The 87,982-nt window shown below is 70.1% G+C and carries 64 protein-coding genes (1 of these 64 running past the window's edge); 26 read left to right on the forward strand and 38 right to left on the reverse strand.

The genetic code is table 11. From position 1 onward, the window contains the following. Together KY661_RS25020 and KY661_RS25025 are read left to right on the forward strand one after the other, a co-directional pair. Window positions 1–456: the 3' end of a CHASE domain-containing protein gene (locus KY661_RS25020; RefSeq protein WP_225412611.1), read on the forward strand. It extends 2,136 nt beyond the left edge of the window; the window shows 456 of its 2,592 coding nt (coding positions 2,137–2,592); the start codon falls outside the window, past its left edge; its stop codon occupies window positions 454–456. Between the two features lie 305 nt (window positions 457–761). Next, window positions 762–2,585 (forward strand): SLC13 family permease, encoded by a 1,824-nt coding sequence (locus tag KY661_RS25025; RefSeq protein WP_225412612.1) that lies wholly within the window; start codon window positions 762–764, stop codon window positions 2,583–2,585. Between the two features lie 3 nt (window positions 2,586–2,588). On the opposite strand, the gene KY661_RS25030 is transcribed toward KY661_RS25025, so the two are convergent. The 4 genes from KY661_RS25030 to infC all read right to left on the reverse strand — a co-directional run bounded on the left by KY661_RS25030 (window position 2,589) and on the right by infC (window position 5,763). Next, window positions 2,589–2,780 (reverse strand): hypothetical protein, encoded by a 192-nt coding sequence (locus KY661_RS25030; RefSeq protein ID WP_225412613.1) that lies wholly within the window; start codon window positions 2,778–2,780, stop codon window positions 2,589–2,591. Between the two features lie 2 nt (window positions 2,781–2,782). Continuing rightward, the gene (locus tag KY661_RS25035) at window positions 2,783–3,799 is read right to left on the reverse strand and encodes a serine/threonine-protein kinase (RefSeq protein ID WP_225412614.1); all 1,017 of its coding nucleotides are present in this window, start codon (window positions 3,797–3,799) and stop codon (window positions 2,783–2,785) included. 16 nt (window positions 3,800–3,815) lie between these two features. After that, the gene (locus tag KY661_RS25040; RefSeq protein ID WP_225412615.1) at window positions 3,816–4,958 is read right to left on the reverse strand and encodes an oxygen-binding di-iron domain-containing protein; all 1,143 of its coding nucleotides are present in this window, start codon (window positions 4,956–4,958) and stop codon (window positions 3,816–3,818) included. Window positions 4,959–5,082: 124 nt separating this feature from the next. Continuing rightward, window positions 5,083–5,763, reverse strand: coding sequence for a translation initiation factor IF-3 (infC, locus tag KY661_RS25045; RefSeq protein ID WP_225412667.1), 681 nt, complete (start codon window positions 5,761–5,763; stop codon window positions 5,083–5,085). Window positions 5,764–5,985: 222 nt separating this feature from the next. Here infC and KY661_RS37605 point away from each other — a divergent pair, with 222 nt between their 5' ends. Both KY661_RS37605 and KY661_RS25055 read left to right on the forward strand, forming a co-directional pair. Further along, window positions 5,986–9,750: a DUF7402 domain-containing protein gene (locus tag KY661_RS37605; RefSeq protein ID WP_450097579.1), complete on the forward strand. Its 3,765-nt coding sequence runs from the start codon at window positions 5,986–5,988 to the stop codon at window positions 9,748–9,750. Between the two features lie 257 nt (window positions 9,751–10,007). Beyond that, window positions 10,008–12,809 (forward strand): hypothetical protein, encoded by a 2,802-nt coding sequence (locus KY661_RS25055; RefSeq protein WP_398577233.1) that lies wholly within the window; start codon window positions 10,008–10,010, stop codon window positions 12,807–12,809. 7 nt (window positions 12,810–12,816) lie between these two features. On the opposite strand, the gene KY661_RS25060 is transcribed toward KY661_RS25055, so the two are convergent. From KY661_RS25060 to KY661_RS25105, 10 genes are all read right to left on the reverse strand, one after another. Next, on the reverse strand, window positions 12,817–15,036 hold the full coding sequence (locus tag KY661_RS25060; protein WP_225412618.1) for a SpoIID/LytB domain-containing protein: 2,220 nt from the start codon (window positions 15,034–15,036) through the stop codon (window positions 12,817–12,819). Between the two features lie 4 nt (window positions 15,037–15,040). Continuing rightward, window positions 15,041–19,753: an alpha-2-macroglobulin family protein gene (locus tag KY661_RS25065; RefSeq protein WP_225412619.1), complete on the reverse strand. Its 4,713-nt coding sequence runs from the start codon at window positions 19,751–19,753 to the stop codon at window positions 15,041–15,043. Then, a complete protein-coding gene (locus tag KY661_RS25070) occupies window positions 19,750–21,357 on the reverse strand; it encodes a hypothetical protein (protein ID WP_225412620.1) in 1,608 nt (535 codons plus the stop codon). The genes KY661_RS25065 and KY661_RS25070 overlap by 4 nt, the downstream gene beginning before the upstream one ends. After that, window positions 21,354–21,971, reverse strand: a complete 618-nt coding sequence (locus KY661_RS25075; RefSeq protein ID WP_225412621.1) for a DUF1175 family protein — start codon at window positions 21,969–21,971, stop codon at window positions 21,354–21,356. Before KY661_RS25075 ends, KY661_RS25070 begins: the two co-directional genes overlap by 4 nt. Before the next feature lie 21 nt (window positions 21,972–21,992). After that, window positions 21,993–22,907 carry a DUF2135 domain-containing protein gene (locus KY661_RS25080; RefSeq protein ID WP_225412622.1) on the reverse strand — a complete coding sequence of 305 codons (915 nt, stop codon included), beginning with the start codon at window positions 22,905–22,907 and terminating at the stop codon, window positions 21,993–21,995. Window positions 22,908–22,955: 48 nt separating this feature from the next. Further along, complete coding sequence (locus KY661_RS25085; RefSeq protein WP_225412623.1) at window positions 22,956–25,724, reverse strand: ATP-binding protein; 2,769 nt, start codon at window positions 25,722–25,724, stop codon at window positions 22,956–22,958. Between the two features lie 105 nt (window positions 25,725–25,829). Beyond that, window positions 25,830–26,384, reverse strand: a complete 555-nt coding sequence (locus KY661_RS25090; protein ID WP_225412624.1) for a hypothetical protein — start codon at window positions 26,382–26,384, stop codon at window positions 25,830–25,832. A 22-nt stretch (window positions 26,385–26,406) separates the two neighbouring features. Further along, window positions 26,407–27,027 (reverse strand): DUF2378 family protein, encoded by a 621-nt coding sequence (locus KY661_RS25095; protein WP_225412625.1) that lies wholly within the window; start codon window positions 27,025–27,027, stop codon window positions 26,407–26,409. Between the two features lie 34 nt (window positions 27,028–27,061). Then, entirely contained in the window at window positions 27,062–28,174 is a 1,113-nt protein-coding gene (locus KY661_RS25100) for a 3-oxoacyl-ACP synthase III family protein (protein WP_225412626.1), read from the reverse strand. A 330-nt stretch (window positions 28,175–28,504) separates the two neighbouring features. Next, on the reverse strand, window positions 28,505–28,699 hold the full coding sequence (locus tag KY661_RS25105; RefSeq protein WP_075009092.1) for a hypothetical protein: 195 nt from the start codon (window positions 28,697–28,699) through the stop codon (window positions 28,505–28,507). Between the two features lie 196 nt (window positions 28,700–28,895). Between KY661_RS25105 and KY661_RS25110 the strand changes: the two genes are divergently transcribed. Continuing rightward, window positions 28,896–29,669: an alpha/beta hydrolase gene (locus KY661_RS25110; RefSeq protein ID WP_225412627.1), complete on the forward strand. Its 774-nt coding sequence runs from the start codon at window positions 28,896–28,898 to the stop codon at window positions 29,667–29,669. A gap of 4 nt (window positions 29,670–29,673) precedes the next feature. On the opposite strand, the gene KY661_RS25115 is transcribed toward KY661_RS25110, so the two are convergent. After that, window positions 29,674–30,840: an ATP-grasp domain-containing protein gene (locus tag KY661_RS25115; protein WP_225412628.1), complete on the reverse strand. Its 1,167-nt coding sequence runs from the start codon at window positions 30,838–30,840 to the stop codon at window positions 29,674–29,676. 121 nt (window positions 30,841–30,961) lie between these two features. After that, window positions 30,962–32,641: an energy-dependent translational throttle protein EttA gene (gene ettA / locus KY661_RS25120; protein WP_225412629.1), complete on the reverse strand. Its 1,680-nt coding sequence runs from the start codon at window positions 32,639–32,641 to the stop codon at window positions 30,962–30,964. 135 nt (window positions 32,642–32,776) lie between these two features. Here ettA and KY661_RS25125 point away from each other — a divergent pair, with 135 nt between their 5' ends. The 3 genes from KY661_RS25125 to KY661_RS25135 all read left to right on the forward strand — a co-directional run bounded on the left by KY661_RS25125 (window position 32,777) and on the right by KY661_RS25135 (window position 36,265). Next, window positions 32,777–33,712: an ABC transporter ATP-binding protein gene (locus KY661_RS25125; RefSeq protein ID WP_225412630.1), complete on the forward strand. Its 936-nt coding sequence runs from the start codon at window positions 32,777–32,779 to the stop codon at window positions 33,710–33,712. A 50-nt stretch (window positions 33,713–33,762) separates the two neighbouring features. After that, window positions 33,763–34,509 carry an ABC transporter permease gene (locus KY661_RS25130; RefSeq protein ID WP_263437342.1) on the forward strand — a complete coding sequence of 249 codons (747 nt, stop codon included), beginning with the start codon at window positions 33,763–33,765 and terminating at the stop codon, window positions 34,507–34,509. A gap of 118 nt (window positions 34,510–34,627) precedes the next feature. Further along, window positions 34,628–36,265 carry a serine/threonine protein kinase gene (locus tag KY661_RS25135; protein WP_225412632.1) on the forward strand — a complete coding sequence of 546 codons (1,638 nt, stop codon included), beginning with the start codon at window positions 34,628–34,630 and terminating at the stop codon, window positions 36,263–36,265. Window positions 36,266–36,284: 19 nt separating this feature from the next. On the opposite strand, the gene KY661_RS25140 is transcribed toward KY661_RS25135, so the two are convergent. The 5 genes from KY661_RS25140 to KY661_RS25160 all read right to left on the reverse strand — a co-directional run bounded on the left by KY661_RS25140 (window position 36,285) and on the right by KY661_RS25160 (window position 44,763). Further along, window positions 36,285–38,315: a PAS domain-containing protein gene (locus KY661_RS25140; protein ID WP_225412633.1), complete on the reverse strand. Its 2,031-nt coding sequence runs from the start codon at window positions 38,313–38,315 to the stop codon at window positions 36,285–36,287. A gap of 163 nt (window positions 38,316–38,478) precedes the next feature. Beyond that, a complete protein-coding gene (locus KY661_RS25145; RefSeq protein ID WP_225412634.1) occupies window positions 38,479–39,375 on the reverse strand; it encodes a hypothetical protein in 897 nt (298 codons plus the stop codon). Window positions 39,376–39,407: 32 nt separating this feature from the next. After that, complete coding sequence (gene treZ, locus KY661_RS25150; RefSeq protein ID WP_225412635.1) at window positions 39,408–41,219, reverse strand: malto-oligosyltrehalose trehalohydrolase; 1,812 nt, start codon at window positions 41,217–41,219, stop codon at window positions 39,408–39,410. A 168-nt stretch (window positions 41,220–41,387) separates the two neighbouring features. Continuing rightward, window positions 41,388–42,926, reverse strand: coding sequence for a serine/threonine-protein kinase (locus KY661_RS25155; RefSeq protein WP_225412636.1), 1,539 nt, complete (start codon window positions 42,924–42,926; stop codon window positions 41,388–41,390). A 145-nt stretch (window positions 42,927–43,071) separates the two neighbouring features. Continuing rightward, window positions 43,072–44,763 (reverse strand): protein kinase domain-containing protein, encoded by a 1,692-nt coding sequence (locus tag KY661_RS25160; RefSeq protein WP_225412637.1) that lies wholly within the window; start codon window positions 44,761–44,763, stop codon window positions 43,072–43,074. Window positions 44,764–45,139: 376 nt separating this feature from the next. On the opposite strand from KY661_RS25160, the gene KY661_RS25165 reads away from it, so the two are divergent. Next, the gene (locus KY661_RS25165) at window positions 45,140–46,279 is read left to right on the forward strand and encodes an AAA family ATPase (RefSeq protein ID WP_225412668.1); all 1,140 of its coding nucleotides are present in this window, start codon (window positions 45,140–45,142) and stop codon (window positions 46,277–46,279) included. Between the two features lie 120 nt (window positions 46,280–46,399). Further along, on the forward strand, window positions 46,400–46,780 hold the full coding sequence (locus KY661_RS25170; protein WP_225412638.1) for a DUF5335 family protein: 381 nt from the start codon (window positions 46,400–46,402) through the stop codon (window positions 46,778–46,780). Between the two features lie 19 nt (window positions 46,781–46,799). Here KY661_RS25170 and KY661_RS25175 read toward each other — a convergent pair whose 3' ends face one another. From KY661_RS25175 to KY661_RS25185, 3 genes are all read right to left on the reverse strand, one after another. Further along, window positions 46,800–48,983, reverse strand: a complete 2,184-nt coding sequence (locus KY661_RS25175) for a serine/threonine-protein kinase (RefSeq protein WP_225412639.1) — start codon at window positions 48,981–48,983, stop codon at window positions 46,800–46,802. Window positions 48,984–49,227: 244 nt separating this feature from the next. Next, on the reverse strand, window positions 49,228–50,166 hold the full coding sequence (locus tag KY661_RS25180; RefSeq protein ID WP_225412640.1) for a bestrophin family protein: 939 nt from the start codon (window positions 50,164–50,166) through the stop codon (window positions 49,228–49,230). Between the two features lie 88 nt (window positions 50,167–50,254). Further along, window positions 50,255–54,670, reverse strand: a complete 4,416-nt coding sequence (locus KY661_RS25185; RefSeq protein ID WP_225412641.1) for a DNA topoisomerase 3 — start codon at window positions 54,668–54,670, stop codon at window positions 50,255–50,257. Between the two features lie 486 nt (window positions 54,671–55,156). On the opposite strand from KY661_RS25185, the gene KY661_RS25190 reads away from it, so the two are divergent. Beyond that, window positions 55,157–55,546 (forward strand): hypothetical protein, encoded by a 390-nt coding sequence (locus KY661_RS25190; protein ID WP_225412642.1) that lies wholly within the window; start codon window positions 55,157–55,159, stop codon window positions 55,544–55,546. Between the two features lie 163 nt (window positions 55,547–55,709). Here KY661_RS25190 and KY661_RS25195 read toward each other — a convergent pair whose 3' ends face one another. From KY661_RS25195 to KY661_RS25205, 3 genes are all read right to left on the reverse strand, one after another. After that, entirely contained in the window at window positions 55,710–56,816 is a 1,107-nt protein-coding gene (locus tag KY661_RS25195; RefSeq protein ID WP_398577235.1) for an SDR family oxidoreductase, read from the reverse strand. Window positions 56,817–56,886: 70 nt separating this feature from the next. After that, window positions 56,887–58,176 (reverse strand): NTP/NDP exchange transporter, encoded by a 1,290-nt coding sequence (locus KY661_RS25200; RefSeq protein ID WP_225412644.1) that lies wholly within the window; start codon window positions 58,174–58,176, stop codon window positions 56,887–56,889. A 76-nt stretch (window positions 58,177–58,252) separates the two neighbouring features. Further along, on the reverse strand, window positions 58,253–59,545 hold the full coding sequence (locus tag KY661_RS25205; RefSeq protein ID WP_225412645.1) for a pyridoxal phosphate-dependent aminotransferase: 1,293 nt from the start codon (window positions 59,543–59,545) through the stop codon (window positions 58,253–58,255). Between the two features lie 378 nt (window positions 59,546–59,923). Between KY661_RS25205 and KY661_RS25210 the strand changes: the two genes are divergently transcribed. Both KY661_RS25210 and KY661_RS25215 read left to right on the forward strand, forming a co-directional pair. Then, window positions 59,924–60,928, forward strand: a complete 1,005-nt coding sequence (locus KY661_RS25210; protein WP_225412646.1) for a DUF1028 domain-containing protein — start codon at window positions 59,924–59,926, stop codon at window positions 60,926–60,928. An 80-nt stretch (window positions 60,929–61,008) separates the two neighbouring features. Continuing rightward, window positions 61,009–61,701, forward strand: a complete 693-nt coding sequence (locus tag KY661_RS25215; RefSeq protein ID WP_225412647.1) for an AMIN-like domain-containing (lipo)protein — start codon at window positions 61,009–61,011, stop codon at window positions 61,699–61,701. A 10-nt stretch (window positions 61,702–61,711) separates the two neighbouring features. Here the strand turns inward: KY661_RS25215 and KY661_RS25220 are convergent, their stop codons facing one another. From KY661_RS25220 to KY661_RS25240, 5 genes are all read right to left on the reverse strand, one after another. Then, on the reverse strand, window positions 61,712–63,658 hold the full coding sequence (locus KY661_RS25220; RefSeq protein WP_225412648.1) for a 4-alpha-glucanotransferase: 1,947 nt from the start codon (window positions 63,656–63,658) through the stop codon (window positions 61,712–61,714). A gap of 78 nt (window positions 63,659–63,736) precedes the next feature. Further along, window positions 63,737–64,708 (reverse strand): ADYC domain-containing protein, encoded by a 972-nt coding sequence (locus tag KY661_RS25225; protein ID WP_225412649.1) that lies wholly within the window; start codon window positions 64,706–64,708, stop codon window positions 63,737–63,739. Between the two features lie 202 nt (window positions 64,709–64,910). Further along, the gene (locus KY661_RS25230) at window positions 64,911–68,741 is read right to left on the reverse strand and encodes an nSTAND1 domain-containing NTPase (RefSeq protein WP_225412650.1); all 3,831 of its coding nucleotides are present in this window, start codon (window positions 68,739–68,741) and stop codon (window positions 64,911–64,913) included. Between the two features lie 68 nt (window positions 68,742–68,809). After that, entirely contained in the window at window positions 68,810–69,256 is a 447-nt protein-coding gene (locus tag KY661_RS25235; protein ID WP_075009113.1) for a response regulator, read from the reverse strand. A 185-nt stretch (window positions 69,257–69,441) separates the two neighbouring features. Beyond that, complete coding sequence (locus KY661_RS25240; RefSeq protein WP_225412651.1) at window positions 69,442–71,076, reverse strand: carboxypeptidase-like regulatory domain-containing protein; 1,635 nt, start codon at window positions 71,074–71,076, stop codon at window positions 69,442–69,444. 130 nt (window positions 71,077–71,206) lie between these two features. Here KY661_RS25240 and KY661_RS25245 point away from each other — a divergent pair, with 130 nt between their 5' ends. Continuing rightward, entirely contained in the window at window positions 71,207–71,650 is a 444-nt protein-coding gene (locus tag KY661_RS25245) for an HIT family protein (RefSeq protein WP_225412652.1), read from the forward strand. Next, a complete protein-coding gene (locus KY661_RS25250; RefSeq protein WP_225412653.1) occupies window positions 71,647–72,471 on the forward strand; it encodes a class I SAM-dependent methyltransferase in 825 nt (274 codons plus the stop codon). Before KY661_RS25245 ends, KY661_RS25250 begins: the two co-directional genes overlap by 4 nt. On the opposite strand, the gene KY661_RS25255 is transcribed toward KY661_RS25250, so the two are convergent. Next, window positions 72,463–73,239, reverse strand: coding sequence for an SDR family NAD(P)-dependent oxidoreductase (locus KY661_RS25255; protein ID WP_225412654.1), 777 nt, complete (start codon window positions 73,237–73,239; stop codon window positions 72,463–72,465). The two genes, KY661_RS25250 and KY661_RS25255, sit on opposite strands and share 9 nt — an antisense overlap. Next, the gene (locus KY661_RS25260; RefSeq protein WP_225412655.1) at window positions 73,239–73,910 is read right to left on the reverse strand and encodes an SDR family oxidoreductase; all 672 of its coding nucleotides are present in this window, start codon (window positions 73,908–73,910) and stop codon (window positions 73,239–73,241) included. The genes KY661_RS25255 and KY661_RS25260 overlap by 1 nt, the downstream gene beginning before the upstream one ends. 129 nt (window positions 73,911–74,039) lie before the next feature. On the opposite strand from KY661_RS25260, the gene KY661_RS25265 reads away from it, so the two are divergent. From KY661_RS25265 to KY661_RS25285, 5 genes are all read left to right on the forward strand, one after another. Further along, window positions 74,040–76,901 (forward strand): TonB-dependent receptor domain-containing protein, encoded by a 2,862-nt coding sequence (locus KY661_RS25265; protein WP_225412656.1) that lies wholly within the window; start codon window positions 74,040–74,042, stop codon window positions 76,899–76,901. A 1-nt stretch (window position 76,902) separates the two neighbouring features. Further along, the gene (locus KY661_RS25270; protein ID WP_225412657.1) at window positions 76,903–77,421 is read left to right on the forward strand and encodes an NUDIX hydrolase; all 519 of its coding nucleotides are present in this window, start codon (window positions 76,903–76,905) and stop codon (window positions 77,419–77,421) included. 8 nt (window positions 77,422–77,429) lie between these two features. Continuing rightward, window positions 77,430–77,924, forward strand: a complete 495-nt coding sequence (locus KY661_RS25275) for a GNAT family N-acetyltransferase (RefSeq protein WP_225412658.1) — start codon at window positions 77,430–77,432, stop codon at window positions 77,922–77,924. A gap of 6 nt (window positions 77,925–77,930) precedes the next feature. Next, window positions 77,931–78,719, forward strand: a complete 789-nt coding sequence (locus KY661_RS25280) for a WecB/TagA/CpsF family glycosyltransferase (protein ID WP_075009123.1) — start codon at window positions 77,931–77,933, stop codon at window positions 78,717–78,719. Window positions 78,720–78,825: 106 nt separating this feature from the next. Further along, complete coding sequence (locus tag KY661_RS25285) at window positions 78,826–79,989, forward strand: acyltransferase family protein (protein WP_225412659.1); 1,164 nt, start codon at window positions 78,826–78,828, stop codon at window positions 79,987–79,989. A 13-nt stretch (window positions 79,990–80,002) separates the two neighbouring features. On the opposite strand, the gene KY661_RS25290 is transcribed toward KY661_RS25285, so the two are convergent. Continuing rightward, window positions 80,003–80,536, reverse strand: coding sequence for a hypothetical protein (locus KY661_RS25290; protein WP_225412660.1), 534 nt, complete (start codon window positions 80,534–80,536; stop codon window positions 80,003–80,005). A 95-nt stretch (window positions 80,537–80,631) separates the two neighbouring features. On the opposite strand from KY661_RS25290, the gene KY661_RS25295 reads away from it, so the two are divergent. From KY661_RS25295 to KY661_RS25315, 6 genes are all read left to right on the forward strand, one after another. After that, entirely contained in the window at window positions 80,632–80,772 is a 141-nt protein-coding gene (locus KY661_RS25295; protein WP_225412661.1) for a colicin E3/pyocin S6 family cytotoxin, read from the forward strand. Window positions 80,773–80,780: 8 nt separating this feature from the next. After that, window positions 80,781–81,578: a DUF7683 domain-containing protein gene (locus tag KY661_RS25300; protein ID WP_225412662.1), complete on the forward strand. Its 798-nt coding sequence runs from the start codon at window positions 80,781–80,783 to the stop codon at window positions 81,576–81,578. Between the two features lie 74 nt (window positions 81,579–81,652). After that, window positions 81,653–82,270 carry an LURP-one-related/scramblase family protein gene (locus KY661_RS25305; protein WP_225412663.1) on the forward strand — a complete coding sequence of 206 codons (618 nt, stop codon included), beginning with the start codon at window positions 81,653–81,655 and terminating at the stop codon, window positions 82,268–82,270. 213 nt (window positions 82,271–82,483) lie between these two features. Then, window positions 82,484–82,588, forward strand: a complete 105-nt coding sequence (locus KY661_RS37775) for an AbfB domain-containing protein (RefSeq protein WP_398577236.1) — start codon at window positions 82,484–82,486, stop codon at window positions 82,586–82,588. A 34-nt stretch (window positions 82,589–82,622) separates the two neighbouring features. Next, a complete protein-coding gene (locus tag KY661_RS25310) occupies window positions 82,623–83,060 on the forward strand; it encodes an AbfB domain-containing protein (RefSeq protein ID WP_398577234.1) in 438 nt (145 codons plus the stop codon). 228 nt (window positions 83,061–83,288) lie between these two features. Beyond that, on the forward strand, window positions 83,289–84,617 hold the full coding sequence (locus KY661_RS25315) for a serine/threonine-protein kinase (RefSeq protein WP_225412669.1): 1,329 nt from the start codon (window positions 83,289–83,291) through the stop codon (window positions 84,615–84,617). A gap of 24 nt (window positions 84,618–84,641) precedes the next feature. Here KY661_RS25315 and KY661_RS25320 read toward each other — a convergent pair whose 3' ends face one another. The 3 genes from KY661_RS25320 to KY661_RS25330 form a co-directional block, all read right to left on the reverse strand. Continuing rightward, entirely contained in the window at window positions 84,642–85,310 is a 669-nt protein-coding gene (locus tag KY661_RS25320; protein ID WP_225412664.1) for a hypothetical protein, read from the reverse strand. Then, window positions 85,300–86,040, reverse strand: coding sequence for a PH domain-containing protein (locus KY661_RS25325; RefSeq protein ID WP_225412665.1), 741 nt, complete (start codon window positions 86,038–86,040; stop codon window positions 85,300–85,302). The genes KY661_RS25320 and KY661_RS25325 overlap by 11 nt, the downstream gene beginning before the upstream one ends. A gap of 158 nt (window positions 86,041–86,198) precedes the next feature. Beyond that, entirely contained in the window at window positions 86,199–87,896 is a 1,698-nt protein-coding gene (locus tag KY661_RS25330; RefSeq protein WP_225412666.1) for a DUF262 domain-containing protein, read from the reverse strand. Window positions 87,897–87,982 lie beyond the last annotated feature (86 nt).

An 87,982-nucleotide genomic window follows, 5' to 3' on the forward strand; every position in this document is an offset into this window, starting at 1 on the left:
TTCGTGGCGTTGATCCGCGAGGTGGTGGCGCGGCTGGAGCCCGAGGCCCAGCGGGTGGAGTCTCCCCTGAGCGTGGAGGCGCCTGACAGCGTCCAGGGCCACTCGGACCGGCTGCGGTTCGAGCAGGTGGTGGAGAACCTGCTGACGAACGCCATCAAGTACGGGGCGGGCAAACCCATCCGCATCTTCCTGAACGAGGGGGCGGCCGGGGTGGTGCTCCGGGTGGAGGACCAGGGCATCGGCATCGCGCCCGAGCACCAGGCGCGCATCTTCGAGCGGTTCGAGCGCGCGGTGTCGGAGCGCAACTACGGGGGCCTGGGGCTGGGGCTCTACATCACCCGCACCATCGTGGAGCTGCTGGGAGGCACCATCCGCGTGCAGAGCCAGCCCGGCCAGGGCGCGGCCTTCACCGTGGAGCTGCCCCGCCAGCCGCCCCCGGGCACGCCCAGCACCTGAAGCCTGTCATGACCTGGTTCGGGATGACGTGAACCCTGGCATGGCCCCGTCAGGATCGTGCTGTGACCCGAGGCCCGAATCACCTTTTTGAAACGCAAGAGTCTCTGCTCAGGCTTAGCCGTGACAACGGCCCCCCATGCAATGCATTGAGCAAAGAAATTGGGGTTGACCAAAGGCCTGTGCAAAGGCGGAAGAAGGCGTCCGGTACCAAGCCCGCGCATGCGTCCAGGCTTCCATTAATGGACGAAGCCGCATTTTGTAGGGGGCACTCGCACCCGGCAGGCCCCAACGTGGGGGCCGCAACCATGACCATCGCCATCGTTCTGGGCATCGTCGTCCTCGCCCTGGTGCTCTTCTCGCTCGAAACCATCCCCATCGAGGTCAGCTCCCTCACCATCGTCTGCCTCCTGGCGCTCACCCGCGTGCTCACCCCGGAGCAGGCCTTCGAGGGCTTCAGCAACGACACCGTCATCTTCATCTTCTGTCTGCTGGCGATGACGCAGGGGCTCGCCACCACCGGCGTCGTCCAGCTCATCGGGCAGCGGCTGTCCTTCTTCGCCCGCTACGGCCACCAGGTCTTCGTGCTCGCGATGATGGGCACCGTCGCCGTCTTCTCCTCCATCATCTCCAACACGGTGACAACCGCCGCCTTCCTCCCCGTGGCCATCGGCGCCGCGCACCGCGCCAAGGTCCCCAAGAGCAAGGTGCTCATGCCCCTCGCCTACGCGTCGATGCTGGGCGGCATGGTGTTCCTCTATGGCACCTCCACCAACCTGGTGATGTCCGCGGCCATGCAGAAGATGGGTATGAAGGGCATTGGCGTAGCGGAGCTGGCGCCCGTGGGACTGCCCGTGGCGGTGCTCGGCATGTTGATCGTGGTGCTGCTCGGCCCCCTGCTGCTGCCCGCCCGCGAGGGCCAGGCCGGAGAGGCGGGCTGGTCCCTGCGCGACTACCTCACGGAGGCCGTGCTGCCCGAGGGCTCGGGTTACCGGGGCAAGGAGCTGGGTGAGATTACCAAGGGCCTCGGGCTGCGCGTCATCGGCCTGCTCCGGGACGGGCAGCCCCTGGCGGCGGTGCCCTCCTACCGGCTGGAGGGCACCGAGCGGCTCATCATCGAGGGCCGGCGCGAGGACATCCTCCGCGTCAAAGATCTCCGGGGCATCGAGATCCGCCCGGACATGAGGCTGGGCGATACGGAGGAGGCCTCGCGGGACTCGGTGCTGGTGGAGGCCAGCGTCCCCTCGGGCAGCCCCCTGTCGGGCCGGAGCCTGAAGGAGGCCCTCTTCGCGGAGCGCTTCGGCCTGGTCGCGCTGGCGCTGCACCGCAAGCCGGCCTTTCAGCGCATCACCAAGCTGCAGATGCTGGGGCGCCTCTTCGGCCAGCAATCCCTCTCCTCCATTCCGCTGTCCGTGGGCGACGTGCTGCTCCTGCGGGGCTCCCGCGCCCGTGTGGCGGAGCTGGCCGATGGCGCCGCGCTGCTGGTGCTCTCCGACTACGACTACCAGCCGCCCCGCTACGGCAAGGCCCTGCTGGCGGTGTGCCTCTTCCTGGGCGCGCTGGCGGCGGGCTCGCTGGGGGTGGTGCCCCTCTCCGTCGCGGGCCTGGCGGGGATGCTGGGCATGATTGCCACCGGGTGCGTGGATGCGCGCACCGCCTTCCGGGTGGACTGGCGCGTGGTGCTGCTCATCGGCTCGATGATGGCGCTGGGCGTGGCCATGGAGAAGAGCGGCGCGGGGATGTTCCTCGGCAGCCGCGTGGCGGAGATGGCCACCTATGGCGGCCCCCGGCTGGTGCTCACCCTGTTGATGGTGCTGACCATCCTGCTGTCAGCCCCCATGAGCAACCAGGCCGCGGCGCTGGTGGTGCTCCCCGTGGCGGTGAGCGCCGCCTCGCAGCTCGGCGTGGACGTGCGCCCGTTCGCCATCGGGGTGACATTGGCGGCGAGCTGCTCGTTCATCACCCCGCTGGAGCCCAGCTGCGTGCTCGTGTACGGCCCCGGCCACTACCGCTTCACGGACTTCTTCCGGCTGGGCACACCCCTGACGGTCCTCCTCGTGGTGTTCCTCGTCTTCGCCGTCCCCGCCGTGTGGCCCTTCGACGCCTCCGTTCCCGCCGCGGCCGCCCGGTAGCGCCTACGGCTCGCGGGGCTCCGGGGCCCTCGGCCGGAAGAGCGCGCACGCGCGCACCGGCTGGGGCGGATACTTCTGCGGCAACAGCGGGCACAGGATGAACGTCGACGTCTTCGTCTGGATGTAGCGCGGCGGCGCGGCGCAGCGGTGGCAGAGGCTGGTGGGAAACGGCAGCGGCGCCGGCGGAGTCTCCACGCTCACCCCCGGCCCGCCGCCCCGGCAGGGCGCGCGGTGGCACCGGGCAGCACCAGCGGCCACAGCGCCTTGAGCGCCCCGCGCAGCGCCGAGGCGCTCGGGTAACGGTCCTGGGGCTGCTTGGCCATGAGCGTGAGGATGACGTGCTCGAAAGGCCCGGGCAGCGTGGGGCACAGGGTGCGTGGCGGCGCGGGGGCCTGCTGCACCTGGAGGAACATGAGCGGCACGGGCTGGGGATGGCGGAAGGGAAGCTGCCCCGTCACGAGCTCGTAGGCCACCACCCCCAGCGAGTACAAATCGGTGGCCGCGGAGGCCGGGGGCGAGCCCATCACCTGCTCCGGGGCCATGTACTCGGGGGTCCCCATGACGGTGCCCTGCGTGGTGCTGCTGTCCACGTGGGCGCTCTTGGCGAGCCCGAAGTCCATCAGCTTGAGGATGCCCGTGGGGGTGATGAAGAGGTTGGGCGACTTCACGTCCCGGTGCAGCACCCCGTGCGCATGCGCATGCTCCAGGGCGCACGTGGCATGGGTGAGCCAGCGCAGGGACTCGGCGAGGCTGGGGCGCCGCTGGGCCACCAGCCGCTTCAGGTCCATGCCCTCCAGCAGCTCCATGACCAGGAAGTGCCGTGGGCCATCCAGCCCCACGTCGAGCACCCGGGCGATGTTCGGATGCTCCAGGACGCGCACGTGCTCCAGCTCCTTGCGGAAGCGGGTCACCAGCTCCGTGTCGTCCACGGAGGCCATCAGCAGCTTGAGCGCCACGGGCTGCCCGGTCTGGAGGTCCGTGGCCGCATGCACCGTGGAGGTGCCCCCGGCCCCCAGCCACCGCTCCACGCGGTAGCGGCCCGCGAGCACCTGTCCGGGCACGGGCCCACGCACCGCCGGGGGGACGGGGGGATGGGGCGTCACCTGCCCCTGGATGAGGGTTCCCGTGGGCGCGCGGACGGACGCCGGCTGGGTCTTGGCGTCGAAGTCTCCCAGGTAGCTCAGTCCTCCCGAGTCATCATCACCCTGCCGCACTGGCGCCTCCGCTGGGTCAGTTGCCGATCAAGGACACGCTGCCGGGCGCCCCGTTCCCCTCGATGTCGAGGTGGGGCGTGGGCAGGTTGTACTCGGCCGCGGCGCTGGTGGCCTCCACGATGATGGGGCCGGCGATCTCCGGCGGCTCGCCCTGGCAGAGCAGCTCCACCACGTGCTCCAGCGTCCACTTGCCCAGGCGGTTCACCTTCAGGCGCTGGCCGTCGAACACCGCCGTGTCCGCCAGCTCCTGGCTGCCCCCGAGCTTCGCCTCCACGGAGGCGCCCAGGTAGCCGCGCGCCAGCGACACCACCCGGTCCACCACGGAGTTCCACGCCTGCAGGTGGGTGCGGTCCTGCGCCTCGTCCATGATGTCCAGCCCCACGCGCAGCCGCTCCATGCGCTCCAGGAACTGCGCCACGAGCGGGCCGCGCACCAGGCGCCCGTGCTGCGGGGCGATGACCTCCACCGCGGGCTGGAGCTTGCGGATGGCCGCCACGGCGCGCAGCAGGGCGGAGTTCACCGGCATGTAGATTTGATGGAAGGCGCGCACGCCCGTCCAGTCCGCCTCCTGGGCCCACAGGTCCTGCACCTTCGCCTCGGTGAGGCCGCCGAACAGGTCCCCCGAGAAGAGCACCCGGGTCTGCGGATCATAGAGCATCACCGCGCCCCGGAAGTGGCAGAAGGGCGAGGGCACCGGGATGAGCCGGTGGCCGGTGGGGATGTTGAGCCCCTGGGAGAACTTCTCGGTGGCGATGAAGCGGCCGCGCGGCAGGTTGAAGTGGACGATGAGCCGCCAGGTGTCCTCCGAGCAGATGATGCCCGCCCGGGGCGAGTAGCGCGCCGAGATGATGGCCGCCGAGGAGCCGACGTCCGGATCCTGGTGGTTGATGAACATCGCCGACAGGCGCTCCATCCCCCCGATGAGCGAGGACACCTTGGTGTGGATGGTGGAGAAGTCGCTGCTGGAGCCCGGGTCGATCAGCAGGTTGAACTCGTTCTGCTTTTGCGTCTTCGCATCCACGCCCCGGAAACGCCGCAAGAACGGATTGGCGTGGAAGATACTGCCCGGCTCCCGCTTGCCGACCCAGAAGGTTTCGGGGGCGATCTCGATGGGAACCAGGCGCAAGTCCTGGGAGGGCGGGGAAGGCGGGCTGGTCATCACGGACTCGGGAGAGGGGACGCGTGCGCCCACGGCGCAAGGCCCATGCTACCAAGGTCCTTACCGCCGTTTGGCCCGCACTTGAAGCGCCCTTCCCCCGCTACCGGCGCGGGGGCCCCCGGACTCAGGGAGCCGCTGGCTGCTCGTCCGGTACCGGGGCCTGCTCGGCGCTGGCGCTCTCCGTGGAGGGCTTGCCCTGGGGCGGCGGCGTGCGCTTGGCGGCCTGGGCGGCCTGCTTCACGGCCTCGCGGGCCTTCTGGGCCACCTTGGGCGTCGGCGCGAGAATCATGAACATCAGGCGCCCTTCCATGCGGGGCGGCTGCTCCACGATGGCCACGTCCTTCAGGTCCTGCGCCACATCGTTGAGGAGGGCGGTGCCCTGCTCGCGGTGGGTGATTTCGCGGCCGCGGAACTGGACGACGACCTTCGCCTTGTTCCCCTCCTCCACGAACCGGCGCATGTTGCGCACCTTGAACTCGTAGTCGTGGTCCTCCGTCTTGGGACGGAGCTTCACTTCCTTGAGCTGGATGACGACCTGCGCCCGCTTGGCTTCCGAGGCCTTCTTCTTCTCCTCGTACTTGAACTTGCCGTAGTCCATGAGCTTGCAGACGGGCGGGCTGGCCATGGGGCTGATCTCGACCAGGTCGAGCCCCTCGTCACGGGCCCGCGCGAGGGCGGCCTCGAGGGGCATGACGCCGAGCTGCTCACCGTCCGCGCTCACCACGCGAACCTCCCGGGCGCGAATGCGGCGGTTGGTGCGCTGGTCACGGCTTCCACTTCGGCTGCTTCTCTGTTCGCGAATGATGTGAGACTCCTGTCCTGTATGAGGGTTGTGGCCCTCTTAAAATAATGACCGCACCGGGTGACTGCCAGGGAGCTAGGTATCACATGTCCCTCCCTCGCTCTGGCATCAAGCGCCCGCCCCCCTGTGCATCCCCGCGGGCAGTCCTCTCCGTCCTGGAAGGAATATTCCTCAGGACCGCCGCTCCGGTAGCACTCCTGTCACGTTCCCCAAAGATTTCAAGGCGTGACCGATGCGCCCGTTCGCCCCAGGACCCGGCCTCCCGACGCGCTTTGGAGGAATGTTCTCCTCTGGGCCTTTTGGGCGTTGGGAACCCCCGCCCAGGCGGGTCTCACAGACCCCACTCCCTGCCCCCCGGTATTCCCGGGGGGGAGCAACATCGCGCCCGAGGCGCATCTTACCACTTCCTCGGCGTATACCGACGAGCAGGGTGTCACCCATGACGGCTGCCGGGCGGCCGATGGGCGCTTCGGGCCCGGGAATGAGTGGGTGTCCGCGTGGGAGCTGAACCCGTGGATCAAACTGGAGTGGGACACCCCCCGGACCCTTCATGCCGTCGACCTGTATGACCGGGTGAATGCCTGGCCCAACGTGAACACGGGCCGCTTGAGCTTCAGCGACAACACGGTGGTGGAGGTGACGGGCATCCCCCCGGATGGGGCCCTCAAGGCCATCACGTTCGCGCCCAAGACGGTGACGTGGATGAAGTTCGAGGCCACGGGGGGCACGGGCAACCTCAATGGCCTGTCGGAGCTCGCCGCCGGGGAGCTCCAGCCCGTCACCCGGAGCTATGCGCGCAGCGAGTCCGTCAACCTGGTCTTCTGGCCCGGCGTCCGGCTGACTTCCAGCACGCCATCCAACGTGGGCGTGAGCCAGCTCGCCACGAAGTTCGGCGAGGACGCGAACAACTACCATGACTTTCCCAGCGCCTCGTGGCTCCAGCTCGACCTGGGCCCCGGCAACGTGCAACACATTCACAAGGTGCGCCTGCGCTTTGGCGAGGCCAGCCTGAGCGCCACGGGCTACAAAATCTGGGTCGGCAACGAGCCCACCCCCGAGAACAACACGCTGGCCGCCGACGTGCGGGGCAACACGAAGCCCATCGTGACGGCCCAGTTCCCGGCGATCCCCGGGCGCTTCGTGCGCGTGCAGGTGTTCAGCGCCCCCTCGGCCGTCCAGCCCATCCGGGTGGACGGGCTGTCGGTCTACTCGACCGATCCGAAGCAGGTGACCCGGCACTATCCGGTGAACGGGCGAGGCTCCGGCAGGGCGAAGCTCGAGCCCCTGCGAGGCTGGGGCTGGTACCACGCCTCCCGAAAGGCGAGCAACCTCCTGTCCGAGGAGCCGGTGGCCACGGGCCCCGATGACCGGCGTGACAGCAACCAGCAGCTCGACCTGGCCCACGAGGGCGCGGCGTTCCGCGTCCAGCTCGATGACACCTATGCCCTGGAGAAGATGATCCTCGGGTTTGGCCGCGCGCCCGCCGCCCCGGTGGCGCTCAAGGTCGAGCTGTCTGTGGATGACCGCCACTACCACACGGTCTTCGACGGCGATGCACCCCCGGGCCATGCGCCGGTGCTCACGTGGTCCACGGACGGGGGCCATGGGGATGCGAAATATGTCCGCGTCACGCTGCCCCGGACGGCGGCGCCCCACCACGTGAGGGTGTTGTCCCGCCTGGAGCTGTATGGTTTGCCCGTCACCTCCCGGCCCCTTCCCCCGGAGGCGCCCCCCGAGGGCGCCGTGCAGGCCGGAAGCCTCGAGGTTCCCTACGACGGCTACCTCAGCGCCGCCATCTACGACGCCCGTGGCCGGCTCGTCCGGACGCTCAAGAGCCGCGAGCCCGTGGCCAAGGGCCCGGACCGCCCGCTCTACTGGAACGGCCAGGATGACTTTGGCCAGGCGCTGCCCGAGGGGCCGTATCAATGGAAGGCCGTCGTCAGCCGGGTGTCCTCCCGGGACGATGGCAGCGTGGGAAACACGGGCAATCCCTCTCATGGACTGGCCCATGCGCCGCACCAGGCCGCCGCCCTGGCGTATGACCCGGATGGCTACCTTTACACGGCCAGCTCCTGGGAAGAGTCCGCCACGGAGCTGCGCCGCTACAAGCCCAATGGCACGCCGGACTGGGCCTTGCCCGCCAAGCTCAGCCTCGCCGTGGCCGCCGATGGCGAGTTTGTCTATGTGGCCCAGTGGAAGGAGCAGGATGGCCTCATGGCCAACGTGGTGAACCGTCACCGCGCCGGGGATGGCACCCCCGAGCCCTTCCCCGGCACGGCCGGCGGCGCCTTGCTCATCAATCCCCCCGCCGCCAACCCCAAGCCCGTGGGCCAGCGCCGGGCCACGGCGGACCAGAGCCGGTGGTTCGTGGGCGTGAATGGCCTGGCCGTGGACACCACGTGCCTCTGGGTGAGCAACTACCGCCAGAACCGGGTCGAGTGTTACGCGAAGGGCTCGGGCACGCTCCAGGGCGCGTTCGCCGTGAACCGGCCCCTCGGCATCGCGGCCGATGGCCACGGCTTCGTGTGGGTGGCCCAGGAGGGCAACCGCGTCACCAAGTACCGCACCGCCCTGCCCCCCACGTCCTCCTGGGGCATCCCCGTGGGCAGCCTCTCCGGCCTGGCGGATCCGTATGCCGTGGCCCTGGGGGTGGGCGGGACGCAGCTGTTCCTGACCGAGCACGGCACCGGAAGCGTGCGGGTGTATGGCACCGCCCAGGGCGGGCTGCTCGCCACCCATGGCCAGCAGGCACTGCCGGGCCCCCTGCAAGCGGATCATTTCCGGCTGGGCCACCGGGCGGGAATCGCCGCGGACGCCGAGGGCCGCTACGCCGTCGCGGACACCGGCAACCACCGCTTGCAATGGTTCTACGCCGATGGACGCCTCCGGCGCTCCATGAGCAGTGAGTTCATCTCCGCCCCGTTCGTCGATGAGACCGGGGCCCTGCCCCACACCGTGCTCAGTGGGCCACGCCAGTACACCGTCGACCCCACCACCGGGGCCTGGCAATACACACACAACTGGACGCCCGGCGACAACGCCTTCGTCGATGAGGTCTCCAAGCGGCGCCGGCTCCGGGTGAATCCCCACCAGGGCCCGCCCCTCTACCGCGACTTCCTTTTCTATACCGCCGATGGGTTCCGCGGAGGCGTGACGGTCTACCTGCTCGAACCGGGGGACACCGGGATGCGCCGGGCCGCGAGCCTGGGCTTCGGCTGGACCGGCGCTGATGACAACACGCTCCCCGGCAACCGGTGCTTTCAGTGGATCGACTCCTCCGCGGACGGACGGGTGGACCCCTCCTCCGAGGTGTCTTTCCCGGAGACGTGCATTGCCGGAGACATGCACGTCTGGGTCAGCGAGACGGGGGACCTCTGGCTGTCGCAGACGTCACCCGCCGAAGGCGCGGTGGTCATCCCGCTCCAGGGCTTCGACGCGAACCACAACCCCATCTATCGCTTCGAGGCCCGGTACACCGTGCTGCCGCCGGACCCCTCGCCCACGAATTACCGCGCGGCGGTGATCCGCTCGATTCCTGGCAGCCCGCGGTTCCTGACGCTCGGCTCGACGGCCCAGAGTGACGCGGCCCGGGGCACCGCGGGCTTCGGGAGTGGCCACGTCGTCACGCTTCACCACGCGGATGGCTCGGAGAAGGTGCGCGTCAACCTCCCCGACGAGTGGAAAGCCTTCACCCTCGCCGCGGATGGCGAGTACTGGTACACGGGCCACTCGCGCGACGACCAGCATTGGGTCCACATGTATGACGAGGACGGGCTGCTCATCGCGACGATGCGGCCCGGGGCCTCCAGCCGCTGGGGCGCCGGGTGGATGGACCACGCCTCATCCCTGACGGCCCGGAAAGAGCCTGGCACCCACACCCACTATGTCTATGCCGAGGATGTCTATTGGGGCCGGATGATCCGCTACGCCACGGAGGTTCCCCCGGACAGCCTGAGCCGGAGCGGGGGCCAGTTCACGTTTTCACGATAACGTGCGGCTTGCGGATTAAAACGGTTGATACAACCGGTTTCACCGCGGCCCTCAAAGGCTCACATGGGATCCAACCGGCCCAGCCGTGAGACGGATTCCACTTGAAGCGTGGGCTGGCGGCCCAGCGTGCTCTCGGATCAAACGCGGCCCTTTACAAAACACGTTACAGTAGCGCAGTATATCTACAGCCCTCTCACATTTCTTTTTTCTTCGCTGTGGCCGTGAAGGGGGGGGCCGTGCCCGGGCGTGGAGGCCGTATGAAAGCCAGGAGCGCGGCGTCTTGCCGTGATGTGTCGTGTATTGCCTTTGTCATGTGTTTGCTCGTGAGCCTGGCGGGAGAAGCAGCCCGCCGCGCGGACGCGGCACCGTTCACCCTCTTCGAGAGCGGCCAGGTCCGGCCCCTCGCCCTCTCGCCGAGCGGCACCTACCTCTTCGCCGTCAACACCCCGGACAACCGGCTCGAAGTCTTCAAGATGGCCAACGCGGGCCTCATCCACGTGAGCTCCATTCCCGTGGGGCTGGAGCCCGTCGCCGTCGCGGCGCGCAGTGACACCGAGGTCTGGGTCGTCAACCACCTGTCCGACAGCGTGAGCGTGGTGGAGGTGGCCTCCGGGGGGCTGGGGGGCGCGGTGGTGCGGACGCTGCTCGTGGGCGACGAGCCGCGCGACATCGTCTTCGCCGGGCCCGGCAAGGGCCGCGCCTTCATCACCACGGCCCACCGGGGCCAGAACGTCCCGTTTGATCCGCAGTTCACCACGCCGGGCATCGGCCGGGCGGACGTCTGGGTCTTCAATGCCAACGCCCTGGGCACCTCGCTGGGGGCAACCCCGCTCTCCATCATCACCCTGTTCAGCGACACGCCGCGCGCCCTGGCCGTCACGCCCGATGGCTCGCGCGTCTATGCCGCCGCGTTCCACTCGGGCAACCGCACCACCATCATTCACGAGACGCTGGTGCCCAACGGGGGCGAGGCGGCCGGCGGCGTGCCGGGCCCCAACGTCAACTTCCAGGGCATTGCCGCGCCGGAGACCGGCATCCTGGTCAAGTTCAACGGCCTGGACTGGCTCGACTCCCTGGGCCGCTCCTGGACGAACGACGTGAAGTTCTCCCTGCCGGACAAGGACGTGTTCGTCATCGACGCCACCGCCAACCCGCCCGCGCAGCTCGCGGGGACGGCGGGCTTCTACTCGGGCGTGGGCACCATCCTGTTCAACATGGCCGTCAACCCGGTGAACGGAAAGGTGTACGTGAGCAACACCGAGGCCCGGAACGACTTGCGCTTCGAGGGCCCCGGAACGCTCGCCGGCACCAGCCTGCGCGGGCACCTGCACGAGAGCCGCATCAGCGTGCTGGGCACCTCGGGCGTCGCGCCCCGGCACCTCAACAAGCACATCCACTACGGCGCGTGCTGTGCCGCCCTGCCCAACGCGGAGAACGACAAGAGCCTCGCGCAGCCGCTCGGCATGGCCGTCACCTCCGACGGCGCCACCCTGTACGTGGCCGCCTTCGGCTCCTCGAAAATTGGCGTCTACTCCACCGCCGCGCTCGAGGCCGACACCTTCGTGCCCAGCACGGCGAACCAGATTCCGGTGAGCGGCGGCGGCCCCACGGGCCTCGTGCTGGATGAGGCGCGCGGGCGCATGTACGTGCTGACGCGCTTCGACAACGCCATCTCTGTCATCAACACCGCCACCCAGCAGGAGATCTCCCACCTGCCGATGTACAACCCCGAGCCGCCCAGCGTGGTGGCCGGCCGGCCGTACCTCTATGACGCGCGCAAGAGCTCCAGCCACGGGGACTCGTCCTGCGCGAGCTGTCACATCTTCGGCGACTTCGACAGCCTGGACTGGAACCTGGGCAACCCGGATGCCGCCTACACGTACAACCTGAACCCCATCGCCACGGCGCCCCTCGAGTTCGGGCCGGACCCCACCTTCGGCCAGGACCCCAACTTCCACCCGGTGAAGGGCCCCCTGGCCACCCAGAGCCTGCGCGGCATGGCCAACCACGGCCCTATGCACTGGCGCGGGGACCGCACGGGCGGCAATGACGCCACGAGCGCCCAGCCGGACAGCGGCGCCTACAACGAGGCCGCGGCGTTCGCGAAGTTCAACCCGGCCTTCATGGACCTGCTCGGCCGCAACGCCCAGCTCTCCGCCGCGGAGATGCAGCAGTTCTCCGCCTTCATCCTGCAGATCGTCTACCCGCCCAACCCCGTGCGGAACCTGGACAACTCCCTCACGGCGCGGCAGCAGGCGGGCAAGGACTTCTTCGTCAACACCACGAGCTTCTTCCACGGCTCGTGCGAGTCCTGCCACCGCATGGACCCCAACGCCAACCCCAGCGCGGGGCCCTTCAAGGGCTTCTTCGGCACGGACGGCCGCTCGGCGTTCGTCGGCACGGCCATCTTCCCCAAGACGCCCCACCTGCGGAACCTGTACCAGAAGATCGGCATGTTCGGGGTCAACTACCCCTTCGGCTTCCTGCCCCCGGATCCGTTCCTGGGCGACCAGGTGCGCGGCTTCGGCTTCAACAGCGATGGCTCGCTCGACACCATGCTGCGCTTCAACAGCGGCTTCGACTTCCACCCCACCTTCAACTCGGTGGGCATCCCCAACACGCCCGCGGGCCACCAGGCCAAGCTGGACATGGGCGAGTTCCTGCTGGCCTTCGACAGCAACCTGGCCCCCATCGTCGGCCAGCAGGTGACGCTCACGGCCTCGCAAGCGCTCGTGGCGGGGCCCCGCGTGGACCTGCTCATCGCGCGGGCCAACGCGGGCGAGTGCGACCTGGTGGCCAAGGGGCGCATCTCCCAGGCCGACGTGGGCTACCTGTACGTGGGCGGAGGCCTGTTCAAGCGCGACAAGCAGTCCCACCTCCTCGTCGCCGACACGGTGCTCCGGCAGCTCGTCTACACAGGCTCCGGGGCGCTGACCTATACCTGCGTGCCTCTGGGCTCGGGCCAGCGCATCGGCATCGACCGGGATCTCGACGGGCACCTCGACGGGGACGAGCGGGCCGCGGGCAGCAACCCCGCCAACCCGCTCAGCTGCCCCTGAGACCGGCTCAGGGCAGTGTGCGGTACGCACGCTCCAGGAGCTCGCCGCTGCGGAGGGGGCTCGCCTTGGCCTCCTCCACGTCCAGCCCCTCGCCGTGGCCTCGCCCCTTGCCCTCGAAGACAATCTCCGCGCCGTCGAACGAGGCCGTGTGAGGGCAGGACGGAAGCTTCAGCGCCGAGCGGAGCACCTCGCACGGTCTCGACTCGGCCGTGTCGAAGGTCTCTCCGGCCTCCTGGGTGGACTGGATGAAGAGCACCCGCCCGTCCTTGAAGCGCAGCGAGGCCAGCCGGGGGCCGAGGAGGGCCTCCACCCGCACGCGGGCCCGGCGCTCCGTCCACGGCTCCTGTCCGCCCTGTGAGAAGGGCAGCCACTGCTTCCAGCGCAGCGCGGGCAGGCCCAGGGCCTTCTCCTCCTCGGGTTTGATCCGCACCGTGCCGAGAAACGCCTGGCAGTGCGTGGTATCGCAGAGGGGCCGGCCCCCATGCCGACTCTGCGCGTGCCGCTCGTTGTGCGCCGCCACCCGCGCGAGCGCCACCCGGGGCTCGCCCTGGAGGGACGCATCCTCCGCCGCCACCACGCCCGCCGTGTACTGGAGCCGCGTGGTGCGGAAGATGAAGTCCGAGCCCCTGCGGGCCCGGCGCTCCCGCTCGGTGACGGGCACGCCCGGGGGCGGACGGTAGGGCGGCGGCGGGGCGCCGGTGAAGATGCCCGCGTAGTCGCGGCCCTCGGAGGGTAAACCCGGCGCCCGCACGCGCCAGGGGCTGCCCAGGCACACCGCGGGCCCTCGCGCCACCCGGCCGTCCAGCCGCGAGAATCCCGGCGGGAGGGCGTGGGGAACGCCCGCGTCCACCGAGAACCCCGCGCCCGGGCACCCGGCCTCCACCTCGTGTACCGGCACCAGCCCCAGCACCTGCACCTGGGCCGCCTCCAGGCCGCTCTTCCGCCGCGCCCGGGCGAGCACCTTCGGCACCTCGTCCGCGAAGCTCCGGGGCATCTTGCCCGGCCGCATCACCACCGCCACGGCGTCCGCGTCCACCGCGACAATCCAGCCGTACTGGGGTCGGCTGGCCGCGTCCCTCACGGTGCCCGTCTTCGTGGCGATGCCCGCGTAGGCCGCCGACGCGGGCAGCTCCGAGAGCGTCCCGCGCGCCGCGTTGTCCTTCAGGGTGTCGATCAGCTCGGGCCGGGCCTCGGCGAGCAGCCGGTAGGACTGGGCCAGCCCCCACGGCGACAGCGCCAGCGTCGAGCGCAAGCCGATGGCATCCGCCATGTCCGCGGGGGTGCCCGTGAGCCCCACCGCCTGGAGCACCTCGCCCCAGGGCCCGAAGTCCACCGCCGCGCCCCCCTTCGCCGCCCAGTCCAGGAAGTAGCCGTTGCAGGAGCGCAGCAGCGCCGTGCGCCCATCGACCTTGGCGGGCAGGCCGTTGCCGCACGCCCACTCCTGCACGCCGGGACGTGGCGGCAGCAGCGGGGGCGGCCCGGCGCTCCCGGCCAGCAGGAAGGGTTTGAGCGTGGAGCCGTAGGGAAGCGCGCGCCGGACATCTCCCTCCGAGAGGAGCACCTCGCCGGAGTGCCGGCTCACCACCACCGTGGCCGGCTCCGCGGCCTTCACCTCCACGCCCGCCAGCTCGTCGATGGACAGGGGCAGGGCCCAGCGCGCCCCGTCCTGGCACTGGCGCAACCGGACGGAGAGCGCCCGGGGAAAGCCCTGGCTCTCTCCGAGCAGGCGCGCCAAGGCCCTGCGCGCCGCAGGCGTGTCCACCCGGGGCGCGCGCGCCAGCTCCGAGGCGGCCCGGGTCAGAGATTGGTAGGGCCCCTCGCGCCACTCGGCCAGCTCGCCGCTCGTCCACACCGCGAAGGCCTCGTGAAAGAACCGGTCGTCGGAGGCCGCAGGGCACGCCCACCACAGGAGCTGGTGCGCCAATTCGTGCCGCAGCGCCTCGCGCAGGCGCGTGTCCAGTACGCCCGGCGTGTTCTGCCGCAGCTCCACGAGGCCCGGGGTGCCCTGGGCGTTGCGCTCCGGCGGCAGGGCCACGCCGCGCTGGAGACGGAGGGGCGGTGGCTCCCGCGAGGGGCGGCCCCCCGCCTCGGCCACGTACCGCGCCTCCAGCGCCTTCCAGGCGGCTTCCGCCTCGGCACGCAGCGCGTCCTCGGGCGTCACGTCCCCCTGGGTGAGAAAACGCGGGGTGGCCGCCAACAGGGCAACCGTGACGGCGGCCCACCCCATGGTGCTACCAGTCCCCGCGCGCCTGCTGCGAGGGCTTCACCGCCAGCACATCCGCCTTCGTGCGTCCGCGAATGCTCGTGACGTACATGTCCTCGATGGTGGCCGGCGGCGCGGTGAAGGAGCCCGCGAACTGGGCCCGCATCACGTAGCCCACCGTGCGCGGGTTGTCGCTCCACCACGCCGGCTCCTCGAAGAAGAACGTCGCCCGCTCCGGCGTCAGCACCCGCCGCTTGAGCGCCTCGGGCGCCAGGACCAGCGAGTGCGGCGCCCCGCGGAACTCCTTGTCCTCGATGAGCGGGACGAAGCCGGCCGGCACCGCGTCCTCCACCACGTAGTAGGCCGAGCGGGCCTTGTTGTCCCCGCGCGCGTCGATGAGCAGCTCCACGAACACGTCCTCGCCCTGGGCCACCTGCTCCCCGGCGGCCAGCGGCACCTTGCCCTCGGGGCGCAGCACCCAGTACCGGCGCTCGATGCTCATGCCCTCCTGGAGCGCCTGCACGTCCGGCAGCGGCGTCTGGGAGGTGGCGCGCAGCGTGGCCACCCCTTCGAACGCGCCCACCTCGACCGAGCGCGTGCCCGGCTCCAGCGTGGCCACCAGCCCCATGCCCCGGGGCACGAAGCTCACCGCCTTCTGCGTCCCCTTCACCTCCGGGGGCGTGAGCTTCTTGAAGGTCTTCGCATCGCGCTCGATGAGCCACAGCGAATGCAGGAGCGCCGTGCTCCGGTCGAAGGTGGAGAGGTCCGGCTGGCTCAGGTGCTCCAGCAGCCGCCGGCGCGCCTTGTCCACGTCCAGTGGCCCGAAGGAGGCCGCGTGGGCCAAGAGCGCCGAGAGGCCCACCCGGCGCAGCGGGTAGCGGAAGAACGCCTCCTGCCCGGCATCGGCGGCCGGGTTCAGGTTCGCCAGCCGCACGAAGCCCTCGTTGCTCGCCGACACCAGCGTGTCGATGCGGGCCTTGAGCGCGGGCTCCTTCATCACCTCCGCCTTCTCCGCCGCCAGCACCGCGAGCGCCAGCGGGTACAGGTCTCCCGCCGTCGCCCGCTCCACCAGCGCGCGCACCCGCGCCGCCTGCCGGGGGCCGTACAGCCGCGCCAGCACGTAGGCGCGCGTCGCGTCGTACTCGAAGGGCAGGTTCTCCTGCGCCTCCAGCCAGCGCGCCGCCTCCGTCAGCCGCGTGTCATTGCCATCCACCAGCCCCGCCTCCACCGCGTAGGCCAGGCCGTCCAGGCCAATGAGCGTCATGGGCAGGTTCGGCTCGCTGTAGCCCGCGAACCAGGTGAAGCCGCCGCCCTTCACCGCCAGCGCGAGGATGCGCGCGGTGCCCTGCACCGAGCGGCTGCGCGCCTCGGCCAGCAGCGCCTGGCTCTCCGTGTCCAGCTTCTCCAGCGCGTTCGCCTTCTGGAGCGTCTGGTACAGGGCCACGTTGGGCACCGTCGTCGAGACGAGCTGCTCCAGGCAGCCATACGGGTAGGTGAGCAGCTCGCGCACGTTGCTGAGCGCCGCGTCCACCACCGAGGGCTGGAGCACCAGCTCCACGTTCGCCAGCTTCGCCGAGCCCGCCGCGGGCAGCGACAGCGCGCCACCGGCCCACGCGGACACCTTCACCGGCTCCTCCAGCACCGCGGGCCGCACCGTCAGCACACGCCGGTCCCTCAGGGGCTCCTTGCCCCCCGTCACGTCCACCGCCAGCTCGGCCGTGCCCGCGTTGCCCGCCTTGAGCGGCAGGGGAATCACCTGCTCGCCGCCCTTCTCCAGCTCCACCTGCTGCTCCTGCGCGTCCGCCTGGAGCACCCCGCCGGAGGCCAGCCGCACCTTCAGCGACTGGGGCCCTTGCGCCTCCTGGCCCGAGGACAGGCGCACCGAGGCGAGCGCCTCGTCGCCTGCGCGCAGGAACTGCGGCAGCGCCGCGTACAGGTTCAGCCCGCCGCGGGTGGCGAACTCCGCGGTGCCCTCGCCGAAGCGGCCCGAGGTGTCCGCCGCCACCGCCGTCACCACCCACAGCGTCTGGTTGGAGGGCAGCCGGAAGCGCACCGTGGCGCGCCCCTCCCGGTCCGTCACCACGTTGGGCTTCCAGAAGGCCGTGTCGCGCTCCTGGTCCTTCGCCTTGCGGCTCGGCGGCTTGATGGAGGCAAAGGCGTGGTCCGGCAGCCCCGCCATCTTCCGCGCCAGCGCCTCGCCGTAGCCGTAGCCCTGGAACTCCGCGGAGTAGAAGTTCGTCACGTTGTTGCGCGCCGGCGGGTAGAAGAAGTCCAGCACCTTGGGGCGGAACTCGTTCTGGATGGCGTACACCGCCTTGTCCACCACGCCCACCGAGAGCTGCGTGGCCAGGCCCTTGCCCTCGTGGTCCGTGACGCGCACGTCGATGACCTGCTCGGTGAGCGGGGCCGCCTCGGCGCGCCGGGGCTCCAGCTTCACCGTGAGCGTCCGCTCCGCCGGGACGATGCGGTAGGCCACCGTGCGCTCCTCCCAGCGGCCCGCGTCCGACGGGTACGCCACCGAGACGTACACCGCGCTGCCGAAGCGCTTCTCCACCGGGAAGGCGTGCTGCAGCGTGAGCCCCTTCTGGTTCACGAGCTGCGTGCCGTACAGCCCCGCCCCCGTGTACGTAATCCACACGGAGCCCTCGTTGCGGCCACCCGGGCCCCACCCGTCCGGCAGCAGGCCCACGAGCTGCGCCGAGTCGCCCGGCGACAGGGCACCAGACAGCGAGGCCAGCGTCAGGGTCGCCACCTTCGTCACCGGCTCGTCGCTGCCTCCGATGACGAGCAGGGACTCCTCGCCCGACCAGGTCTTTCCGCGCTTGTCCTGCACCGTCACCCGCGCCAGCACCGTGCCCACGTCCGCCGTGGGGACCTTCTCCCGGTGCACGCCATCCGTCCCCGTGGTGAAGGCGCGCTTGCCTAGGCTCTTCTCGCTGCCGTCCGCCTTGCGCAGCACGAACTCCACCTCGCCCGAGGTGGCCCCGTAGGGCTTGCCCGACAGCGTGGTGGCGCGGATGGACAGCTGCGCCTCCGCCGCCTTCTTCTCCAGCTTGGAGGAGAAGCTCGCCACGCCCAGCACCTCCACCTCGGAGAGGAAGAAGGGCACCGTGGCGTTGGCGAACGTCGCCTGGTCGTCCCGCGCCCGCACCGTGAGCGAGTACTTGTAGGGCAGCCGCTCCTCGCCCGCCGCCAGCGCGGGCACCGGAATCTCCAGGGTGGCCTCGCCCTCCGCGTCGAACTCGGCGGCGCTCGCCCAGGGGTCCTCGCCCGGCTCGCGCTGGGCCACGGAGGAGAACAGGCGCTCGGGCACGCTCAGCTTGCCCTCGGTGCTGGAGGCGGTGCCGTACGTCACCGCGCTGCCCCCACCGCCCTTGCCCGCGTCATCCACCCACGCGGGCGCGTCCACCAGGGTGCGGTAGAGGAACACCTCATAGCGCGCGCCGGCGGGCACCCCGCCCGCGTACCGCCGGGCCTTCACCGTGGCCTTCAGCGCCGTGCCCGGGACGATGTTCTCCTGCTCCGGCGTCACCTCCAGGTAGAACGTCGGCTTCACGTAGTCCTGCACGCGCGCCTCGCCCTGGTGCGTGTGCTCCTCCACCGAGGCCGTCACCCGCAACACGCCCGTGCCCAGGTCATCCGGCACCTGCACCTGGCCGTAGAAGCTGCCGAACTCGTCCACCGCCGTGCGCGTGGCCACCTCGCGGCCCTCGGCCGAGACGAGCTTCACCGCCACCTCCTTCTTCTTCGGGGTGAGCAGCCGCGCGAGGAACGTGTCCGGCTGGCGCACGAGCCCGCGGAACTTCACCGTGTCCCCCGGCTTGTAGATGGGCCGGTCGCTGTAGATGAAGACGTCGGGGGCCACCGCGAGCGCCGAGTAGAAGTCCGTGTCCACCAGCGCCGTGTCCCCGCCCACCGTGGCGGTGGCGAGCAGCCGCGGCTCGCTGGCCGCGAGCGTCACCTCGCCCCGCTCGTCCGTCTTGCCCGAGACGCCCGGGCCCGAGGGCAGGTAGAGCTGCACCTGCGCCCCCGCGCGCGGCTTCTGGTCCCGGCCCGCCACGCGCACCAACACCTGTCCATCGGTCTGCTTGAGCTGCACCGTCAGGTCCGTGACGACGAGCACCACCTGGCCCTCCACCTTCCCCTGGACGAGCTGGAGGATGTAGGTGCCCGCGGGCAGCGGCGCGAGCATGACGCGGCGCTCCTGGAAGCCGCCGCCGGACCACGCGGAGAAGCCCGGCACGCTGAAGTCCGAGCCCGTGCCGCCCAGGTCCAGGTTGAGCCACTGGCTGCGCGCCACGGTGAAGCCGGCCGGCACGCCCACGAGCTTGTCCGGGCCCTCCACCATCTGGTTGACCGAGGGCGCGGCGTCATCCGCGTCGCGCTGTGGCAGCGCCGGGGCGACGGTGTCCCGGAACTCGGAGCTGAAGGAGTAGAGCAGGTAGGTGCTCGGCAGCCGCACGGCGTTGAGGCCGCGGCTCAGGGCGCGCCCCGGGTTCTTCAGCACCGGCGGGGCCTGGTACGCCCGGCGCAGGTCGCCCTGCGCGCGGATGAAGGCCTCCAGGTTGTCCGGCTTGAGCACCCGCAGCTCCACCGGGCCCTTGCTGGAGAACGCCACGTCCACCGCCACCGGCTCCTGCGGGCCGTAGGCGCGCGGCACGGTGATGTAGAGCGGCTTGGCCGCCGCCACCCCTGCCACCGCCATGGCCGCCAGCAGCCCCCAACGCATGGAGCTCTTCATGAACCGAACCCTCCTGGAACCAACGAATCGCCCTTCACCGTGCCACGCAATCCCACGAACGGCAGCGTCTCGAGATCTCTCCGCGCGGCCTCAATCTCCGGCGGCGCCGACTTCGGCACCGGCGCCTTGCGGCCCAGCCGCTGCTCCGACCAGTACCCATCCACCGCGAGCTGCCCGAGCAGCTGCCCCGTGTTCACCCCGAGCGTCACCGAGCCCGGCGCCCGAAGGCCCGCCACCACCGGCCCCGCAGCATTCAGCAGGTTGGGGCTCTGGCCCTCACACGCGTTCTGCACCCGCTGGAGCACCTCCAGCGAGGAGGACAGCACGCGGTGGCCGCACAGCGTGGAGTGGAACAGCTTGTTGCCGCCGTTGAAGATGCGCTCCAGCGCGGGCGCGTCGTCCGGCCGGCCCCAGAGCAGGGCGAACTCGTGCTCCAGCGCCGCGTCCCCCCGCGGGGTCCACACCAGCGCCACCTGGCGCGTGAGCACCTTGCCCTCATCGTCTCCCCGCCAGTACGCCTGGATGCGCGCGGCATCCAGCGTGTCGGGCAGCTTGAGCTGGAGCGCCAGCAGCACTGGCGTCTCCGCCGGCACGAGCTTCAGCAGCTCCTCGGACAGTGGCGCCGTGTCCAGGCGCACCTCGTCGGCGAGCTTGCCGGCGATGCCCCGGGCCACCAGCCGCGCGCCCTCGGCGGCGAAGCCCAGCCGCGTCTCCTCCTTCATGCCCAGCACGTGCGAGAGCAGCGCCAGCTCGCGCCCCAGGTGTTCGTGCTGGAAGCCCAGCTCCACGTCCACGCCCTCGGGCGCCTCCAGCTCCAGCCCCGCCGCGCACAGGCCGCGCAGCACCATGGCGGGCTGGCGCGCCAGCACCAGCCGGTCCCCCACGCGGCCCGCGTACAGGGACTGCTCGGCCACGAGCCAGCGCGAAATCACGAAGCCCCCCTCGGGCATGGAGACGGAGGGCTCGGCGCCGGACGGGCACTCCTTCGCGGTGTAGCCGCCGCGGCGCGCCACCTGCTCCATGGCCTCGAAGGCCGCCGTGGCCCCGGCCGGGGCCTTGGGCACGATGAAGGCGGGGGCCGTGGCGTCCTCCGGCCCCACGAACCACTGCATGCGGAAGGGCACATCCAGCAGCCGGCCCGCCACCACGTCGAACACGCCCTCCTTGAAGGAGGCCTTCAGGTCCTCGCCCGAGGTGCCGAAGAAGGCGGCCCAGGAGCTGGCGAAGCCCTGGCCCAGCGGCTTCTTCATCTGCTCCTGGAGCCAGGCGTTGCCCACGAGCGCCTGGCGCACCCGCGCCGGCGCGTACACGTCCACCCAGACCGCGGGCAGGCCCTGCTGCGGGATGTCCTCCAGGGGCGTGGGCGCGGGCGGCTCGGGCATGCCCTCCACCGTGGCCCCAGCGCTGGGGGGGCCCGAGGGCTTGGAGGGCCCGGCCACCGGCGTCTCCTTGCCGGAGTCCGCGCCCCGGCGGCCGAGGATGAAGGCACCCACCACCAGCGCCGTCACCACGATGGTGCCCACGCCGATGAGCACCCACTTGAGCATTCCCGGCTTCGGCGGCGGCGGGGGCGCGCCGGGAGGCGGGGGAGAGACAGCAGTCATGGCATCCACTCCTTGAAGCGGAAGAAGCCGAGGAAGGCGGTGTTCTGGGGCACGGGGCGCCACTCGATGGGCGCCTCGGTGGCGAGCGTGCGCAGCACACCGGTGCGCACCGCGGCGCCCTGCTCGCCCGGGTGATAGACGACGCGCGCGGGCGCGTGCGCCTTGTCCTCCGGGCGCACCACCAGCATGAGGTGGAAGACGGGGCCCGCGTCCTGTTCCTGGCGGAAGGCGAGCACGTCGCCCGTGCGCACCGCCTCGAGCGCCGCCTCATTCCGGCCCAGGGACACGAAGCTGCGCGTCAGCAGCGTCTCCGCGTCCGCGAACTCCGAGGGGGCGCCCCGGCCATCGGCCCACAGGGGCCGCGCCAGGCGCTCGGGGAAGAAGCGCCGGTGCGCGGCGCGGTAGGCAAAGCGCACCAGGCCCGCGCAGTCGCGCTGCGCCGGGTGCCAGGCCGGGTCCATCGTCTGGAGCTGCGCGAGCGCCACCTGGGCCAGCTCCCGGCGCAGGAGCACATCCCGGGCCTCGCGCGGGTGGGCCCCGGCGGGCGCCCCGGGGGCGGCCGCGGGCTGCGGCACGGCACCCGCGAGCACGAGCATGAGGGACAGAAGGGGCATGGAGCGGATGCGAAAGAGAGCCTACTCCCCCTCGTACTCCCCGCCGCCCTCGTCGCCGCCGCCGTCGCCGTTGGAGCTGATCTCCTTGGCGGTCTCCTCCAGGTTCCCGGGCCAGGAGGGGTGCGTGGGCTTCGGGTCCTGCGAGGGCACGTACACCTCCGCCTGGTTGTCCCCGAGGATGTTGACCCACGCGAGCACGCGCGTGGTGCCCGGGGTGGCCAGGGGAATGCTCACCCTGCGGCGCACCTCGCCGGGCGTGCCCTCGAAGAGCGCCAGGTTGAGCGTGGCCACCGTGTGGGCCTTGTCGCCGCTGGGCCAGTAGTTGGTGGCCACCAGGTACACGCCCTTGGGCGGCGCCCGGTGGATATAGAGGTAGGGCCCGTAGGCCGGCTGGTCGAAGTCGCCGCCCTGCTCGTTGAGGAAGAACGTGCCGCCGCTGGGGCTCGCCGTGTCCGCCCAGTACACGTGCGCCATCTTCGTCCCCTCCAGCACCCCGCCCTGGAGGCTCTCCTGGGTGGGCTCGTAGAGGTGCAGGTCCGTGTACACCCCTTCCGTGTCGCTCGTGAGGATGACCTTGAAGGGCACGGGGGGAATCTGCGCGTAGGCCGTCACCTGGGCGCGCGCGGTGCCCGCCTTGTTCGTGGCCATCACCGTGACGATGTTCTTGCCGCTGGCGGCGGGAAACTTGCGGCTGAAACGGCCGTTGTAGGTGCGCATCAGGTAGCGGTCCCCGTTGATGGAGACCACCACCGGGTCCACGGTGGTGTCGCTGAGGGAGCCCTCCACGAGCATCATCCGGTCCACCGTCCAGCCGCCCGTGGGCGCCGTGAGCGTCACCTTGGCGAGCTGCGTGCCCTTGCCGATGGGAACGCCCTGCTGGCGAGGATGTGCCGGGGGCGTCTGCGTCAGAAGAAGGGCCAGGAAGGCTGTCAGCATGGGAGCGCCGTCAGGGGGGGCGAAGGGCCCCCGGAAGGATTGACGGGTTCACAGCGTGCGGTACTGGGCGCCTGATTTCAAGCCACCCTCACGCACGGAGGCGCTGGGGACCTCCCCCCTCCTCAGGGGCAGGCTGAAGCAGAACGTCGAGCCCTCCCCCGGGGCGCTCTCCAGCCAGATGCGGCCGCCGTGGGCCTCGATGATTTGCCAGCTCAGGTGCAGCCCCATGCCCACCACGCCCACATACCCCGGCATGCCCGAGGGCAGCGGCTCGTAGAGGGGCTCGAAGACGTGGGGCTGGCGCTCGGGGGGGATGCCGGGGCCCACGTCGTGCACGGACACCCAGCCCTGGTTGCCCTCGCACCCCAGGCGCACCTCGATGGGGCCCCCGGGCGGGGAGTACCGGATGGCGTTCTCCAGCAGGTGCGCCACCACCTCGCCCATGCGCTGGGGGTCCGCATCGACGACGGCCCCCTCGCCGGCGTGCAGGTGGATGGGGTTCTCCGTCGTGCGGGACAGGAGCTTCACGCGCTCGGTGACGAGCGCCCTCAGGTCCAGCCGTTCCCGCTCCAGCTTGGGCAGCCCCGGCGCCATCCACACGGCGGTGAACAGGTGCTCCACCAGGCGCGCCAGCCGCCGGGTGCTGCGGGCAATGGCCGCGAGCCCCTTCTGCTGCCGCACGGAGCCCTCCTCCATGCGCGAGAGGAAGTCCGCCCACGTCTGGATGGTGGTGACGGGGGTGCGCAGCTCGTGGGCGGCGGCCGACATGAACTCCTCGCGCAGCCGCAGCGCCTCGCGCACCTCCTGGAACAGGCGCGCCTTCTCGATGGCCACGGCGGACAGCTGCCCCACGGTGGTGTGGAACTCCAGCTCGCGCGCGGAGAACACACGGGGCGAGTAGAAGAAGCAGGTCATCACCCCCACCAGGTGGCCGCGGGAGTGCAGCGGCACCGACACCATGCTGCGGAAGCCCTCCTCCTGCGCCAATTGGTAGCTGAGCGCGGGCGGCCCCGAGGCCATTTGGATGTCCTCGATGACCTGGAGCGTCTCCTCCCGCGCGGCCTGGGCGGTGAGGAGGGGCATGGCGAAGGCCAGCTCCCGGCAGCGCTCGCGCACCGTCTTCGACAGGCCATGGGAGACGAGCAGCGTGAGCCGCTGGTGCTCGGGCTGGACGAGCCACAGCCCCACCGCGTCCGCTCCCAGCGCGTGGAGGCTCTGCTCGCTGGCCACGTGGGCGATTCGCTCCAGCTCCACCTCGCGCACCAGCGCCTGGCCAATGCGCGCCAGGGCCCGCTCCTTCTCGAGCAGCCGGCAGCGCTCCTCCTCGTCCTTCTTGCGCCCGGTGATGTCGCGGATGACGGCCTCGCCCAGGATGATGTTCCCGGCGGCATCGCGCACCGGGGCACCATTCACGCTGAGCTGGCGCACCTCGCCCGAGGCGTCCACCATGCGCATCTCCACCTCGGTGAAGGTCTCCCCGCTCAGCGCCCGGCTCAGCGGCAGCTCCTCGAGCCGCAGGGGGCGCCCATCGGGGTGGCAGAGGTGGTGGCGCCGCAGCAGTTCGTCCAGCGGCAGCTCCAGCGGGGTGGGCGGCTCCAGGCCCAGCAGCCGCAGCCCCGCGGGGTTGGCCCCGCACAGGTGCCCCCCGGGCCGGGCCAGGAAGATGGCATCCGGCACGCTGGCGATGATGGCCCGGAGCTGGCCGGCATGGTGCTCGGCCTCCGCGCGCAGCCGCTCCACCTCCTGCTGGCGCTGGGCGGTCTGCTCCGCCATCTGGTTGAACGCGGTGCCCAGCTCCTCCAGCTCATCGCCCGTGCGGATGTGGGCCCGCCGTGACAGCTCCCCCCGCCCCAGCGCGTGCGCCAGCGTCTGGAGCAGCCGCACCGGCCGGGAGTGCAGGCGGGCCATCACCGCGGCGATGAGCCCGCTGAGCAGCAGGATTGCCCCGAAGGCCAGCAGCTTCGTGTGCAGCCCCTCGTAGAGCGGCGCGAGCGCGATGTCCCGGGGCGCCGCCACGCCCACCACCCAGGGGTGCCGGGGGATGGGGACGAACACCCCCAGGGAGGGCTCCTGGGTGAGCGGATGGACGAACCGGTCGAGCATCACCCGGTGGCCGGCCAGCACCTCCTGGAGCGGCGCCCAGGTGGAGAAGGCGAGGCTCTGCGTGTTGGAGAGCAAGGGGTAGCCCGTATGGAAGGCCAGGCGTCCCTGGGGGTCCATCAAGAGGATGTCCTGGCCCGACTGGAGCCGGGAAGGAAGGTAGCGCTGCGCCAGCCGCTCGGTCTGCATCACCACGTTGACCACCCCGACGGGCTGGCCGAGCGCATCGCGGATGGGCACGCACACGAGCATCGCCACGCGGTCGGGCCGGCGCAGCTGGAGCACCTCGGAGATGACCGGGGCGTTGGTGGCCATGGCCTGCTGGAAGTAGGGGCGGTCGGCGATGTTCAGCCGGGGCTCGGCGGGGACATTCGGGTCCCCCCAGCCCCGGTTGAGGCCGCGGGCGTCGTACACGCCGATGGCATCGAACCGGGGCAGGTGCACGGAGAGCTTCTGCAGGTGCCCATCCAGACGGGACGGGTCCAGGGTGCGCACGAGCGGATCATTGGCGAGGGTCCAGCCAAGCTCGACGGCGGAGTCCAGGGCATCGGACACCTGCACCGCCACGGCCTGGGCCGTGAGGCTCTGCGCTTCCAGGAGCGACTGCTGGGTGCGCCGCAGGTTCAGCACGAAGTCCGCGCACAGCAACACCAATACCGGCAGCAGGACGGCGGCGAAGGCGAGCAGAAGCTTGCGGTGGAAGGGCAGGCGGGGCATGGCCGTGCTGTGACTGACAGGGTGAACACCCTCCTCAGAAGCGTGTGTTCCACGCCTCCAGCCCAGCCCTCGCTGGCATGGCCCGGCGGCAGCCAGGCGGCCTCATCACTTGGCCTGCCCCTCGGGCCGTGGCGCCTCGAACACGCGCAGCGTCCAGAGCGAGCCGGTGTCGAAGCCCGGCAGCTTCTGAGGGTTGAAGAGGCTCGCGCTCGAGATGAAGCCTCCCGCGTAGGCCGCGGGGAACTCCGTCAGCTTCAGCGCGCACGTGGTGAGCACCACCCCGGCGCGGGGCACCGCGTTGCTCACCATGGTGCACCGCCCGAGCGCGATGAAGCGCCCCTCGGGCAGCTCGAAGCGCACGAAGATGTCCGCCTGGGAGCCCTCCGCGAAGGTGCGGTCCTGGATGCGCACGCACGCCAGCCCCGTGCCCACCCGCTTCGGTTCCCCGGGGAGCACCCGCGCGGTGCCGCCGTCGACGCGCACCGCGTACAGGCCCGCCGGCAGCCGCACGTTCACCGGGAAGGGCGCCCGGTCACAGCCCTTCGGGTCCGTGGCCCCGGCATCCTCCTGCGAGCGGAACTGATACACCACCTCCCCGGCGAGCCCGGGGGTGGGCAGGGCCCAGAGCCCCAGCACGAGACACGGCAGCCAGCGGCGCATCACGGACTCCTTTGTCCCCTGGCTAGCGCCAGGTGAAGTCATATTCGCTGTCGAGCTCGCCCGTGGCCCGCCCCTGGACCTGGAACGTCTTGGCCCCGGCCTCCAGCAGCAGCCCCCGCAGGATGCCCTCATGGTAGGCATGGGGCAGGAAGTCGCGCTTGATGACGAAGTGGCCCGTGCCCTCCGGGGTGCAGCGCAGGGTGCGCTCGCCATAGCTCACCGCCGCGCGGTAGCTGGAGGGCAGCTGGCTGAGGATGCGCGTCATGCTGCCGCCGGCAAGCAGCAGCATCGTCTTGCCAGCCATGGACGAGAGGAAGTCGCGCGAGGACTGCTCGCCGATCCACCGCAGCGTGGCCTCGCACCCGCCCAGCCGGGGCCCCACGTTCTCCACCGTGGCCAGGCACAGCCGCAGGAAGCTGGCCACCGGGTAGCTGAAGAAGTCCACGTGCTTGCGCTCGCCCGTCACCTCGTGGCACCGGCGCGCCACGTCCTCGCCCGCCAGCTTCCGGACCGCCCCCAGCGCGCCGTTGAAGAACATCCCCCGCGCCGTGTCCTCCGGTTTGGACAGGGAGATGTTGTGCTCCAGGTGCCGCTGCGAGTTGAGCACCATCCCCGCCCGCCCCGGCTGGCCCTGACCCATCATGAGCTTCTCCTTGGTCCGCAGACCCCTGCGCCCCTCACAACCGCACCAGCTGCGCGCCGTAGTGCACGTTGGCGCCCACCGCCGCCACGAGGACCAGATCGCCGCTGCCCAGGCGCACCCGGCCCGCCTCCAGGTCCTCCGCCAGCAGGATGAGCATTCCCGCGGCGGACGTGTTGCCATAGCGGTCCACATTGAGGGCCACCGCCCCGGTGGGCAAGCCCGCCTCCTGGGTGAAGCGCTCCATCAGCCGCTTGTTCGGCTGGTGGAAGTAGTAGCGCCGCACCTCGGCGCGCAGCTCCGGCCGGCCTTCGAGCACCCGCTCGATGCACTGGCCCATGTAGCGCGGGTAGCTGTCGGCCACGGTGGTCCCATCCACCACGAAGGCCATGTCCGCGGGGCGCGCCCGGCCCTGATAGGGCATGCGCATCATCCCGCCCCCCCGGCGCAGCACCAGCATCTCGTGGGTGTTGCCCGACAGGCTCGCCAGGATGCCCGTGTCCTCCCCCGCATCCGCGCGCAGCACCACCGCGCCCGCCCCGTCCCCGAACACGTACGCGGACAGGTAGGCGTTGAGCGGCTTGCGCCCCGGGCCCGGCACCACCTCGTCCGTGTACACCTCCGGGTGGAGCTGGGGCGACAGGAGCGTGGAGGCCACCACCGCCACCGTGCGGAAGCGCCCCCCCGCCATCATCTTCTGTACCAGGTCGATGACGTACGGCGTGCCGCCACACCCATCATCGATGACCAGCGCGAAGGCGTCCTCGCGGCACCCCAGGCGCTGGTGCAGCCCCATGGCATCGTGGTTGAAGTTCAGCTCGTCCGGCGTGCAGGTGACGAGGAACACCGCGTCGAGCTCCCGCGCCTCCAGCCCCGCCTGCGCCAGCGCGCGCCGCAGCGCCACCTCGCACATGTCCGTGTTGGAGACGGGGCAGCCGGGCATGTCTTCGTCCGGCGGGGGAACCGCCCGGCCGTCCTCGCCCAGCTCCCACAGGTAGCGCCGCTCGAGGATCCCCGTCTTCTCCAGGATGCGCTCGGCGGACCAGCCCGGAAACGCCCGGGCGATGCGCTCGTTGTTGATGATCCGGGAGGGGACGAACGCCCCTGCTCCAGCGATCCGGACAGCCCTGCCTGGCGTCTCTTGCTTCATTCGTGAGCCCTCGCCCGCACCATCAGCAGCAGAAAGCGTGCCATTCAGTAAGTAGCCGCAATCGCAAGAAGCCGAGACATCACTTGTTTCATTGTTGAACTATAGAGCCCTCTGTCTTTCCGGCGTAAGCCTGGAAATCAAAACTTTTTCCTGAAACATTCATTCCTGAAGCACGAAGCTCCCGGATGAAGCATCGGGCCGCACGTGGAGTGGAAGTTTCCCCGCACGGCCGTGCGAACGGGCCAGGGCGCGGCAAGCAGCCAGCCTGAGTGTTGCAGAGGGGGGGGTGCGGCGTGAAGCCCGGGGCCCCTGCGCCCCAGGCCCGGCGGATCAGACGTGCGAGGCCTTCCACTGCCCTTCGAGCACGAGTTCGCCGGCGATGTCCTGCACCGCCGTGGCGCGGGCGGACACGGCCAGCCACCGCTGCCAGGCTTCCTGGGTGCCATCCAACGCCCGGTGGGCCTGGAGCAACTCCAGCTGCGTCATCATCAGCAGCGTTGACAGCTGCAGGGACTCCAGTTGCATCGCCTCCTCCCCTCGAGCGTGCAGGCCCCCGATTTAGCACCCCCCTCCCCTTTCGGGAAGTGACAACCCCGCTAGAACCGAAATACACGTCAAAACAGAACAGACAAACTGGATATTGGCCGCTGGAGCGGAGCCATTTATCTTGCCCCTTCCACCCCGGCCGGGCCCTCTCCCCCGGTCCGCCGGTGCCGGTGCCATGGGCTACGTCCACATCCTTCGTGAGTTCGCCTCCCCCCAGGAGGGCTTCAACCGCACGGTCCGCATCTACACCCCCGAGGGCTACGACGCGCACGCCGCGCACCGCTACCCGGTGCTCTACATGCAGGATGGGCAGAACGTCTTCGCCCACCCGGAGTCGGCGCTGTTCGACACGTGGTGCGCCAACCACACGCTGGAGGCCCTGGTGCACGGCGGGCACGTGGAGCCGTGGCTCATCGTCGCGGTGGACTCCGGGATGGGCCGGATGCAGGAGTACTCGCCGTGGGGCGAGCCGCACCGGGGCGGGCAGACGCGGGGCGAGCTGTACGGGCGCTTCCTGGTGGAGACGCTCAAGCCGTACGTGGACCGCGTGTACCGCACGCGGCCCGGGGCCCAGTGGACGGGCGTGGCGGGCTCGTCGCTCGGCGGGCTCATCTCGCTGTACCTCGGGTGGAAGTACCCGGAGGTGTATGGCCGCATCGGCGGGTTCTCCCCGTCGGTGATGTGGCACCGGGGCAAGCTCTTCCAGCAGTGGAAGGCCCACCCGCGCACCTGGACGCGCATCTACCTGGACGCGGGCCTCACGGAGACCATCGTCCCGGGCGGCGAGGTGCTCGCCTACGGCGATGCGACGCGCGACTTCCACGGGCACCTGCAGGACCTGGGCTATGGCCCCCACGAGCTGGCGCTCGTGCTGGAGCCGGGCGGCGAGCACCACGAGAGCGCGTGGCAGCGCAGGCTCCCCGCCGCCCTGCAGTGGCTGCTGCGCTGAGGGCTCAGGCCGGCGTCTGGATGAAGCGGATGTCCTCGCGCAGGGCATCCAGCTCCACGTGGCGCGTGAGGTACATCTCGCTGCCCATGGCCGCGTGGTACACGGCAGGAAGCGCCGGGTTGTGGAGCACGAGCGCGGGCCCCAGCTTGCGCACCACCTCCTCGTGGGAGTGGCGGTAGGCGCGCCCCGCGCGCCGGGCGATGTGGCTCACGTGGAACTTCGGCGTGTAGCGGAAGGTGCCCACCGGGTCCCCCGTGGCGACGCGCGCCCAGAGCCGGTACACGTCGATTTCACACGCGTAGTTCATCATGTCCGTCATGAAGCCGCCGGGGGGCCGCAGGTTGGCCTCCAGCGCGACGAAGCGGCCATCCGGCAGCCGGAAGAACTCCAGGTGGAACCAGCGCGCGCGCAGCCCCAGCGCCGCCACCGCCTGGCGGCCCAGCACGTCGAGCGCGGGCGGAATCTCCTTGAGGCTCCAGAAGGAAATGTCGCGCTTCTCGGTCACCACCTCCATCACCCCGTCGCTGTACTCGTGGCTCAGCGAGAAGAGGATGTGGCCCTCGTGGTCCACCAGCCCGTCATAGGTGACGATGGTGCCCTTCACGAAGGCCTGGGCCACGTAGGCGGTGGGCAGGGGCTCCGCGAGCGCCTGGTCCACCTCGGCGTCGCTGCTGACCTTGAAGGTGTGGGCCGCGCCCACGCCCACGTCGGGCTTGAGCACCAGCGGGTAGCCCACGCGCCGGGCCAGAGCCTTCACCTGGGCCGCGTCCTTCACCCTCTCCAGCTCCGGGTGGGGCACCCCCGCCTGCTGGAACACGGAGGCCATGCCGGACTTGGTGCGCAGCCGCTGGATGTCCGAGGGAAAGAGCCCCGGCACCTGGAAGTCCTCGCGCAGCCGGGCCTCCACCTCCAGCCAGGACTCGTTGAGCGACTCGATGCGGTGGATGCGGCCGTGGCGCCAGGTGAGGTAGCCGGTGGCGCGCAGCAGCGCGTCGTACTGGTGGAGGCTGGGGGTGAAGAAGTACTCGCGCAGCGACTCGCGCAGCTCCTGGCGGAGCGCATCGAAGGGCGCGTCTCCAATGGCCACCACGTTGACCCCCCGCTCGCGCAGGGCCGTGATGAAGTGGAAGTACTGGGGCGGGAAGTGGGGCGAGATGAAGACGAAGTTCATGGGCTGCCGGGGGACGGTGCCCCCGTGGCCCGCGACCATAGCGCGGGATTGGGCGCCGCCCACTTCCTGGAACGAAGGTGCGCAAGGGTAGGATTCCCCCCGCGCCCTCCGGAGGGGCCGCTCAGTCCTTGGTGAGCGGGCGGTAGCGGATGCGGTGCGGCTCCAGGGACTCGGGGCCCAGGCGCTTCTTCTTGTCCGCCTCGTAGTCCTCGAAGTTGCCCTCGAAGAAGAACGCCTTGCTGTCGCCCTCGAAGGCCAGGATGTGCGTGGCGATGCGGTCCAGGAACCACCGGTCGTGGCTGATGACCACCGCGCACCCGGCGAAGCTCAGGAGCGCGTCCTCCAGGCTGCGCAGCGTCTCCACGTCCAGGTCATTCGTCGGCTCGTCCAGGAGCAGCAGGTTGCCGCCGCTCTTGAGCATCTTCGCCAGGTGCACCCGGTTGCGCTCGCCACCCGACAAGTCCTTCACCCGCTTCTGCTGGTCCTGGCCCTTGAAGGCGAAGCCCGCCAGGTACGCGCGGCTCGGCATCTGCCCCGCCCGGCCCAAATCAATGTGGTCCAGCCCGCCGCTCACCTCGTCGAACACGGACTTGTCTCCCGCGAGCGCGTCGCGGCTCTGGTCCACGTACGCGAGCTTCACCGTCTCGCCGATGCGCAGCTCGCCCGCGTCGGGCTTCTCCACGCCCGTCATCATCCGGAACAGCGTCGTCTTGCCCGCGCCGTTCGGCCCGATGACGCCGACGATGCCGCCCGGGGGCAGCTTGAAGTTCAGGTCGTCGATGAGCAGCCGGTCCCCGAAGGACTTGCGCAGCCCCTTGGCCTCCACCACCAGCCCGCCCAGCCGGGGGCCGGGGGGAATGGTGACTTCGCCCGTGGGCTCGCGCTTCTCCTGCGTCTGGTTGAGCAGGTCCTCGTAGGCGGCGATGCGCGCCTTGCTCTTGGCCTGGCGGGCCTTGGGGCTCGCGCGCACCCACTCCAGCTCGCGCTTGAGCGTCTTCTGGCGGTGGCTCTCGGACTTCTCCTCCAGCTCCAGCCGCTTCTGCTTCTGCTCCAGCCACGAGGTGTAGTTGCCCTTCCAGGGGATGCCCTCGCCGCGGTCCAGCTCCAGAATCCACTCGGCCGCGTTGTCCAGGAAGTACCGGTCGTGGGTAATACAGACGATGGTGCCCGTGTACTGCTTGAGCGCCTGCTCCAGCCACGCCACGCTCTCGGCGTCCAGGTGGTTCGTCGGCTCGTCCAGGAGCAGCAGGTCCGGCTTCTCCAGCAGGATGCGGCACAGCGCCACGCGGCGCTTCTCACCGCCGGACAGCTTCGTCACGTCCGCGTCCCCGGGGGGCAGCCGCAGCGCGTCCATGGCCATCTCGATGGTGCGGTCCAGCTCCCAGCCGTTCGCCGCGTCGATGGCGTCCTGGAGCTTGCCCTGCTCGGCGAGCAGCTTCTCCATCTCCGCGTCGCTCAGGGGCTCGGAGAACTTCGCCGACACCTCGTTGAAGCGGTCCATCAGGCCGCGGATCTGCTTGAGCCCCAGCTCCACGTTGCCCTTCACGTCCAGCGTGGGGTCCAGCTGCGGCTCCTGCGCCAGGTATCCCACCCGGGCGCTGGGGTCCGGCTTGGCCACGCCGAAGAACTCGGTGTCCACGCCGGCCATGATGCGCAGGAGCGTGGACTTACCCGAGCCGTTGGGGCCGATGACGCCAATCTTCGCGCCCGGGAAGAAGGACAGGTAGATGCCCTTGAGGATGTCCTTCCCGCCCTTGACCTTGCGCAGGTCCTGCATGGTGAAGATGAAGTTCTGGGCCATCGCGCTCTGATGCCTCCGGCAAAGGAATGACGTCGAAGCAGGCGGATACTAAGGAGGGGTCCGCCGCGCAAGAGACTCCTCGCCCGCCTCGTACCTGGGCACCCAGCCTGGGAAGTGCTAGAGCCCCCCTCCGCCATGTCCTCGCCCGTCCTCGAACTGCAGGGGCTCACCAAGACGTACGGCGCCTTCACCGCGCTCTCCGATGTGAGCCTCTCCATCCGCCCCGGCGAAATCTTCGCCCTGCTGGGCCCCAATGGCGCCGGGAAGACGACGCTCATCGGCTCGGTCTGCGGGCTGGTGAAGAAGACCTCCGGCAGCATCCGCCTGTTCGGGGAGGATCTCGACCAGGACCCGGTGCGCCCCCGCTATGACGTGGGGCTGGTGCCGCAGGAGATCAACTTCGACCCGTTCTTCTCCGTGGCCGAGTCGCTCCACATCCAGATGGGCTTCTACGGCCGGCCCCGGGACGAGGCGCGCGTGGACGAGGTGCTCACCGCGCTCAACCTCCACGCCAAGAAGGACGCCCTCACGCGCGCCCTGTCCGGCGGCATGAAGCGCCGGCTGCTCATCGCCAAGGCGCTGGTGCATCGGCCCAAGCTCGTCTTCCTGGACGAGCCCACCGCGGGCGTGGACGTGGAGCTGCGCCGGGACTTGTGGACGTACGTGCGAAGGCTCGCCGCCGGGGGCACCACCATCGTGCTCACCACGCACTACCTGGAGGAGGCCGAGGAGCTGGCCGACCGGGTGGGCGTCATCAACGAGGGGCGCCTGCTGCTGGTGGAGGACAAGGCCTCGGTGCTGCGCCGCTTCGGCGAGAAGCGCCTGGTGGTCACCTTCGAGCAGCCGGTCGCGGAGCTGCCCGAGCCCGGCCGCCGCTTCAACGCCACCCTCTCCGAGGACCGGCGCACCCTCACCTACGTGGAGCGCGAGGGCAACGCGCCCGCGGGCGCGCTGCTCACCGCCCTGTATGGCCAGGGGCTGCCCATCTCCGATGTGGAGACGCGCCGCTCCCGCATGGAGGACGTGCTCATCGAGATCCTCCGCGGCAGGCCCCAGCCGAAGTCCGCCTGACCTTCCTTCTCCCCTTTCCCCGCCCCGCCCCCGCCATGAACACCCTTGGGATGAAGACGCTGTTCGCGAAGGAGGTCCGCCGCTTCATGCGCGTGCCGGGCCAGACCGTCCTCTCGCCCCTCATCAGCACCACGCTGTACTTCATCGTCTTCGGCTACTCGCTGGCCAACCGCGTGCACGAGGTGGAGGGCATGCCCTACCTGCCCTTCATCGTGCCGGGCCTGGTGTTCCTGGGCATCGCCAACAACGCGTTCCTCAACTCCAGCTCCTCGCTGTTCATCACCAAGATTCAGGGCACCGTGGTGGACCTGCTGGTGGCCCCGCTGGGGCCCGGCGAGCTGATGGCCGGCTTCATCGGCGGCGCCATGGTGCGGGGGCTCGCCGTGGGCGGGCTCACCTGGGCGGTGGCCGCGCTCTTCACCGGCTTCAGCCTCGCGCACGCGGGGGTGGCGCTCTACTTCCTGCTCATCTCCTCCTACGTGTTCAGCGTGCTGGGGCTGCTCGCGGCCGTGTGGGCCGAGAAGTTCGAGCAGATCAACTTCTTCCCCACATTCGTGATGATGCCGCTGACGTTCCTGGGCGGCGTCTTCTACTCGGTGCGCGAGCTGCCCACGCCCTGGAACCACGTGAGCCTCTTCAACCCCATGGTCTACATGGTGGAGGGGCTGCGCTACGGGATGCTCGGGCGGAGCATCTTCCCGCCCGTCACCGGCGGCCTCATCCTCCTGGGCCTGGCCGGGGTGGCCACGGCGCTGGCCTACGTGGCCCTGCGCTCGGGCTATAAGATGAAGGCCTGAGCCCGGGGTTCGTTGACGCACACCGGCAATCCGGCTTTGTCTGTTTCCTGGCTCGGAGGGCAGGCAGGCGAGCCGCCCGTTCGCCGGGAAACGGCAGCCGGGGTATCCTGCGGCCGCAATGGCTGTGTCCTTTGGCAAGTATGAGCTTCTGCGGAAGATCGCCTCGGGCGGTATGGGCCAGGTGTTCCTGGCGCGTGAGCGCGGCGGCGTGGAGCGCCTGGTGGTGCTCAAGCTCATCCTTCCGCACCTGGCCGAGGACGACGAGTTCCTCAACATGTTCGTGGAGGAGGCGCGGCTGGTGGGCCGGCTCCGGCACCCGAACCTCGTCACCATTCTCGATCTCTTGGAAATCGAGGGCCGCCAGTGCCTGGCCATGGAGTACGTGCAGGGCGATGACCTGCGGCGCGTGGACAAGCAGGCGCGGCTCAAGGGCCAGCTGCTGCCGCCGGGGCTGGTGCTGCGCGTCATCTCCGAGGCGGCCGCGGGGCTGGACTACGCCCACCAGGCGCGCGACGCGCAGGGGCAGCCGCTCAAGCTGGTGCACCGGGACGTGTCCCCGCAGAACATCCTCGTCGGCTTCGACGGGGGCGTGAAGATCATCGACTTCGGCGTGGCCAAGGCCGCGGGCAGCAGCCAGCAGACGGCCACCGGCGTGCTCAAGGGCAAGTATCCTTATATGTCGCCCGAGCAGGCCTCGGGGCAGGCCATCGACGGGCGGAGCGACCAGTTCGCCCTGGGCGTGGTGATGTGGGAGCTGCTCACGGGCAAGCGGCTCTTCAAGGGCGAGACGGACCTGATGACGCTGCGGCTGGTGAAGGACTGCCAGGTGCCGTTCCCCTCCCAGCTCAACCCCAAGCTGCCCCCGGGGCTGGACGAAGTGGTGATGCGGGCGCTGGACGCCCACCCGCAGAAGCGCTTCCCGGATTGCGGCGCGTTCCGGCTGGCGCTGGAGGACTACCTCACCCAGATGCGGCTGCAGGCCAGCAGCGCGCACCTGTCCGCCTACCTGCGCGGGCTGTACGCGGAGCGCATCTCCCACGAGGCGGACCCCTCCGCGCTGGATCAGCTCTCCGAGGACTCGGACCTGGACTCGAAGGGGGACGCCTCGCGCAGCAGCCAACGCTCGGGCATGCATCCCCCGGGAACCCCGTCGCGCTCCCCCGGCAACAAGGGCGAGACGCGCTCGCGGCGCGCGGTGGATGCGCTGGTGGGCCCCGCGCCCACGCCCCGGCACGAGCCGCCGCCCGCCCGGGGCACCGTCTCGCTCGCCGCCGTGCCGGGCCCCAGCCGCTTCCCGAAGGTGGCCGTGGTGGTGGGCGGCGCGGTGACGCTGCTGCTCGCGGGCACCGCCGTCGTCTTCCTGCGGCCCCTGCCCTCCGAGGGCGCGCCCCCGCCGAAGGTGGCGGTGGCCACGCCGCCCCCGCCCCCGGAGACCCGGCCCCCGCCCGTCGAGACGCCGAAGGCGCCCCAGCCGGTGCAATTGGTGCTCGCCTCCGAGCCCCAGGGCGCGCAGGTGCACGTGGATGGCACGGCCCTGGGCAAGACGCCCCGCCCGCTGACGCTGGCGCCGGACGCGCCGCCCATCCAGGTGACGGTGACGCTGGAGGGCTACGAGCCGGTGACGCGCGCCGTGTCCGCCGCGGATGGCCCCACCGTGCAGGTGGCCCTGGAGCGGCGCGCCACCGGGAGCCCCAAGCCCGCGCCGGGCAAGAAGCCCGCCGCGCCGCCCTCGCTGGGCATCAAGACGGGCCGCTGAGTTCCCGCCCGGCCCTCCTTTAGAGACGCGGGGGCGACTGGGCCACGAGCCTTCGGATGAGCTCGGGCTCGAAGGGCTTATCGATGCGCGGGTGGGAGAAGCGCTGGAGGAACAGCCGGGCGCGCTCGGTGAAGCCGCCGCCCGTCATGAAGACGAGCCGGGAGAGGCACTCGGGGTGGGACTTCGCCAGCGCCGCGTGCACGTCCATGCCCGTCAAATCGAGCATCATCAAGTCACAGAAGATGCGGTCGAAGTCCGTGTCGCGCTCCAGCAGCGTCAGCGCCTCGCGCCCGCTGCGCGCCACCACCACCTCGTTGCCCCGGCCGATGATGCGCCGCATGACCGAGGCGATGCCGGGCTCGTCGTCCACGACGAGCACCCGCTTGCCCAGCACGTTCGCCGGCTCCAGGGGCCCCGTGGCCAGCAGGGGCAGGAGCGCTTCGGCCTCCTCGCCACGGGTGGGCAGCACCACGCGGAAGGTGCTGCCCTTGCCCGGCATGCTCGCCGCGGACAGCTCTCCACGCAGCGCCTTGATGATGCCGTGGCAGATGGAGAGCCCCAGCCCCGTGCCCTCGCCCTGGGACTTGGTGGTGAAGAAGGGCTCGAAGGCGCGCGCCAGCACCTCCGGGGACATGCCCGAGCCCGTGTCCGTCACGTCCACCACCACCCGGTCCTCCTGGGCGTACGTGGTGAGCAGGATGCGGTGGGAGGCCACATCCCCCTCGGGGATGGCCTGGGCGGCGTTGATGAGCAGGTTGAGGAACACCTGCGCGAGCCGGGCCTCGTTGGCCCACACGGGCGGCACCGTGCCGTAGCAGCGCACCACCTGCGCGCGGTAGCGCACGTGGTTCATCGCCATGGAGAGGCTGAACTCCAGCGCCGCGTGCACATCCACCGGGCGCAGCTGCGCGTCATCCCCGCGCGCGAACGTCTTCAAGTCCCGGACGATGCGCCGGATGCGCTCGGCCCCCTCGCGCGCCTCGCACAGCGCCTCCTCCGTCTCCTGGATGAGCCCGGGCGGGGCCACGCCCACGAGCGTGGCGAGCTGCTCCACGGCGAAGTGGATGTTGCCCATGACGAACGACAGCGGGTTGTTGATTTCGTGGCCCACACCGGCCGCGAGCTGCCCCGCCACGGCGAGCTTCTCCGACTGGATGAGCTTCTCGCGCGCCGCGAGCAGCTCCCGGGCGCGCTGCCGGGCCAGGGCCTCCGCCTCCAGGCGCCCGGAGTGCTCGCGCTCCAGCAGCGCGTCCCGCTCCTGCTCCAGCTGCTTCTTGCCGGTGATGTCCCGGAAGAGGATGGCGATGCCGCTGCCCGAGGGGTAGGCGTGCATCTCGAACCAGCGGTTGAAGGGCGGCAGCAGCACCTCGAAGCGCGAGGCCACGCGCTCGGCCATCACCTGGCGCGCCTCGCGCTCCACCACGGTGCCGCGCAGCTCCGGGCTCGTGTCCCACAGGCTGCGCCCGAAGAGCTTCTCCCGGGGCTTGCCCTTGAGCGTGAGGGCGTTGCGGTTGAGGTACGTGTAGCGCCAGTGCGCATCCACCGACAGGAAGCAGTCCGGGGTGCCCTCCAGCAGCTCCAGCATGCGGTCGCGCGTGTCGCGCAGCCCCGTCTCCGCGCGGTAGGAGGCGGTCACGTCACGCAGCCGCACGAGCACCCCATCCCGGAACCGGGACACGGTGGCCTGGAGCCACCCGTCGAACCCGTCGCTGGCGTGGGAGAACACCTGCTGGCAGGCCTCGCCCGTCTCCACCACCTGGTGGAACGCCTCGAACTGCCCGGCCAGCCCCAGCTCGGGCGGCACCTCGTGCAGGCGCCGCCCCTGGAGCGCCTCCACGCGCCAGCCGAGCAGCCGGTGGGCGGCGGGGTTGGCATAGCTCCACTCGAAGTCGCTGAGCGCCCCCTCCTCGTCCCGCAGGGCCTTGAACACCATGCTGCCCTCGGGGTGGCCGTGCTCCACCTCGGCCAGAACCCGCAGCACCTCGTCGCCGTCACACGTCCGGGCGCCCTTCAGGTGCTTCAACGGTTCTTGAAAGGCAGGCTTGAGCATACTCCAGTCCCTGGCAACCCCCGCTGACAGCAGGCGCTTCCGCCCTCCCGGAATAGACCCTCGCCCCGCCGCTGACAACAGTCGCTGATGTAGAGAAAAGGGCGCAAGGGATGGCCGGTCCCACCGCCCCCTCTAGAATACCGCGACCCGGGGTTTCAGGACACTAGGGCCAGATTTCCCTCACGCTCAGCCATTTGAAGTCCACATCGGGCGCGTTGTCCCACCGGAAGACGGCGATGGGGCCCCCCCAGGTGATGGGAATCTTGGCGGAAGTGCCCGGGCACGGCATGGTGTCCTCCCCCCAGTTGCCCGTGTCATAGAGGTCCACCACCTTGTGCCACGTCAGCTTGTCGGCATCCTCGTCCAGCCACAGCTGCAGCCGCACCCCGTCGCGGGTGTTGCGCATGACGGCCTTGAAGCCGATCCACTCGCCCACGGGGAGCCTCGGCACCCGGGAATAGGGGGCCTGGGTGTAGCGCACGTGCCACATCTCCTTCTGCCAGCGCGCGCGCCCGTCGTAGTGCAGGTCGCCCTTGTACGCGGAGCCCTCGCACTCCGCACCGCCGGTGTGCTGGCCGCCGCGCGCGTACCAGGAGAAGTTGTCCTCCGGGTCCTGGATGCGGTTGAGCCGCACGTAGCCCGTCATCTCCACGTTCTTCCAGTCGTTGGGCGACTGCATGTAGCCCTGGCGCGCCAGCACATCCCGGTCATAGGAGACGATGCGCCGCGGGCTGTAGCCGGTGGAGGTGAACACCGACATCCGCACCTCGTTGTGGCGCATCTTCCAGGAGCCGTCCGGGTTGCGGCTGATGGGGTGTTGAGGATCAAAGCGCGCGTCCAGCAGCGGATCCTCCGGGAGAAACCACGTCTCGCCCCCCAGCCGGGTGGGGTGCAGCATCGCCACCCCGAACGGATCCACCAGCACCAGGATGGGCGGCAAGAGCCCCGTGGCCTCCTGGGCCCGTGCGGGCAGGGCCCCCATCAGGCCCAGCCACGTGAACACCGCCGCCCACGCCCGCAGGTGTGGACGGCCGCCCCAACCACGCTTCTGTCGTTCCATGGCTCCCCCCAGAGCAATGGGTATCGGTCAACTCACTCCCGGCGGCGCAGCACGGCGGCCGAGGGCCCCTCGAGCCGCAGCACCCCGTCGCGCACGGGCGGCGCCTCGCTGGCGCCCCCGAACCGGGACGCCTCGCTCCACAGCACCACCTCGGCGGGCGCGCCCGCGGGCAGCCGGTGCTCCAGCGTGCCCCGGATGTTGAGCACCACGAGCAGCGACTGCCCCGCGGCCTTGTACTCGAGCACGAGCGCGTCCGGGCCCAGCGTCTGGAGCGCATAGCCGCCCCGGCGGCGCTCCTTCAGGGCGGGCTCGGTGGCGCGCAGGCGCAAGAGCTCCCGGTACAGCGCGCGCACGCCGGCGTGGGACGGCTTCTCCGCCTCGGCCCAGTTCAGGCGCGAGCGCTCGAAGGTCTCCTGCGCCTGAGGGTCCGGCACGGTGGCGCCCTCGAAGCGCGAGAAGCCGGCGAACTCCTTGCGCCGCCCCTCGGTGACGAGCTTGCCCAGCTCCGCGTTGTGGTCCGTGAAGTAGAGGAACGGGGTGCTCGCGTTCCACTCCTGGCCCATGAAGAGCAGCGGCGTGTACGGGGAGAGCAGCAGGAGCGCGCTCATGGCGCGGTAGGCCGCCGGAGACACGTCATCGTGCAGCCGCTCCCCGAAGGCGCGGTTGCCCACTTGGTCGTGGTTCTGGATGCAGTGGACGAAGCTGCGCGGGGGCAGGTTGCCCGCGGGGGTGCCCCGGGCGTGGCCCTGGTTCTTGGAGACCTGGCCCTCGTAGAACCAGCCCTGGCGCAGCGTGCGCGCGATGTCCTCCGCGCTGCCCGTGTAGTCCTGGTAGTAGCCCTCGCTGTCGCCCGCGAAGGCGCGCCGCAGCTGGTGGTGCAAGTCATCCGCCCAGACGCCATCCAGCCCCACGCCCCCCTCGGACTCCGGGCGCGGCAGCCGGGCTTCGTTGCGCTCGTCCTCGGCGATGATGAGCACGCGCCGCCCAGGCGCAGCGGCGCGGGCGCGGCGGGTAATCTCCGTCAGCAGGTGGGGCGAGCCGTCATCCACGATGGCGTGCGCGGCATCCAGCCGCAGGCCATCCGCGTGGTAGTCGCGGATCCACATGTCCACGTTGGAGAGCACCATCTCCCGGACGGGCGCGGACTCCTTGCCGTCGTAGTTGACGGCATCTCCCCACGGGGTGTGGTGGCGGCCGGTGAAGTAGTGCGGCGAGTAGCAGCGCAGGTAGTTCCCGTCCGGCCCGAAGTGGTTGTAGACGGCGTCGATGAAGACCGCGAGCCCCTCGGCGTGCGCCGCGTCGATGAGCCGCCGCAGGCTCTCGGGCCTGCCGTAGGTGTGGTGGGGCGCGAAGAGGTCCACCCCGTCGTAGCCCCAGTTGCGCGCGCCGGGGAAGCTCGCCAGCGGCATCAGCTCCAGGGCGGTGATGCCCAGCTCCCGCCAGCCCTTCAGCTTGGGAATGAGCGCCTCGTAGGTGCCCTCCGGCGTGGCGGTGCCGACGTGCACCTCATAGATGACGAGCGCCTCGGGGTCCGGCCCCTTCCAGCCCGCGTCCGTCCAGGCGAAGTCCGGCACGATGACTTCGGACGGGCCATGCACGCCCTGCGGCTGGCTGCGGGACCAGGGGTCCGGGAAGGGCCCCTCGCCGTCCACGCGCAGCTTGTAGCGCACGCCCGCGCCGGCGTTCTCCAGCACGGCGGTGAAGTAGCCGCCGGGCTCTGGGGCCATGGGCAGCACCTGCCCGGCCTTGCCCTCGGCGTCGTGGAGGACCACTTCCAGCTTCTGGTGTCCGGGAGCCCAGACCCTCCAGCGGACCTTCGGTCCTGGCTCTACCCATGCACCCATCTTCGGCACTGTGGCTCGCGTTGGCTCGGCTGACATGTCTGCGGGTAGTTAAGCCGTGCCGGGACGGGATGGGGAGCGCGCCTTTCGGCCGCGCGCACTTCGGCCCGGGAGATGTTCACTTGTCCGCCCCATGAGTGAAGAGCGGCGGACAGAACCCGCTCCGGCCCCTCAGCGCTTCGGAAGGAACGTCCGCTCCCACTCGTCCAGGGCCGAGAGGATGCGCACGCGCGTCTCTTCCGAGTCGGCATCATCCGCCCGGCGGTGAAGCGCCATCAACCGGGCCATGGCCGGCGACGACACCGCATGGACATCCCGCTGCCGGAGCCGCACGGTGGCCTCCACGAGCCGCGTCTGCAGGAACTCGTGGCTGAAGGAGACCCTCGCGGCCGGGGCCTGGAGGGCGGAGACCGTCCGTGAGGTCCGCGTCTTGAAGCCTCGCGGGCGGCCCCGGGGCCCCGGGGATTGCGCCTTGCGCCCCCCCGAGCGCCCCGGATGCAGGGCCGGCCGCACCGTTCCGGAGTCCTCCCGGGCGCCGTCCTCCTCCACGAGGGACGCGGGCAACGCCAGTGCGAGGGCCTCGACGGTGGGCCGCTCCACCCGGGCTTCCGGCGCGGCCGGGCGCGGAGCCAGCGCGGGCGGGGACGCGGGCGGGACGTGCGGCGCGGGGAGCAGCGCCACGGCCTTGCCTGCGTGCACGGGGCGGCCCAGGCGCATCAGGCCCGCCCCGGCCACGGCCACCACCAGGGCCCCGGCGGCCACGGGCCAGAGGCGCTTCGCGGACTGGCGAAACCCGGGCGCCACGGGCTGCGGGCCCTGCTCCCTCGGGACAGGGGCCTTGCGCGAGAGAAAGGCCTTGAGCTCCTGTCGCACGGCATCGGCGGAGGGGTACCGCTGGGAAGGGGCTTTCGCCAGCAACCGCGAGACCATGCGCTCGAGCGCCGGCGGAATCCCAGGCACGAGGCTGGAGAGGGACGGCGGCGCATCTTCTACTTGCGCGAACAGCACCCGCACCTGCTCGCCCCCGAAGGGCACCTGGCCCGTGAGCATCTCGAAGGCCATCACCCCCACCGCGTAGAGGTCCGAGGTGGGCTCCACCTCCCCGCCGCGCACCTGCTCGGGGGACATGTACTCGGGGGTGCCCAGGAGCAGGCCATGCACGGTGAGCGCGTTCGCCGCGGGGGTGGAGGCAACCTTGGCGATGCCAAAGTCGAGCAGCTTGAGGGAGCGCGCGCCGGCGGCGCCCTCCACCAGGAAGACATTGCCGGGCTTGAGGTCGCGGTGCACCACGCCCCGGCGGTGCGCGGCCCCCAGCGCATCCAGCACCTCGTCGAGGATCTTCACGGTCTCGTCCACCCCGAGGCGGCCCTTGCGGCGCAGGAGCCGGTCGAGCGAGAGCCCCTGGAGCAGCTCCATCACCACATACGGCCGCCCGTCCTCCAGCTGCCCAAAGCCAAAGATGTCGATGATGCCGCGATGCGGGATGGCGTTGACGATGCGCGCCTCGACGAGCAGCCGCTGGACGAGCTGGTGCGCCTGCGCGAACTGCGCCCGCATGACCTTGATGGCCACCTGTTTGCCAATGAGCGGCTGCACGGCGCGGTAGACGATGCCCATGCCGCCCGTGCCAATCCGCTCTTGAATGACATACTCGCTGACCTGCGTGCCGATCAGCGGATCCTGATGGTGTGGCGGCTCGGCGCTTTTCACGAAAGCCATCTCCCCCGGACGCAGGCGGTGTGCTTCGGAGTGAAGGCCCCACCGGCGTCACATCAGAATACCGCCCGGACCGTGGGTGCCTGAAGGCAAGCAGACGGGCGCCCCGGCGGCTCGCTTGGGGGGGCAGGAGGCGTGCTCAGCGCTTCGAGAAGACCTTTCGTTCCCACTCCACCAAGAGCTTCATCGTGCTCGCGCACTGCTCATCCGTGCTCACGCCATCGGCGCGCCGGTGGATCTCCATCAGCCGGGCCATGGCAGGCGAGGTCAACGCATCGGCGCTTCGCTGCCGCAAACGCACGGTGGCCTCTGCGAGCCGCTGTTGCATCTCCTCCCGGCTGCAGCGGACCTCTGCGGCACTGGGCTGGACGGGCGCAGGTACGCGAGGCACCTCCGCCACCGGTTGGACCAAGGGGCCCTCGGCCTTCACAGCTGGAGCCGCTGGCCCCTTGGGACGTGAAGCGGCCGCGGCCTGAGCCATGGGAAGTGCCGCTGCCAGAGGCCGAGGAGGTTCCCCTGGCGCAGTCAGGCGCTCCTGGCGCCGCCCCTGGGAGGCCACCGGATTCGGCGCAGCCATCAACTTGGGAGCCATCTCCACGATGGGCACTTCCTGGCCAACTGGATGCTCCGCGGCCACCGCCTTCTCGGCCCGCCCCTCAGGTTGCCGGGGAAGAGGCGGTGCTGGCAAGGACGGCTCCGGGGCGCGTGCCTCCGGAGGCCTGGCCTCTGATTCCAGGGCCGCGGCCCGAGGCTCCCCCACCATGAGCTTCACTCCCACCACGGATGCGGCCAATGCCACAGCGCCGGCCCCCATGAGCCACCGGCCTCGCGCGGGCTTCCTGGATGGGGGCTGGGGGCGAGGTTTCGGGGGGAGCGCGGGAACAGCGACAGCAGTCGCCCGGCCTCGCCGCACCCCCGTGAGCGGAGCCAGGGGCTCGGTCGGCCTATCGCCGCCGTCCTGCCAGGAAGACGCCTTCCTGGAGAGAACCGCCTTGAACTCTTGACGCACCGCCTCCGCAGCTTGGAAACGCTGGGACGGCGCCTTCGCCAGCAGCCGCGATACAAGCCGTTCCAGTTCTAGGGGCATCCCAGGCGCCAACATGGACAAGGCAGGCGGCGCCTCTTCGACCTGCGCGAACAGCACTTTCAGTTGCTCTCCTCCGAAGGGCACCTTGCCCGTGAGCAGCTGAAACGCAATCACCCCCACGGCATAAAGATCCGAGGCAGGCCCCACCTCGCCGCCACGAACCTGCTCGGGAGACATGTACTCCGGGGTGCCCAGAATCAGCCCCTCGACCGTCAGCGGCCCTGTCATCTGGGAGGCGGCGACCTTGGCGATTCCAAAATCCAGCAACTTGATGGACCGCCCTCCCCCTGCCCCATCCACCAGGAAGACATTGCCAGGCTTCAGGTCCCGGTGCACGACGCCCTGGGCATGCGCGGCCCCCAGTGCATCCAGCATCTCATCGAGGATCCGCAGGGCCTCCTCGAACCCGACCCGGCCCTTGCTCCGGATGAACCGCTCCAGCGAAACGCCTTGGAGCAGCTCCATCACCATATAGGGACGGCCGTCCGTCAGCTGTCCGAACCCGAAGATATCGATAATTCCCCGGTGCTGGATGGCATTGACCACGCGCGCTTCGACGAGCAGCCGCTGGACCAGTTCCCGTGCTTCCGCGAACTCGGCCTTCAGGACCTTGATGGCCACCTGCTTGCCAATGAGCGGCTGAATGGCACGGTAGACGATGCCCATTCCGCCGGCTCCGATGCGCTCTTGGATGACGTACTCGCTGACCTGCGTGTCGAGCAGCGGATCCTCCCGTTGTGCCACTGCGGGAAGGTTTTCCAGCGCCTTTCCATCCCATGGACAGAACGCCATCCCCTCTTGCATCTGCTTCCCGCAGGAGGGGCACTTCATGACCTGCGGCATGGCGCTTTTCACAACGGCATCTCTCCGGACCCTGGCCGTGTTCTTGGGGGTGAAGCCCCTACCTAATGGATCCACCCAGGATACTCCCCTGGGCGTCCGAAGCCACTTTGGTCCGAAAACGAAGCCGATAGCACCCGAACGGATTTTCCCCGAATGCTGGGCTCCCAGCCTCTGGAGCGGCCCAGCGAGCGGGAGCCACCCCTTGCCGGTGTCCGCGGCGTCCGGGAGGATGAGGGGGCCCGCGCCTCTCCAGAAAGGCATGGCCGAGGTACCCCGGATGCCCCACCGCACAGGACCCGAGCCCCTCACCGATTCTCCCGGCGACAGCGTGCGCGAGCGCGTGGAGCGCCTGGAGGTGCTGTCCCCCAAGGAGATCGACGGCCGGCTGACCCAGTTGGGCTACCGCGGCCAGGAGGAGGCCCGGCGCGCCGCCTCGGTGCTCGCCTACCGCCACGTGCGGCGGGTGCGGCGAATGTACCTGGAGGGAATCGTTCCCGAGAGCGCCGCGCGCGAGAACTGCCTCTTCCTGGGGCCCACTGGCAGCGGCAAGACGTACCTGGTGGAGCTGCTCTTCCGGGAGATCCTCGCCGTGCCCACGGTGATGGCGGATGCCACGCAGTTCTCCGAGACGGGGTACGTGGGGGATGACGTCAACACGCTCGTCTCCCGCCTGTACGAGGCCGCGGAGGGGGACGTGGCCTGGGCGGGGTGCGGCGTCATCTGCATGGACGAGTTCGACAAGCTCGCCACGGCGCGCTCCGACAGCCGCTTCGCGGGCCAGCAGACCACCAAGGACGTGAGCGGGTTTGGCGTGCAGCGGGGCCTGCTGCACCTGCTGTCGGCCTCGGCGGTGGACTTCCCACCGGACTTCGGCTTCACCAGCCGGACCCGGCCGCTCTCGCTGGAGATGGCGGGCGTCACCTTCATCGCCTGTGGCGCCTTCAGTGGCCTGAAGGGCACCGCGGAGGGCATGGCCCCTTCGGAGCGCCTGGGCTTCGGCCGGGAGCCGAAGCGGCGGGAGCAGGAGGCCATCGCCGAGCGCGTGACGGACTCGCAGCTCGAACAGACCACCGCCTTTGCCCGCTATGGCTTCATCCCGGAGCTGATCGGCCGCTTCCACCGCATCGTCTCCTTCGCCCCGCTGGATGCGGCGACCTTGAAGGACATCCTCCAGGCCAACGTGCTGCGGCAGTACGAGCAGGAGTTCGCGCTGGAGGGGCTCCAGCTCGTGGTGGAGCCGGCGGTGCGCGAGTGGGTGGTGGCCCGGGCCCTCAAGCGGGAAACGGGCGCCCGAGGGCTGCGCGCCGCCCTGGCGCCGGTGCTCGAACAGGCCGCTTACGAGTACTTCGGCCAGTCTCAAGCCTCCACGGTGCGTTTAGTGCTGGAGGGCGAACAGGTCCAATTGGTGGCGGGATAGAGCAGGCGGCCAGCCCTCAGCACGCTTGGGCTGTATGGACACCAGGCAGGCAGACGGCAGGGATTTCCTCCGCGCCTCGGGATTCTTACTGTGTGCGGGAGGGACTGGAGATCCACTGCCATGCACTATTCCCGTGAAATTCCTCGCGAAGACTGGGCCGATTACCTGGCCCTGCTGAGCAACCTCTCGCGAACGCGCCGGGTGCGAGTCGACGCCGGCAACTCCAATTCCGACGAGCAAACCCTGTCCCAGAGCCTGCCCCTGGTGGACATCCGCCTCTCCGAAGAGGACGGCCTCCCAGGGCGCATCGAAGTGACCGTGGGCCGCCCTGGCGAAGAAATCATCTACCGCCTCCTCGGCCCCGAGCGCATCCGCGCCGATGAGAACGAGAGCGGGGACCTCCAGTGCCTCGCCCTTCAGGACGAGGGGCCGATCCGGATGCTCGTCTTCTTCGAGCCCTCCGAGGTCTTCCTGGAGTGTGTCTCTGTTCACTCGGCCTAGCCGCCCCCGGCCTTGGGCCTCAGCGTTTCGGGATGAACTTCTTCTCCCATTCATCCAATTGGATCGCCACGGCCATGCGTTCACTGGCTGTCTCGGCCTTCCTCGCCAGCTTATCCAACTTCGTCAAAGCGCCCAGAGCCTCGTCCTCACGTCCTAGGCCTTGGGTTTCGTTGAGCCGGGCCTCATTCTGGGAGATCCGCAGCAAGAGGCCATTGCGGTCGATACGGCTCCTCGAATTACCCGGCTGAGAGGATGTCTCCACGGAGGTGACAACGGCTTCCTCGGAAGGCGCTGGCTTCGAAGCAGGCGGCATTCCCGCGGCGGTGGGAGGGCTGACGGGTGCCGAGGCCATGGCGGGCAACACCAGCACGCCATGCTGCTGATCATAGCGCGTCTTCAACGCATCCACCGATTGCGTGACCGTCATCCGCTCACTGGCGGTCCGGACGGCCTTCGTCGCCTGACGCAAACGGCCGATTTCCCCCAAAAACACACTGGATGCCTTCTTGCCGGCGGCATCCGCGTGGGCTCGCGCCTCCAGGCAATCGAGCCGGGACAGGAGGATTTCCGTCTGCTGTGTCCGGCGGTCGAACCGGCCTGGCCTGCATGCCGCGAGCCCTTCACGCGGTGTTGGCGAAGCCACTTGGCTCACGGCCTCCACCGGCGTGCGCTGGGCCGGGGGCGTCACCGGCACGGGCGGCTTTGCCTCCGCCACCTGGGGCACAATGACCGGCGCCTCTCTCACCGCGGGTTGAGCATTCGAGGCCATGGAGGGGGGCGCGGGGGCCGCCAGTGGCTCGGCTTGTGGCACCTTGCGCGTGAGCGGCTTGCCCTTCCGCTTGGGACGGTGCGCTGCCGAGGCGGAATCCAGCGCTACCTCCTGCTGTTCCACCTCCTGCAGTTCCATCTCCAGCAGTTCCATCTCCTGGGGCATTGCCTCCTGCGGTTTCTCCTCCTCGCTGCCTTTTTCCGCTACGGCCTCAGGCCCTGGAGGAGCTTCCGGGAGTGCTTGAGCGGAGACCTCTGGAGGCACATCGCTCTTGGGCTGTTCTGCCGTGACAGGCACCTGTTCCCGTGGTGGCGCATCCTTCTTCCACACGGTGAGGAGGCCCACGGCCGCGATGCCGCTCAGGGCAATGACCCCTCCCCCGGCCAACCATCGGGACCGGGAGGGCTTCGGAGGCTTGGCGCGAACCACCCCGCCCAGCCTGACCGTCGTAGCCCCTGTTGGAGGAGACGGCACGGGAGGAATGGTTTTGGAGTGCTCCGGGCCCACCTTCATGGCTGGGCGGCGTCTTGCTGGCTCCTCCTGGACGGATTGGAGCTCATGCCGCACCGCCTCCGCGGTCTGAAACCGCTGAGCGGGATTCTTGGCGAGCAGCCGCAACACAATCCGCTCGAGCTCCGGCGATAGTTCCGGGACCAGGCTGGACGGAGACACAGGGGCTTCTTCCACCTGCGCGAAGAGCACGCTCAACTGCTCGCCCGCGAAAGGCCGCTTGCCGGTCAGCATCTGGAAGGCCATCACCCCGACGGCATAGAGATCCGCGGTGGCCTCGACCTTGGTTCCCCGGATCTGCTCCGGGGCCATGTACTCCGGCGTTCCCAGAAGCATCCCCTGCATCGTCATGGGGCCACCGCCCTGGGACGCGGTCACCTTCGCGATGCCAAAATCGAGAATCTTGGCAGCCCGCGTGCCGTCGGCGCCATCCACCAGGAAGACGTTGCCAGGCTTCAGGTCCCGGTGAATCACTCCGGCCCGGTGCGCGGCCCCCAAGGCGGACAGAATCTCGTCCAAAATGGCCACGGTCTCCGGGCCACCGACCCGCCCCCGCCATTTGATGAGCTGGTCGAGCGAGATCCCCTGAAGGAGCTCCATCACCACATAGGGACGCCCGTCCGGAAGCTGTCCAAAGCCAAAGATATCGATGATGCCGCGATGCTGAATGGCATTGACCACCCGGGCTTCCACCAGCAGCCGCTGAACCAGCTCTTGGGCTCCGGAAAACTCCGCCTTCAACACCTTGATGGCGACCTGCTTGCCAATCAGCGGCTGGATGGCGCGGTAGACAATGCCCATTCCTCCCGCGCCGATGCGCTCCTGGACCACGTAATCGCCGACCTGCGCGTCAATCAGCGGATCCACCCGGGGCGCAGTGGCCCGCGTGGATTCCAGCGCGCTGCCGTCCCACGGACAGAACACCGTCCCCTTCGGAAGCTGCTTGCGACAGGATGGACACCGCATGGTGTCCTGTGACGCGGCGGTCTCCAAGACCTGGCTCTCCAGCTTTGTCTGCTCTTGAAGCGCTCCTCGCCTCAAGGCCACGCGGATACCAGCATAGTTCCCTTCGTCACGCCAATCCCTTCCCCCTCACCGCGTGCCCATCGTGGCCAAATCACTGTCAGGCAATTCTTGATATTCTATTTTCCCTGCCCATCCTGGATCCTCACATCAAGACGTAGCCCTGGGGTTGCAGCGGCTCGGGCACGGGCTCTCCCAGCGCTTCGAGGAGTCCCCGCTCGGCGATCCGTGCCATGGCCAGCAGGGGCAGCCCATTGGGCACCTGGCCAAAGGGGTTCTCCAGCTCATCGCCCAGCAGATCCAGCCCGAAGAACGTATAGGCCAGGATGGAGGCGAGCACCGGCGCAAACCAGCCCAGCATCTCCGCCAGGCCAAACGGCAATATCAGACAGAACAGATACGCGGTGCGGTGCAAGAGCACGGTATAGGCGAAGGGCAGTGGGGTAACCCGGATGCGCTCGCAGGCGGCCAGCACCGTGGACAGCCCCTGCACCCGCTCGCTCAACGTCTGCCAGGGAATGTCGGTGAGCCGGCCCGCGCGCCGCAGCGCCGCGAGCTCGTTCGCCATCTCGCGCAGCAGCGCGTCCGGTGGGTTGATGCTGGCCCGCAGGCGCGCGGCCTCTTCCGGCGAGAGGAACCGGCCGGCGCTCGCGCTCTCGTCGCTCCCCCTCAGGTAGCCCGCCAAGGCATAGGCAAACGCGATGCCCCGGTGCACGAGCCGCCGCGCGTCCTCGCGCCCCTTCACCGGACCGCTGGGCACCGCGCCATCATCGAGCAGGGCCACTGCCTCCCGGGCCAACGAGCGCAACTCAATAATGAGCGCGCCCCAGAGCTTGCGCCCCTCCCACCACCGGTCGTAGCTGGCATTGTTGCGAAACCCGAGGAAGATCGACAGCACCAGGCCCAGCAGGGACAAGGGCACGGTGGTACCGGAGGGCAGGTGAACGCCCTCATAACGCAGGCCCCAGACGGCCAGGCACGACAGCGCCGCCACGCCCAGCACCTGGGGCAGGACCCGGGGAAAAACTGTCCCCCGAAGGATGTAGAGCAACTGCCAGGCGGTCGGACGGGGACGGACAATCATGGCGAGAAACCGGAGGGAAGGCTTTCGGCGGCGGGCATCCTCTCACCGGCCCGGCGGCGGCGCAGGGATTTGAAATCCTCTGCCCCCCTTACCGGCTCACCAGAGCCAGAAGCTGCGCGCCATAGCGCTCGACCAGCTTCGGCCCCACGCCCGGAATGGCCATGAGGGCCTCCCGGTCGTCGGGCCGCAACGAGGCGATGACCCCGAGCACCCGGTCCGTGAGGATGCGGAAGGCGGGAACGCCCCGCTTGCGCGCCTCGGCCAGCCGCCACGCCTTGAGCGCCTCCACCAGCGCGGCCGAGGGCTTGGGGGGCGCGGCGCGTCCTCCCCGGCCCCGCCGCACGCCGATGTCGCGCTCTTCCTCCCAGTCTTCCTCGGCGGCCCCCCCCTCCCAGTCCGGGACGACGGCGAGCGCCCGGGGAGACGGGGCCTCCGCGGCCCGCGTCCGGCCCTCGGCCGCGCGGCGCGGGGTGTCCTCGCGTCCCTGCGCCGAACCCCAGGGGCCCTTGCGGCGCTTCTCCGGGCGGCCTCCAGCAGCCTTCCCCCGGGAGAGCCGGCGCTTCTTCGCGGCCTTCGGCTCCAGCGGAATCGGCAACAGCACCAGGTTGGGCTCGATGACGCGCGTGCGCTGGCCGTCCGGCGTGAGCGTCAGCCTCTGGAAGGAGATGCTCTTTCCATCCTTCTCGAAGGAGTCCTCGCTCAGCCGGGTCAGCCCCGCGCGCACCATGCCACCCACCAGGCGCTCGAACTCGCGGCGGGGCAAGGACTCGCCGAAGAGCTCCCGGTGCAGGCGGCCCGTGGCCTGTCCATCCCGCTCATGCAGCGCATCCAGGATGCGGCCCAGGGCGTGCAGCTCGCGCTCGCCCGGCTCGGCGAAGCGCAGGGTGACACATGTCTCGGGCGCGCACACGTCGCACAGCCCACACGGCTTGCCCGAGTCCTGCACGTCGCCGAAGTGGCCCACCAGGTGCCGCATCCGGCACCCCGAGGCCTCCGCGTAGCGCCCCATCTGCTCCAGGTGGAGCATCTTGCGCTCGCGCTGCGCGGTATATGGCGCCGGCCACTCCGGGCGGCCCCGGCGCACGCTCTCGTCCGGGGTCATCACCAGCCCCCCGTGAATCCAGAGCTGCTCGAGGGCCTTGTCGAACACCTCGGGATCCATGCGCACGCGGGCCTGGAGGGCCTCCTTGGGCTCCAGCTCGGCCCCGGCCGCATGGAACAGCTTCGCCAGCACGGAGGGCTCCGGGTAGTCGCGCTGGTGGAAGAACTCGTGCGTGCGGCGGTCCACGTAGGAGTGCAGCAGCACCGCGCGGGAGGGCTTCCCGTCCCGGCCCGCGCGCCCCAGTTCCTGGTAGTAGCCCTCCAGGCTCGCGGGCAGCGCGGCATGGAACACGGTGCGGACATCCGCCTTGTCGATGCCCATACCGAAGGCCGTGGTGGCGACAATGACTTCCAGCCGCCCTTCCAGGAACGCCGACTGGACCCGGTCCCGATCCGGCGGGGACATGCCCGCGTGGTACACGGCGGTGGGCACCTCGGAGGCCAGCAGCTCCGCGAGCTGCTCGGCGTGCTTGCGCGTGGAGGCGTAGACGATGGCGGGCCGGTTCTCCTCCTCGGCCAGCACCTCGCGGATGGCATCACCGCGCTGGCCCGGGTTCAGCTCCCGCACCTCGATGGCGATGTTGGTGCGGCGGAAGCCGTGAATGAAGGTGCGCGAGGTGCCCCCCCGCGTCCCCTTCAGCCCCAACTGCTGGACGATGTCGCGCTGCACATCCGGGGTCGCCGTGGCGGTGAGCGCGACGACGGGCGCGGGGCGCAGCATCGGCAGCCGCGAGCCCAGGAGCCGGTAGTCCGGCCGGAAGTCATGCCCCCACTGGGAGATGCAGTGCGCCTCGTCGATGGCGATGAGCGAGGGCGGACGCCGGGCCAGCAGCTCCACGAAGCCCGGCACCCCCAGGCGCTCGGGCGCGATGAAGAGGAAGTCCAGCTTGCCTTCCAGGTAGTCGGCGCACACCTGGCGCGAGGTGGCCCGGTCCCGTCCCGAGTGAATGCGCTCCGCCGCGAACCCCAGCGACTGGAGCCGCGTCACCTGATCCTCCATCAAGGCGATGAGCGGGCTCACCACCAGCGTCGTCCCCGCCCGGGCCAGCCCAGGGAGCTGGTAGCACAGCGACTTGCCCGCCCCCGTCGGCATCACCAGCAGCAGGTCCTCCCCCGCCGTGGCCGCCCGGCATACCTCCTCCTGATATGGCCGGAAGTCCTCGAACCCAAACGCCTCCTTGAGCAGCTTGCGCAGCTCGCCGGGGGGCGTGGGGGCGCGAACCTTCCGTTCCAGGGTGCGCCGCGAGGCCGCCGAAGCAGCCTCCTGACGCGGCCGAGGGGCGGCGGCAGGGACGCTGGGGGCCGGGCCCGCCTGCCGGGACACCGGCAGTGGCGAACGCGGGGCCGCCGGGACGGAGCCGCCCCCAGGAGCTGGCGCCCGGGGCGCCTCCCCGCGCGGAGGCGAAGGCGGCATGGGCACCTTGCCCACCACCTCGATGACATAGGCCTCGATGCTGCGCAGGAAGTCCGGCAGGTCGCCCTGGCCCCGCTCGATGCGCTGCAGCCAGGCCTCCCACTGTCCCGTCATCGCCGGCGTCTTCACGTCCGGGTGCACCATCTGAATGAGCCGGATGCCCTTCTCGGTCGCCTCCAGGGACTTGCCCCGGCGCTGGAGGTACTCCCGCTCCAGCAGCACCTCGATGATGGCCGCGCGCGTGGCCGGGGTTCCCAGCCCCGTCTCCTTCATCGCGTCCGCCAGCTCCTTTTCATCCAGCGTCCGCCCCGCCGTCTCCATCGCCGTCAGCAGCGAGGCATCCGTGAGGCGCGGCGGGGGCCGGGTGCGCTTCTTCACCGCCTCCACGTCCTCCACCCGCTGCTTCTGGCCTTTGGCCAGCACGGCGGGCAGATCCTGCGGCTCGTCCTCCGGCTCCTTGCCCTCGCCGTCCTCCTTGGCGCCCTTGCCCTCGCGCCCCTTCGGAGGCCGCTGCCCGCCGCCGATGTCCAGCACCTTCCAGCCCTCGCGCACCACCTGCGTGCCCGAGCTGTGAAAGCGATCCACCTTCGGCGCGCCCGGCGAGGGCCCCACGGAGCTCACCGCCGTCACCACCGTGGTGACGGCCCAGACGTGCTCGTCGTGCCACGCCGCGAGCAACCGGCGGCACACCAGCTCGTAAATGCGCCGCTCGTCCGGCGGCAGCCGCTCCCCTTCCGGCGAGGTGGCGGTGGGGATGATGGCGTGGTGGTCCGTCACCTTCCCGTCGTCCACGAAGCGCCGGCCCAGGGGCTTCTCTCCGGTGCCGGGCGCCAGCAGCGGCTCGTACGGGGCGCGAATCGCCCGCACCACCTCCGGCAGGGTCTCCGCCACCGAGGCGGACAGGTGCCGGCTCGCCGTGCGGGGGTAGCTCAGCAGCTTGTGCTTCTCATACAGGTTTTGCGCCAGCTCCAACGTCCGCTGGGCGCTAAAGCCATACAGCCGGTTCGCGTGCCGCTGCAGCTCCGTCAAGTCATACAAGAGCGGCGGCGCCATCCGCTTCGTCTCGGAGGTGAGCGACTCGATGGCGGCCGTGCCCGCGCGCACCCGCGCCATCACCTCGCCTGCCTCTACCCCATCGGCGGCCAGGCGCCGGGCCTGGCGCACCGTCTCCGCCGTGCGGGGGCCCGCCTTCGGGTCCGCCTCGCGGAACCACGTGCCCCGGTACTGCGTCCCCGCGGGCACCCCAGGCGCCTGGGGCGCGAAGGTGGCCACCACCTCCAGGTAGTCCTCCGGGACGAAGTCGCGGATGGCCAGCTCCCGCTCCACCAGCATCGCCAGGGTGGGCGTCTGCACCCGCCCCACCGACAGGGTCTCCCCGTACGCCAGCGTGTACAGGCGCGACAGGTTCATCCCCACCAGCCAGTCCGCCCGGCTGCGCCCCTTGGCCGCGTCCGCCAGCGCGTCGTACGCGCGGCCCTCCTTGAGCTGGCGGAAGCCCTCGCGGATGGCGCCCTCCGTCAGCGACGACACCCACAGCCGCTTCACCGGCTTGCGGCACCCGGCCGCCTCGTAGATGTAGCGGAAGATGAGCTCGCCCTCACGCCCCGCGTCCGTGGCGCACACCACCCCGGACACCTCGGGCGCGTTCACCACCGCGCGCACCACCTCGAACTGGGTGCGGGTGTTCTGGGAGACCACCAGCGGCCACTCGCTCGGCAGCATGGGCAGCTGCTCCCGGTGCCAGCGCTTCCACGCGGGCTGGATTTCATGGGGCTGCGCCAGCCCCACCAGGTGCCCGATGGCCCACGTCACCACGTAGCCGTTGCCCCGGAAGCACCCCTCGCCCCGCTGCGAGGCGCCTAACGCCCGGGCGATGTCCCGCGCCACCGCCGGCTTCTCGGCCACCACGGCCAGCACGGACGGGCCCCCTCGGGCCGCCCTGCCACCGCCGTCCTGCCGGCTCGTCTCCCACTCGGGTGCTGTGCCCATCTCATCCCACCTCATACCTCCCCCTCTGCCTGCCCGCCTCTCCAACCCACCGCCTCCCACCGTCCCCACGCGAACCCCCTTCCTTATCGCGCCGGGCCGACACCTCGCCCGCCTCCGCCGCCCCCTGCCCACATGCACGCCTGCTCTGCGGCCAAGAAGGCATCGCGCCTACCCCTGTGAAACCCTTCACCTGTTTCAATCCCTCTCGTGTGAAACGTGTCACAAAAAAGGCCCCTGTGTGTGAAGCCTTTCACCGCTTCCGGCCCCCTTCCTGTGAAGCCACTCACAGGGGTTTTCCCTCGGGCTGTGAATCCTTTCACACCCCCTTTCACACGCTGTACAAGCGCGATCTTTTCATGCAACTGTTTGTTTCAGCTCCCTGGGACGGCACCGCATCCGCCGCCCTGTTTCCGCGCCGGAAGCCGGTGCGGTGGAGGGGGAGTGGTACCGCGCAGCCACCAGGGCCTGTGCATCCAGGAGAAGCGCATGTCGCCATCGCTCGAGCAGCACCGTTCGCAGGGGGGGAAGGTTCCGGGAGGGGTGTGCGAGCTGGTCCTGTTCGCCGAGGGGAGCCTGGGTGCTCCCACGGCGCAGGCGTTCTCGCGGATGAGCCGGGGGGGCCAGGAGCTGGCCATGGCGGAGCGCGCGGCACCGGGGCTGGCTGCTTTCGGAGGGGAAAAGCGGCTGCAGCTCGCCGCCCTCGCGGTCTCGGGGGTGACGCTTTCATTGCGCCAGGTGGCGGAGGGCACCACCCTGCTCGCCTCGGTGTTGCGCCCCCCGGAGCCGCGCCGCAGCGTCCCCGGGCGCCGCCGCACGCCCCGCGTGCTGGCGCTCCAGCCCACGCGGCTGGTGAACGTGCTTGCCAAGGAATGCTGAAGGCCTCTGTCAGCGAGGGCCGGAGAATCCAAGGGCTCCGGTGCCCCTGACGAGGTTGCAGTCCAGCACCCGGCGCGGAGTCGCTCTCCTGAGGGGGTGAACGAGTCCGCAGCCCGGGCCTGTAAAGGGGGTGCCTCCGCCAGAGGCAGCCCCTTTGCTCTTTTTAGGGGCTGGCCGGCGGCGTCCCCGGGCGCTGGCCCCAGGCGGCGAGCACCTCGCGCTCCCGCTCCGGCGAGAGCCCCGCGCGCAGCTTCGCCTGCCGCTCGGGGGGCAGCGTGCGGAACCAGGCCAGCGTGTCGCGCACCGTCCCCTCCAGGGGGCGGAACTCCAGCCCCCGGGCCCGGGCCCGGGCGTGGCTCACCCGGCTGATGCCGCCCATCTCCGTGGCACGGGGCACCCACACGGGCATGTCCGACCAGGGGCTCACCTTCTGCGCCTCCAGGAAGGCGGTGTCCGCCCAGGTGAAGGTGGCGTTGCCGCCGTTGGCCTGCCGGCACGCCTCCAGCAGCCCTCGCATGGACAGCGTCTCCAGCGGCCCCGTGGCGTTGAAGACGCCCATGTCCCGGTTCTCCACCAACCCCACGAGGAAGGCCGCCAAGTCCCTCACATCAATGAATTGCACCGGGTCCTCGCCATCCCCCGGGGCCAGCACCTCGCCGCCCCGCGCCACGCGCACCGGCCAGTAGGTGAAGCGGTCCGTGGGGTCATCCGGGCCCACGATGAGGCCGGGCCGCACGTTCGCCACCCGGCCCGGCAGCGCCGTCTCCGCCGCCTTCTCGCACAGCGCCTTGAGGGCCCCGTAGTGCTGGGAGACGTCCTCCGTCGTCTCGTCCGCCACGGTGGCCACGGGCGAGCTCTCGTCGAGGCCGCCCTCGCGCATGTCCTGGTACACGGAGATGGAGGAGACGAAGAGGTAGTGGCCCACGCGGGGGGCGAGCAGCTCCGCGCTGGCCCTCACCACGCGCGGCACGTACCCCGAGGTGTCGATGACGGCATCCCACTCCCGGCCCTCCAGGGCCTTGAGGTTGCCGTTCCGGTCCCCCTGGAGCTTCTCCACCTGGGGAAAGAGCCCGGGCCGCGTCTTGCCCCGGTTGAAGAGGGTGAGGGTGTGGCCCCGCGACAGGGCCCGCTCCACCAGCGCGGGCCCCAGGAACGAGGTTCCTCCCAGAATGAGGATCTTCTTCTTCATGGCAGGCACCTCTTTTTCGGCGGGCTTCGTCGAAGCACAGCCCAGGGCCCAGAGCGAGCCGAGCCCGGCCGCCCCCTTCATCACTCCTCTGCGCGTTAGACGTGTCATGCGGTCCTCCGGAGAAAGGCTTCAGGGCGCGCCGGGCGCGGGCTCACAGGGCGCGGGCATCCGAGGCCAGGGCCGTGGCCCCGGGCGCCTGGGTGTGCGCCCGGACACGCGGGTGCCGGGCCAGGAAGAGCGAGACGGCCAGCCACAGCCCGGCCACGGGCGCGGAGGCCAGGAGCAGCCCCGCGGCGCCCAGCCCCAGCGCCTTGAGCCCGTCCTCGGCCCAGGTGGCCAGCGTGTCCCCGCCCCGGTACACCACCGTGTCGATGACGCTCTTGGCCTTGTACTTCTCCTCGCGCCCCACCGTGGTGAAGAGCAGCTCGCGCGAGGGCCGCTCCAGCGCGTAGTGCGTGGCCCCCCGGAGCGAGCGCACCCCGATGAACAGCCACACCGAGGGCAGCACCGCCAGCCCCACGAAGCCCAGCAGCGTGAGCACCGGCGTCACCGCCAGCGCCACCCCCAGCCCCACCTTCGAGAGCAGCCGCGCGGTGACGAACGCCTGCAGCACGAGCGTGACGACCTGCACCCACAAATCGATGTTCGCGAACGCCGCGGTGCGCTCGGCCAGGCCCAGGGCCACCCGGTCCACCAGCCGCACCTGCAGCAGGTACAGGAAGGTGGAGGTGACGGTGTAGAAGACCGTCTGCAGCCCCAGCGCCAAGAGAAACGGTGAGGTGGCCAGCAGCCTCAGCCCCGCGAGGATGCCGCCCCCCACGGGCCCCGCCTCGGATGGCGGGAAGTGCGAGTCCCGCGCCCAGCCCGAGAGCCGCTGGACGCACCGCACGCTCACCTCCAGCAGCACCAGGGCCACGAGCACGAGGTTCACCGGCCCCAGCGGCACCGCCAGCACGCGCACCAGCAGCAGCCCGGCGATGACGCCCGTGGTGCCCCCCGCGGAGATGAGCCCGAAGAGGCGCCGGGCCTGCTCGCTCGCGAACAGGTCCGCCATGAAGCTCCAGAAGATGGAGACGACAAAGAGGTTGTAGACGCTCACCCAGACATAGAAGGCCCGCGCCACCAGCGGCTGGGCGACCTCCAGCTTCATCAGGATGAAGAAGGCCAGGAGCTGCAGCAGGAAGAGCCGGTAGATGAGCGGAATCACGCGCCTGCGGGGCCAGCGCGCCACCATCGCCGCGAACAGGGGCACCGCCACCAGCATCACCCCGAAGGTGGCGGTGAAGAGCCACTTGAGCTGCTTCACCCCGCCGGCCGTGCCCATCGCGTCGCGCAGCGGCTTGAGGATGAAGTAGCCCCCCATCAACGTGAAGAAATAGAGGAAGGACCAGAGCACGGCCCCTACCTCCTCCTTCCGCACGTCCACGAATCGTCCGAGCATGGCGTTACGCCCCCCGAGGGCGTGCCGCCCTCAACCCCGGCCGCGTCTGGCTATTCCCCAGGCGGGCAGGCATGCCTCACGGGCCGTTCAGCGCCCCACGCAGCGCCGCCTCCACCCGGGGCAGCGCCTCCTGGATTTCCTCCACGGACGTGGCGCCCACCGACAGCCGGAACCAGCCCGTGTCCTCCATCAGCCCGAACGCCTGGAAGGGCACCACCGCGAAGCTCGCCTTCTCCAGGAGCAGCTTGCGGATGTCGTCGTTGCCCTGGAGGCCCGCCTTGCCCACCAGGTTGAAGCGCACCGAGAGGTAGATGGCGCCCTGGGGGGCAATCGCCTCCACCGGCAGCCCCGCCTCGCGCATGCGCGTGAAGCCCTGGTGCAGCGCCTCCAGGCGCGCGTCCACCTGCCGCCGCATCGACTCCAGGAAGGCCGTGTTCGAGGCCACCGCGTCCAGGTAGCGCGCCGTGGCCACCTGCTCCGCCTTGGGCGCCCACGCCCCCACGTGCCCCAGCACATCGCGCATGCGGGCGATGAGGGCCGGCGGCCCCACGCCCCAGCCCACGCGCACCCCCGTGGCCGCGAAGGCCTTGGAGATGCCGTCCACGAAGACGGTGTAGTGCGCCATCTCCGGCACCAGCTCCACCGGCGTCACGTGCTTCACCCGGCCGAAGCTCAGCGTCCAGTAGATGTGGTCATACATGAGGATGAGCGGCCGCTCGCCCCGCGCCTGGCGCGCCCGGTTCTCCGCGACGATGCGCTCGCAGATGGCCTTCAGCGCCGCCGGCTCGATCATCGTCCCCGTGGGGTTGAGCGGGCTGCCCAAGCACAACAGCCGCGCCCCCGGCAGGTGCGGGGTGAGCTGCTCCACCGTGGGCATGAAGCCGTGCGCCGCGTCCGTGACGACCACCGTCTCCGTGGCCCCCATCATGTGGACGTAATGGTTGTTGTTCCAAGAAGGCACCGGGTAGATGACCCGGTCCCCCGCGTCCAGCACCGTGCGGTAGGTGCCGTAGATGATGGGCCGCGCCCCGCCGGTGATGACGATGCCTTCCAGGGGGTACTTCAGACCCAGCGCGCGCTCGTAGAAGCGCTGCACGCCCTGGCGCAGCTCCAGCACCCCGTCCGAGGGCGGGTAGTTCGTCTCGCCCGCCTGGAGCGCCGTGGTGATGCCCTCGCCCAGCGCGACCGGGATGGGGAACTCGCGCGGGCTGAAGTCGCCCACCGTCAGGTTGCACACCTTGCGCCCCTGGGCGGTGAGTTCACGGATTTCCGCCGCGATGCGCAGGATGTCGCTGCCCTTCAGGCCGCGCGCCATGGTGCCAACGTGGGTGTCTTCCCGCTTGGGGAGTGAGGTCAGATCGAGGGCCATCGTGAATCGCTCCGGTCGGCGTCCGGACATGCGCTGCCTGCCCGGGCGGCCGGACCATACACGCCTTCCCCACATCCAAAGTGACTTGAGGAGCGTAGAACTCGCCGCGAAGAGACCAGGCAAGCCCGTCCCGGAGGGCACCCGGTGCCGTCAGATGTGACCCACCTGTCCCAAAAGGCGTCGCCTCCAGAGCGCCGGCCAGGCGTCGCGTCCTCCGGAAGGGCAGCGGCCTGAAAACGGTTTTTCCAATAAATTAAGCAAAATAGGACACGACCCAAAGAACGGATAAAGGCCCGGAACGGGGGCTCATCCCTTGCAAGGTTTCCCCTTCGTACCGGGTCCCCTTCGTTCCCTGCTTCTCCCCCTCAAGGTCCCACCATGACACCCGAATCCCGCTGCTGCCTCGCGCTTGCCCTGCTGCTCTCCCTCGCCTCGGCGTCCGCCCAAGAGGGCGAACCCGTGGGTGCCCTCAACCGGGATGTGCTCGGCACCCGCTCCATCGTGGCGTGTGACGTGGCGGCCCAGGCGTGCGGCGTGGGGGTGATGTCGTTTCCGGTCACCTCCTCCATGGTGCCCTACGGCAAGCCGGGCCTGGCGCTGGCCAACCAGATGATGCCCTCGGTGGAGCTCGCCGAGTCCATCATCTCGCGCATCGACGCGGGCCATACGCCCCAGCAGGCCATCAACGCTACGCTGGCCTCCCCCAGCGCCAACGCGGCGATGCGGCAGATCGGCGTGGCCATCCTCCGCAACAACACCGTGCAGGTGGGCCAGTACACCGGCCAGGACAGCTGGACGCAGCGCTGCGCCGTGATGGGCACCACCTACGCGGTCCAGGCCGCGGGCCAGACGAGCGCCGCGGTGTGCGCGGCCATGGCCCAGGGCTTCCAGAACGCCCGCGGCAGCCTCGCGGTGCGGCTCATGGAGGCGCTCAAGGCCGGGGCCCGCGTGGGCCAGGACTCGCGCGGCGAGCGCTCCGGCACCGTGCGCGTGTGGGCCCCCGCCTCGCAGACCGATGGCTTCACCTATTACATCGCCGACGCCTCGGTGGCCGGCAAGCGCGATGCGCTCCAGCTCCTGGAGTCCGAGCTGTACCGGTACCTGGGGCAGATGGTTCGCGAGTCGCCCGCCAACCGCGTGGAGCTGGACCCGTGGACCGTCATGAGCCTGAAGTGGGCCCTCTGGGAGACGCGGTACTACCGGGGCGCGTTCGACCCGTCGTGGACCTCCGAGGCCGAGGCGGCCCTGATGGAGTTCCAGGCCGCCAACTCGCTCTTCCCCCGGGGCACGTTCAAGTCCGGCGGAAAAACCTACATCGACTGGGCCCTGGTGCAGTTCATCCTCCGCGCCCAGGAAGGCTCGGTGCAGCCCGCGGCCCGGTGAGTGGGGACTGGCACCCGGTGCCCACCCGTGCGAGAGGGGACTCCGGCCCGAGTCCCCGGGCCTCCTTGGGAGGGTGATGCATGAAGCCGGTGGCGAAGGTGCTCGGACGTTGGATGGGGGCCCTGTGGCTTCCGGGCTGTCTGGTGGCTGCGGGGTGCTCCAAGCCCCAGCAGGAGCCCCCGCCGCCGCCGCCCCCCGTGGCAGCGCCGGCCCCCGCCACCCCGGAGCCTCCCGCGGCCCCCGCCGCGGAAGCCCCGCCGCCCGCCGCGGAAGCCCTGCCTCCTCCTGCCGCCGAGCCCTCGCCCCCTCCCGCCGCCGAGGCCCCCGCGCCCGGCGGCCGCGAGTGGGGCACGGCCCGCCAGGCGGTGGAGCACGCCGCCCCCGCCTCCGTGACGCTGCGCTCGGTGCGCACCGGGCGCAACGAGGGCTTCGACCGGGTGGTGTTCGAGTTCGACGGGCCCCAGGTGCCGGGCTACCGCATCGAGTACGTGGAGAAGCCTGTCATCCAATGCGGCTCGGGAGACCCCACGGAGCTGGCCGGCCAGGGCGCGCTCCAGGTGAGCCTCACCCCCGCGCAGGCGCACGAGGGCGGGACGGTGACCGTGGCCGAGCGCGCGCGCAAGCCCGCCCTGCCCTCGCTCCTGGAGCTGAAGCTCACGTGTGACTTCGAGGGCGAGGTGGTCTGGGTGTTCGGCACCCCGAAGGCCCCGCAGCCCTACCGCGTCCTGGAGCTGCGCGAGCCCACCCGCCTCGTGGTGGACGTGCAGCACTGAGCCCGCCGCCTCAGGGCCTGGGCCCGGGGGCCGCCGCCTCCAGCGCGTCAATCAAGGGCTGGGGGCGCTGGGCCGCGTCCCCGGCGCGCAGGGCCAGGGCCAGCACCCGGGGCAGGTTCAGGGCCGCGCCCCGGGTGAGCTTCTCCGCGTAGTCGTGTCCGTAGTCCTGTGGCACCCGGAGGCTCCAGTTCTCCTCGTTGACGGTGCCGGGCACGTTGTAGACCTCCGTCATCCCCAGCAGGTCCGCGAAGAAGATGGACACGTTCTGGGCGCGGCTCGCGAAGAGGTCCGCGAACTTCGCCTGCTCGAGCAGCCCCGGCTCCTCGCGCAGCCGCCGCGCGAAGGCCTCGCGCCCGCCCGCCTCCGGGTGCAGCCGCCACGCCAGGTAGTCCGCCTGCTCGCGGATGCTGCCCGACTGCCGCCACCCCTCGGCCACGCGCCACAGCGGCGGCGTGTCGTGGGTGCCCACCATGACCCAGTCTTCCGGGGCCGCGTTCTCGCTGCGGTACACGTCCGTGGGCTCCTTCAGGTTCGCCTTCTGGGTGACGCGGAAGCGGCCCATGCCGTACTGCGCGAGCACGCGCTGGAGCGGATAGGGCTGGGTGCTGAGCACCTCGCCCAGCAGATCCGTGAGGTGCCGCCCGTGGCGGCGCGAGGAGGCAACGATGGTGTCGATGAGCACGCTGTAGCGGCGCACCTGCTCGGGCGTGAGCGAGCGCACCCACCCGTCCGCGTGGCGCGGCACAGTGAGGTCCAACTGCGCGGCGGTGGCGATGGCGTGGCGCGCCAGCTCCGGGTGGTCCGCCAGCGCCGGCGAGTCGAACAGCCGCGCGCCCTGCTGCACCGCCCGCAGCGGATCCGCCGCGTCCGCGCGGTAGACCCAGGGGCACACGAGGCCGTGCGGGTGGTCGATGCGCAGCCCGTCGTACTCGGCGAGCATCTTGTCCATGCGCGCTTCCATGAAGCGCAGCACGGGGCCCGCGCGGTGCTCTGGGGCATGCCCCTCGCGCGCCTCGAAGAAGCCAGCCGGGTCGAGCACGGGGTAGTTCCAGGGCTGCCCGTCGGGGTTGGTGCGGCTGGGCGGCGCGCCCATGAGGTAGGTGCGCAGGAAGAGCCCCTGCCACGCCCACGCATCCTCCAGCGAGAAGCCAATCTGCAGGTCCCCGTACAGCTTCAGCCCCCCGCGGGCCGCGCGCTCCCGGAGCTGGCCGTGCGCCTCGTGGACGAGGAACTGGTGGAAGGCATAGCGCTCGAAGAGCGCCCCGTGCCGGGCCCGCACGGCGAGGCCCCGCGCCTCGCAGGCCTCCTCCTCGCCCGGTGCCGGGGCCAGGAGCCACGCATCGCGCGCCGCCTCGCCCCGCCCCGCCCACCGCCGCCAGTCGCGCTGGCCGTGCTCGACACACAGCGCCTCGAAGAGCGCATCGCGCACGAGCCAGTCCCGGTTCGCCCGGGCGAAGTCCTCGAAGCGCCGCACCTGCTCGCGCCCCTCCGGCCGCGCCGCGCCCCCGCCCCGCTCGCGCTGGAGCGCCTCCCACGCCTCGTCGAGCGCGGCCCGCTGGGCGCGGAAGGCATGGCGGTAGCGCGGGCCGGGCCCCTCGTTCACCGGGCGCGAGGAGACGATGCCTTCGAGCCGCTCCGGCGGCAGCAGCCCCGCGCCCTCCGTGCCGGTGAGCGCCGCCAGCGGGACGTTGAGGACGTTGCGCGAGAAGAGCGTCGCGTCGTAGGGCGAGGCGTTGGACTCGGAGGTCTGCCCCTGGGGCCCGAGTTGGATGCCGTTGAAGCCCAGCGCCCGGACGAACTCCAGGAAGCGCGTGGCGCCCCGCGTGTACGGGGAGCCCCGGCCCGTGTCCTCGTCCGGCTCGCTGGGAAAGGACGGATCATGAATGCTCAGCACCAGGTTGCGCACCTGCAGCGCGTCCAGGGCCGAGGCGATGAGCTGTCGAGGGTGTTCCGGCATGGCAGTCCGTGGGCACGAGCGAGTCCCCGGACACCTATCATTCTCCCACGCCGGAGCCCCCCGGTTTTCCCCCGCGCGCTACGGCTGGGCGCTGGGGGGCGTCTCGCTGATGATCAACGTGTTCTGGGAGAACTTCGCCCCGCAGGTGGACACCAGGCGCCCATCCGCGCACTGCACCGGCTCGGTGGCCCGCGTGTGCGAGGTGAAGCAGGCGGCGCCCTCGCTGTTCCACTCGGCCTCGGCCACCCAGGCCTCGGAGTCCGTCTGCACGCTCTGGGTGTCGTACAGGTTCACCCAGTTGCCGTCCTGCGTGTAGGAGGTGCCGTCGCCGCAGAAGTCCGCGCGGATCAGCCGCGTGCAGGCCTGGTGGTGCTCCTCCAGGCTCACGCCGTCCACCGACTGCCAGGGCTTGTAGCCAAAGCGCACGCACTTGGCGAGCGCGGCCCCGTCACACGCGAAGGTGAACACGCTGGTGTCGTGAATCTTCGAGCCGCCGCCCGCCACGCCCTGCTTGTAGTTCCACGTGCCCTCCAGCGGGATGGCCTTCAGCGCCGCGCCGTCCGCCGTGGTGCAGATGGGGTGCCAGGCCCCCGTCTTGTTGTCCTGGAAGGACACGTCGTAGGACCACACGTCCTGGTCCACGCCGCTGCCCTGGCTCACGCCGTCGATGCGCAGCGGCAGGGTGCTCCCGTCGTCCAGATTGCCCACCAGGTGCAGGTTGACGAGGTCCGTTCCCGACAGTTCCTCACCGCGGAACAGCCCGTGAATCGCCGAACCTTCCAGCCACAGCTCTTGCATCGGCAGGGCCACGTTCATACCTCCCTTGGTGGCCCCTCCGTACCGCACCGACACCAGCATCCCGTTCATCCACGGGCCATTCACATTCCGGCCATTCACATTCCGGCCATTGAGCGTCGGCCCATTGGCCGCCGCCAGCCCCGCCACCACCCCTCCCACCGTCACCGGTGCCGTGTCCGTCCCCTCCTCCGTTCCGCATCCCACCGCCACCCACATCCCCAACGCCGCCGCCACCACGTGCCGAGCACCCACGGAACACCTCCCTGCCAACCCTGACCGCATGCGGACGGTGTGCAGTGGGTGGGGGAGCGACAAGGTACGGGGAAGCCCTCAAGCACTTGCACCGTCGCGTCATCAGCACTCGGTTCCTTCACAAGCGCTGGCTCGCCGACACTCCCGTCGCGGGAGCAACATTGTGCTTCCCAGAGCAACGGAAAGTTCTCTTCGGGAAGGATCAGCGAGCAGGCGAGGGAGGGGGGGCACACAGGCGCAAGCCCACCGTCGGATCTCTCGCGTCGCGCTCGGGGAGCTCCCGGTTGGAGGAGCGGGCCGAGGGGGCGGCGAAGTAGTAGCTGCCGCCGCGCACCACGGGCTTGCCGGGCTCCAGCCAGGAGTAGGCCCACTCCCAGACGTTGCCCGCCATGTCGTCCACGCCGAAGGGGCTGCGGGAGGCGGGGTGACGGCCCACTTCGTCCGGACCGAAGCCGCCTGCTTCCTTGCCGTACGTGAGATCAAAGTTGGCCTCGCGAGGGGCCAGCCGGTCCCCGTGGGGGTACTCCCGCCCATCCGCCCCCCGCGCGGCGCGCTCCCACTCCAGCTCGGAGCACAGGCGGGCGCCGGGCACCCGGCCCGTCTTCGACAGCCACGCGGCGTAGGCCTCCGCGCTGTCGAAGGTGATGCCGGAGACGGGCATCTTCAGCCAGTCCTGCTCGGCGTTCCAGGCGCGCTTGGCGTAGCGCAGCTTCTCCCCGGCCCACGCGGTGTAGAGCACGGAGCTGGGCTGCATCTTCAGCCGCCAGGTGTCCCCCACCTGCTCCAGCTTCAAGAGCGAGCCCAGCGCGCCCACCGCCGGCGCGTGCTTCGCGCGCTGGGCGGGGGGCAGGCTCTCCAGGAAGGCAATCCAATCCGCGTACGTCGTCTCGTGGCGGGCGATGAGGAAGCCCGCCGTCTTCATCTCGTGGATGGGAACGGCGTTGAAGAACTCGCGCACGCTCTCGTCCTCGGCGCTGCCGAAGAGCACCTGCCCCGGGGGCACGTAGACAAAGCCCTTGGGCAGGGAGCCCTGGGGCAGCAGCGGCAGCTCCATCACCCGCCGCTCGCCGCGCACCACCCGCAGCGGCAGGAGCAGGGGCTCGTGGCCCGGCGCCTCCGCCTCCAGCCGGTAGTTGCCCGGCGGCACCGGGAGATCCGCCCCCGGGCCCTCGGGGGGCGGCCAGGAGAGGGGCGGGCCCAGCACCTCGTGGCCGTCCGCGCCGCGGGACACGGGCAGGAGCCTCGCCTGCACGCCCGCGGGCTTGAACGCCAGCGCCAGGTGCGCGGGCTCGCTCCACTGCTGCCAGCGGTGGCCGCCCACGTCATAGAGCCGCAGCCGCTGGAGCAGCGTGGGCAGGGTGACTTTCTCGTCCTCCTGCTCGGCCAGGAGGGCGCGCTCGTGCAGGTAGCTGGCCAGCTCGTCCCAGACTTCCTTGCGGCCCGGCTCCAGCACCAGCGCGCGCTCCAGCCGGTCCGCCACCGCGTCGAAGTGCTCGCGCACCTGCGCGCTGCGGGCCGCGGCGTGCGCCCAGGCCCGGTCGCCTTCCGCCTTGTGCCCCGCGCTGTAGAGCCGGAAGGCCTGGTCCCGCTCGGCGCTCAGCGCCTGGCGCTTGTCCCGGGCCTCGCCGAGCGCGCGCGAGGCCTCGCTCAGCTGGGCCTGCACCTCCTGGCTCAGCCGCCAGCGCTCGCGCAGCCGCCCGCCGCCGTACACGAGCGCCAGGAGGATGAGGAACCCGGCGGCGAGCGCACGCCGCACCTGGCGGCTGCGCACCACCGTGCGGCGCGACACCTCCAGGAAGTCCTGCTCCCGTCGCGTCAGCTCCGCGGCGTCCAGCACCGCCGTCTCCGCGAGCTGCCGCGGGCCCCAGAGCACATCGCGCGCGTGCCCCAGCCGCTCCCAGTGGGCCGCGGCCGTCTCCAGGCGCGCCTGCACCTCGCGGCGCTCGGTGGACTCCACCAGCCAGCGCGCCAGCGTCTTCCACCCGGTGACAAGCGCCTCGTGGGCCACTTCGTAGGAGGTGCCCTCCTCCGCCTCGCGCGCCACGAGCAGCCGCGCGCGCACCAGCGCCTCCAGCGCGGCGCGGTAGCGTGGGTCGTCCCCCACGAGCTCGCGGTCCGTCTTGCGCGCGCGCGTGCCGTCCGCGGTGATGAGGCGCAGCAGCACCCCGCGCGCGGCCACGCGCTGGTCGGGCAACAGGCTGTCCACCGCCCCGTCCGCGTGCCGCGCCAGCGCGCCCGACACCCCGCCCAGCCCATCGAGCGCCGCCTGGGTGATGACGCCCGCGGCCCGGTCGCGCGCCTCCCACAGCTCCGCCAGGGCGAACTGGAGCAGTGGCAGGCCGCCCTCGGTGGCCGCGGTGGCCGCCACCAGCGTGTCCACCAGCGCCTCGGACTCGAAGCGCACGCCCTTGACGCGCGCCGGGCCCATGATGGCCTCGCGCATCTCCTCGGGCGTCAGCGCGCGCAGGAGGTAGAGCGCGCGCGGCACCGCGGCGCCGAGCCCCGGCACCCCGGTGAGCCGGGTGAGGAAGTCGCTGCGGCCGGTGGCCAGCAGCCGCACGCCGGTGACGCCCTCGGCCAGCTCTCCGAGCGCGATGCCCGCCTGGGCCGCCTCCTCGGCGGAGGCGAGCGTCACCAACTCCTCGAGCTGATCCACGTAGAGCAGCAGCCCCTCGCGCGCGCCCAGCTTCGCACGCAGCCTTCGCGCCAGGGCGCTGGGCTCCGCGTGCAGGCTCTCGGCGAGCTGCTCCTCGGGCACCTCCAGGATGGGCGCCAGCGCCGCGGAGAGCGCGGCGACGGGGTGGCGGCCCGGCACCAGGCGCGTGGAGCGCCAGCGCCGCCCGTCCTCCAGCGCCCCATCCGCGAGGAGCGGGATGACGCCCGCGAGGCACAGGGAGGACTTGCCCACGCCGGAGTCACCGGTGATGAGCAGGAAGGGCTCGCCCTTGAGCCGCTCCAGCACCGCGCGCTGCTCGCGCCGCCGGCCGAAGAACAGGGCGCGGTGCTCGGCCTCGAACGCCTGGAGGCCGCGGAAGGGGTTGCCCTCGGGGATGGTGCCCGGGACGAGCTCGTCCCGCCCGAGCTGCTCCAGCGCGTCCAGCAGCACCGCCGCGGAGGCATAGCGCTCCGAGGGCTCGCGCCGCAGGCACCGGTCGATGACGGCCGCCAGCCCCGCGTCCACCCCGGGGGCGGCCTCGGCGAGCGGCCGCGCGTCGCGCGAGCGCACGCACTCGGACAGCTCGCGCCAGGGCACGTCCCGGAACGGCCCCTTGCCCGCGCACAGCTCGTAGAGCACCACGCCCAGCGAGTACACGTCGCTGCGCGCCGTCAGCTCCTCGCCCGCCCACGCCTCGGGGGACATGTAATAGGGTGTGCCCACCAGCGCGCCCCGGGGCAGCGAGGGCAGGAACACCCCATCCAGCGAACGCGCGCCGAAGCCCGCGCTCGCCTCGGGATCCAACTCCGCGGGCACCACGGGGGGCACCGCCGCCGCCCGGCCCGGCCCCGTCTCGGCGGCCGCTGCGGCCGCTGCGGCCGGATCCAGGAGCTTGGCGAGGCCGAAGTCCAGGAGCTTCACCTCGCCGGCCTCGGTGAGCACGGCGTTGCCCGGCTTGATGTCCCGGTGCAGCACCCCGCGCCGGTGCGCCGCGCTCAGCCCGCGCGCCAGGTCCTTCCCGATGGACAGCACGCGCTCGGAAGGAACGGGCCGGGCCACCCGGTCCAGGCTGACGCCGCGGATGAACTCGGAGATGAGGTAGGGCTGATCCTCCAGCTGGCCCACGCGGTAGAGCGTGACGACGTTGGGGTGCTGGATGCGGGCCGCGGCCCGGGCCTCCACCAGGAAGCGCGACAGGGCGTTCTGGCCCAGGGCGGGGATGAACTTCACCGCCACGGGACGCTCCAGCAGCGTGTCGTGCGCCAGGTACACCCTTCCCGTGCGCCCACGGCCGATCAGCCGGATCAGCCGGTACTCGTCGAACTCCTCCGGGGGAGTCCACGCATCGGGTGGGTTGAGGGAGGCTGGAGAGGCCACGATCAGTGCCTACGCGCTCGGCTCAAGGCAATCAACCCACCTCCCGCCAAAGAACGCGTGCCGCGAGGCTAGCGCTTGCCCTTCACCTTGCTCGGCTTGAGCATCGTCCGGATCTTGTCTTCCAGGTCCGAGGGCAGGCAGGGCTTGGCCACGAACTCGTCGGCCCCTGCCTCCTTCGCGTGGTGCTCGCTGCCGGCGAGCACGTGGCCGCTGAGCGCCATCACCGGGATGTCGCGCGTGCGGATGTCGTTCTTGATGAGCCGCGTGGCCTCCCAGCCATCCATCACCGGCAGGGACAGGTCCATGAGGATGATGTCGGGCGAGGCCTCCTGGGCCTTCTCCACGGCCTCGGCCCCGTTGCGCGCCGTCTCCACGAGGAAGCCGGCGAACTCCAGGTACTCGGCGTACATCTCGCGCGCATCATCGAAGTCATCGACGACGAGCACCCGCTTTTTCGCTGGTTGGACCGCTGCACTGACATCCTCTGGCAGCATCTTCGTGGCCGACTGGCTCATGGGGCGGGGCTCCAACGGGGAAGTGACCTGAACCATTCTATACACGCCCTGCCCTCCGCGCCTTGTCCCCCCGGCCGGGGATGCGTACGCCAAAGTGCGCGGGGATTGTTTCCCAGCAGACACCTCCCCCGGAAAACCTCGTTCCCGAGGGAGGTGGACGTGCGTGGAGGGAGGCGAACCGCGCCTCAGGGCGCGGGGGGGATGGCGCCCGTACCGGACAGAACCCCGGTCAGGTCCTCCACCTGGCTGACCCCCCAGGCATTGGCATAGCCGTTGCGAGCGGCGTCCTTGATGGCGCTGAAGGCCACCACCACCGGCAGCCCGCCGGGGAAGTCCGCGGGGTTCAGGGGCCGGGTGCCCGCGAAGCGGAAGGAGTAGCGGGTGGTGAAGCCGGAGGCGGTGATGGAGAACACCGGCTCCTCGGCGGGCGTGCCCGTCACGTAGGGGGCCAGCGGCTCGTCGGCGAGCAGCGAGAAGCCCGTCTTGTTGCCCACCTCGCCCACCGCGTTGCCCACCGTGCCGTTGGCATCGAGGTCCGCGTTGAAGAACGCGAAGACCGGCGAGGCGCCGTAGCGGCTCACCACGTGGTTGAAGTTCAGGTACACCTGCTCGTTCGGATCCAACACGCCGTTGGTGTAGACGGCCGACGGCTTGAGGTCGCGGAACTGCACGCTCTCGATGGCGGTGGGGAGCGGCTGGTTCAGGTCCCCGCCGAAGAAGGACACGGTGCTGTTGAACTGCGTGGCGCCCGTGGCCGAGCCGTTGAGCGCCACCGCGCGCAGGGTGAGGTTGTACTCCTTGCCCGGCTGGAAGGGCTGGTCCGGTACAATTGTCAGCACGGTGCCGCCGCCCGACAGCGACTTGGAGAAGCCCAGGCGCGCCTTGCTGTACTCGTCCGTGAGGCCGGCGATGACGGAGGTGGGCTGCACCGGCTGGTTGAAGACGATGGAGAGCCCCTCGCCGGAGCGGACCATGTTGAAGATGGGGTCCTTCGAGCCGCCCTTGAGCGAGGCGATGCTGCTGTGGCTGAGGCCCAGGGCAGCCTCCGGGGTGTAGGCGTACGGCAGGCTCTCGGTGCGCTGCGTGCCGGAGGCCAGGAGCTGATCCGCCGTGTACTCGATGAGCCGGCCGCCGGCCTCGAACACGCCGTCATTGTTGGCATCCAGCGCGGCGATGGACAGCCGGAGCTTGCCCTGCAGCCGCTGCAGCTCGGCCGGCCGGGGCACCCGCTCGAAGGAGAGCAGGCCCTGCGCATCCGCGGTGGCATCGATGACGACGGTGCTGGTGGTCCGCTCGGAGGAGCCGAAGAGCACCAGGCCCGCGGGGTCCACCTCCAGCGTGCCCTGGGCGCCCGCGGCGGGGCGGCCATCCGGACCGAAGGCGTAGACCTTCAGCGAGCCGTTGAGCTCGCTCAGCAGCACGGGGCCAAAGCTCGCGTTGCCGTTGTTGATGGGCACGTTGCCCGCGGAGGAGGGCACCACGGAGGTGGCGCGCAGCGAGGCGAAGCCCTCCTTGCTGAAGGTGAGCAGCACCTGGGCGCCGCCCGGCACGTTCTGGAAGGTGAAGTTGCCCTGCTCGTCGGTGGCGACCGTGTTGGCGGTGGGCGTGCTGCCCAGCGTCATCGTCACGGTGGCGCCGGACAGCGGCCGCTGCTGGGTCGTCAGCACCTGGCCGGAGACGGTGCCCTTGGGCGTCGCGGGGACCACCACCGAGATGTTGTTCGGATCCCGGACGCCATCGGCGATGCCATCCCCATCCTCATCGGAAGCACCGCACCCCACGGCCAGGAGGGGCACCACGGCCAAAGCCAGCTTCTTCATCATCTCCACCTTTAAAGTGATGCTGATAAGTCCACGCCAGGACAAACGGGCGGTGTGAAACACTCTCCCGGGCACGCCGCGGGCGTCAAGTTGACGCCCGGCGCGGGAGCGGGGCTGTTACGGTGGCGCGATGTCCGATGTGAACTCGCCCTGCCTGGGCTGTGCCGTGGTGAGCGGGGCCACCCGCCCGGTGGGGGGCGTGCTCGCCCGGGGCTCCGGGCTGGTGGTGCACGGGGTGGCCGCCCCGAGTCCCCTGCCCGGCTGGGTGGTGATTTCCAGCGAGCAACACGTGCGCGCCTGGTACGAGCTGGACGGCGAGCCCGCGCGCGAGCTGGGCCCGCTGGCCGCCCGGGTGATGCGCGCCCAGCGCGAGGTGCTCGGCGCCGAGCACGCCTACGCCTTCGCCATCGGCGACGTGCTGCGTCATTTCCACCTGCACATGGTGCCCCGCTTCGCGGACACGCCGCAACGGCTCCGGGGCCGGGGGGCCTTTGACTTCACGGAGGCCGACGCGCTGTCCGCCGAGGCGCTGGAGGCCGCGGCCCAGGCGCTCGCCGCCGCCCTCCGGGCATGAGCCTGGAAGGCCTCCCCTCGGGCCCGCCGTGGCCCCTGGCCGTCACCACCTCCGACCGGGTGGACCCCGCGCTCGCGCAGCGGGCCCAGCAGGCGGCCCGGGAGGTGGGGGTGCCGTACGTGGCGCGGCACCACAAGCTGCCGCTCAAGGCGCTCTTGGGGCACAGCGCCCAGGCCCTCCTCGTCTTCGAGGCGGCCTCGGTGGCGCTCGTGGATGCGCATGGGGTGCTGCGCTTCTCGCCGGGGCTGGGGCACCTGCGGGTGAAGCAGCTCGACGCGGGCGTCCAGGAGGACATGCTCGTGCGCATCGCCGGGCTGCGCGAGGGGGAGCGCGTCCTCGACTGCACCCTGGGGCTGGGCGCCGATGCGCAGACGGCCGCGCGGCTGGTGGGCCCCACGGGCGCGCTCACCGCGCTGGAGAAGAGCCCCGCCCTCTACCTCCTGGCCCACCACGGGCTGGCCGGCCTTCCCCGCCACCCCCGGGCCTGTCCCATCGAGGTGGTCCACGCGGACGCGGGCACGTACCTGCGCGCGCTGCCCGCGGGCGCCTTCGATGCGGTGCTGTTCGATCCGATGTTCGAGCGCACGCGCAAGTCCTCCCACGCCTTCGAGATGCTCCGCCGCCACGCGGACTACACGCCGCTGACGCGCGAGACGCTGGCCGAGGCCCAGCGCGTGGCCCGCCGCGTGGTGGTGCTCAAGGGCTCGCCCTACTCCAGCGACTTCAAGAAGCTGGGCGTCCAGCCCGAGCCCGCCCGGCCCAACGCCACCGTGCGCTGGGCGAAGCTGCCCGGGGGCCTTGGCGTCCCGGACTCAGAATGAGGGCAGGCCGTTGGCCAGGTGCGACGACAGGCCGCCGTCCATGACCAGCGCGCTGCCGTTGACGTAGCCGCCCGCGGGCCCCGCCAGGAAGGCCACCAGCTCCGCCACCTCCTCGGGGCGGCCGAACCGGCCCACGGGAATGCGCTTCAGCAGCTCCTGCCGGATGCCGGGATCCGCGTTCGCCAGCATCTCCGTGTCGATGTAGCCCGGGCAGACGGCGTTGCAGGTGATGCCGGAGGCCCCCCACTCGGCGGCCACGGCCTTGGAGTAGCCGACGACGGCATGCTTGGTGGCCACGTAGGTGGACGAGAGCGCCCCGCCAAACAGCCCCTGGATGGAGGAGATGTTGATGATGCGCCCGAACCCCTGCGCCTTCATCCGGGGCAGGGCCCACCGGCAGAAGTAGTGGAGGCTGTCCACGTTCACCCCGAACAGGGCCTCCCACTCCGCCTTGGGCACCTCGTCCGCGCGGTGGAAGGGCCCGCCGAAGCCCGCGTTGTTCACGAGCACGCTGGGCGGCCCCAGGCGCGCTTCGAGGGCGCCCAGCACCGCGTTCACCTGGGCCTCGTCGGCCACATCGCAGACGAACGGCCAGGCCTGGGCCCCCGCGGCCAGCAGCGTCTTCTCGACCGAGGCCAGGGCCTTCTCATCCCGCGCCAGCAGGGCCACACGGAAGGAGTGGCGCGCGAGCACCTCCGCGATCGCCGCGCCAATGCCGCGGCTGGCGCCGGTGACAATGGCCAGGCGCGTGTCCGGAATCGAGCCCATCAGAGTACTCCCTTGGAAGGCAGCAGCCGGATCTCATCGACCCGGACGTTCAACGGCTTGCGGGCAATCTCCCAGAGGCATTGGGCCACTTCCTCCAGGGGCAGCATGTCGGCCGGACTGAACTCCGGGCGCGCGTGCCACAGGGACGTGTAGACGGCCCCCAGCGAGACGAGCGTGGCCCGGACGCCGTGGGCCTTGCCCTCCTCGTTCAGCACCCCCGTCAGCCCCCGGAGCCCGTGCTTGGAGGCCGCGTAGGCCGCGTTCATCGGCAGGGTCAGGTGGTCGCTCACCGAGCCGATGTGCAGGATGCGCCCCCCACCGTGCGCCTTCATCCGCTTGAACGCCTCGCGCGCGCACAGGAAGGCCCCCGTCAGGTTCACCTCCAGCGTCCGGCGCCACTCCGAGAGCGGCGTCTCCTCGACCGGCGAGAACACGCCGATGCCCGCGCAGTTGATCAGCACGCCCAGGGGGCCCAGCGCCTGCGCCACCTTCTCGAACAGCGCCGTCACCGAGGCCTCGTCCGTGATGTCCACCCGGAGCGCCTCCGCCGTGTCCTCCGGGACGTCCATCGCGGCGCACACCGTGTGCACGCCCTCGGCCCGCAGCTTGTGGACGACGGCGGAGCCAATGTCTCCGGTCCCCCCGACGACGAGCGCAGTGCGGACTTCCATGACGCGTGCCTCTCCTTTTCCCGGCGGACATTACTCGAAATTCTGGGGCCCCCCTCCCGCCGGGAGTCGATTTCAGGCCTCCCTGGGTAGACCTCCTCCCCCCGGGGCAGGGAGAATGCGGCAGCTCCCATGATCTGGTTTCGGCCCGTTTTCCTCCTCTTGCTGTGGCTCACCCCGTTGCTCGCGCTGGCCAACAACACCGCCGACGAGGCGGACGTCGCGTTCGAGCTGGGAAACGAGGCCTACGCCCGGGGCAACTACAACGAGGCCCTGAGCGCCTACTTCACCAGCTACCGGCTCGTCCCCAACCGCAACGTCCTCTTCAACATCGCCCGCTGCTACGAGGCCCAGAACCGCCTCAACGAGGCCTACCGCTACTACGACGACCTCTCCAACGAGGCGCTCTCCAGCGACGATGCCGCCGAGGTCCGGCGCTCCCTGGAGCGGCTGCGCCCGCGGGTGGCCCTGGTGCACGTCAACACCGTGCCCGAGGGCGCCGAGGTCTACATGGACCGGACGGACCTGGGCAGCCGGGGCCGCTCGCCCCAGACGCTCGCGCTGCCGCCCGGCCGCCACAAGGTCATGGTCCACAAGGAGGGCTACCAGCCCGCCGAGGCCACGGTGTTGCTCGCGCGCGGCAAGCGGGTGACCCAGAGCCTGGAGCTCACCCTCATCACCGGCAAGGTGGAGCTGACCGGCACCCCCGTGGGCGCCGAGGTCCGCAACGCGCCCGACGGCCCCGTGCTCGCCCAGGTGCCCGGAACGCTGAACCTGCCCCCCGGCCAGCACCTGCTCTACGTGCGCGCCCCGGGGCATGCCCCCACCCAGCTCGTGGCCGAGGTGACGGCCGAGGCCACCGTGAGGGTGCCGGTGGCGCTGCGCTCCCAGGAGAAGCCCACCGGGCGGCTCGTCGTCACCGCCAACCGGGACAACGCCAGCGTGCGCGTGGACGGGCAGCCCGCGGGCTTCACCCCCACGGTGCTCACCCTCACCGAGGGCGACCACACGCTGGAAGTCGAGAGCCTGGAGGTGCGCCCCCTGCGCAAGACGGTGCGCGTGGTGGCCGAGAAGGAGGTGAAGCTCCACGCCGAGCTGCGCTACGAGCCGCCGCCGGTGCGCGCCGCCTCCAAGGGCCTGCTGTCCGTGGACGAGGCCCCCGCCTCCACCACCGTGCTCTCTCAAGAGGAGCTGCGCGCCTTCGGCTGGCGCACCCTGGCCGAGGCCCTGGCCGGGGTGCGCGGCTTCTTCCTCGTGGATGACCGCAACTACACCCACGTGGGCGTGCGCGGCTTCTCCCCGCCCGGAGACCTCAACACCCGCCTGCTCATCCTCTGGGATGGCCACGCGCTCAACGACGTCTGGGCCGGCCAGGGCTACGCGGCGCACGACTTGTCGGTGGACCTGGAAGAGGTGGAGCGCATCGAGGTGGTGCGCGGCCCGGGCAGCGCCCTGTACGGCACGGGCGCCTTCTTCGCCGTCGTCAACGTGGTGCCGCGCGAGTCGCTGGGCACCCGCCGCGTGGAGCTGACCGGGGCGGTGGGCGGGCTGGGCACCACGCGCGTGCACGCCACCGCGGGCTGGGACAACGGCACGGACCGCTCGGTGCTGGTGTCCGCCGCGGGCATGCACGCCCGGGGCGCGGACACCACGCCGCTGGCCCCGGGGGTCCGCGTGGAGGGGCTCGACGGCGAGCGCGCCGGCACCGCCTCGCTGCGCGCGCGCCTGGGCTACCTCACCCTGATGGCCCAGCTCCACGGCCGCCGCAAGGACATCCCCACCGGGGCCTCGCAGACGGTGATCAGCGCCTCGGGCACCCAGGTGCAGGACGTGCGCGGCTTCGCCGAGGCGCGCTACGAGCGCCCCCTGGGCGAGCGCGTCAGCCTCTCGCTCCGGGGCTCGGTGGACCTGAGCCGCTACCGGGGCTACTGGATGTACTACGAGAACGGCGAGGGCTCGGCGCTCACGCGCGACACCGACGCCGGCCAGGCCGAGTGGCTCTCGGCCGAGGCCCGGGTGCTGCTGGCGCTGTTCCAGGGCAACCACCTCACGCTGGGCCTGGAGGGCCAGCACCAGCTGCGCATCGGCCAGGAAGTCTTCGGCGGCGAGGGCCTGACGCGCCTGAGCGAGCGCACGCTGCTGTCGCTCTACCTGCTGGACGAGTGGCGCCTGCACCCGCGGCTGAGCCTGTCGGTGGGCGTGCGCGTGGACCGGTACTCGGACCTGGACGCCACGCCCTTCACCCCGCGCCTGGCCCTCATTGGCAGGCCCTACGCCGTGGGCCTCACCAAGCTCGTGGTGGGCCGCGCCTTCCGCGCCCCCAATGCCTACGAGCTGTTCTACGAGGACCGGCTCGTCACCCAGCGGCCCGCGCTCGAGCTCGACCCGGAGACCATCACCACCTTCGAGCTGGAGCACTCGCACGACCTGACGGACGAGCTGCGCCTGACGGTGGCCGGCTACCACAACCGCATCGCCAACCTGGTGACGCTGGAGCTGGAGCAGCTGGGCACGCCCCAGTGCGGCTCGACCCCCGGCACCGAGCAGTGCCTGGTGTACCGGAACACCTCCGGCGAGACGCTCGCCTGGGGCGCCGAGGCGGGCATCCACTGGCAGCCGGGCCGCTACCTGCTGGTGGACCTGAGCTACTCCTACGTGACGCTGCGCAACGCCTCGGACGAGGTGCAGGCCGTGGCCCCGGCCCACATCGCCTCCGGGCGCCTGCTCCTGCCCCTGGGCAACGGCGAGATGCGCCTGGCCACCCAGGCCACCTACCAGAGCGCGCGCAAGAGCAGCGCCAGCGCGCCCAGCGTGGGCGAGGCCGTGCTCGTCAGCTTCGGCATCTCCGGGGACCTGGCCCGCTTCCGCTACTTCGCCGGCGTGCAGAACCTGCTGGACGAGCGGTACGCGCTGCCGGTGAGCAACGAAATCTCCACCGAGCCCGTCGCCCAGTACGGCCGCACCTTCACCCTCCAGCTCACGGGAGCCTTCTGACATGCCCTTGCCCGAGGCCCCTTGGAAGGCCGCCCAGCAGCTCACCAATGCCCTGACCCGCGTGGCGTACCGGGGCGTCTACTCGCTGGCCATGGCGTACTGGTTCGTGCGCCGCCCCGAGGGCAGCGGCGTGCTGGTGGGCATCTGGTGCGGCTCGCGCGTCCTGCTCCTCCAGAACTCCTACAAGCGCCTGCTCAGCATGCCGGGGGGCGGGGCCCACCGGGGCGAGTCCGTGCCCCAGACGGGCGCCCGCGAGCTGCGCGAGGAGGTGGGCCTGTCCGTGGACCCCGCTGCCCTGCGCCCCGCCTTCGAGGTGGTGGTGTGGGAGGAGTTCAAGCGGGACCATGTCTTTTTCGTGGAACTGGACGTGGACAAAGAACCGCCGCTCACCCTCGACCAACGCGAGGTGGTTTGGGCAAACTTCATCGAAGCCCAGGATGCGCTGCGGCTGCCGCTGTCCGCCCACGTCCGGGCCTACCTCACCGATGCCGTGCGAAGGCGGCACGCGCCCCCGCCCTGAACCGCCCCATGCCTCCTCCTGCCCCGCCCGCCCCCCTGGATGCCCCCGCGCTGAGCTTCATCTCCCCGGGACATCCCCTCTACGAGGCGGAGCTGGAGCTGCGCTTCCGCGTGCTGCGGGAGCCGCTGGGCCTGCCGCGCGCCTCCGTCACGTTCGCCTTCGAACACGAGAGCCTCCACCTCGTGGCGCACCGGGAAGAGCGCGTCGTGGGGTGTGTCCTGTTTCACCCCGATGCGCCGGACGGGGGCCGCCTGTTCGCCATGGCCGTCTCGCCCGCCCTCCAGGGAGGCGGGCTGGGCCGGCGGCTCGTCACCACCCTGGAGGCGGAGCTGCCGCGGCGCGGTATGGTTTCGATCCACCTTCACGCGCGCGCCACCGTGGTGCCCTTCTACGAGCGCCTGGGCTACACCGTCCACGGTGAGCCCTTCACGGAAGTGAACATTCCCCATCGGCACATGCGCAAGTTGCTGCCATCCTCTATCCTCGGCCCCCGGGAGATGTGAGGCGCAATGACGGGCACCCCAGAGCGAGCGCTGGCCGCGCGCGCACAAGACTTCCGCGAGCTGCACGAGCGCATCCAGTGCATCGGTGACGCGCGCGCCCAGGAAGCCCTCCTGGAGCGCCTCCAGCACCCCACGCGCCCCTTCATCGTCTCGTTCGTCAACGCGCACGCGGCCAACCTCGGGTGGAACACGCCGGCCATGCTGGAGAGCCTGCTGCGCTCGGATCTCCTGCTGCGCGACGGCATCGGCGTGAAGCTGGGGCTCCAGGCCTTCGGGCACGCGCCCGGGCTGAACATGAACGGCACGGACTTCATCCCGAGGATTGCCCGCGCCTACCGGGGCCGCCGCGCCGCGCTCTTCGGCACGAAGCCGCCGTGGCTGGACACCGCGCGGCGCAAGCTGGAGGACGAGGGGCTCACCGTCGTGGCGTGCCACGATGGCTTCGCCCCCGCGGAGACGTACCTTCAGCTCGCCGCCGAGACGAAGCCGGAGCTCATCATCCTGGCCATGGGCATGCCCAAGCAGGAGGACATCGCGGTGCGCCTGCGCGAGCACCTCTCGCACCCGGTGCTCATCGTCAACGGGGGCGCCATCCTCGACTTCCTGGGGGGCAAGGTGACGCGCGCGCCCACGTGGCTGCGCACGCTCGGCCTGGAGTGGACGTACCGCCTCTACCTGGAACCCCAACGGCTCGCCCGCCGGTATCTTCTCGGAATACCCGTTTTCTTCTCCCACGTGGCCGTCACCCGGTTGGTTGATCCCCAAACGTCCAGGGGCCAGAAAGGGTCATCCTGAGACCGTCCTTCCCCCCTGTGTACGGCTTCCCCTCACACGAGCGACCCACCCAACGGAGTGGGGGGCTTGTGGCGAGCGAAGAAGTGCGCGTTGCTTGAGAGTGGCCATGGCCTTCGATCGCGCCCACGCAGAATTCCTGAGCACCCGCCACTTCCCGGGACTGGATGGACTGCGCTGCTTGAGCGTCCTCTTGGTGGTGGCGTACCACGTCTCTGGCCTGCACTCGGGGCTGCTGGGGCGGGGGTACCTGGGGGTCTCCCTCTTCTTCGCCATCAGCGGCTTCCTCATCACCACGCTGCTGCTGCGCGAGCGCGACGGGCACGGCCGCATCTCGCTGGCGCGCTTCTACGGCCGGCGCGCGCTGCGCATCTTCCCGCTCTACTACGCGGTGATCGCCGTGTACGTGGTGACGGTGCTGATCCTGGAGAAGGGCGTGCAGGAGAAGGCGGAGTTCTTCGGGAACCTGCCGGCCTTCCTCACGTACACGTCCAACTGGCTCGTGCCGCTGGTGCCCGACAAGCGCATCATCTTCTACTTCGCCTGGTCGCTGGCCACCGAGGAGCAGTTCTACCTGATCTGGCCCGGCGTCATGCGCGTGGCGCGGCGCTGGGGGGCCCCGGCCTTCATGGTGTTGCTGCTGACGGTGTCGCTGGTGGCGCCGTGGGCGGTGGAGACGGGCAGGCTGGACGACGGGCCCTTGTGGGTGCGCATCCTGGCGAGCTTCTCGCCGGCCATCTGCCTGGGGTGCCTGGCGGCGTACGCGGTGCACTCGCGCGTGGGGTTCGCGTGGGTGTACCGGGTGCTGGGGGCGCAGTGGTGCGCACCGGCGCTCCTGGTGCTGGTGATGGCGGCGGTGTCCACGGATGGCACGGCGTTCTGGCTGACGGCGCTGGTGATGACGGCGCTGGTGGTGGCGTGCTGCCTGCGCAATGACCACTGGCTCATGCCGCTGCTGACGCTGGCGCCGGTGCGCTACGTGGGGATGATCAGCTACGGCATCTACCTGATGCACATGCTGGCGCTGAACACGGTGCGGCGGGCGCTGCCGGAGCAGGGCTTCACGGTGTACTTCCTGCTGACCATGGCGCTGAGCGTGGTGGGCGCGGGCCTGAGCTACCGCTACTTCGAGAGCCGGTTCCTGCGCATCAAGCAGCGCCTGACGCTGGAGCCCAAGGCGCCGGCGGGCCCCGTATTAGAGAAGCACGTGCAGACGGCGGTGACGTCGCGGGCCACCGCCTCGGGGGCCCCCGCGTCCAACCCCGTGCCGTGAGGCGGAGGCGGGCTCAGGGCGTGTCCATCACGCTGAGCACGTCCACGGAGACCTCCAGCGTGCTCATGAGGAAGTGGGGAACGCCCTTGTACGGGACGGTCTCCACGTTCGTGAGGGTGGCGATGTACTCGAGCGCGCCGATGCGCAGGCGCTTGGAGGCGCCAAGCCGCAGCTCGTCGCCCGAGAACGAGATGCGGTCGAGCAGCTCATCGCCCCGGCCCGTGTCCAGCGAGCGGCGGGCACTCACCCCGAGGTAGAGGTCCGGGGCCATGGATTCCGTGTCCGTCAGGGTGTAGGCCTGCCCCTCCCAGAAGAAGAAGTGGAGATACCCGAGCGGGCCCTGGCCCTGCGGGCCCTCGACGACGAGGGTGCGTCCGGAGCAGCAGAAGGGCCCCACGGCGGCGTTGCGGTTGGGGATGGCATCCCGCGGCAGCAGGAAGGAGCCCACGGGCTCCCTGCGCACCTCCGCCTCATCGCCACAGGCCATGGCCATTGCCACCGAGAGCACGGCCCCGTGCCAACCCCACCGCATGTCATTCTTCCCCATGGTCTCCTCCCGGAGCACCGGGGGCGGCAGGAGAAACCTGAGCCCCTCCCGCACAACGGAAAGCCCGTTGCATCTTCCCACCTGCGGAGAGACCGATGACGTGGCAAGGATTAATGCTCGGCAGCGCGTTGTGGTGGAGCCTCGCCATCATGGGCCATGCCACCCTGGGCGAATTCGACCCATCCACCGGCAAGCAGACCCAGCCAGCGGATCCAACCCGGCGGATCGAACCGTGACGCACCCCATGGAAACTCCTGAAACCCATTGGATCCTCTCGGTCTTCGATCGCGAGTCTCACGGTGCGCAGGTAACCGCGCATGAACTTCCGGACGTCTCCGTGCAGCAACTGCGAGCCGCCCTGGAGCTTCCCCTCGACCCAGAGGATCCCGAGCTGCTCTATGTCTACCCCCTCCAGACCCAAGCGCAGGCGGATGGGCTTGGCGCGCTTGTGGGCGTGACGCTCAAGCTCAACGCCTACGACTATTTCCTGGAGACATCCGCTTCGGACAGCAGTCCTCGCGTCCAACGGAAGGTAACCGTTTTCCAGAAGGGTCCAGCGGCAACGCCCGTCTTCGAGCACGAACTGCTCCAGGAGCCCGATGCGGCACTCCAGGCCAGCCTGGGGCGGCCTGTCGATGATCTGGGCTTCCATCGCCGCTGGCGCATCGAAAGCGAAGCGCTGGCCGCCGCGCTCACCCCCCTGTTGCGTTCCCCTCCTGACCTTGCGGGAGCGCGAGACTGCTTCATCGAACATTGGGATCCTCTGAAGACCCGGCCCGTGGTCCTGGCGTTCCCCAAGGGAGAAGCGTTCACACATCGGACGGCCAGCGCCGTGCACCCGCTCCATGGCGCAACCAAGGCGGCGCTCCGGCCCCTTCTGGGCCTTGCCCAGGACCATCCGCTGGCGGGGCTCTACCCGGTGAACTCCGGGCAGCAGGCCGCCGGACTGAGGCCGTTCCTGGCTCAACCGCTCGACCTCTCGGCTCACGATTACGCAGTGAACTACTACTTCCCGGTGTCACCTCGCCCCGCAGATACGTAAGGCCTTCGCCGCCGACACTCGGAGGTGGAGGGACTTGAGGTAGAAGGGGGACGCACATACCCAGAGGAGATTCCATGACGACCGCACTCGAGCCGCGTTCCCGCTCCGAGCTGGCCCAGGGCCGCTTTGGCCAGAGCCGCTATGTCATCCGCCGACAGTTCTTCAAGATCTTCGGGCAGGCCTTCCACATCTACGACGAGGCGGGCGGGCTCGCCTTCTACTCGAAGCTGAAGGCGTTCAAGCTGAAAGAGGACCTGCGCGTCTTCACGGACGAGGACATGCGGGAGCAGGTGCTCACCATCCAGGCCCGCAGCATCCTCGACTTCGGCGCCACGTATGACGTCACCGACTCCAGAACGGGAGAGAAGCTGGGTGCGCTGCGCCGCAAGGGGTTCAAGTCGATGCTGCGCGACGAGTGGCTCGTGCTGGACGCGCGGGACCAGGAAGTGGGGCTCCTCCAGGAGGACAGCATCGCGCTCGCGCTGGTGCGCCGCTTCCTGTCCAACTTGGTGCCGCAGAGCTTCACGGGCACGGTGGGCGGCGAGCCGGTGCTGAACTTCCGCCAGCACTTCAACCCCTTCATTCAGCGCATCTCGCTCGACTTCTCCGTGGACCGCTCGGGCCGGCTGGACCGCCGCATGGGCATCGCGGCGGCCGTCCTCCTGTGCGCCATCGAGGGCCGTCAGCAGTAGGTCCCCCCCCATCGGCAGGCTGATGGTACCGAGGCATCTCTGGAGCAGAGCCGAGAGCCTCTCGGAGTCCGGAATCGGGGAGGTCGCCTGGCGGCCCGAGGACGCAGCTCAGGTCCTGGAGCTGCTCCGGCCCACCGGCATCGCCGTACTGGGGGGCGATGTCTATCTGCAGCCTGCGCCCGCGCGGCGCTCCATGGCTCGGCGAACGTCTCGCTGGAGTCCAAGAACAAGCCCGGCGCCTACCTGCGCCACCGCAACAGCGAGCTCTGGGTGGACGCGCTCAAGAACACCGCGTCCTTCCACCAGGACGCGACCTGAGCCATCGCCGCGCCGTGGTGGCAGAGCACCGCGGGTGACGACGGCGGGCTATACCAACCGCTACCTGCGCCACATCGACAGCGTGGCCAACACGGCGGTGGTGGACGGCGCCAGCGCCGCCACCCTCAAGCAGGATGCGACCTTCCGGCTGGTGGCCGGGCTGGCCGAGTCGAGCTGCTACTCGTTCGAGTCGCGCAACTTCCCCGGGCAGTACCTGCGGCACAACAGCAACTGGGTCCGCAAGGATGCGCGGGACGGCTCGGCGCTGTTCGACCAGGACGCCACCTTCTGCGCGCACCCGGGCCTGTCGGGCACGGGCGTCTCGTTCGAGTCCTTCAACTTCCCGGGCCGCTTCCTGCGGCACTACGGCGCCGAGGTGTGGACGGCAGCGGGGTACGGGGGCACCTGGGACTCGGCCGCGGGATTCAACGCGGACGCGAGCTGGAGCATCGTGGGCCCCTGGGCGCCGTAATCCCGCCGGTCCTCTGAAGCGCGTGAGTTATTGAAGAGCCCGGTCCTTCTTCCGAGGGGCCGGGCTCTTTCATTGAAAGCCATGGCCAAAAGCCTGAAGACGTGGCGTTCTTCTGCGCTCACGGACACCCGTGGTGAGTGGAGCAGGAACATCATGGATAAACCCCAGGCTTCCTCTCCACCTCCGGGTTGGCTTCGCACCGGAATGACAGTGGGCCCATGGCGCGTGATGGGGTCAGCAGGCCATGGCGTCTATGGGGCCGTCTACCGTGCTGTCCGGGCAGGCGACGCGCACTCCACTTCTGTGGCACTCAAGCTAGCCCTGTTGCCGCGAGACCCTCGGTTCTCCCGCGAGGAAGAGCTGCTCTCCCGCGTGGACCATCCGAGTGTCCCCCGCTTGCTAGGCGTTGGTGAGTGGCAACATCCCGCCGGGACCGTTCATCCTTATCTCGTCATGGAGTGGGTGGAGGGGACGCCGCTCTATGACTGGGCCCAGGCGCGCCGGCCTTCTCCAGAACAGGTGGTCCGGCTGTTGGCCCAACTCGCTCGTGCCCTAGAGGCACTCCATGCGCAGGGCGCCGTTCACCGGGACGTGAAGGGTGGGAATGTGCTGGTGCGGCACGCGGATCAGCGCGCGATGCTCACGGACTTCGGCTCGGGCATCCACCCGGGAGCGGTCACCCTGACGCCGCCGGGTACGTTCACGGGCACCCCCGCCTATCGCTCCGCGGAGTCCTCGCTGTTCTCGTTGCGGTACATGTGGGATCCCTCCGCCCGGTATGAAGACAAGCCCGCGGATGACCTCTACGCCCTGGGCGTCACGGCTTACCGGCTCGTCACCGGCACGTACCCCGAACTGAGCGATCCGTTCAGAGATGAAACGGGAACCTGGCAGTTGGGAGAGATGGCCTCGCCCCCGCCCAGAGCCATCGTCCCGGGCCTCGATCCACGGTTCGACGCGCTGATCGTTCGAATGCTCCGGGTTCGTCCAGAGGAGCGGGGAACCGCGAGTGAACTGGCGGAAGCGCTGGAGCAGACCGCGGAGCAGCTCGCACGTCAGCGCGATCCCGCGTCACACGCGGCGCCTCAGAAAGCCGCTCCACGCAAGAGCCCCACGTGGGCAAAGTTCATGACAGCCGCGATGCTCCTGATGCTGTCGGCCTGGGCAGGATGGGAGGTTCGTGGCAGGACCCAGGTGCCGCCTTCCCTCTCAGGGATAGAATCCGCAGCGCCCGGCCAGGAAGGTTCGGACACCGTGGGCCTGGGCGATGCCGCATCGAGAATGCCCCCGGTGGATCCTCCTGACGCCTCGGTGCCCGAGGTGATGTCCACGGACACCTTGCCCCCACCGAGGTCAGGCCAGGCCACTCCCGATGTGAAGGGCCGGTGTCCTCATAAGGGACAACTTGCGCTCAATGGAGGTTGCTGGATCCGACTTACGCTGGATCGCGAGGCATGTGAGCAGAGTGGCTATGTCTTCAAGAGCCAGTGCTATGGCCCTGTGCTCTCCAACCCGCAGCGCCGCCAACCGACCTCCGAGCCAGGCAGCTCTCCCTGAGTGCCACCCAGGCCAGAGAGGCCCTCAGTTCGTCGGCAGGCCCTTCGCTTGGATCCATTCCGCCAGGCGCTCCGGCTCGGGCACATCGAGCAGGGACACGAAGTCCTCCGGCGCACCGGGCGCTGGCCGGAACTTCACCGTCACGGTCCCCACTCCGCGGCGGAGCTGCGCGGGAGAAATTTCCGCTGTGGCGGAGACCACCTGTCCGTAGGGAATCTCCGCTGGGAGCCCCGAATGGCCACCGTCCTCCAAGCCGCTCCCGGTAAACCGCCAGGAAGGACTTCCGAACCACCTCCTGAGCTGCGGGTAGACCGAGACCACGGCATAGAGGACGCACAACACCACCATGATCCCGGTGCGGTAATCCCACGGCAAGGTCAGCAGAGCTCCAGTGACCAGCACCAGCGGAAGCTGACTCAGGAACACACGGCGCAGGGGAACCTGGGTGCGGACCTCGAACGGTGGGGCCAGAACTTCCGGCAGCCGGGGCCGGCGCAGGGGCTGGCCCTGCCGGACTTCCTGCAATGTCCGGCTCAACTGCTCCCGCTCGGTCTGAAGTTGTCCGAGCCTGGCCCGGAGCCGGCCGTTCTCCTCGGTCAGCGTGCGCATCGCACGATGCCCCGTGCGCACGTCCTCCTGGATGCGCTCCAGGGCCTGAGCGATTCCGGGCTCCACAGGGCGCTCAGACGGCATGGGCCCCTCCCACGCTCCTGGCCTGAGCTGGTAAGGCCCGCTGCCGCAGCCACTCCGCCAGCCGGTGGGGATCATCGATCAGGTCGATGAGGACGGAGCGGTCCGGATAGGCCTCTGCCTTCCCGAGGGATGTCTGGATCAAGGGTGTCCAAGTGACCCGGACGGCCCCCGAGCCAAAGAGACGGTGGAGAGGCCCTTGAACGACCTCGACCTTATGCACCTCGGAATACAGCACCTTGCCGGAGCTCTCGGGCAACGTGTCCGGGGCGAAGCCCTCTTCGTCGAATTGCCAGGCAACGCCCTCGGCCATTTCCACGGGCTCCAGAAAGAGAGCCCGCACCGCGACGCAGACCGGAAAGAGGAGTCCCAACGTGATGACCGCCTGGGGATTGTTCATCGCTTGGAGCGAAAGGCCGATAAACAATCCCGACAGGGGCAGCGCGGATCGGAGCTTGCCATAGGTAGTCCGCCGCGAAGGGTTGGCACGGAACGGAAGGATGAGCCGTTCTGGCAGAGAAGCGGGGGGCCGCACCTGCTCGCTGTGCGCTACCGCCAGCGAGCGGCGCAGCCAGCGAACTTCATCCTCCAACCGGGCGACCTGGCCGGCCAGCTCAGCGTTCTCCGTGGGAAGCGCTTCGCATTGGTGGCGAAGGGCCCGCAGCTCCTCTTGGAGGCGCTCCAGTTCGTCCCGCTGCGAGCGCCCCGGCTCCGGGCGGGTAAGCGTGTCCATCGCGCAAGCCTAACAAGGCTTCCGGAAGCAGCTCTATTGCCCCATGGGACGAGAACCTCGCTGGTGGCCGAAGCTCTATCTTCCAACATGCATTTCCAGCGTAGAAACATGCGCCATCAGCGCCCGTCCGTGGAGCATCCGGCGTTCAGCACGAACGCTCAGAGTTCGCCAGAGTTCCCAAGCCTCCAGTGATTGCTCAGCTTACTGACAAACGTCTTTTGACGTTCGTCAACAACATTGGGAGTCCATTCCGAACACCCTATCACCTGAGTAGTCAACACAAACGGCGTAACCCCCTCAACGGTGAAATATTTCTCCTTTTTACGCTCAAACTCGTAATTGGAGGCCGCGCTATTCTTTTTGCGTGTTAGCAAGGCAAGATTTCCGAGTTTGTGTACGCGGACAGCATGCTCGTTGCTTGAGAACCATGTCATCCACTTGCTGTCCGGACGCGGATTCTGAGGCAGAACATGCTCGACCGTGACAGTATTGTAATCATATTTGGCCCCCACATCCGCCAGCAGTGCATCAAGCCGCAGCAAAATAGATGCACGGGAGCGCGGGCTGAGGGTCTCATAAACTGGGCCTTCCAGAACCTCAAGCGCGTCCAGCTGCTCGACAGAGGTCAACTGCAGAGCGGAGCCGACCGCGCCCAAATCCACCCCATCCTCGACTTCGCTTGTGAGCCTGGAAAACCGCTCAATCCGCTCGTTGACCCCTGCTCTGGTGAGCAACATCATGTAGGCCAACCTTTCCAGGTCGGCAAAAAATGTTCTCATTGAGTTGGGGTTGCCCCGATGCCGGACGGCAAACGCGAGCGCAGGGGGCATCCAATCATTGAACTCGAGCCGGTTGAGCCACTTCAAGCATTCATTGACTGCGGCTGTCTCACCGACCTGAGTGTAAGCAGAATCAAGAAGCTCTTCGTACACCTCCGCCATGGGCAGTATGACGTCATCGATCAATTTCGATGGCAGCTGCTCCTTGCTGACATGCTCTTTGAACTCTTTCAGGAGCGTTCCCTTGGGTTTTGCCTTCAAAAAAACCATTCGGATGTGCCCGAAGAGGTCACCGAAGGCATCACGTCCCAGGTCCTCTTCAGCCGTCTCCCACCTCTTGGTGTAGTGCTCCCTGTCCCGCTCGGGAATCGCACCAATGAATTCAGCCTTCAAGATGTCAGTCGCTGACAGGTCCATTCCCCGGCTATTGAGCACAGAGAAGATGCGGTAAGCGGAGTCGATGTCAGGTGTCGAAACGGCAACGAGAAAGCACCGGGTGACGATGAACTGAGCAAGCTTAAGGCGGTCCATTTCCGCCATCGCCCCAAGCCTCACTTGGAAGAACTTGGCATTGGCCTGAAGCTTGTTCTGACTATCTGTAAGGACATCTCCCAGCGCCAGCAACTTCTGAAAACCATTCTCAAGCTGCACATACTCCCGGAAGAATGATTTGTCTCTCTCTCGCAAGGAAAGGCGGAAACGATTGTGTGTCCCAAGAATTGCGCTTCCCTGCTCATAGATGAGCTGGTTGATATCCGCCGCGTTCTTTGGATCAACATTGGCTCGAATAGCTGAGAGCAGGAGAGTGAGGGTTGTCAGTCTCTGCTGCCCATCAACGACATCGGCATTCGGTATGTTTTCCTTCTTGATGAGGACGATGCTGCCTAGAAAATAAGGAGGCATGTCCTCGACGTCTCCCGGGAAAGCCTTCATGAATCCGGTCAAATCGTCGAGCAAATCGCGTGCCTGATCCTCCGTCCATGCATAGGGGCGTTGATAGCCCGGTATGCTGAAAACATAATCATTGCTGAAAATCTTAGAGATCGGCTTCTCGTGCGCGGACAGTGTCGTACTCATTGCCACCTAAGGAGGCTGGAGGAAATAACTTTTCCCCTTTCGCGGCTGCACATTGCCTATCGTGATGGAGGACTCGGGGCCTTGGG

The organism is Allostigmatella hybrida, assembly GCF_020103775.1.
GTDB lineage: Bacteria > Myxococcota > Myxococcia > Myxococcales > Myxococcaceae > Hyalangium > Hyalangium aurantiaca.

Bases quoted from the DNA above. Each gene is read 5' to 3' on its own strand.
- KY661_RS25025 (WP_225412612.1), top strand. From the start codon at position 762: ATGACCATCGCCATCGTTCTGGGCATCGTCGTCCTCGCCCTGGTGCTC.
- KY661_RS25040 (WP_225412615.1), bottom strand. From the start codon at position 4,958: ATGACCAGCCCGCCTTCCCCGCCCTCCCAGGACTTGCGCCTGGTTCCC.
- KY661_RS25055 (WP_398577233.1), top strand. From the start codon at position 10,008: ATGAAAGCCAGGAGCGCGGCGTCTTGCCGTGATGTGTCGTGTATTGCC.
- KY661_RS25060 (WP_225412618.1), bottom strand. From the start codon at position 15,036: ATGGGGTGGGCCGCCGTCACGGTTGCCCTGTTGGCGGCCACCCCGCGT.
- KY661_RS25065 (WP_225412619.1), bottom strand. From the start codon at position 19,753: ATGAAGAGCTCCATGCGTTGGGGGCTGCTGGCGGCCATGGCGGTGGCA.
- KY661_RS25070 (WP_225412620.1), bottom strand. From the start codon at position 21,357: ATGACTGCTGTCTCTCCCCCGCCTCCCGGCGCGCCCCCGCCGCCGCCG.
- KY661_RS25075 (WP_225412621.1), bottom strand. From the start codon at position 21,971: ATGCCCCTTCTGTCCCTCATGCTCGTGCTCGCGGGTGCCGTGCCGCAG.
- KY661_RS25080 (WP_225412622.1), bottom strand. From the start codon at position 22,907: ATGCTGACAGCCTTCCTGGCCCTTCTTCTGACGCAGACGCCCCCGGCA.
- KY661_RS25085 (WP_225412623.1), bottom strand. From the start codon at position 25,724: ATGCCCCGCCTGCCCTTCCACCGCAAGCTTCTGCTCGCCTTCGCCGCC.
- KY661_RS25090 (WP_225412624.1), bottom strand. From the start codon at position 26,384: ATGCGCCGCTGGCTGCCGTGTCTCGTGCTGGGGCTCTGGGCCCTGCCC.
- KY661_RS25095 (WP_225412625.1), bottom strand. From the start codon at position 27,027: ATGATGGGTCAGGGCCAGCCGGGGCGGGCGGGGATGGTGCTCAACTCG.
- KY661_RS25100 (WP_225412626.1), bottom strand. From the start codon at position 28,174: ATGAAGCAAGAGACGCCAGGCAGGGCTGTCCGGATCGCTGGAGCAGGG.
- KY661_RS25105 (WP_075009092.1), bottom strand. From the start codon at position 28,699: ATGCAACTGGAGTCCCTGCAGCTGTCAACGCTGCTGATGATGACGCAG.
- KY661_RS25110 (WP_225412627.1), top strand. From the start codon at position 28,896: ATGGGCTACGTCCACATCCTTCGTGAGTTCGCCTCCCCCCAGGAGGGC.
- KY661_RS25115 (WP_225412628.1), bottom strand. From the start codon at position 30,840: ATGAACTTCGTCTTCATCTCGCCCCACTTCCCGCCCCAGTACTTCCAC.
- ettA (WP_225412629.1), bottom strand. From the start codon at position 32,641: ATGGCCCAGAACTTCATCTTCACCATGCAGGACCTGCGCAAGGTCAAG.
- KY661_RS25125 (WP_225412630.1), top strand. From the start codon at position 32,777: ATGTCCTCGCCCGTCCTCGAACTGCAGGGGCTCACCAAGACGTACGGC.
- KY661_RS25130 (WP_263437342.1), top strand. From the start codon at position 33,763: ATGAAGACGCTGTTCGCGAAGGAGGTCCGCCGCTTCATGCGCGTGCCG.
- KY661_RS25135 (WP_225412632.1), top strand. From the start codon at position 34,628: ATGGCTGTGTCCTTTGGCAAGTATGAGCTTCTGCGGAAGATCGCCTCG.
- KY661_RS25140 (WP_225412633.1), bottom strand. From the start codon at position 38,315: ATGCTCAAGCCTGCCTTTCAAGAACCGTTGAAGCACCTGAAGGGCGCC.
- KY661_RS25145 (WP_225412634.1), bottom strand. From the start codon at position 39,375: ATGGAACGACAGAAGCGTGGTTGGGGCGGCCGTCCACACCTGCGGGCG.
- treZ (WP_225412635.1), bottom strand. From the start codon at position 41,219: ATGGGTGCATGGGTAGAGCCAGGACCGAAGGTCCGCTGGAGGGTCTGG.
- KY661_RS25165 (WP_225412668.1), top strand. From the start codon at position 45,140: ATGCCCCACCGCACAGGACCCGAGCCCCTCACCGATTCTCCCGGCGAC.
- KY661_RS25170 (WP_225412638.1), top strand. From the start codon at position 46,400: ATGCACTATTCCCGTGAAATTCCTCGCGAAGACTGGGCCGATTACCTG.
- KY661_RS25180 (WP_225412640.1), bottom strand. From the start codon at position 50,166: ATGATTGTCCGTCCCCGTCCGACCGCCTGGCAGTTGCTCTACATCCTT.
- KY661_RS25185 (WP_225412641.1), bottom strand. From the start codon at position 54,670: ATGGGCACAGCACCCGAGTGGGAGACGAGCCGGCAGGACGGCGGTGGC.
- KY661_RS25190 (WP_225412642.1), top strand. From the start codon at position 55,157: ATGTCGCCATCGCTCGAGCAGCACCGTTCGCAGGGGGGGAAGGTTCCG.
- KY661_RS25195 (WP_398577235.1), bottom strand. From the start codon at position 56,816: ATGAAGGGGGCGGCCGGGCTCGGCTCGCTCTGGGCCCTGGGCTGTGCT.
- KY661_RS25200 (WP_225412644.1), bottom strand. From the start codon at position 58,176: ATGCTCGGACGATTCGTGGACGTGCGGAAGGAGGAGGTAGGGGCCGTG.
- KY661_RS25205 (WP_225412645.1), bottom strand. From the start codon at position 59,545: ATGGCCCTCGATCTGACCTCACTCCCCAAGCGGGAAGACACCCACGTT.
- KY661_RS25210 (WP_225412646.1), top strand. From the start codon at position 59,924: ATGACACCCGAATCCCGCTGCTGCCTCGCGCTTGCCCTGCTGCTCTCC.
- KY661_RS25215 (WP_225412647.1), top strand. From the start codon at position 61,009: ATGAAGCCGGTGGCGAAGGTGCTCGGACGTTGGATGGGGGCCCTGTGG.
- KY661_RS25220 (WP_225412648.1), bottom strand. From the start codon at position 63,658: ATGCCGGAACACCCTCGACAGCTCATCGCCTCGGCCCTGGACGCGCTG.
- KY661_RS25235 (WP_075009113.1), bottom strand. From the start codon at position 69,256: ATGAGCCAGTCGGCCACGAAGATGCTGCCAGAGGATGTCAGTGCAGCG.
- KY661_RS25240 (WP_225412651.1), bottom strand. From the start codon at position 71,076: ATGAAGAAGCTGGCTTTGGCCGTGGTGCCCCTCCTGGCCGTGGGGTGC.
- KY661_RS25245 (WP_225412652.1), top strand. From the start codon at position 71,207: ATGTCCGATGTGAACTCGCCCTGCCTGGGCTGTGCCGTGGTGAGCGGG.
- KY661_RS25250 (WP_225412653.1), top strand. From the start codon at position 71,647: ATGAGCCTGGAAGGCCTCCCCTCGGGCCCGCCGTGGCCCCTGGCCGTC.
- KY661_RS25255 (WP_225412654.1), bottom strand. From the start codon at position 73,239: ATGGGCTCGATTCCGGACACGCGCCTGGCCATTGTCACCGGCGCCAGC.
- KY661_RS25260 (WP_225412655.1), bottom strand. From the start codon at position 73,910: ATGGAAGTCCGCACTGCGCTCGTCGTCGGGGGGACCGGAGACATTGGC.
- KY661_RS25265 (WP_225412656.1), top strand. From the start codon at position 74,040: ATGATCTGGTTTCGGCCCGTTTTCCTCCTCTTGCTGTGGCTCACCCCG.
- KY661_RS25270 (WP_225412657.1), top strand. From the start codon at position 76,903: ATGCCCTTGCCCGAGGCCCCTTGGAAGGCCGCCCAGCAGCTCACCAAT.
- KY661_RS25275 (WP_225412658.1), top strand. From the start codon at position 77,430: ATGCCTCCTCCTGCCCCGCCCGCCCCCCTGGATGCCCCCGCGCTGAGC.
- KY661_RS25280 (WP_075009123.1), top strand. From the start codon at position 77,931: ATGACGGGCACCCCAGAGCGAGCGCTGGCCGCGCGCGCACAAGACTTC.
- KY661_RS25285 (WP_225412659.1), top strand. From the start codon at position 78,826: ATGGCCTTCGATCGCGCCCACGCAGAATTCCTGAGCACCCGCCACTTC.
- KY661_RS25290 (WP_225412660.1), bottom strand. From the start codon at position 80,536: ATGGGGAAGAATGACATGCGGTGGGGTTGGCACGGGGCCGTGCTCTCG.
- KY661_RS25295 (WP_225412661.1), top strand. From the start codon at position 80,632: ATGACGTGGCAAGGATTAATGCTCGGCAGCGCGTTGTGGTGGAGCCTC.
- KY661_RS25300 (WP_225412662.1), top strand. From the start codon at position 80,781: ATGGAAACTCCTGAAACCCATTGGATCCTCTCGGTCTTCGATCGCGAG.
- KY661_RS25305 (WP_225412663.1), top strand. From the start codon at position 81,653: ATGACGACCGCACTCGAGCCGCGTTCCCGCTCCGAGCTGGCCCAGGGC.
- KY661_RS25315 (WP_225412669.1), top strand. From the start codon at position 83,289: ATGGGGTCAGCAGGCCATGGCGTCTATGGGGCCGTCTACCGTGCTGTC.
- KY661_RS25320 (WP_225412664.1), bottom strand. From the start codon at position 85,310: ATGCCGTCTGAGCGCCCTGTGGAGCCCGGAATCGCTCAGGCCCTGGAG.
- KY661_RS25325 (WP_225412665.1), bottom strand. From the start codon at position 86,040: ATGGACACGCTTACCCGCCCGGAGCCGGGGCGCTCGCAGCGGGACGAA.
- KY661_RS25330 (WP_225412666.1), bottom strand. From the start codon at position 87,896: ATGAGTACGACACTGTCCGCGCACGAGAAGCCGATCTCTAAGATTTTC.